This is a genomic window from Candidatus Methylomirabilota bacterium (assembly GCA_035315345.1).
Taxonomy (GTDB): domain Bacteria; phylum Methylomirabilota; class Methylomirabilia; order Rokubacteriales; family CSP1-6; genus CAMLFJ01.
In genome coordinates this window covers 1-94,969 of the sequence record DATFYA010000008.1, presented here as the reverse complement: position 1 = coordinate 94,969, position 94,969 = coordinate 1, and the positions used below count along the sequence as shown (strand labels likewise).

The window sequence follows — 94,969 nt, the reverse complement described above, 5'->3', positions numbered from 1 at the left end:
GCCCCCGAGCGCCGGACGATCACCTGCGTAGAGTGCAGGCAGTATGTGAAACCGGCGAAACCGTGTCAATGCCGTTCGACTCGAGCTTGACCGTCCCGGGCCACGGGTCTACCGTCTAGCAGGATGCGGAAAAATCGGGTGAAAGAGACATATTCGTTGGGCTCAAGGTGTTGCCGAGGAGGTCCCCCGGCGGCGTTTGCGGCGGCATCGAGCCGTGTGGACCCCGCGGGGCCGCGCCGGCACTCATCCGGTGGCCTCGGCCAGGTTGCGGATCCGTACCAGGTTATAGACGGCCAGCCCGAAGACGAACATCCAGTTCACGCGGCGTCGGCCGCGATGGCGCGTCTTGCGCAGCAGCCCGACCGTCTTGAGCCACCCGAAGATCTCCTCCACGCGCTTGCGTTTCCATTGGCTCAGCTCGTAGCCGGCGTGGCGCGTGGTGCGCTGATCGATCGCACTCGACCGCGTCGACGTGTTCTGGGCAACGTGCGGCGTCACCGCGAGCAGCCGGAGGGCCTCGACGAAGTCCCGCGTGTCATAGCCTTTGTCGGCGCCGACCGTCACCCGGTGGGTGGTCGCCACGTGGCCGAGCATCTCCAAGGCCGCGGCGCGCTCACTGTAGCCACTCGCCCGGGTCACGCAGCCGTCGACCGCCAAGCCGTGCCGATTTTCCATCAGGACGTGCCCCTGGTAGGCGAGCTTGGCCTCGTGGCCCCGCGCCTTCTTGGTCAGCCGGGCGTCCGGATCCGTCGTCGAGACGTGGGTGACGTTGCTGCGCCGCTCGCCGTGGAAGTCCACCGTCGGATTGCCGGGGTCGTCGGGCGGCGGCCCGCCCGCCGCGTCCTTCCGCTTGAAGCTCTTGAGACTCGCCCAGGCCTCGATCAGGGTGCCGTCGACGGTGAAGTGCTCGTCGGACAGCAGCCCGCGCTGCCGGGCCTGCGCCAGGACGCGCGCAAAGAAGGCCTGGGCGATGTCCCCGGCCAAGAGGCGCTCCCGATTCTTCGTGAACACCGTGGCGTCCCAGATGGGATCATCCAGGTTCAGCCCGACGAACCAGCGGAAGAGCAGGTTGTAGTCCAGCTGCTCCATCAGCAGCCGCTCGCTGCGCGTGCTGTAGAGCACCTGCAGCAGCAGGGCCCGCAACAGTTTCTCGGGCGGGATCGACGGCCGGCCCACCGGGGCGTAGAGCGTGGCGAATTCCGGGGACAAGTCGGCCAAGATCGCATCCACCATCCTTCGAATCGGGCGCAGTGGATGGTCGGCCGGCACTCGCTGCTCTGGCGAAATGTAGCTCCACATCGCGGCCTGTTGGTGATCGTCGCCCCGCATGCGCGCCTCCTCGACGTGAGTTACGCGCATCGTAGCCGACTCCTCAATCGACTCGACCATCAAAAGTCGAGTTTTTCCGCATCCTGCTAGGCATCCTTCACGGTGTTCTCGAGCACGCCCAGCCCCGTGATCTCCAGCTTGACCGTGTCGCCCGGCTGCAGCGTGATCTGCGGCTTGCGCGAGAATCCCACGCCGGCGGGGGTCCCGGTGGCGATGAGGTCACCCGGCGACAGCGTCATGAAGTTGGTCAGGTACTGGATGATGTAGCCCACGTCGAAGATGAAGTTCCGGGTGGAGCCGTTCTGCATCAACGTGCCGTTGACCCAGGTCTTCAGGTCGAGCACGTGCGGATCCGGAATCTCGGCCCGGTCCGCGATGTAGGGACCGACCGGGGCGAGCGTATCCCCCGCCTTGCCCGCGCCCCACTGGCTCGTGTGGAACTGGAAGTCACGCGCGCTCGCGTCGTTGATGATCGTGTAGCCGTACACGTAGTCGAGCGCCTGCTCGCGCTTGACGAAGCGTGCGGTCCGGCCGATCACCACCCCGAGCTCCACCTCCCAGTCGAGGGTCTTCTCGCCCCGGGGGCGCAGGATGGGCTCGCCCGGGTCCTGGATCGCGTTCGCCCACTTGGGGAAGACCGGCGGCTCCTTGGGCGCGGGATTGTTGGTCTCGGCCGCGTGGTCCTTGTAGTTCAGCCCGATGCAGATGAACTTGCCGGGATCCGCGATGGGCGCGTGCAGCCGAACCGACGCGGCGGGGAAGGCCACGGGCTGGAACTTGCCGCCGCGGGCCGTGTCCATCATCGAGGACAGCATGTCCTGACTCGCGCTGCCGCCTTCGAGGAAGCCGCGGGTGCTGTCGGCGGGGAAGAGCGCCGACGCGATGGTGGCCGCCCGCACGACGCCCTTCGAGGCCAGGAACGCAGTGGCGCTCGCCTCGAGATCCGCGATACGGTCCTGTCCGAGGTAGCAGCCGAGGCGGGGGGCATGACCATTCTGAGAGAAGCGGACGATCTTCATGGGCGGTCTCCTTGCACTGAGGGGCGGTCCGAGCTACGCGTCGTTGGCCGGCACGCAGAGAGTCTACGACCGGCGCCACGCGATGTCGAGGGGGCTCAAGCCGTTGATTCCCAAGATAATTCAGTGGTTTTGCCCGCGGGTGCGCTGCGCGAGCCCGAGGAGCCGGGGCGGGCCGGAGCGGTCGCGCGATGTAGGTCCAGATATTCAGTTCGGGTATCTTAGAGGCGTGCATGTTGACGACCGCGTCGTCGTGAACGTCGCCGGGAACACACGCCGGCACAAGAGGAGACACATCATGCGGGTTGCCACGAAGGGGTTGTGCGCGCTGCTCGTCGCGGTGATGGCGCTGACGGGCCCGCTGCTGTCGCGGGTCGCGATGGTGCAGGCCGCCGAGCCCTCGACCGCTCCGGTCGACGCGGACGTCGCCGACTCCGACCGCGTCGGGGCCGGCTTCCTGAACGTCGTGTACGTGCCGGGCAAGGCGATCGTCTGCGGCCTCGGCAGCATCGCGAGCGCCGGCGTCATGCTGCTCACCTTCGGCTCCGGCTATCGCGCCGCGGTCGCCACGTTCAAGGAAGGCTGCGGCGGAACCTGGGTCCTCACTCCGGAGCACGTGGCCGGCAAGGTCCCTCCGGTCGAAGAACTCGAGTAGGTCGCCCGTCCGGCGTCACGCGCGCGAGTCGGAGCGTGGCGCCGATGCGTGAGATCCAGCGATAACGCTCCGGCGGGCAGCCGTCCCCGCTCTCTTCCTCCTGCTGCTCGCCGGCTTCGCCGCCGGCATCTGGGGGAGCTACCGGGCCGCATTTCCGGGCCGCGGGCTCTACCGGGTGACCGGGGTCTTCGAGGCGCGGGGGCCCGATGCACTCATGCTGGTGAAGCACGATGCGGTGCCCGGCTTCATGGACGAGATGCAGTCGATGGCTCTGTACGCGGAGACGCCCGGGCTCCTCGACGCCGCCGACCTGCGGCGCGGCGACCGGGTGCGGATCACCGTGCGGCAGGAGCGTGATCGGCTGGTGGCCGTCGAGATCCAGAAAATAAGGTAGAGAGACATGAAGCAGGGTCAGCGTCGTCCGCGCAGCATGAGCCTCCGCGAGGCGGCCTCGGTGGTCTTCGCGCTGTCGGCGCTCTTGCCGATCCTCCTCTTCGTCTACCTCTTCTCGCGGCACGACCTCCTCCGCAACACCGAGGCCCAGGTCGGTCTCCTCGCCGCGGTCGCGATGTCCATCCTCGGCTTCGTCGTCTTCCGCCGGATGATGGCCCAGATCTCGCTGCTCGCTCAGGGCTTCATGGCTCCCGCCGAGGCCAAGGCGGAGACGCTCCGCCAGGTCGAGCGGACCGGCGCGGTGCCGGGGCTCGGCGAGGTCACCGAGATCGGGCAGGTGCGCGACGCGTTCTACCACATGCTGGAAGATCTGAAGACCTCCACCCAGCGCCTCGAGGACCTGGTCTTCAAGCTCGGCACGCTCAACGAGATGGTGGAGCTGGCCGCCCGCATCCCGCGCATCCAGGACCTGCTGGGGCTGGTACTGCAGTCGACGATGCGCGCGGTGCGCGCCACCGTGGGCTCGATCATGATCCTCGATCGCGACCGGACCGTGCTGAAGCTGGCCGCCTCCCGCGGAATTCCCGACGACGTGGTCCCGGCGGTGGAGGTCAAGGTCGGCGAGGGCATCGCGGGCAAGGTGGTGGAGATGGGCGAGCCGGTGCTGGTGGACGACATCGCCACCGATCCCCGCTTCAACAAGGCCAACGATCCGCAGTACGGCAACGGCTCGTTCATCTGCATGCCGATCCGGGTCGGCGACCGCGTGCTCGGGGTGATCAACATGGCCAAGAAGCGCGAGCACGCGATGTCGGACGCGCTGCGGCCGCCCCCGTTCAGCTCCACCGACCTGCACTTCCTGAACGCGCTGATGACCTACATCGGCTACGCGGTCGACAACTCGCGCCTGCTCGAGGAGGCGCAGACGTCGGCCCAGCGGCTGCAGACCGTGGTGGACGACCTCAAGTCCACCCAGACCCAGCTGGTGCGCGGCGAGACGTTGCGCGCGATGGGCCAGCTCTCCTCCGGGATGGCGCACCATCTCAACAACCTGTTCGCGGTGATCCTCGGGCGGGTCGAGCTGCTGCTGGGCAAGGTCGAGGAGGCGAGCGTGCGGCGCTCGCTCGAGATCATCCAGCGCACCGCCCAGGACGGCGCCGAGGTGGTGCGCCGGGTGCAGCGGTTCAGCCGGGTGCAGCCGGTGTCCGACGCGGTCGCGATCGACCTCAACCAGCTGGTGCAGGAGGTGGTGGAGCTCACCCGCCCGCGCTGGCAGGACGAGGCGCAGCTGCGCGGCAGCCGGATCGAGGTGGTGGTGGATCCGGGCGTCATCGGCGCCGCGGTGGGCGAGCCCGCTCCGCTGCGCGAGGTCCTGATGAACCTGTTGCTGAACGCGGCCGATTCGATCAGCCAGACCGGGCGCATCACCCTCAAGACCTGGACCCACGACGAGCGCGTGTACTGCTCGGTTTCCGATACCGGGGCGGGCATGCCCGAGGAGATCCGGCGCCGCGCGCTGGAGCCGTTCTTCACCACCAAGGGGCCGAAGGCCACCGGCCTCGGGCTCAGCGTGGCCTACGGCACCGTGCAGCGCTACGGCGGCACGCTGACCGTGGAGAGCGCGGAGGGCCAGGGCACTACGGTCGAGGTCAGCCTGCCCAGCGCGTCCGCGGCGGCTCAGGTGGCCAGAAAGTCGGCGGCGCCCGCCGTGAAGGCGGCGGTGCCGCTGCGCATCCTGGTCATCGACGACGAGCTGCAGGTGCGCAGCACGCTCGCCGAGATGCTGGAGGAGCAGGGGCACTCGGTGACCCAGGCGCCCGGCGGCCGCGAGGGCCTGTCCTACCTCGAGTCGAACCCCGAGCTGGTAGACGTGGTGATCAGCGATCTCGGGATGCCCGAGATGACTGGTTGGGACGTCGCGCGCAGCATCCAGTCGCGCTGGCCGCGGCTGCCGGTGGGGCTCATCACCGGGTGGGGCGAGACCGACGTCACCCGCGAGGAGCGCGGCCGGGTGAACTTCGTGATCACCAAGCCCTTCGACAAGGCGGTGCTGAGCCAGACGATGGCGGACATCCGTCCGCGCGCCTGAGCTCGGGCCCGCCTCCTACCCCTTCCCCGCCTTCTCCGGCCGAGGCAGCGTGCGCAGGTAGCGCACCGTCTCGCGGACCTGCTCATCCGTGAGGTGATAGCCGAAGGCGGGCATCCCCGGCTTGCCGAGGGTGGCGCCGCCGTTCTTGATCAGCATGATCACGTAGTCGTCGGAGAGGGAGTCCACCAGACGCGGGTCGGCGAGATCGCCGGGCCGCATCAAGAAGAGCCACGCCCGCCACGACCCGTGGCCGTTGGCGCCGTGGCACGTCGCGCAGTAGGTCAGGTAGAGGCGCTGACCGCCGGTGGCGGTCTTGGGCACCGGGTGCGGGACGAAGAGCATCACGAGGATGCTGCCGACCAGCATGAGGAGCGCCGGCCCGAACACGACGAGCATCCACTTCGCTCTCATCGAGCCATCAGAGTAGGCCGAAGGTCCCGACGAGGCAAGGAAATGGGCGGCGCGACCGTGCGATAGTAGACGGCAGGCGTCTCGTCGTGATGCGCCATGCCGACGCGGGGGACGCGGATCCGCGCTGTTGGCCGGACGACCGCGATCGGCCGCTGACCGACGCGGGCCGGCGTGAGCACGCGCGGGTGGCCGAGGCCCGACCGCATCTTGACCAGCCCGCTCGCGCGCGCTCGCGAGACCGCCGCGATCACCGCCCGCACCTTCGGCGATCGCCCGGCCCCCGAGCCGACGGATCTGCTCGGCGACCGCGCGCATCCGGCGTCGATCCTCGTCGGGCTCTCGCGGGTGACCGCGGACACGCTCCTGTGCGTCGGGCACGAGCCGACGCTGTCCGGGCTGATCGCGGTGCGGACCAGCCGTGACGGCAACGCGCGGGTCGCGATGGCCAAGAGTGGCGTGGCCCTCCGCGAGTGCGCCGATCGCGCCGGCCGCGGGCCAGGGCGTGCTGCGGATGCATCTGCGGCCGGCCGAGATCGTCCGCCTCGTCGACGAGGCGGCGGGCCCGCCCGCCCCGGTCGCGCCGTCGCCGGACGCGTTCATGGGGGCGCTGCACCGCGTATCAGCGCAGCGCCGCGGTCAAGGGCGCGCTCGACCTGGACCTGTTCACCGCCATCGGCCGGAGCGACGAGACGGCGGCGACGCTGGCCACGTGGTATGGCGCCTCGCCGCGGGGCACCCGGATCCTCTGCGACTACCTGACGGTGGCCGGCTTCCTCACCAAGCGCGGCGATCGCTACGCGCTGACCGCCGACTCTGCGCGCTTCCTCGATCGCGGATCGCCGGCGGGCGTGGCGGCCGCCGCGGACTTCGTGCCCGACGAGGGACGCGGGACGCCGCCTCACGCCGCCATGTTCAGCCTGGTGATGCTATGCTCCACGCCGGCCGGGGACGCCTACACCTTCGCCGAGCTGGACGGGATGTTGCCCCGGGCCGGCTTCGGCGGAAGCGAGCTGCGGGTGCCGGGACGGGGCGGCCCCCAGGTCATCATCTCTCAGCGTTGAGGAGGCTCTGGCATGACGCACCGGATCGCGGTCATTCCCGGCGACGGGATCGGCAAGGAAGTGCTTCCGGAAGGCATGCGGGTGCTCGAGGCGGCCGGCCGCCGCTTCGGGGTGGACTTCGTGTGGACGCAGTTCGACTGGAGCTGCGAATCCTACACGCGCACCGGGCGCATGATGCCCGAGGACGGCCTCGCGCAGCTCCGGCCCTTCGACGCCATCTACCTGGGCGCGGTGGGCTTTCCCGGCGTGCCCGACCACGTGTCGCTCTGGGGCCTGCTGATCCCGATCCGGCGCGAGTTCCATCAGTACGTGAACCTGCGCCCGGTGCGGCTCCTGCGCGGGGTGCGCTCGCCGCTCGCCGGGCGGGGCCCGTCCGACATCGACATGATGATCGTGCGCGAGAACAACGAGGGCGAGTACTCGGAGATCGGCGGCCGCCTCTACCGTGACACCCCGCACGAGCTGGCGGTGCAGCAGGCGGTGTTCACGCGCCGAGGCTGCGACCGCGTTCTGCGCTACGCGTTCGAGCTGGCCCGGAAGCGCCCGCGCCGACAGGTCACCTCGGCCACGAAGTCCAACGGCATCATCCACAGCATGCCGTACTGGGACGAGCGCTTCGCGGCCATGGCCCGGAGCTACCCCGACGTGAAGACGAGCCAGTACCACATCGACATCCTGACCGCCCACTTCGTCCAGCACCCGGACTGGTTCGACGTGGTCGTGGCCTCGAACCTCTTCGGCGACATCCTGTCCGACCTGGGGCCGGCCATCGCCGGGTCGATCGGGATCGCCCCGGGCGGCAACATCAATCCCGAGAAGGAATATCCCTCCATGTTCGAGCCGGTGCACGGCTCGGCCCCCGACATCGCCGGCAAGGGCATCGCCAACCCGATCGCCCAGATCTGGACCGGCGCCATGATGCTCGAGCATCTCGGCCATCCCGAGGCGGCCGCCGCGGTGGTGGCCGCGATCGAGCGGCTGGTGGAAGGCGGTAAGGGACTCACCCGGGACCTCGGAGGCACCGCCACCACCGCGGACGTGGGGCGGGCGATCGCCCAGCTGATCTGAAGGATCGTCGGTTCGAGGGGCTCCGAGCAGTCCCTGCTTGACAACCTCCCTGTGAGAGTGGTACCCCCCTCGTAATCCCACGTATGCGGTGGGGACGAGGGGCCCCCCCTGGGCCCCGTCACGATCCGGGCTTCCGTTTCCGATCCTGGGCTGCTGTAGTCGGCGGGCGCACCGCCCGCTTGGAGGTTACTTCCGACAGTACGACGCTACTCACCGTTCCCGACCGTCGGCCTCTCTATCAGGAGGTAGAGCGCATGACTCCATCCGCTCACGATCGTGCTCGATTCTCGGTGACTCGTCGCCAGTTCGTCCGCACCACCGGCCTGGGGTTGGCCGGCGGGTCGCTGGCCACCATGCTGGCTGCCCGGCAGGCTCCGGCCCAGATCAAGGGCAGCAACCTGCGCATCCTCACCTGGAGCCATTTCATCCCCGCCTACGACACCTGGTTCGACAAGTTCGCGGCCGATTGGGGGGAGAAGAACGGGGTGAAGGTGCGCGTCGACCACATCCCCCACCTCGAGATCCCGGCCCGGATGGCCGCGGAGTTCGCCGCGGGGGCGGGCCACGATCTCATCTTCAACGGCGCCACCATTCTCACGCGGATCTACTTCAAGAACCTCGTGGACCTCACCGACATCTACGAACAGCTCGGCAAGAAGCACGGCGGATGGATCCCGGCCGCAAAGTCGCCGATCGAGGTCGAGGGCCGGATCTATGCCATCCCCCTGTACTACATCCTCCTGCCCATGCTGTGGCGGAAGGACCTCTTCGACCAGGCCGGGCTCAAGCCGCCCGACACCTGGGAGGCAGCGCGGGTTGCCGCGCGGACGCTCAAGGCCAAGGGACACCCGACCGGTATCCAGCTCTCCCACTGCAACGACGCCAACCTCAACTGGCGGTCGCTCCTGTTCAGCTTCGGCGGGAGCGAGACCGACGCGTCCGGCGAGAATCCCACCATCGACTCCAAGGAGATGCGCGAGGCCCTGAAGTTCGCCAAGGCCCTCTTCGACGAAGGCATGACCCCGGAGGTGTTCTCCTGGGACGACGCCTCCGACAACCGCTACCTGGCCTCCGGCATCGCGTGCTGGATCCACGACGCGATCTCGGCCTACCGGACCACCGAGAGCACGAACCCTTCCGTGTTCAAGAACGCTTACGTCGGAATGGAGCCGGCCGGCCCGGGAGGCAAGCGGGTGAGCGTGGCCGCCCCGAACGTGTTCATGGCGTGGAAGTTCTCCAAGAACCAGGCCGCGGCCAAGGAGTTCCTTGTCCACCTCATGGACAACGACAAGCAGGGCATGATCGAGAGCACCGGCTACAACATGCCGTTCCTGAACGACACCGCTCAGAAGCCGATGCCGGTGCTCGGCACTGACCCGAAACTGCAAGTGCTCCAGGATTTCCCGAAGATCGTGGCCTTCTTCGGCCATCCCGGCCCGTATACGACCCAGATCCAGGAGGTGGCCAACCTCTATGTGCTTCCGGACATCTTCACGCGGGTGGCCCGGGGCCAGAGCGTCGAGGACACCATCAAGTGGGGCCTGGGCGAGTATCAGCGGATCTTCGCCAAGCACAAGCGCGCATGACACCGAGCGCTCAGGCCGGCGACCCGGGCGCGAAGAGCGCCCGGGTCGCTGTTTCTCTGGAGGCCGTTCCCCGGGCGGGTGGATGGTTCCGGACCCAGAGCGCCCGCCGGCTCGGCTTCGGATATGCCCTGCTCGCCCCGGCCGCCCTGTACGTGTCCCTGCTGGTGGCGGTGCCGTTCCTGTTTTCGCTCTACCTGGCGGTCAGCGACGCGAACGTGGGAGAGCAGGTCGCCGGCTTCGTCGGCCTCGAGAACTTCAAGGCCGCACTGGAGATGGACACGTTCTGGATCGCGCTGCGGAACAGCGTGGTCTTTTTCGTGGTGGCCGCGATTCTCAAGAGCATCCTCGGCACGAGCCTGGCGTTCCTCCTGCTCCAGAACTTCCGCGGCAAGAAGCTCGTCCGCGCGCTCGTGGTGATTCCCTTCACCCTGCCGGTCGCCATCAGCGTGCTCGGCTGGAAGTGGATGTACGACTCCCAGTTCAGCGTGTTCAACTGGGTGCTCAGCCGGGTGGGGCTCATCGGACAATACGGGACCGACGCCTGGCCGGTGTGGCTCGGTGACCCGCGGCTCGCCCTGCTCGCCTGCATCCTCGTGAACGTCTGGCGCACCTTCCCGTTCTCGGCCATCGTCCTGCTCGCTGGGTTCACCTCGGTGCCGAACGAGGTACTGGACGCGGCCAAGGTGGACGGCTGCACGTTCTTCCAGAGTTTCCGCAACGTGGTGGTGCCGATGATCTTTCCCATCCTCATGGTCGGCTTCCTCTTCGACACTGTCTTCACCCTGTCCGACCTCTCGGTCGTCTACATCCTGACCCAGGGTGGCCCGGGCAACGCGACCCAGATCCTGCCCGTGCTCGCCTACCAGGTCGGGATCCAGGCCGGAAACCTCGGACGCGGCGCCGCCGTCGCCCTGTTCCTGGTCCCGCTCCTCGCTCCCGCCATGTTCATCTTTCTGCGGAATCTGAAGCGCCGTGAGTACTAGCATCCTGGCCCGACCCCGGACGGCGCGGCAGAAGGAGTGGCGCCGGCACGTGTTGATCTACCTCGGCGTCATCCCGTTCGTGGTGATCGCGGTGTTTCCCATCTACTGGATGGCCATCACCGCCTTCAAGCAGGACCCGGACCTGTACCGGATGGACAACATCCCGTTCTGGTTCAACCTGGCCCCGACCATGGAGCACTTCAAGACCCTCTTCTACCAGACCAACTACGGGGCCTGGATCATCAACACGATGACGATCTCGGCGTGGGTCGCGGTCATCACGCTGCTGACCGCGGTGCCGGCCGGCTACGCGCTGGCCCGGCTGCGGCTGCCCGGCGCGGAGAATACCGGGATCGGGATCTTCATGAGCTACCTGGTGCCGCCCATCATCCTGTTCATCCCGCTCTCGCGGGTGGTGGCCTCGCTCGGGCTGCAGGACTCGTGGTGGGCACTGGTGGTGGTGTACCCGACCTTCACGATCCCGTTCTGCACCTGGCTCATGATGGGCTTCTTCAAGACGGTCCCGATGGAGATGGAGGAGGCGGCCCGGGTAGACGGCTGCGGCTTCCTGGGCGCCTTCCTGCGGGTCGTTTTGCCGGTGAGCGTGCCGGGCGTGCTCACCGCGGTGATCTTCGCCTTCACGCTATCGATGCAGGACTTCCTCTACGGCCTCGCCTTCGTGGCCCCCGGAGACCAGAAGCCGGTGCCGGTGGGCGTGCCCACGGAATTGATCCGGGGCGACGTGTACTACTGGGGCTCGCTGATGGGGGCCGCCCTGCTGGTCGGGCTGCCGGTGGCGATCCTCTACAACTTCTTCCTGGATCGCTTCATCCAGGGGATCACCGGCGGGGTGGGCAAGTAGGGCGCGGCGGCCGACCGGCCGCCGCGCGCCGAACGATGCGGGTGCGCCCTACTCGGGCTCGGCCTTGCGCACCGGATTGGGCTCGCCGGGGTATCCCAGGTGGAGGATCAGATACTTCACCGGCTTGTCCGTCCGGTTCAGATGGTTGTGCCACCACCCGCCCCGGTCCATGAACGACTGGCCGGCCGCGTGGTACTGCGAGCCCTTGATGCCGACGGGGCCGTCATCGTAGTCCGTGGTGAGGGTGCCCTCGAGCACGTAGACGTAGGTGGGGACGCGGAACTGCTCACGTCCGGTTTGCCCGCCCGGCTCGAGCTCCACGGTGGCACCGGTGACGACCACCGGCACGTTGACGGTGTCCTTGAAGGCGCCCAGCGACGTGACCAGGCTGCTGGCCTTGATGCCCTTCGGAGCCTTGTCGCTCTGGGCCACGGCCGTGTCGGCCCCGAAACCCGCCAGGAGGACGACCAGGGTGAGCAGGACACAGGATCGCGAGATCATCAGTTCACCTCCCGCTGTGGAGGACGTGGACGTTTGATCAGGAAATGCGCTGCAGATTGCCACAACCGCGGCCGCCGTCGACCGACGACCACGACGGGCGGACACTAGCACCCGGCGCGCGGATATGTCAAGGCTGACGTGGCGAGCCGGGCTCGGCGTCGGTGTTGTGGCCGCCCTGTGCGGGCTGCTCGTGTCGTCACTCCCCGCCGAGCCGGCCATCGAGGTCGACCCCGCGTATCGCGCCGAGGTGGTGGTCGCCGGCGTGCCGCGCCCGATCCAGGTCGCCCTCGACGCCTCCGGTCGCCTGGTGATCCTGAGCCACGGCTGGCGAGGTGACGCGGCCGCGGAAATCTACCGGCTCGACCCGGGCGCGCTGCCGCTGGACCTCTCGCGCGCGCCGCGGATGGTGGTGCCCTTCGCGAGCGAGCCGCGACAGGTCGCCTTCGGAAGCCTCGCGGTGGATCCGCGCTCGGGCGACCTCTTCATGGGAGAGGAAAACGGCAATCGCGTCTACCGGCTGAGCCCCCGCGGGCGCCTGAGCCTGTTCGGGATCGGCCTCAACCACCTGCTGGGCGGATCCACGCTCGCGTTCGACCGGGGCGGGCGGCTGGTGGTGCTCGACTACGCGAGCCCCGAGGTGCAGCAGCGCTCCGAGACGCCCCCACCGCCGAGCCTGGACGGTCTCGCCGACGGCGCGTACCACGGGCCGGTGGTGCTGCGCGTCGACCCGCACGAGGAGAGCCCGCTGCCCCGACGCTTCGATTTGATCCCGCCGGTCCTGCCGGGCAGCGCGGGGGCGCCCCGCGGCGCCGAGCCCCTCTACCGCTTCATCTCGGTGGCCGCGATGCCGGCCGGCGACCTCCTGTTCCTCGATTCGGTAGGCCAGCTGCTTCGGCTCACGCCCGACCACACGCTCCGGCTGCTAGCCCGGCTGCCCTCCGGCCACTACCAACGCACGCACATGACGGTGGGACCAGACGGCAGCGTCTTCGTCAGCAGCGGGTTCCACATCCGGCAGGTCTTCCGCGTGTCGCCGGAAGGGGGGGTGAGCGTCGTCGCGCGCCACCTGGGAGACCCGGAGGGCATCGCGGTGAGCGAGGCCGGCGATGTCTTCGTGGCCGAGAACGCGCTCCACCGCGTCATCCGCATCCGGCCCTCCCTCAGGCCCCCTCCACCATCGCCGCGGTGAGGCCCCGGACGTAGCCGCGCGCGAAGCAGGCCGAGATCACCACGATCGGGATGGCCATCAGGTTGATCCCGGCCACCGCCAGCAGCTCGTCGAGCGCCACCTCCATGGTGCCGAGCCCGGCCGGGATGGTCTGATTGATGTCGCTCAGGAGGAAGACCGAGGCGATGGTGAAGTCGCTCGCGATCGTGCCGAGCGTGAAGATGCCGGCGGCCACCAGCACCGGCCGGCTGAGAGGCAGGATGATCCGGAAGAAGGCGGTGGCCCGGCTCGCCCCTTCGATCAGGGCCGCGTCCTCGATCTCGCGGGGCAGGTGCTGGAAGTAGACCGACAGCATCCAGACGCAGAAGGGCAGCGCGGTGGTGGGGTAGACGAGCACCAGGACCAGGAGATTGTCGTCGAGGCCCAGGGCGTTGACGACGTGGTAGAGCGGCACGAACAGGATGGTCTGGGGGATCACGTAGGTCGCGAAGATCACCCGCCGCCACCACCGGAAGCCCGGGGGCCGGAGACGGCCGAGAGCGTACGCCGCGGCCACCGCGATCAGGAGCGTGATGACGATGGTGCCGGTGAAGACCACGATCGTGTTCTCGAGCCACACGAAGAACGGATAGTTGCGGCGCAGGACGGTCCCGACGAAGCTGCGCGGCTTGCCGCTCGGCACGAACAGCTCCTCGAAGTTCTCGAAGGTGGGGTGGAGGACGATCAGCGGGTTGCCGAAGATGTCCTCCTCGGCCGACTTCAGGGACTGCACGAGGACGAAGTAGATCGGGAAGAGGCAGTACACCACCACCAGCAGCACGAGGCCGCCCCGGCCGAGCCGACGCCACCCGCGGGACGCTCTCACGCGGCCTCCCGGTCCGGCGGCTCGAAGAGCCGGAAGAGCACCACCAGCGCCGCGAGGAGGAACGGCACGAGCAGCAGGGACAGGGCGGACGCGGGCCCGAGCTGCCCCGCGCCGATCGCGAGCCAGTACGCCTGGGTGCCGATGACCGGGAAGATGATCCGCCCCGCGGTCAGCATCCAGACATTGGCCAGGTCGGCGAATCCGGTCGTAAGCGACAGGAAGACGCCGAGCGCCAGGAAGGGCCGGAGCAGGGGCACCGTCACTGCCCAGAAGCGCTGCCACGCGCTCTTCGACTCGAGCGTCGCGTACTCGAACAGCTCGGGCGGGACCGCGTTGATGCCGGCCAGCAGCAGCACGCCGATGAACGAGCTGCCCCGCCAGATGTTGAAGAGCGTCACGCTGAGGAAGGCCCAGGCGCCGGTCCCGAGCGCGTTGTCGACCGCGTACTTCAACGTTCCCATGAACACGCTGTAGGCGGTCGTGATCGGCGGGCTGAGCGTCCAGTACCAGCCGATCACGCTGACGCTGGCCGGGTAGGCCCAGGGCAGGAAGACGGCGAGGAACACCAGCGCCCGTCCCCGAAACGGGCGGGCGAGCAGCAGGGCGAACCCGAGGCCCAGCACGAGCTTGGCGACGGTCGTCACCGCCGCGTGGGCCACCGTGACCGCCGCCGCGACCCAGAACTGTCGATCCGCGAGATGGTGGCGGTAGTTGTCGAGTCCGACGAACGTGGCCGTCCCATCCTGCTGCGGCGACAGGCTGGTGAAGCTCGCCCAGATCTCCCAGGCCAGCGGGTAGGCGAGGACGCCGCCGATCAGCAGGACGGTCGGGGCGAGCAGGAGGTAGGCCAGCCCGATCTCGCGCCGCCGCCGCACGGCCGCGCGGCGCCGAGAGCGCATCCCGACGGCGGCGCTATCCCTTGACGGCGCCAGCGGTCAGGCCGGAGACGTAGTAGTCGAGAAACAGGACGTAGATGATCACGATCGGGATGCTGGCGAGCAGCGCCCCGGCCATCAGCGAGCCCCAGAAATAGATGTCGCCGCGAATGAGGTCCGAGGTGACGCCCACCACCGCGGTCTTGTGCGCGGACTGGGAGATGAAGGTCAGGGCGTAGGTGAACTCGTTCCAGCAGAGCGTGAAGCTGAAGAGCACCGCGCAGATGATCCCGGGCACCGCCATCGGCAGCACCACCCGCCAGAGCGTCTGCATGCGGGTCGCCCCGTCCACCAGGGCGCACTCCTCCACTTCCCGCGGAATGGTGCGGAAATACCCCATGAGCAGCCAGGTGCAGAAGGGGACCAGGAACGTGGGATAGGTGACCATGAGGGCCAGGGTCGAGTCGGCGAGCCCGAGCCAGACCACCACCTGCGAGAGCGGCAGGAAGAGCAGGGTGGGCGGCACCAGGTAGGTGACGAACACCGCGGTGCCGAAGGAGCCGGCGCCGCGGAAGCGCAGACGGGCCAGGCTGTAGCCGGCCAGGATCGAGATGACCACCGAGGCGGAGGTGGCCACCACCGCCACCAGCAGGCTGTTCTTCATCCAGGTCACGAAGTCGGTCTTCTGGAAGAGCAGCGCGTAATGGTCGAGGATGGCGCCGGTCTGGATCCAGAAGGGGATCGACTGCAGGTTGTAGAGCTCGGCGTTGGACTTGAACGAGGTCACCACCATGAAATAGAAGGGGAACAGCACGAAGAACACGTACGGCAGCAGGTTCGCGTACGCGAAGAGGTTCGAGCGGAGGCGGGCCCGGTGGCTCCTGGCGATCACCATCTCTACTCCCTCCGGATGTAGCGCAGCTGGAAGAAGACCACCAGCGCCAGGAGCGGGAAGATGAAGAGCGAGATCGCCGCGCCCTGGCCGAGGTTGCCCCCCTGCAGTCCAACCTGGTACGCGAGGGTGGCGAAGAGGTGGGTGGTGTTGATCGGGCCGCCGCGGGTCAGCACCTGGACGATGTTGAAATCACCGAAGGTGAAGATCGTGGAGAAGAGGATCACCACCGCGAGGACCGGCTTCAGCAGGGGCAGGGTGACGTGCCAGAAGCGGCCCCACGAGCCGGCGCCGTCCACCTCGGCGGCCTCGAGATACTCGCGCGGGACGGCCATCAGCCCGGCCAGCACGGTGATCGCGAAGAAGGGCAGGCCGCGCCAGACGTTGACGACGATGACCGCGGCCATCGCGTAGGTCGACTGTCCGAGCCAGTTCGGTCCGGGCGGGCTCATCAGGTGCAGCCGGATCGCGGTCCAGTTCACCACGCTGTAGAGCGAGTCGAACATCCAGAGCCAGGCCAGCGTCGACAGCGCGGTCGGGATCACGAAGGGCAGCAGCACGATGCCGCGGATCACCCGCTTCATCGGTAGGCTCCGGGCCAGCAGCATGGCGAGCCAGACCCCGAGGACGATCTTCAAGGTGAGCGCGATGCCGGTGAAGACGAACGAGTTCTGGACGGTCTGGCGGAAGGTCTCGTTGGACAGGATCTCCCGGTAGTTCGCCAGCCCGACGAAGGCGCCGGGGGAGCCGACCCAGTAGTCGGACAGGCTGAAGTAGATCGCCATCCCGAACGGGAAGGCGACGAGGGCGAGCAGCAGCACGACCGCGGGCACGATGAGGCCGTAGCCGAAGACGTGCTCCTGCTCCCACCACTCGCGGAGACGCGAGAGGCGACCGGGGCCCGAGGCCCCGATGACCTCGAGAACGCGCGGCCCGACCGCCACGGCTAGCCGACCTTCAGCTGCCCCTTCACCGCGAGCGCGACTTGCTCCTGGGCCCAGTCCATCGCGCGCTTGGCCGGCATGCCGTTGACCGCCTTGGCCACCATGTCGGCCATGATGTAGTTGTCGTCGATGCGCTGCACCGCCTCGTTGGGCTTGGCCGGCCAGCCCCGCGGATGACCGTACTCCGCTTCCTTGGGCAGCATCGCGAACTTCGGATTCCGCGCCCAGATCGGATGATCGGCGAGGTTCTTCAGCGGCGGGTGGTTGAACGCGTTGGACGCCACGATCCAGGCGTCGAAGTTCGGCTTCTGGAAGAGATAGGCGATGAACTCCTTGGCCAGCTCCTGGTTCTTGGAAAACTTCCAGATGCCGAGGCTCAGGTTCGGGGGCGCCGAGTGCGTGCCCGCCGGCCCGGCCGGGCTGTTGTGATGGTTGATGTCGTCCGCGATGGGCTGCTTGTTGGCCAGGGCTGCGTTGTACGGGCTGACCGGGTTGTGGATCCAGGCGCCCTTGCCGGAGAGGAGGAAGCGATTGTTGCCGGCGTCGTCCCACGAGAGGACCTCCGGCTCCATCGCCTCCTTGTAGAGCTCCTTGTACCACTCGATGACCTGCGCGGTCTTCTCCGAGCTGATCGCGGGGGTCTTGCCGTCGGCCTCCAGCACCTTGGCCCCGAAGGACCACGACACCGACCAGTAGGTCGAGTGCGCGTCCGAGCAGTGGCTGATGGGGATGCCGACCGGGTTACCCTGCTTCTTCAGCACCTTGCCCATCTTCAGGAGGTCGTCCCACGTCTTGGGGGGACCGTCGAACCCGGCCTTCTTGAAGTGGGCCATGTTGTAGGTGCCCGGGAACGAGACCCAGAACCACGGGATCGCCTTCCAGCCGGACTTGGTCTGGCAGCTCTCGGCCGCGAACGGATACCAGCCGCCGCCCGCCTTGCCGAGCTTGTTGACCAGGTCGTCCATGTTGACGAGGAGGTTCTCGTACAGGAACGGATCGGCGCTTGCAGTCCGGTACATGTCGTGGCCCGACTGCGACTGGGCCTCGGCCGCGATCTTGGCCGGCATCTGCAGATGCGCCATGGTGTCCACGCGGACCGTGCAGTTGTTGGCCTTGCCGAAGGCCTCCGCCTGCTTGCGGAGCTCGTCGTCGGCGGCGGGTACGAAGTGGTTCCAGCTGAGGAACGTCAGCTCACGCTTCTGGGCGTACGCGGGCGCCTTGCCCAGAGCGAGCCAGGAGGCCACCCCGGCCGTGGCGCCGGCAGCGGTACGGAGGAATCGACGTCGCGGAATGCTGCGGGGAGCGATCTGGTCCATGAGAGGGCCTCCATATCGGTCGGGAGGTCTCGGGGCCATTTCGAGAACCCTAGCGCGCTGGTCTCACCCCCTTCGTGCGGGAGATACGCCTCCCGCGATGGAACGCCGGCCGGACGCGTCGTTCGCGCGACCGGCCGGTCTCGCCGATGTTACTTGAGCACCGCTTCGGTCTTGGTATCGAAGAAGTGGATGCGCTCCGGCACGAACGCGAGCCGGATCTTGTCGTGTGGCTTGGCCTTCACGGTCGGCTCCACGCGGCACACCACCGACTGGCCGGCCACCGCAACGTCCAGCAGGATCTCGGAGCCGAGGGGCTCCACCACTTCCACCACCGCGTCGAACGACAGGTCCGACGAGTCGGCGCCGGAACCGACCCGCAGGTCTTCGGGCCGGATGCCCAGCGTGATCGACTGCCCCTTGTACGCCTTGAGCGGCGCCGCCTTGTCGGCGGGCACCTTGATCCGCAGTCCGCTCGCCTCGGCGTAGATCGCCCCGTTGGCCTCCGCGATGGTGACCGGGATGAAGTTCATGGCGGGGGAGCCGATGAAGCCGGCCACGAACTTGTTGGCGGGCCGGCTGTAGATCTCGAGCGGCTCGCCCACCTGCTGGACCCAGCCGTCCCGCATGACCACCACGCGGCTGCCGAGGGTCATCGCCTCGACCTGGTCGTGGGTCACGTAGATGGCGGTGGTCTCCAGACGCTCGTGCAGGCGCTTCAGCTCCACGCGCATCTGCACGCGCAGCTTGGCGTCCAGGTTGGACAGCGGCTCGTCGAACAGGAACACCTGCGGATGCCGCACGATCGCCCGGCCCACCGCGACGCGCTGCCGCTGTCCGCCCGAGAGCTGGCGCGGCTTGCGCTTGAGCAGCTCGTGGATGCCCAGGATCTCGGCGGCGTCCTGCACCCGCTTGGCGATCTCCGCCTTCGGGAATTTGCGCATCTTGAGTCCGAACGCCATGTTGTCGTACACGCTCATGTGCGGATAGAGCGCATAGTTCTGGAACACCATCGCGATGTCCCGGTCCTTCGGGGGCAGGTCGTTGACGACCCGGTCGCCGATCGAGATCTCCCCGGCGGTGATCTCCTCGAGACCCGCGACCATGCGGAGGGTCGTGGTCTTGCCGCAGCCCGACGGGCCGACGAAGACCATGAACTCCTTGTCGCGGATCGTGAGGTTCACGTCCTTGACGGCGTGCACCTCGTCGTACTTCTTGTTGAGGTCCTTGAGAACTACCTGTGCCATTGGTTTCTCTCCCTCAAATAGGTTCCCCGGGGTCGGGTGCCCCGGGCGCTTGGCGTCACCCCTTCACGGAGCCGGTGAGGCCGGTGACGTAGTACTCCACGAAGAACGAATAGACGATGGCGACCGGGATCGAGCCCAGCAGCGCCCCCGCCATGAGCTGCCCCCAGAAATAGATGTCGCCGCGGATCAGCTCCGAGACGACCCCCACCGGAACCGTCTTCTTCTCCGGCGACGACAGGAAGACCAGCGCGTAGATGAACTCGTTCCACGAAAGGGTGAACGCGAAGATGCCGGCCGAGAGGATGCCGGGCACCGCGATCGGGAAGATGATGCGAATCATCGCCCCGAAGCGGGTGGCCCCGTCGATGCGGGCGCACTCCTCGAGCTCCTTGGGAATGGTCTTGAAGTAGCCCATCAGGAGCCAGGTGCAGAACGGGATCAGGAAGGTCGGGTAGGTCAGGATCAGGGCCCACGGGGTGTCGCCCAGCTGGAAGGTGCGGATGATGTTGGCGAGCGGGATGAACAGCAGGGTGGGCGGCACCAGGTACGTGACGAAGATACTGGTGCCGAGCGTGCCCGCCATCGGGAACTTCAGGCGTCCCAGCGCGTAGCCGGCGAGGAGGCCGCAGAAGAGCGAGATGAACGTGGAGATGCACGCGATGAAGAACGTGTTCCAGAGCCACTTCGGAAACGTGGTCTTGGCCATCAGGTCGCGGAAGTGCTCGAGGGTCGGGGCCAGCGTCCAGAAGGGGGTGTTGTTCGCGGACCGCCACGACCGATACAGCTCCGCGTCCGGCCGGATCGACGTGATCAGCATCCAGTAGAACGGGAAGAGAGTCCCGATCACGAACAGCGTCAGAGGAATGTAAAAGTACACCCACTTCTTCCAGCGCCGCTCGATCACCAAGGGTCTAGGCCCCTTCCAGGCGGCGGAGGTAGCGGAGCTGGAGCCAGACCACGATGAAGAGGACCGGCAGCATGAACAGGGAGACCGCGGCGCCCTCGCCCAGCAGGCCGGTAGCCACGCCGATCTGGTAGGCGTAGGTGGCGAGCAGGTGGGTCGCGTTGGCGGGGCCGCCGCCGGTGAGCACGTAGATGAGCTGGAAGTCGGAGAAGGTCTGGATGATCGAGAAGACCACCACCACCAGGGTCACCGGCTTGAGCAGCGGCCAGGTCACGTGCCAGAAGCGCTGCCAGCCGTTGGCCCCGTCGAGCGAGGCGGCCTCCTGCATGTCGGTGCTGATGGTCTGCAGCCCGGCCAGCAGCGAGATGGCGAAGAACGGCATGCCGCGCCAGGTGTTCACCACGATGGCGCACCACATGCCCCAGGTGCCGTCGGACAGGAACGGCAGCTTGGTGGTGATGAAACCGGTCTGGTAGAGGAGCCAGTTCAGCACGCTGAAGGTCGGGTCGAACATCCAGCGCCACGCGAAGGTCGAGAGCACGGTGGGCACGATGAAGGGCAGCAGCATGGCCGCGCGCACGATGCGCTTGCCCCGGAAGTGGCGGTTCAGCAGCAGGGCCAGCCACATCCCGAGGACGAGCTTGAAGATCGTCGCCCAGAACGTGTAGTAGAACGTGTTGTAGAAGGCGGTCTGGAAGATCGAGTCGTTCCACGCCTTGATGAAGTTCTTCAGCCCGACGAACTCGCCCGGATTGCCGACGCTCACGCTGGACAGCGACAGCCACACCCCCATCACGAAGGGATAGGCGATGAACAGGCCGAGCAGCACCACCGTCGGGGCGAGCAAGAGGCAGGCGAGCAGGCGCTCGCTCTCGAGGAAGCGGGTGAGTCCCCTGGGCCGGCTGGTTCCCGGATGGGGCAGCGCCACCTCGAGACCGGCGGCGCCGCCCGATCCGCCCGCGATGGGCTTCTTCATGTCATCTCACCCGTAGATCTTCTTCAGCTCGCCGGAGGCCCACGTGACCGCGTCCTCGGCCTTCATGCCCTGCACGCCCTTGGCGAACAGGTCCACGATCACGTACTTGGAGTAGGCCTCGGTGGCCTTGGCGTTGGGCGGTCCCGCGAACCCGATGACCCGCGAGTTGTCGGGCGCGGTGCGGAATCCCTTCATCGGCTCGTCGATGGTGCTCCACATCGGGCTCTGCTCCCAGAGCTTCGTGGACCCGATCGAGAACCCCTCCGCCACCTGGAACCACTTGCCGTACTGCTCCTTGCCGTGGAGCCACTTCAGGAAGTCCTTGGCCAGCTTCTGGTTCTTGCCGTACTTCATGACTCCGTGCCCGAAGGCGGTGTGGTAGCTCCAGGATCCGGCGGGGCCGGCGGGCAGGCGGGCGTGCCGGATGTCGCGCACGAGCGGCTCGCCCTTGTCGTCCTTGATCTTCTCCTGGCCCCGCTTGGCCGCGATGTAGATCGACGCGCCGTTCAGTGTGGCCGAGATCTCGCCGCCCAGGAACGCGCGGTTGTTGTTGGTATCGTCCCAGGCCAGCCCGCCCTCGTCGCAGCCGTCCTTCCAGAAGGCGGTCATGAACCTGACCGCCTCCACCGCGCCCTTGTCGTCGAGCGCGGTCTTGCCGGTCTTGTCGGTCTCCATGCCCCCGAAGTTCCACAGGAGCGGGTAGGCCCACGCCGGCGCGTCGCCGAAGGTGTGGCCGAGGGTCTGCCCGTAGGGGTGGCCCTTCTTCTTCAGCTTCGCCGCCACCTGGCGCAATTCGTCGTACGTCTTGGGGAACGCGGTGACGCCGATCTCGTCGAACCACGACTTGCGGTAGGCGATCAGCCCGGGAACGATGCCGTGGGGCAGGGCCAGGAAGCGGCCGCCGACCTTGCTGTACGCCTCGGACTGCGCGTAGAGCGCACCCTGCTCCTTCACCTGCCACTCGACGAGATCGCCGACGTCCACGAGCCCGTTGGCGTAGAGGTGAGGCCAGTTGTGCAGCATGTGGATGATGTCGGGCCCCGAGTTGGACTGCATGGCGGCGGTGACGCGCGCCTGCAGGTCGTTGGCGTTGATGAACTCGAACACGACCTCGGCCCCCAGCGCCTTGCTGGCCTCGCCGGCCTGCCGCTTCAGCTCGACGTCGCACGCCGGAATGAAGTCGACCCAGCGGAGGATGTTCAGCCGCGTGCCCTGCGCATACGCGGGGGCGCGGCGCCCGGCCAGGATGCCCTCCAGAGCCGCCGCGGCCGCGCCCGCGGCGACCGACCCGGCCAGGAACGTGCGACGGCTCACCGCGGCTGCTTCGCTGGTCGCCTCGTGCTGCGGAGTCGTCATCGGCCTCTCCCGGGCCCGTCGATGGGCGCCGCGATCACGCTTCGTAGATCTTCTTCAGCTCGCCCTCGGCCCAGTGCACCGCGTCCTCCGGTTTCATGCCCTGGACGGCCTTGGCGTACATGTCGGTGACGATGTACTTGCTGAAAGCCTCGGTGGCCTTCGCGGTGGACGGGCCCGCGTATCCGAACAGCCGGGTGTTCCGCGCGCCGGTCCGGAACATCTTGAGCGGCCCGTCGAGGGAGTTCCACATCGGGTCGTTCTCCCACGCCTTCGTGGCGCCCACGCTGTAGCCGCCCTGACTCTGGAACCACTTCTCGTAGTTCTCCTTCTTGTGCACCCAGCGGAGGAGGTCCTTGGCCAGCTTCTGGTTCTTCGAGTACTTCATGATGGCGTTCGACTGGTTCAGGAAGAGGGCGAAGGCGCCTCCGGGACCGGCCGGCAGCGGCGCGTGGTCGATGTCCTGGAACAGCGGCTCGCCCTTGTCGTCCTTGATCTTCTCCTTCTGACGCTTGGCCACGATGTAGATGCTGGCCCCGTTCAGGGTGGCCGCGATCTCGCCCGCGTGGAAGGCGCGGTTGTTGTTGGTGTCGTCCCACGCCAGCCCGCCCTCGTCGCAGCAGTCTTTCCAGAAGGACTGCATGAACTTGACCGAATCCACCGCGCCCTTGCTGTTGAGCACCACCTTCTTGCCGGTCTTGTCCGTCTCGGCCCCGCCGAACGCCCAGAGCATGCAGTAGGTGAACGTCGGCGCGTCACCGAAGGTGTGTCCCAGGGTCTGCCCGTAGGGCTTGCCCTTCTTCTTGAGCGCGGTGAAGAGCTTGTGCGCCTCCTCCCAGCTCTTCGGATACTCGGTGGCCCCCGCCTCCTTCAGCCACGACTTCCGGTAGGCGACCGCCGCGCCGATGATGGAGTGCGGCACCGCCAGCCACTTGCCGTTCACCTGGCAGGAGGGCGGGTAGATGTCGTAGAAGCCGCCCTGTGCCTTCGCCAGCTCCGAGGCTACGTCGCTCACGTCGACGACCGCGTTCTGGTACAGGTGAGCCCAGTTGTACTGGAAGTTGAACACGTCGGCGCCCGCCCCCGACTGGATGGCCGCGGTGATGCGCGGCTGCAGGTCGTTGGCATTGATCGTCTCGAACGTCACCTCGGCTCCGAGCGCCTTGGAGGCTTCCGGCATCTGCCGCTTCAGCTCCACGTCGGACTCCGGGATGAAGTCCACCCAGCGCACCCAGTGCAGCTTGGTGCCTTGCGCGAAGGCCGGCGCCCGCCGCGCGGCGACGATGCCCTCGATGCCGGTCACCGCTACCGCGGCGAGGCCCGCGGTCTTGACGAACGTGCGGCGGTCGAGATGCGTGGTCTCTTTGCGATCGGAGCTGTTCATGCGTGCGTGGTCCTCCTTGACCGGATGAGCTGCCTCATCTGCGCGAGCGCGTCCCTTCGGGGTAGAAGCCCCGGCCGCGAGGTTGATACCTCGTGAAGGCCGTCACGGAGATGCGGGTCTCGATGGGTGAGATGACGCCCTAAATGGTGGCAAATTCTTAACAAGGAACCCCCGGCCTGTCAACGGGAAAGGGACCTTCAGCCGCCCGCCACCGGGGCTTGGCCGGGGCGCTCCCGCCGCCACGGGGGCCTTCGGTGTCACCCCCAGGACAACCGCCATCGGCCCGATCGCGAACGAGCCCAGGAACAGCCACTGATAGGGCCCAGGAGGTCGTGAATGGCACCTCCCGGTAGGAGCCGAGCCCCATCCCGACAGCCCCGTACGCCGTGCCCATGGCGCGCTCACCGAAGAACTCGCGGGTGACGACCGGATACAGCGGCATGGCGCCACCATAGGCCACCCCGAACGCCAGCGACACGGGAACCAGACGGGCGTCCGCCACTGGGGGAGTGCGGGGGCCATTTCGGGGCCCCCGCATCCAAAGAGCCTTCAAGAACTAGCCGGCGTCCGCACGACCCGCCGCCCCCCTCGTAACCACTCGATGGCGAGCACGGTGAGGGACACATAGAAGCCGCTGACGCCCGCGCCGATCAGCAGGCCGAAGGTCACGTAGAGCTGCCACATCTGCTGCACGTGGCTCGAGAGCAGGAGGCCGGCGGAGAGGAGCCCCGCGCCGACCAGCACCACCCGCCGGGTGCCCACGCGGTCGGGGACGAAGCCCGAGACCACGCCGCCCGCCCCCATCACGATCCAGTTGAAGAGGCCGATGGCCCCGATGCCGGAGCGGCTCCCGCCCATCGAGTCCTCGATCGGCTTCAGGAAGACGCCGAGGGTGATGACGACGAACGCGGCCGCGAGCACCACCCATCCGTAGAAGAATCGCTGCCTCCTACGAGGCTCACGACATCGAGAATGCGCGCTCCCGGACCGGGAGGAGCAGGAGGAGCGCGAGCACCATGCTCGCGGCGAGGGCGACCCACCCGCCCGCGAAGCCGCCCACGCGCTCCACCACCAGGCCGAAGACGGGCGGGCACACCGTGACGCCCAGCGAGGAGATCGCGAGGCCGAGCCCGACCGCGGTGCCGGCGGCGCGGGTCCCGGCCAGCTCGGCCATCAGCGTGTGCTGCACGCCGTTCCAGCCGACGCCGAAGACGCCGATGCAGATCGCGAGCGGCACGAGCAGCCACGGGCCGGTGGCCGGCGTGGTGGTCGACAGCAGGAGCGCGCAGGCGATCGATCCGATGCCCGCGATGGCGAGCACGATCCGCCGCCGGCCGCCGAACAGCCGGTCCGAGAGCAGCCCGAAGCCGATGCGCCCCGCCGCCCCGCTGCACTGCGCGGCCACGAGGTACTTCGCGGCGGTCACCACCTCGAGGTGGACGGCCTCGTGCAGGTACAGCACGAGGAAGGCCAGGAACACGGTCTGTACGCCCGCGAAGAGGAGCGTGCTCACGCCCACCAGCCAGAGATCGCGATTGCCCATGACCGCCCAGAAGTCCGCGCGGGGCGGGGTCGCGGTGCCGCCGGCCGGTCCCGGCTCGGGCAGGTCGCGATAGAGCAGCCACGTCAGGAGCGCGAGCGCGCCCACCACCGCCGCGGATACGCCGACCGCCGCTCGCCAGCCGAACGCGATCGCCAGCGGCGGCATGACGAAGGCGCCGACCGCGCCGCCGAACGGCAGGCCCACCTGCTTCAGCCCGACCACGGTGGCCCGCTGCCGCGGCGGAAACCACGCCATCCCCGCCTTGGTGGTGGTCGGGTTGAGCACGCCGTAGCCGGCGCCGGCCAGGATCAGGATCAGCACGATGAACGAGTACGATGGCGCGGCCGCCGCGGCTCCGAGCCCCGCCGCGATGAGGACCTGGCCCAGGATCATCGCGCCGCGCACGCCCCAGCGATCCGCCAGCCAGCCCGCGGGCAGCGACATGAGCACCGGGCCGATGTAGTACGTGGAGAGGAACGAGCCGGCCTGGGTAACCGAGAGCTGGAGATCGTCCCGGATCAGGGGCGCGATGGAGGGGATGCCGAGCGGCCCCACGTTGGCCATGGTCTGGGCGGCCATGATCAGCGCGAGGACCGCCCAGCGATTCGTCACCGGGGGCGCGACGACAGCAGGGCCTCGACCGCCCGCAGGTCCTCCTCGGTGTCCACGCCGATCGTGGGCTGATCGGTTTCGAGCACGCGGATGGGGATGCCGGCCTCGAGCAGCCGCAGCTGCTCGAGCTGCTCCGCGCGCTCGAGTCCCGAGGGCGGCAGCGAGTGGTACGTCTCGAGCACGGAGCGCCGGTAGGCGTAGAGGCCGATGTGCTTCCAGTAGACGATCCCCCCGCGCGTGTCGCGATCGAAGGGGATGGGCAGACGCGAGAAGTAGAGCGCGTCGCCGTGCACGTTGGTCACCACCTTGTTCGCGGTGCGGCTCTCGACCTCTTCGGGAGTGGCGCGGATCTTCAGGGTGGTGACCTGGACCTCGGGCTCGGTGAGGAAGGGCCGCACGAGCCGCTCGATGTGGGCCGGCGAGATGAGCGGCTCGTCGCCCTGGATGTTGACGTAGACGTCGGCGGCGCGCGCCCGGGAGACCTCCCACAGGCGGTCGGTGCCCGAGGCGTGCGTGCTGCGCGTCATCACCGCCGGCACGTGATGGTCGTGGCAGGCCGCGACGACCTCGTCGCTGTCGGTCGCCACCAGCAGGTCCGACAGCAGGGGAGAGGTGCGCGCTCGCCGGAAGACCTCGACCACCATCGGCACCCCGCGGATCTCGCGCAGGACCTTGCGCGGCAGGCGCGTGGACTGCAGGCGCGCGGGGATGACGCCCAGGATGATCACGGGCGCTACCCTACCAGAAAAAATCCTTGTGCAACCCGCGGCCGCCGGCATCGGTTGTACCCTGGAGAGGCCGTGAAGTTGACAGGTCCCGAGGGTGGATGGTATAACGCGTCAACCTCGCAGTGTCGGTCCGCGAGTACCGCAAGCTTGCCTCGCAGGTCCGGCCCATCTCGATGGAGAGAAAGGGGATCTTGAAGACTGGGTTGGGCGCATTGCGTCACCCGCCGCCTCGGGGCGGCCGCGACGGTGTCGCGTGAGTAACGGACGAGAGCTCATCGGGGCGACCACCACCGGGGTCGCCGCGCGTCCGGCCGCCATCCGCGGCAGCTGGTTCGGGCGCGAGGCGGTACAGGGCTTCGTGTGGATCGCTCCCGCCTTCCTCTATCTGGCGTTCTTCATCGCCTACCCGTTCTTCATGTCGATCTACCTCTCGGTCTCGAGCGCCCGGGTCGGGTCGCCCGAGTCGCACTTTGTCGGCGCCCAGAACTACACGCGCTTGTTCGCGGATCCGGTGTTCTGGCAGACGGTGCGCAACTCCTTCGTCTTCACCCTGGGTTCCGAGGCGATCCGGCTGGTGATCGGGCTGCCGCTGGCCTTCGCCCTGAACCGCTCGTTCAAGGGCAAGCGCATCGTGCAGGGCATCATCCTGATCCCCTTCGTCATCCCGATCGCGCTCTCGTCGCTGGCCTGGAAGTGGATGTTCGACTCGCTCTACAGCGTCATCAACTGGATGCTGATGCGTGCCCACATCATCGAGTACCCGTGGCAATGGCTGGGCGAGCCCGGCCTCGCGATGTGGTCGGTCATCATCATGAACGTCTGGCGCGGCTTCCCGTTCTCCGCGGTCATCCTGCTCGCCGGCCTCACCGCGGTCCCGCAAGAGGTGATCGAGGCGGCGAAGATCGACGGGGCCGGCCCCTTGCGCCGCTTCCACTACGTGGTGGTGCCCATCGTGCGGCCGATCTTGCTGGTGGGTCTGCTCTACTCGGTGGTCTTCTCGTTCACCGACTTCTCGGCGGTGTGGCTCTTGACCCAGGGCGGACCCTACAACACCACGCACGTGTTCGGCACCTACGCCTACAACATCGGCATCAACGCGGGTGACCTCGGTATGGGAGCGGCCATCACCCTGTTCATCTTCCCGTTCCTCGCCCTGATCGTCATCCTCATGCTACGGTTCTTGCGGAAGGACTGAGGGCATGGACGCCCGACGCTTCTGGCGACGGCTCAAGCGCGACTACGGCCCCTACCTCCCGCTCTCCCCGTACCTGTTCGTGGTGCTCTTCCCGTTCTACTGGATGGTCATCACCGCCTTCAAGCGCGACCGGGATCTCTACAACCTGGAGACCGCGCCGTTCTGGTTCAAGGAGCCGCCCACCCTCGAGCACGTCAAGCTCCTGCTCGAGGGCACCCTGTTCCCGCTCTGGCTGAAGAACAGCCTGATGATCGGCGTGCTCGTGGTGTTCATCACCCTCCTGCTCGCGCTGCCCGCGGCCTACGCGCTGGCCCGGATGAAGTTCCCCGGGGCCCAGCCGCTGTCCACCGCCATGTTTCTCTCCTACCTGATCCCGTCCACCCTGCTGTTCATCCCGCTGTCGCAGGTGGTGCGCGGTCTCGGGTTCACCGACTCGGTGTGGGCGCTGGTCATCGTCTATCCCTCCTTCACCCTGCCGTTCTGCACCTGGCTCTTGATGGGCTTCGTGCGGACGGTGCCGAGGGAGATCGAGGAGAGCGCACAGATCGACGGATGCACGCGCTTCCAGGCCTTCCGCATGATCATCGTCCCGGTCATCGTGCCCGGCATCATCACCGCCGGCATCTTCGCGTTCACGCTCACCTACCAGGAGTTCATCTACGCGCTGACCTTCATCTCGAGCTCGGCGAACAAGACGATCTCCTACGGGGTCACCAGCGATCTCATCCGCGGCGACGTCTTCTACTGGGGCTCGCTCATGGCGGGAGCGCTGATCGGGGCGATCCCGGTGGCCGTCGTGTACGCGTTCAGCCTCGACCATTTCATTCACGGCCTCACCGCAGGTGCCCTGAAGTGATCCGAGAACTCTCTCCAGGAGGATGACCGCAATGACCAAGGTCTCGCGTCGGCAGTTCCTCGAAACCGCGGCGGGTGTGACCGCCGCCTCCGCCTTCCCGCACGTGTGGATCCGCCCGGCGTGGGCGCAGGCGAAGGAGGTCCGGGTGCTCGCCTGGACTCACTTCGTGCCCGCCTACGACAAGTGGTTCGACGCGTTCGCGGAGCAGTGGTCCAGCAAGAGCGGGGTGAAGGTCACCATCGACCACGTCCCGCACCTGCAGATCCCGGCCAAGATCGCGGCCGAGATCGCCACCCAGTCCGGTCACGACATCGTCCAGCTCGTGGGCACCGGCACCGAGAAGTGGGCCTCCGCGCTGCTGGACGTCCAGGACACCACCGACAAGCTCGCCAAGAAGCACGGCGGCTGGACGCCGCTGGCCGAGAACTACTGCAAGGTGCGCTCGGACGGGAAGTTCCACGCGGTCCCCGACTTCTTCATCGACTTCCCGGGTCTCTACCGGAAGGACCTGTGGACCGAGATCGGGATGCCCAACGGCCCCGACACGTGGGAAGACCTGCACAAGGGCGGCATGAAGCTCAAGGCCAAGGGCTTCCCGGTCGGCATCGGCCTCGCCCACCACGACGACTCCCGCGCGTCCTGGCGCGCCATCATGTGGTCCCACGGCGGATCCGAGGTGGCCAAGGACGGCAAGACCATCACCTACAACTCCAAGGAAGTGCGCGAGGCGCTCAAGTTCGAGAAGGCGCTCTACAAGGACGCGATGACCCCCGAGGTGCTCGCGTGGGACGACGCCTCCAACAACCGGTTCCTGGCCTCCGGGCGCGGCTCCTGGATCCACAACCCGATCAGCGCCTACCGCACGATCGAGGGCTCGAACAAGGAGCTGGCCGACAAGATCTTCGTCTCGCTCTCGCCCAAGGGCCCGGCGACCCGGCGGTCGTTCGCCAACTGTCGCGCCTACGGCGTCACCAAGTTCAGCAAGAACCAGGACGGGGCCAAGGCGTTTCTCGAAGCGCTGGTGGACAGCTACCGCGACGCGGCCAAGGCCAGCACCGGCTACAACATGCCGTTCCTGAACAGCTACGCCAAGCCGCCGTTCCCGGTGATCAGCGAGGATCCCAAGCTGAAGCCGCTGGAGCAGGATGCCGAGTATCACTTCACCACCGGCTATCCGGGGCCGCTCACCCCGGCCGCCGACGAGGTCTACCAGCAGTTCGTGATGGTGGACGCGATCGCCCAGTTCGCCACCGACAAGATGGATCTGGAGCAGACGATCAAGTGGGGCGAGGAGAAGATCAAGGCGATCTACGCCAAGTTCGCCTAGCCCAGCCCCTCCACCTCATCTCCCTCTCCCCTCAGGGGAGAGGGCAGGGTGAGGGGCGGGGGTCTTTCAAGCAGCCCGGGGGCAGCGCCGATCACCGCGCTGCCCCCGCCGTCTTTCTAGCTGACCGGTCGACCGCCTCCGCCCCGCAGCCGCGGATCGAGCACGTCGCGGAGCGCGTCGCCCAGCATGTTGAAGCCGAAGACGGCCAGCGAGATGGCCGCGCCCGGCCAGATGGCCATCCAGGGCGCCCGGTACATGAACGAGCGGCCGGAGCCGGAGAGCATGGCGCCCCAGGACGGGTAGGGCGGGGGCACGCCGAAGCCCAGGAAGGAGAGCGCGGATTCGGCGAGGATGGCCGCGCCCAGGCCGATGGTGGCCAGGATGATGATGGTCGCGGCCACGTTGGGCAGCACGTAGCGGAGCATGATGCGCAGGTGCCCGGCTCCGAGCGCGCGCGCCGCCTCCACGTAGGTGTTCTGCATCACGCTGATGGTGGCCCCGCGGATCACCCGCGAGCCGGCGGCGGCGCCCAGCACGCCCAGGGCCAGGATGAGGTTCAGCAGCCCGGGACCGAGGACAGCCATCATCGAGAGGATGACCACGAGGAACGGGAACGATTGCCAGGCGTCCACCACCCGCTGCACGCAGATGTCGTAGGGGCCGCCGAAGTAGCCGCTGGTGATTCCGACCAGGGCGGCGAGGACGTTGGCGAGCAGCACCGCTCCGAACCCCACCGTCACCGACACCGCCGCGCCGTACACCACGCGGCTGTAGACGTCCCGGCCCAGGTTGTCGGTGCCCATCCAGAACTGCGCGCCCGGCGCCTTCATGCGCGCGCCCGGAATCGTCTCGTCGTAGCGGTACGGCGCGACCCACGGCGCGAAGATCGCCATGGTCAGGAGCAGGACGACGATCAGCGCCCCCAGCGCGCCGAGCGGCTTGCCGCGGACGAACTGCCAGAGGCCCGCGAGCCGGCCGGCACGGCGGGCGGCAGGCATGCGCAGGTCGGTGGCGGCGACCGCGGTGGCCTGGTCGGCGGTTCCGGAGCTCTTGGCCCTCAGGGCGGACGCGTCGTGAGTGGGCAGGGCGCTAGTACCGAATGCGCGGGTCGAGGAGCGCGTAGAAGGCGTCCACGATCAGGTTCATCAGCACGACCACGCTCACGATCAGCAGGTTCACGCCCTGGATCACCGGGTAGTCGCGCTGGTTGATCGCATCGAAGAGGAACCGGCCCATGCCGGGCAACCCGAAGATGCTCTCGAAGATCACGGTGCCGCCCAGGATCTGGGCCACCTGGATGCCGAGCACGGTGATCACCGGGATCAGCGCGTTCTTGAGGCTGTGCTTGAGCACGACCACCCGCTCGCGCAGCCCCTTGGACCACGCGGTGCGCACGTAGTCCTGGCGGAGCACCTCGAGAAGCGTCCCGCGGGTGAGCCGCATGATCGCGGCGGCGGAGGCGATGCCGAGGATGAAGGCGGGGAGGAGGAACTGCGCGAAGTGGGCCCACGGATCCGCCGAGAACGCGGTGAACTGGATCGGCGGGCTCCAGCCCCACCAGATGGCGGGGAGCAGCACTGCGAGGGTGGCGATCCAGAAGCCGGGCACCGAGAGCCCGAGGATGGCCATGCTGCGCATCGCGTAGTCGGCCAGGGTGTCCTGGCGGATGGCCGCGAGCACGCCGATGGGGACCGCGATGATCACCGCGAAGATCAGGGCCAGCACGCCCAGCTCGAGGCTGATGGGCAGGCGGCGGGTCAGCTCTTCCAGCACCGGCCGCCGGGTCCAGAGCGACTCGCCGAGATTGCCCCGCGAGACCTGGCCGAGCCACTCCACGTACTGGATGTACATGGGGCGGTTCAGCCCGAGCTTCTCGCGGAGGTCATCGAGGTCCTTGCCATACGCCTTCTCCTCGAGCATGAGCTGCACGACGTCGCCCGGGAGCAGGCGCGGGAGGCTGAACACGATGAGGGAGGCGATCAGCAGCGACGGGATCGCCACCAGCAAGCGACGCAGGACGTAGCGCTTCACGGGGAGGTCCGGGCGGTCCGCTAGATGGGACGGCCCGCTATTGGTTCAGTGGGCCCGGCGATCCGCGAGATGGGGCGTCCCCCTATTATTTGATTGGGCCGAGCCATCCGCGAGATTAGGCGACCCGCTCTTATTTGATTGTACGGTCGTCGCAAGCGACGACCTATATGTTGTGGCTTCGCATTGTTCTGAGCGGTCCGCGGTTACTTGTCGAGCCAGGCGACCATGAGGCGGCCGCCGTAGTCGTGGCCGATGTTGGGGCCGAAGTTCTTGACGTAGGGCATCCAGGCGCCCACCGCACTCACCGAGGCCCCGAAGCCGTAGTACACCTGCTGGGAGGCGTAGCGCTGGATGTCGTAGACGATGTCCCGCCGTTTCTTCTCGTCGAAGGTCCGTCGCTGCACCTTGATCATCTCGGTGAGCTTGGGATCGTTGACCCCGGAGGAGTTGAGCGGCTCGCCGGGCAGGAGCGGGGTGAAGTAGGTGTCGGGATCGGTGGTGCCGCCGCGCAGGGTCACGATCATCTTCTCGAACTTGCCGAAGATCGCGCTCGAGACGAAGGCGCCGTACTCCTTGAGCTTCAGCTCGCCCTCGATCCCGGCCTGCTTCCAGTTGCGGAGCGCTACCTGCACCGCGTCCATCCAGTCCGGACCGTAGCCCGGGGTGGTCTCGATGGGGACCTTGAGCCCGTTCGGGTGGCCCGCTTCGGCGAGGAGCCGCTTGGCCGCGGCCGGATCGAACTCGTAGAGCTTGCGGCCTTCCGGGGGCAGCTGGTCGATCGGGATCGCCCACTCCTTGAGCGCGGCGGGAATCAGCGCGTTGGGGGCGCCCTTGCCCTGCGACCACGCGTTGGTCTCGAGCGTCTCGCGCCAGTCCTGGGCCATCGCGAAGGCGCGACGCACCCGCACGTCCTTGAACGGCTCCTGGTCGAGCTTCATCGCGGTGTAGCCGCCGAACACCACGATGTAGTCCTTCATGCCCAGGCCCTTCACGCGCCGGAGGGCGATGTCGAGGTCGCTGCGGCGGATGACCATGCCGTACTCGGGGCCGAAGTCGAACTCACCGGACAGGAACTGGGCGAAGGCCGCCGCGGGGTCGGTGGAGATCGTGATGTCCACCCCGTCCACGTAGGGCAGGTTGGGGAGGAAGTAGCTCGGATTGCGGTCGAAGGTGATCCGCACGCTCGGCTCGTAGCTGCGGAGCATCCACGGGCCGGTGCCCACCACGCTCTCCGGCTTCTTGAGATCGCCGAACTGATCCACGCACTCCTTGGCCACGACCCACGTCGACGTCGAGGCGAGCCGGTCGAGGAACCACGCGTTGGGCTCCCGCAGCGTGAACTTCACGGTGTACTTGTCGGGGGCCTCGACCTTGTCCACCATCTCGAGGATGCTCTTGTTCGGGTTGCCCTTGATGGTGAGGAAGCGGTCATAGGAATAGCGCACGTCCTCCGCGGTCAGCTCGCGACCGTTCAGCGGCGCCTTGTTGTGCCAGCGCACGCCTCGGCGCAGCTTGAAGACGTAGACGGTATCGCCCTGCCGCTCCCACGACTCGGCCAGGTCGCCCTCCACCGGCTGGGTGCCCGGCCCCACCGCCGACCCGGCCTTGACCTTGACGAGCCGGCTGTAGGCGAACGACAGCGGGATCATGGTGGAGAACGCCAGCGTCAGGTGCGGATCGAAGTGCACGGGAGGCACGTGCGAGCGCAGCCGGAACCGGCCGCCCCGCTTCGGGCTCTGGGCGTCCGCGGGCCCCGCGGTCACCAGACCCGCGGTCGCCCCGAGGGCGAGGCCTGCGCCTCCCAGCTTGAGGAGCTCGCGGCGGGTCAACGAAGGCAGCTGATGCATGGATTCCTCCTGGTGATGAGCTTCTAGCGATCGAGCCAGGCGGCCATCAGCCGGCCGCCGTAATCGTATCCGAGATTCGGGCCGTAGTTGACGAGCGCTCCGTCCCAGACCGCCACGTACACGCCGGACCAGAGCTGCACGTAGTATTGCTGCTTGGCGATGTGACGCTGCGCTTCGAAGATGATCTCCCGCCGCTTGGCCGGGTCGAGCGTGCGGCGCTGCCGTACCAGCAGGTCGGCGAGGACCGCGTCGTTGATGTACCCGTGGTTCTTCAGCTCGCCGGGATAGTACTGGCCGAAGAGGAAGTTGTCCGGCTCGAGGAACGGGGTCTGGGGGCCGAGGGCCATCGATTCGTACTTGCCGTAGAACGTACTGGAGATGTACGCCCCGTACTCCTTGGTGTTCAGCTTGGCCTCGATGCCCACGTCCTTGAGGTTCTTGAGCACGAGCTGACAGGTGTCGATCAGCACCTGGGAGCCGTACGTGGTGAAGTCGATGGTGACCGGAAAGCCCTTGGGGTGGCCGGCCTCGGCCAGGAGCTTCCGCGCGGCGGCGGGATCGTACTTGAAATACTGGGCGCCCTCTCCCAGCTGCTCGGCCGGGATGGACCACTCCTTGAGCGCGGCCGGCACCGCCGGATTCAGCACGCCGACCCCTTCGGCGACCGCGTCGATGATGCCCTTGCGATCGATGGCCAGCGACAGCGCCCGCCGCACGCGCACGTCGTTGAACGGCGGCTTGTCGTTTCGGAAGTAGAGGTGGGTCATGACGTTGGAGGGAAACTCCGCGGTCTTGAGCTTGGGCCGGCGCTGCTTGAGCGGGTCGGTCATCTGCACCCAGTCGACCCGGTTGATGGTGCCCGGGAACTCCCAGCCGAGGTCGTACTTGCCCGAGATGAAGGCGGCCATGCGCGAGGCGTTGTCCTCGTCGACGAAGGCTTCCACCCGCTCCATGTACGGCAGACCGGTGACGAAGTAGCTCGGATTCCGCACGAGGGTGTACCCCACGTTGGGCCGGTAGCTGTCGAGCATCCACGGGCCGGTGCCCACGGTGGCTTCGGGCTTCTTCAGGTCCCCGAACTTCTCCACGCACTCCTTCGCCACGATGCAGACCGCGTTCGGGTTGGCCAGGACGTCGAGGAACCAGGCGTACGGCTCCTTCAGCGTGAATTTGACGGTGTACCGATCGGGGGCCTCGACGCGCTCGAGGGCCGCCAGCATGTAGGCGTTGGCGTTGCCCTTGACGGTGCGGAACCGCTCGATCGTGTAGACGACGTCCTCGGCGGTCAGCTCCCGGCCGCCCACCGGCGGCTTGTTGTGCCAGCGCACGCCCTTGCGGAGCTTGAACACGTAGGTGTTCTCGCTGGGCTGGCTCCAGGACTCGGCCAGGTCGCCCTCGATCGGGAAGGTGCCGGGCACCACCGCGGGGCCGGCCTTGTGCTTCACGAGACGGCTATGGGTGAAGGAGTACGCGATGTGGGTCTTGTACGAAACGGTCAGGTGGGGATCGAAGTGCGGCGGATCCCAGAGACGCACGCTCAGGGTGCCCCCGCGCTTGGGGGTCTGACCCCACGCCGGCCACGGCGTGGTCGTGGCGGCGAGGGCGGCGGCGCCCCCCACCTGGAGCAGCGCGCGGCGGCTCAGCGACAAGCGGGTGACGTCCGGCGTCATCTGTTGTCCTCCCAGTCGTGTTGATATGAGATGCGGGCAGCAGAGGGCCAGAATTTGCGCCAATCTGGGGGCAAACCCCCAGAAAGTCAAGCAAGATTTCTGTCAGGCCTTCAGGTGCTTGTCGAAGAAGGCCAGACAGCGCTTCCAGGCGTCCTCCGCGGCCTCCTTCTTGTAGACCTGCGGGCGGTCGTCCGAGAAGAAGCCGTGGGGTGCGCCCGGGTAGAGGACGAACTCGACGTCGGGATTGGTCTTCTTCAGCTCGGCCTCGAAGCGCTTCACGTCCTCGCTCGGGATCCCGGTGTCCGCCTCGCCGTACAGGCCGAGCACCGGCGCCTTGATCTTCGACGCCAGACTGAACGCGTCCACGCCGGGGGCGTCGGAGTACGTGCGCTTGACGTGGCCGTACCACGGCACCGCAGCGGTCACGCCGGGGTACTCGGCCGCGGTGTGCAGGGTCAGCGCTCCGCCGCCGCAGAAGCCGGTGACGCCCAGGCGATCGGCCCGCGCCCACGACTGCTGCTTGGCGTAGTCGGCCGCCGCGCGGATGTCGCCCAGGTACTGGGCGCGCGTCACCTTGGAGGAGATCTGGCCCATCTCCTGGAAGTTCTTGCCCTGCATCCCGCCCTCGCGCGAGTACAGCTCGGGGGCGATCGCGTAGTACCCGGCCTGGGCGAACCGGCGCACCACGTCCTTGTTCTGCTCGGAGTTGCCGGTGAAGCCGGAGATGACCACCACGATCGGGTAGCGGCCCGGCGCCTCGGGGCGGGCGTCGTAGGCCGCGATCATGGTCCCACCCGATGGGATCTGGATGTCGCGCGCGGTGATGCCCTTGCTGTCGGTGGTGATCGCCTGGGCGAGCACGATGCCCGGCGTGAGGACGCCTCCGACGGTGGTGAAGGCGCCGAACCTGAGCACTTCCCTGCGGCTGAGCGGATTGGCCATGGCGTGTCCTCCTTGGCAGGAACTAACTGGCCGCAGCGGCTTGGGGTTCCTGTCTCGGTCGGTCTGGTCGTCCCCGGACGTCAGGCATCGCTCCGGGAGCGGGAGGACTTGCCGGATCGCTTCGGCGCCGGGCGGAGCCGCGGCGGCACCGGGGCCTTCCACCAGCCGAGCTCGCGGCCCGGCCCGCGGCCGGGCGCGGCCACCATGAGCACCTTGGCGTCCACCCGGCCGACGTTCTTGCCCATGTGGGGGATCTCGGCGTTGAAGTACAGGCAGTCGCCGGCCTTGAGCGGGATCTGCTCGTCGCCGAGCTGGAACAGGATCTCGCCCTGGAGCACGAACGTCAGCTCCTCGCCCTCGTGCGCGGTGAGCACGTCGGCCCGGTTCTTCACCGGGAAGGTGAGCACGAACGCGTCCATGCGCTGGCCCGGCCAGGCGACCGCCATCGGCTGATAGGTGTAGCCGGTGGCGGGCACCGCCTGCGGCCTGCGCCGCTGGCTCGCCCGCACCAGCGTGTAGTGCTGGGTCGCGGTGGTCCCGGCGGCGTCCTGGAAGAGCTGGCCCAGGTCGATGCCCACCGTGCGGGTGATGAGGATGAGGTTGGCGATCGAGGTGGAGACGCGGCCGCGCTCGAGCCGCGAGAGGAAGGGCTCGGAGAGGCCGGTCTTCTCGCTCAGCGCGCGCAGGGTGAATCGCCGGGTCCGACGCGCCTCGCGCAGCCGCGCCGCCACCGCCTGCACGAGCTGCCGGGTCTCCGCGCTTTCGTCCAAGGCAATGTCCGCTTGCCGCAGAAGAAACCACTCGGGTATGCTCCCTGTCAAGCGCCGAGAGGCGCACACGCTGGATCCACGAGGAGGTTTTGCATGCGCGCATCCCGTCTCCTGGCTCTCTCCGCGGCCGTCCTGCTGCTCGCGCTGGGGGCGGGGCCGGTCTCGGCCCAGGCGCCGATCAAGGTCGGCGACATCAACTCCTACAGCGGCATCGGCGCGCCGTTCACCGGTCCCTACCGGGCCGGCGTCGAGATGGCGGTCGAGGAGATCAATGCCAAGGGCGGCGTGCTCGGGCGCAAGCTCGAGGTGGTCTTCCGCGACGACAAGGGTCAGCCCGCCGAGGCGGTGAAGCACGCGCAGGAGCTGGTCGAGTCCGACAAGGTGGTGATGATCACCGGGAGCTTTCTCTCCAACGTGGGGCTCGCGGTCTCGGACTGGGCCAAGCAGAACAAGACGATGTTCCTCGCCGCGGAGGCCCTGACCGAGGCCCTCACCTGGTCCAAGGGGCACGACCACGCGGTGCGCCTGCGCCCCAACACCTACGAGCAGGGCCGCATGCTGGCCGACAAGGCCGGCAAGATGAAGTACGTCAAGTGGGCCACGATCGGGCCCAACTACGAGTACGGCAAGCGCGCCTGGGAGACCTTTCGCGATCGGTTGAAGGAGCTGAAGCCCGACGCGCAGGTCGTGGGCGAGCACTGGCCGACCCTCGGCAAGATCGAGCCGGGCCCGCTGGTGACCGCGATCCTGAACCAGAACCCGGACGCGCTCTACGTCTCGCTCTTCGGCAGCGACTGGCTCGCCTTCGTGCGCGAGGCGCAGAAGCGCGGCCTGTTCCAGAAGATGTTCGTGGTCGGCATCCTGCTGGGCGAGCCCGAGTACATCGATCCGCTCAAGCTCGAGGCGCCCGAGGGCATGCTGGTCACCGGCTATCCCTGGTACGACGTGAAGATCCCCGGCCACGCCGAGTGGGTCGCGCGCTACACCAAGCGGGGCGACAAGACGCCGGCGCTCGGCTCGCTGATCGGCTACGTCACCTATCTCTCGGTGGCCGAGGTGCTCAAGAAGGCGGGGGGCACCGAGACCCCGAAGCTGGTCGCCGCATTCAAGGGGCTCAAGGTCGACACCCCGATGGGCCCGATCACGTTCCGGGCCTCCGACGGACAGTCCACCATGGGCGCGTGGGTGGGGACCACCAAGGTCGACCCGCAGCGCGGGGTCGGCATCATGGTCAACCACGAGCTGATCCCCGGCGAGAAGGTGCTGCCGTCCGACGAGGAAGTGAAGAAGCTCCGCCCGGCCAACTGAGCCCGATCCCGCCCCCGATGATCGCCCGGTCCCTCTCCCCCGCCTCGGGGGAGAGGGCAGGGTGAGGGGGCACGCCCGCCATGTCCCTCCTCTTCGTCCAGCTCCTGAGCGGGCTCGCGAACGCGATGTTCCTGTTCCTGATCGCGTCGGGGCTCTCCCTGATCTTCGGGGTCACCCGCATCGTCAATTTCGCCCACGGCTCCTTCTACATGCTGGCCGCCTACCTGACCTACTCGCTCGCCGCGATGCTTCCCGGCGGCGCCGCCGCCTTCTATCTCGCCGTGCTCCTCGCCGCGCTGGCGGTGGCGGCCTTCGGCGGGCTGGTCGAGGTGCTGCTGCTCCGCCGGGTGTATCGGGCCCCCGAGCTGTACCAGCTGCTGCTGACCTTCGCGCTGGTGCTGGTGGTTGCCGATGCGGTCCGCTACATCTGGGGCGCCGACAACAAGACGGGCCCCGCGGCCCCGGGGCTCGCCGGCTCGGTGGCGGTCGCGGGCCAGCTCTTCCCCTCGTACGATCTGGCGATCATCGCGTTCGGCCCGCTGGTGGCGCTCGGGCTCTGGCTGCTCTTCCACCGCACGCGCTGGGGCATCCTGATCCGCGCGGCCACCCAGGACCGGGAGATGGTGGCCGCGCTCGGCGTGGACCAGTCGCGGCTGTTCACCTCGGTGTTCGTGCTCGGCTCCTTCCTGGCCGGCCTCGGTGGCGCCCTGCAGGTGCCGCGGCTGGCGCTCACCACCGTGATGGACACGTCGATCATCGTGGAGGCGTTCGTGGTCGTCGTCATCGGCGGCATGGGCTCGGTGTGGGGGGCGCTGCTCGCCTCGCTGCTCATCGGCGTGCTCAACGCCTACGGGGTCCTGCTGCTGCCGAAGAGCGCCATCGTGCTGATCTTCGTGGTGATGGCGGTGGTGCTGATCGTGCGCCCGTGGGGCCTGCTCGGGCGGCCCGAGATCCAGCTGCGGCCGCCGGGCGGGGGTGCGGTCCCCGGGGTCGCGCCGCGCCGGGTTCATCCCGCGTGGCTGCTCGGCGCTCTCGTCGTGCTCGCGCTCCTCCCGCTCGCGCTGCCCACCTTCTGGGTGTCGATCGTGGTCGAGATCTTCGCCTTCGCCCTCTTCGCGGCCAGCCTCTACCTGCTGATGGCGGTGGGCGGCATGGTCTCCTTCGGCCACGCGGCCTACTTCGGCCTGGGCGCCTACGGCGCCGCCCTGCTGCTCGAGCTCGCGGGCCTGCCGATGCCGGTCGCGTTCGTGGCCGCCCCGCTGGTCGCGGCGGCGGGCGCGGTGGTCTTCGGCTACTTCTGCGTGCGCCTCACCAGCATCTACTTCGCGATGCTCACGCTGGCCTTCGCCCAGATCGTCTACGCGATCGTGCACCAGTGGGACGAGGTCACCGGCGGCGACAACGGCGTCCTGGGCGTGTGGCCTTCCGCGTGGCTGGCCTCGCCGGCGCGCTACTACTACTGGGCGCTCGTCGCCGCGGTGGCCGGGATCGTCCTGCTGCGTCTGATCGCGGCGTCGCCCTTCGGGCTCACCCTGCGCGCCGCGCGCGATCACGCAGGGCGGGCCGAGGCGCTCGGGGTGAACATCCGGGCGCTGCAGTGGATCGCGTTCGTGGTGGCCGGCTTCGTGGCCGGCCTGGGCGGCGCGATCTTCGCCTTCCTCAAGGGCAGCGTGTTCCCGGTCTACACCGAGTCGCCCATGTCGGTGCAGCCGCTGGTGATGGTGCTGCTGGGCGGCGTGGGCTCGCCGTCGGGTCCGCTGATCGGAGCCACCGTGTACAAGCTGCTCGATACCATCATCACCCGCTACACCGACTACTGGCAGATCGTGCTCGGCGCGATCCTGATCATGCTGGTGCTGGTCTTCCCGCGGGGCATCGCGGGGGTGCTCGACGGGCGTCGGCCGTGAGTGCGACGCCGTCGCCCGCCGTTCCGCCGGTGCTCGAGACGCGAGGGCTCTCCAAGTCGTTCGGCGGAGTGCAGGCGGTGGCCGGCGTCGACCTCGTGATGCCGAAGGGCGAGATCCGGGCCCTCATCGGCCCGAACGGCGCGGGCAAGACCACCTTCTTCAACATGCTCACCGGGCAGCTGCGCGCCGACGCGGGGGAGGTGCGCTTCAAGGGCGAGCGCCTGAGCGGGTTGCCGCCCTACGCGGTGTGGCGCCGCGGAGTGAGCCGGACCTTCCAGATCACCGCCACGTTCGCCACCCTCACCGCGCTCGACAACGTGCGGGTGGCGCGCCTCTCTCATCGGGGCAAGACCTACTCGCTGCTGGAGCCCGCCTCGCGCCTGCAGAGCGACGAGGCGCGCGCGCTCCTCGAGCAGGTCGGCATGGGGGAGCAGGCCGATCGCCTCGCCGCGGTCCTCGCCTACGGCGACCTGAAGAAGCTCGAGCTGGCGGTGGCACTCGCCAACGACCCCGAGGTGCTGCTCCTCGACGAGCCGACCGCCGGAATGGCGCCCGCCGAGCGCGGCGCCCTCATGGCGCTCACCCGCGGCATCGCCCGCGAGCGCCAGCTCACCGTGCTGTTCACCGAGCACGACATGGACGTGGTCTTCTCCATCGCGGACCGGATCATGGTGCTGCACCAGGGCCGGGTCATCGCCGACGGCGCTCCCGCCCACGTCCGCGCCGATCCCGAGGTCCAGCGGGTCTACCTGGGCGAGGACGAATGAGCACCCTCTCGCTCGACCGCGTCGAGGCCGGCTACGGGCTCTCGCGCGTGCTCCACGGGGTGAGCCTGACCGCCCGGGCCGGGGAGGTGGTCTCGCTGCTCGGGCGCAACGGCGCGGGCAAATCCACCACGCTCAAGTCAATCGTGGGGCTGGTGGAGATCACGGGTGGGTCGGTGCGGTTCGACGGGCGGGAGATCACCCGCCGCCCGACCCACGAGATCAGCCGGCTCGGCGTCGGCTACGTGCCGGAGGACCGGCGCATCTTCGGCGATCTCACCGTCGAGGAGAACCTGGTGGTCGGCCAGAAGGGCGACGGCGTGTGGAGCGCGCGGCAGGTCTACCAGTTCTTCCCGAAGCTGCACGAGCTGGCGGGCCGGCGCGCGGGCAGCCTCTCCGGCGGAGAGCAGCAGATGCTGACGGTGGCCCGCACGCTCATGGGCAACCCGCGGGTGCTGCTGCTCGACGAGCCGTCGGAAGGGCTGGCCCCGGTGATCGTGCGGGCGCTGGGGGACCAGATCGCCGCGCTCAAGCGAGAGGGCTTGACGATCCTGCTCTCCGAGCAGAATCTCAAGTTCGCGGCGCGCCTGGCCGACCGCGCCTACATCATCGAGAAGGGCGAGATCTGCTTCGACGGGCCGATGACGACGCTGATGGCGGACGAGTCGCTGCGGCGCAAGTACCTGACGGTGTGAGGAGGGGCGCGTGAAGACCTTGATCAGGAACATCGGGCAGATCGTGTCGGGGGACATCGCAGCGCCCCTGCTCGACGGCGACACGATCGCGATCGAGCACGACAAGATCGTGGCGGTGGGCCGCGGCCTCGACGGCGACGCCGACACCGTCATCGACGCGCGCGGCACCACGGTGGTGCCCGGCCTCATCGACTCCCACTGCCACCCCGTGTTCGGCGACTTCACGCCGCGGCAGCGGACGATCGACTTCATCGAATCGGGCCTCCACGGGGGGATCACGACCATGATCTCGGCGGGCGAGGTGCACCTGCCCGGACGGCCGAAGGACATCGTGGGGCTCAAGGCGCTCGCGATCGTGGCCGCGAAGGCCTACGCCAACCAGCGGCCGGCCGGGGTGAAGGTGCACGCGGGTGCGCCGATCCTCGAGATGGGCATGGTCGAGGACGACTTCGCGGAGATGGCGAAGGCGGGGGTGAAGCTGGTGGGGGAGATCGGCCTCGGCTCGGTCCGGACCGGCAAGGACGCCGCCCCGATGGTGAAGTGGGCGAAGAAGCACGGCATGACCGTGACCATCCACACCGGGGGCCCGTCCATCGCGGGCTCCAACGCGATCAGCGCGGACGTGGTGCTGGAGGCCGATCCGGACGTGGTGGGTCACATCAACGGCGGCACGACCTCGATGAGCGAGCGGGAGATCGACGGGCTGGTCGCCACGCGGATGGCGCTCGAGATCGTCCACTGCGGCAACGGCAAGACCGCGCTGCACACCCTGCGCCGCGCCCGGGAAGCGAAGGCCACCGACCGGGTCATCATCGGTCTCGACGCCCCGTCCGGCACCGGGGTCGTCCCGCTGGGCATCCTGCGAGTGCTCGCTCACCTGGCCTCGCTGGGCGCGGTGGCCCCCGAGGAGGCGGTCTGCATGGCGACCGGGAACACCGCGCGTGTCTACAAGCTGCCGGTGGGAGTGATCGCGCCCGGACGCGAGGCCGACCTCTGCATCGTGGACGCGCCGATCGGCTCGCAGGGACGCACCGCGCTCGAAGCGCTCACCGTCGGCGATCTCTTCGGCGTCTCCATGATCGTCATCGACGGCCGGATCCGGATCGGGCGGAGCCGAAACACTCCGCCCGCCATGCGTGCGGCAGAGGTCGTGAAGGGCCACGGCCCCGCCGCGGGAGGACACTGATGAAGATTCGCAAGCTGCTGACGGTCGTGGAAGAGATCCAGGAAGACGGCGGGCGCCGTCTGGAGCGGCCGCTCCGGAAGGTCGCGGCGGTGGCGGTGATCGAGAACCCGTTCGCGGGCCGCTACGTGGAGGACCTGCAGGAGCTGGTGAAGACGGGCGAGGAGCTGGGCGATCTGCTCGGCCGACGCGCGGTGGCCGCGCTGGGGGCGCCGGTGCACTCCTACGGCAAGGCGGCCATCGTGGGCGCGGACGGCGAGTACGAGCACGCCGCCGCGATCCTCCATCCCACGCTGGGCACGCCGTTCCGCGCCGCGGTGGACGGGGGCAAGGCCATCATTCCGTCCGCCAAGAAGCTGGGCGGCCCCGGCACCACCATCGACGTGCCGCTCCACTACAAGGACGCCGCCTTCGTGCGCACCCACTTCGACGCGATGGAGGTGCGGCTCAACGACGCCCCCCGCGCCGGCGAGATCCTGGTCGCCCTCGTGGTCACCGACGGCGGCCGGCCCCACGCGCGAGTCGGCGGCCTCACCGTCGCGGAAGCGAAGAAAGAGGATGGCCTCCGATGAGCCCCGAAGGGGCGAAGAGGCCCAACCGCATCGCGAAGAAGATCGCCGCAGCGCGACCTGAAAAGAGAAGTCACGGAAGCAACGCGGCAGCGCGCTCCAAGATGAGCGCCAAAGGCGCGAAGAGGCCCAACCGCACCGCGAAGAAGATCGCCGCAGCGCGACTTGAAAAGAGAAGTCACGGAAGCAACGCGGCAGCGCGCGCCAAGAAGAGCAGTGGGAAAGACCGCGCGCGCGTCCGCGCCGACCGCTCCATCCACGACATCTCCCCGCTGCCCAAGACCGGCGACCTGAAATTCGGCCTGCGCCTCCCGAGCTTCGCCCTCGGTGCGAAGACGGCCACCCTCGCCGAGATGGGCGCCTACCTGCGCCGCGCCGAGGATTTGGGCTTCGACTGCGCGGTCAGCATCGATCACCTGCTCCTCACCCCGCCGGCCTACTCGTGCACCTGGCTCGAGCCGCTCGCCCTGCTCTCGGCGCTGGCCGGTATGACCCGCACGATCAAGCTGGGGACCATGGTGCTGGTACTGCCGCTGCGCAACCCGGCGTACTTCGCCAAGGAGTGGGCCACCCTCGATCTGCTCTCGGGCGGCCGCAGCCTGCTCGGGGTGGGCGTCGGCTGGCACGAGCAGGAGTTCGCGCTGATGGGCGTGCCGCACAAGGAGCGCGGCCGCCGCATGGACGAGATGCTTGAGGCGGTCACCGCGCTGTGGGCCGGCGACAACGTGAGCTACGAGGGCCAGTACTACCGATTCCGCAACCTCACCATCGACCCCAAGCCGGTGCAGACCCCGCATCCGCCGATCTGGATCGGCGGGGGCAGTCAGCCGTTCGAGAAGGTGTACGGCCAGACCGTCACCAACATCGACCCGGTGCTGCGCCGGATCGCGAAGTACGCGAAGACCTGGGTGCCGCACTCCTCCGCGACCGCGGACATGGTGAGGGGCGACTGGGAGAAGATCCAGCGCTTCATGGCCGACAACGGCCGCAAGCCCGGCGACATGAGCAAGGTCTACTCGAACTTCGTCTGGGTGCTGAAGAAGGGCGAGAAGCCGGAGACCGCGATCCCGCACTTTCAGACGTACTCGGGCATGGACCTACCCTACTGGAAGGAGTTCTATCTCCTGGGCGAGGCCGAGGAGCTGGCCGAGAAGATCTCGGCCAAGGTCGCCAACCTGGGTGGCTGCGAGTACATCGTGCTCAATCCGCTGAACTGGGGAATGGAGCAGCTCGAGCTGCTGGCCGGCGAGGTGCTGCCCCGCGTGGCGAGGCCCTGAGCTGAGCACCCCGGCGCCGCGCTACCTGGGCGCTCAGGTCAAGCGGCTCGAGGACCCGCGCCTGCTGGCCGGGCAGGGGCGGTTTCTCGACGACATCACGCTGCCCGGGCTGCTGCACGCCGCCTTCGCGCGCAGCGAGCACGCCCACGCGATGCTCCGCGGCGTGGATGCCGCGGCCGCCCTCGCGGTGCCCGGAGTCGAGACGGCCCTGACCGGGCGCGACCTCGAGGGGGTGATCGCGCCCATTCAGGCTCGGCTGGAGGCGCCGGGCTTCGCGGCCACGCCCTGGCCCGCGCTGCCCACGGATCGGGTGCGGTTCGTGGGTGAGCCGGTGGCGGTGGTGGCGGCGGTGACCCCGTACGCCGCGGTCGATGGATGCGCCCGGATCGCGGTGGAGTACGATCCGCTGCCCGCGGTGCTCGACGTGGACCGCGCGCGGGACCCGGGAGCGGCCCGTCTTCATCCCCAGCACGGATCGAACGTGCTCTTCTCGCGTCGCGGGCGCCAGGGGGACGTCGACGCCGCCTTCGCGGCCGCCGCCCACGTGGTGCGCGAGACGTTCAGCCACGACCGCTGCTCGGCCGCGCCGCTCGAGCCCCGCGGGTTGATCGCGCACTGGGTCGGTGACGCGCTCACCCTGTGGCTGGGCGTACAGACCCCGAGCCTCATCCGCACCGGGGTGGCGCGCGCCTTCGGCATGCCCGAGGCGCGCGTGCGGGTCGTCGTGCCCGACACCGGCGGCGGCTTCGGTCAGAAGATGTACGTGATGCCGGAGGACCTGGCGGTGGCCGCGCTGGCCCGGCGGACCGGGCGGCCCGTGAAGTGGCTCGAGACCCGCCGGGAGAACCTGGCCGCCGCCCCGCACGCCCGCCAGCAGCGGGTCGAGGTCGAGGCGGGCGCGGATGCGGCGGGCACGCTGCTCGCGCTGCGTGCCCGCGTCTTCGCGGATGCCGGCGCCTACCACATCTACCCGCTCACCGGCGCCCTCGAGCCGCTCGGCACCGCCTCGATCCTGCCCGGTCCCTACCGCACGCCGGCCTACGAGTTCGAGCTGGCCGCATTCGCGACCAACAAGCCGCCGATCGGCGCCTACCGCGGCGTGGGCATGACGATGGCCGCCTTCGTGATGGAGCGCACGCTCGATCTGCTCGCGGACCGGATGGGCCTGGACCCCGCCGAGATCCGCCGGCGCAACCTGATCCCGCGCGAGGCGTATCCGTTCACGTCGGCGACCGGCTTCGTCTACGACAGCGGCGACTATCCGAAGGCGCTCGAGCAGGCGCTCACGCTGGCCGACTACGAGGCCCGCAAGCGCGAGCGCGACGCCGCGCGCCGGACGGGGCGGCTCCTGGGCGTCGGGATCGCGTGTTACACCGAGTACACCGGCATGGGCTCGGAGACCTACCGTCGGCGCGGGCAGACCGACGTGCCGGGACACGAGGGCGCGACGGTGGCCATGGCCGCTGACGGCACCGTGACGTGCTACATGTCCTTCCCCTCGCAGGGCCAGGGGCACGCCACCACCACCGCCCAGCTGGTCGCCGACGAGCTGGGCGTACCGCTGGATACGGTGTCGGTGCGGCAGCCCGACACCGCCGTCTCGCCCGGCGGCAGCGGCACGTTCGCGAGTCGCGGCGCGGTGACCCAGCGCGGCGCGGCCGCGGTCGCCGCGGCCACCGTGCGGCGAGCGCTGCTGGCCATCGCGGGCCGGATGCTCGAGGCGAGCCCCGCGGACCTGCTGCTCCGCGACGGGCGGGTGAGCGTGCGCGGCATGCCGGACCGCGCGGTGGCGATCGAGGAGGTCGCGCGGGTGGCGCACACCCCGGGCGCGGAGGGGCGGCCCGAGGGGCTGACGCCGGGGCTCGAGGCCACCGAGCGGTTCGATCCGCCGGGCCCGACCTTCTCCGGGGCGGTGCACGTCGCCTCCGTCGAGGTGGACGGCGATACCGGGCGGGTGAGCCTCCGGGACTACGTGGTCGTGGAGGACTGCGGGCCGGTGATCAACCCGACCATCGTCGAGGGCCAGATCCACGGCGCGGTCGTGCAGGGCATCGGCGAGGCGCTCGGCGAGCGACTGGTCTACGACGAGAGCGGGCAGCTGCTGACCGGCACGTTGATGGATTACGCGCTGCCGGTCGCCGCGACGGTGCCGTCGTTCACCGTCTCACATCTGGAGACGCCCTCGCCGCTCACGCCCGGCGGCTACAAGGGCATGGGCGAGGGCGGCACCATCGGCGCGCCCGCGGCGGTGGCCAATGCGGTGGCCGACGCGGTGCGGCCGCTCGGCGTGGCGGTCACCGCGCTGCCGATCTCCGCCGAGACGCTCCGTCGACGCGATGGAGCCTAGCGCGGGTCGCCGGCGTCAGAGCTACGATCTCAAGCCGGAGGCCGGGCTCGTCCCGGCATCCGAGAAAGGACGATCATGAAGATCATCCTGGCCGCGGTGGTGGCGATATGGATGGGGCTGGGCGCGCTCGCGGTCCGTCCGGCCCAGGCCGACGACGTGAAGGTGTTCAGCGCGGGGGCGGTGCGTGCGATCGTGACCGACCTCGCCGAGCAGTTCCGGCAGGAGACCGGCACCACCGTGACGTTCTCGTTCGGCACCGCCGGCCAGACGCGGCAGAAGCTCCTGAGCGGCGAGCCGGTGGACGTGGTGATCCTGACCGACGCGGGCATCGACGACATGATCAGGCAGGGCGCGCTGGCCTCCGGGAGCCGCGCGGATCTCGCGCGCACCGGCATGGGGGTGGGGGTGCGCGAGGGCGCGCCGAAGCCGGACATCACCACCAGCGAGGCGTTCAAGACGACGCTGCTGAAGGCGAAGTCGCTCGTGTACGTGGATCCGGCGCAGGGTGCGACCAGCGGCGTGCACTTCAAGAGCGTGCTCGAGCGTCTGGGCATCGCGGACGCGGTCCGGAGCAAGACCCAGCTCGTGTCCGGCGGCTATCCCGCCGAGAAGGTCGCGAGCGGCGAGGCGGAGCTGGTGGTGCACCAGATCAGCGAGATCGTCCCGGTGAAGGGCGTGACGCTGGTCGGCCCGCTGCCGCCGGACTTCCAGAAGGTCACGGTCTACTCGGCGGGCCTGGCCGCCCGCAGCCCGTCGCCGGGGGCGGCCCGGGCCTTCGTCGCGTTCCTGACGCGTCCGGCCTTCAAGCCGAAGCTCGCGGCGGCCGGGCTCGACTACCGGTAGCGCCCGACGATCCGCTGGCGCAGGGCGATCAGGCAATAGAGGGAGGCGACCAGCTCGAGCGTCTCCTCCAGCAAGGGGCGCGGCAGGCCCATCGAGGCCATCATCCGGTTCATTCGTCGCTCGAAGAGCTCGGTGACGGCCAGGATCGCGACGGCCACGAAGAAGAGCCGGCCCCAGTCGGTGCGCAGGGCCGACCGGGCCCACGCGAGCAGCTCGGGCAGATGCCGGAGCGCGTAGACGGTGGCGGCGAGCGCGAGCCCGCCCACCACGACGACGAAGAGGATCTGGCGCCGGTGGCCCGCGCTCACGTCGCGCACGAGCCGATCGATCGTGATCCGGCCGGCGAGGAGCGTCGGCAGCTCCATCTCGCTCACCACCAGGAACGCGAAGCCGGCGGCGAGGAGCACGTCGGGAGCGCCGGTGCCTCCGCTCGCGCGCTCGAGCGCCGCGAGCCGCAGGCAGATCACGCCGGCCCCGGCCAGGCAGATGACCTGCAGCCACTCGGCCACGCCGTTCTCGACGACCAGGCGGTCGGCCAGGGGGACGTTCACCGCGGTCACGATCGCCATCACGCCGACGATCACCGCGGTGAGCGCGGCGGCCAGGCGATACAGGCCCGTTGGTCCCGCCCGTCCCGTGCTGCCCGGAAGCATGATGCTCTCCTCGAGGTGCAGGGTGGCGTGGCTGCGCCGAGTGTAGTGGCGATCCTTCGGAGCGTCAAATCGTCGTGATATCGTGCTGATCGTGTTCGCGTCGCCGGGAGCCATCGCGTTCGCGGCCGGACCGATCACCGTCCGGTGGTACGGCATCCTCATGGCCACCGCGATCCTCGTCGGCTTCTGGCTGGCCCACCGTCGCGCCGTCGAGGAGAACCTGCCCGCGGACGATCTCCTGCGGGCCGCCCAGTGGGCGGTGGTGGCGGGGCTGGTCGGCGCCCGCCTCTACGAAGTCGCGTTCAACTGGGACTACTACGGGCGCTATCCCGGCAAGATCATCGCGGTGTGGGAGGGCGGCCTCGCCATGCACGGCGGTCTCATCGTGGGCCCGCTGGTCGGGGTGCTCCTGGCGTGGCGGCTGCGCCTGCCGATCCTCCGATGCCTCGACGTGATCGCCCCCAGCATGGTGCTCGGACAGGCCATCGGGCGCTGGGGCAACTTCTTCAACGAGGAGGCATTCGGCCGTCCGACCGATCTGCCCTGGAAGCTCTACATCTCGCCGGCCCACCGGCCGCCCGAGTTCCGCAACGACGACTTCTTCCACCCCACGTTCCTCTACGAGTCGCTGTGGGACCTGCTGGTCTTCGTGATGCTCGTGTGGTGGGTGCGTCCGCGGGTGCGCCGCCATCCTGGCGCGATCTTCTTCTCCTACATCGGGCTCTACTCGGTGGGCCGCTTCTTCATCGAGTCGCTGCGGCTGGACAGCTTCTGGCTCGGCTCGCTGCGGGTGCCTCAGCTGGCCAGCGTGGCCGGCGTGCTGGTCGCGTTGGCCGGCCTCTTGTGGGTGCTCAGGCGGCCGCCCGTCGAGCCGGGAGAATCGACGCGGCCCGGCGGGGCTACGGGTACAGCCCGCGCGCCACGTGGGCGTCGGCGACCCGGCTGACGCCTTCCATCAGGGCGCCGGTCCGGAGATCCACCCCGTTCTTCTGGGAGGTCTGCCAGACGCGATTGAACGACCGGGCCATGATCTCCTGCAGCCGCGAGATGATCTCGCTCTCCTTCCAGAAGTAGTACTGCAGGCCCTGGACCCACTCGAAGTAGGAGACGACCACGCCGCCCGCGTTGCAGAGGATGTCCGGGATCACGGTGACTCCGCGATCGCGCAGGATCACGTCCGCCTCGGGGGTGGTGGGACCGTTGGCCGCCTCCGCGACGATGAGGGCCTTGACGCGATCGGCGTTGCGCGCGTGGATCACCGAGTCGACCGCGGCCGGGATCAGGACGTCGCAGGGCTGCTCGAGGATCGCCTCGTTGCTGATCGGCTCCCCGCCCGGGAAGCCGGCCACGCTGCCGGTCGCGGCCACGTGGGTCTGCAGCTGCCGGACGTCGATGCCGTCGGGGTTCCACACCCCGCCCTCGACGTCGCTGATGCCCGCGATGGTGCAGCCGTCGTTCCACAGCAGGCGCGACGCGGTGCCGCCCACGTTGCCGAAGCCCTGGAGCACGATCTTCTTGCCGCGCAGCTCCTGGCCCAGCGCCTTGGCCGCCTGGTACAGCACGAACACGATGCCGCGCCCGGTGGCCTCGCGGCGGCCCGCCGAGCCGCCGACGATGAGCGGCTTCCCGGTGACCACCCCGGGCACGCTCTTGCCCTGGGTCATCGAGTAGGTGTCCATCATCCAGGCCATGGTCTGCTCGTCGGTGCCCAGATCGGGCGCCGGGATGTCGATGTCGGGCCCGATCATGAGGATGATCTCGGTGGTGTAGCGACGGGTGAGGTGCTCGCGCTCCCGGGCCGACATCTCCCGCGGATTGCATCGGATGCCGCCCTTGGCCCCGCCGTAGGGCAGCCCCATCAGCGCGCACTTCCAGCTCATCAGCATCGCCAGCGCGGTCACCTCGCCGAGGTTCACGCCCAGGTCGTAGCGGAGGCCGCCCTTGGTCGGGCCGAGCGCGGTGTTGTGATGGACGCGGTAGCCGATGAAGACCTCGGTCTGCCCGCTGTCCATGCGGATGGGCACCGAGACCACCAGGGCCCGGCGGGGGAATCGCAGCCGCTCGTGGATGTCGTGATCGAGATCGAGGCGGGTCGCGACCTGGTCGAGCTGGGCCAGGGCGGTGCGGTGCAGCTCGGAATCGAACTCGGGCGAGTCGTGCATCGATCAGGCTCCTTCGTGGAGTCGCGGGTTCCGGGCGAGGCGCAGGACGGCGAGAGAGCGGCCGGCCAGCTCGTACCGCTCCCCGGTGCGGAGCGGCGGGCGCCCGGCCTCTCCGTCCCAATCGCGGGTGTCGAGCACCGGCGCCCAGCGCGCCCGACCTTCGTGGGCCGGCAGCACGAACGACACCGCCTCGTGGTGCGCGTTGAGCAGGAGCAGGAAGGTGTCGCCGACGATGGGCTCGCCCAGGTCGTCAACCTCTTCGATGGCGTCGCCGGACAGGCGCAGCCCCAGGCAGCGGCCGTGGCTGTTGCTCCACTCCTCGTCGGTCATCTCGTGCCCGTCCGGGCGGAACCACGCCAGATCCTTGACCGCTGAGCCCTGGATGCGGCGGCCCTGGAAGAACGTGCGGCGGTGGAACACCGGATTCGCGCGCTTCAGCTGGATGAGACGGCGCGTGAAGTCCATCAGCCGATGCCCGGTCTCGGCGGGCGGCCAGTGCAGCCACGAGATCTCGTTGTCCTGGCAGTAGGCGTTGTTGTTGCCGTGCTGGGTGTGCGCCATCTCGTCGCCCGCGACCAGCATCGGAATGCCCTGGGAGAGGAAGAGAGTGGCCAGGAAGTTGCGCATCTGCCGCTCCCGCAGCGCGATGATCTGACCGTCGTCGGTCGGCCCCTCCACGCCGCCGTTCCACGAGTTGTTGTCGTCGGTGCCGTCGCGGTTGTCCTCGCCGTTGGCCAAGTTGTGCTTGCGGTCGTACGAGACGAGATCGGCGAGGGTGAAGCCGTCGTGGGCGGTGACGAAGTTGACGCTCGCGTGAGGCCGGCGGCCGCCCGTCTCGTAGAGATCGCTCGACCCGGTCAGCCGGAAGCCCAGCTCCGCGACCTGGCCCTCGTCGCCCCGCCAGTAGCGGCGGATGGTGTCGCGGTACTTGGCGTTCCACTCGGCCCATCCCACCGGGAAGTTGCCGACCTGGTAGCCCCCCTGGCCGAGATCCCACGGCTCGGCGATGAGCTTGACCTGCGAGATCACCGGGTCCTGATGCACCACGTCGAAGAAGGCGGAGAGCCGGTCCACGTCGTGCAGCTCGCGGGCGAGGGCGGCCGCGAGGTCGAAGCGGAAGCCGTCCACGTGCATCTCGAGCACCCAGTAGCGCAGGCTGTCCATCAGGAGCTGGATGGTGCGCGGGTGCCGCATGTTCAGCGTGTTGCCGCACCCGGTGTAGTCGACGTGGTAGCGCAGGTCTTCCGGGTCGAGGCGGTAGTACGCGGCGTTGTCGATGCCGCGGAAGCAGAGGGTGGGGCCGAGATGATTGCCCTCCGCGGTGTGGTTGTAGACCACGTCGAGGATCACCTCGACGCCGGCCCGGTGCAACGTCTTCACCATCTGCTTGAACTCGTCGACCTGCTGGCCGAGGTGCCCGGAAGAGGAGAAGCGCGAGTCCGGACAGAAGAAGCCGATCGAGTTGTAGCCCCAGTAGTTGGTGAACCCGCGATCGGCCTGGTACTTCTCGGTGACCGAATGGTGAACGGGCAGCAGCTCGACCGCGGTCACCCCGAGCTCGGTGAGGTGCCGGATCGCCGCCGGCGAGGCCAGCCCCGCGTAGGTGCCGCGCAGCTCGGACGGGACGTCGGGGTGCAGGCGGGTGAAGCCCTTGACGTGCGTCTCGTAGACGATCGTGTTCGACCAGCGGGTGAGCGGCGGGCGGTCGCCCTCCCAGTCGAAGGTGGTGTCCACCACCACGCTCTTGGGCAGGTAGGGCGCGCTGTCCCGGTCGTCGGGCTTGAGATCGCCGGCGCGATCCCCGATGCGGTAGCCGAAGAAGGTGTCGCTCCAGTCCAGCGTGCCCGCGATCGCCCTCGCGTAGGGATCGAGGAGGGCCTTGGCCGGATTGAAGCGATGGCCCTGCCGCGGCTCGTAGGGGCCGTTCACCCGGTACGCGTAGAGCGCGCCCGGGCGCAGCCCCGGGACGTAGACGTGCCAGACCTGGTCGGTGCGCTGCTCGATCCGGATCTGGCGGATCTCCTTGCCCGGATCGCGCTCGTCGTACAGGCAGAGCGCCACCGCGGTGGCGTGCTCGCTGAAGAGGGAGAAGTTCACGCCTCCGCCGTCCCACGTGGCCCCGAGCGGGTAAGGCCGACCCGGGCGTGGGCGCGGCACGTCGTCGGTCATGTGCGCGCCGCGGTCACGCGGGAACGAGCCAGACCGCGGCCAGCGGCGGCAGGGTCAGCACCACCGAGTGCGGCTGGCCGTGCCACGGCGTCGGCTCGCTCGGCACCCCGCCCGAGTTGCCCACGTCGCTGCCCCCGTACAGCGCCGCGTCGGTGTTGAGGATCTCGCGGTAGTAACCGGGCCGCGGGACCCCGACCCGGTAGCCCTGCCGCGTGAGCGGGGTGAAGTTGCACGCGCACAGGAGCAGGGTCGTCTGGTTGCGGGCGAAGCGGCAGAAGGTGACCACGCTCTGCTCCCAGTCGCTGCAGTCCATCCACTGGAAGCCGGCCGGCTCGAAGTCGACCTCGTGCAGCGACGGATCGCTCCGGTAGATGCGGTTCAGGTCCTTCACCATGCGCTGGACGCCGCGATGGAAGGGTCCCATGTCGAGCAGCCCCCAGTCGAGCGCCCGGTCGTGATTCCATTCGTCGGACTGGCCGAACTCGCCGCCCATGAACAGCAGCTTCTTGCCCGGATAGGCCCACATGAACGCGTAGAGCAGGCGCAGGTTGGCGAACCGCTGCCAGTCGTCGCCCGGCATCTTGCGGGCGAGGGAGCGCTTGCCGTAGACCACCTCGTCGTGGGACAGCGGGAGCACGAAGTTCTCGCTCCAGGCGTAGAGCAGGCCGAAGGTGAGCTGGTTGTGGTGGTACTTCCGGTGCACCGGCTCGTGCTGCATGAACTCGAGGATGTCGTGCATCCACCCCATGTTCCACTTGAACCCGAAGCCGAGGCCGCCCAGGTACACCGGCCGGGAGACCTGCGGCCACGCGGTGGACTCCTCGGCGATGGTGGTCGCGCCGGGCTCGCCGCCGTAGACGACCTCGTTCATCCGCTTCAGGAACGCGAGCGCCTCCAGATTCTCCCGTCCGCCGTACTCGTTGGGCACCCACTCGCCGGCTTTCCGAGAGTAGTCGCGGTAGATCATGGAGGCGACCGCGTCCACCCGCAGCCCGTCGATGTGGTACCGCTCCAGCCAGAACACCGCGTTGGCGATGAGGAAGTTGGCCACCTCGCGGCGGCCGAAGTTGAACACGCGGGTGCCCCAGTCGGGGTGATCGCGCAGGTGCGGATCGTCGTGCTCGTAGAGGTGGGTGCCGTCGAAGTAGGAGAGGCCGTGCGCGTCCTTCGGGAAGTGGGCGGGCACCCAGTCCATGATCACGCCGATGCCGCGGCGGTGCAGGATGTCCACGAAGGCCATGAAGTCGGCGGGGGTGCCGTAGCGGCGGGTGGGCGCGTAGTAGCCGAGGGTCTGATAGCCCCACGAAGGGTAGTACGGATGCTCGGTGATCGGGAGCAGCTCCACGTGGGTGAAGCCCATCTCGCTCGCGTAGTCGGCGAGCCGCTCGGCGAGCTCGCGGTAGCCCGGGATGCGACCATCCGGGCGCCGCCACGAGCCGAGGTGCACCTCGTAGATCGCCATGGGCCGCGTCAGGGCGTTGCGATGCTTGCGCTCGTCCATCCACTCCGCGTCGCCCCAGGCGAAGCCGCTCAGGTCGGTCACCGCGGAAGCGGTGCGCGGCTCCTCGGCCTCGAAGCCAAACGCGAGCGGATCCGTCTTCAGGGCGAGGAGCGCGCCGTCGCGGCCGAGGATCTCGTACTTGTAGCGGGCGCCCACCGCGACCCCGGGCACGAAGATCTCCCAGATGCCGTGGCCCGGGTGCAGGCGCATCGGCTGGCGCCGTCCGTCCCAGCCGTTCCAGTCGCCCACCACGCTCACCCGCCGCGCGTTGGGCGCCCACACCGCGAACCGCACACCGTCGACGCCCTCGTGGCGGATGGGATGGGCGCCGAGCCGCTCGAAGAGCCGGTAGTGGGTGCCCTCGCCGAGCAGGTGCAGGTCGTACGAGGTGAGCGTCGGCCCGAAGCGGTAGGGGTCCTCGACCTCGGCGGCCTGTCCTTGCTCGTCCACGACACGCAGCCGATACGCCACCGGCAGGCTGCCGCGGATTTCTCCCTCCCAGAACCCGACCGGATTGCGCGAGCGCAGCGCGGTCGAGGAGCCGTCGGGGAGCACCACCGCGACGGAGCGGGCGCCGGGCCGAAGGACGCGCACGCTGAGCGTTCCGTCGCGGGCGGCGTGGGGGCCGAGCACCGCGAAGGGGTCGCCGTGCTGACCGGCGACGATGGAATTGATCGCATCCGGGCGGAGCGGAGTGTGTGGCATGGTCGGTCGGTCCTGCGCCGCCCGCCGGGAACCGCGCGAGCGGGGTGTCTAGAACGAGCGGATCAGTCGCTCGACGCGCTCGTCGTGGCTCTGGAATGGGTCCTTGCAGAGAATCGTCTCGCGCTCCGGATCGTTGAGCTTGAGATAGACCCAGTCCACTCGGTAGTCCTTGCCCTTGAGGTTGGCCTGACGGATGAATTCGCCCCGCAGCCGGGCCCGCGTGGTCTGCGGGGGCACATGCTTGGCGCGCTCGATGGATTCATCGTCGGTGATGCGGTCCACCAGGTCGCGACGCACCAGACTGAAGTACAGCCCCTTGTCGGGCCGGATGTCGTGGTACTGAAGGTCCATGAGCGAGACCTTGGGGTCCCGCCAGGACAGACGGTTCTTCTCCATGTAGGCCTGGATCAGCTGCTGCTTGATCACCCAGTCGACTTCCCGGTTCAGCTGCATGGGATCGTCGGCGAGCTGCTCGATCACGTAGGTCCAGCGGGCGAGCACGTCGCGGGTGATCGGATCGGCGTCGATGGCGGCCACGTAGCGGGTCGCGTGCTCGAGGTACTCCATCTGCAGCTGCAGCGGGGTGATGGCCCGGCCGTCCTTCAGCCGGATCGTCTCGCGCAGCGTCGGATCGTGACTGATGTCCCGGATGGCCTGCACCGGGGACTGCAGGCTGTAGTCCCGGTCGAAGTGGCCATCCTCGATCATGTCCAGGATGAGCGCGGTGGTCCCCACTTTCAGGTAGGTCGCGACCTCGGACATGTTGGAGTCGCCCACGATCACGTGCAGGCGGCGATACTTCTCGGCGTCGGCGTGCGGCTCGTCGCGGGTGTTGATGATCGAGCGGGACGAGGTGGTGGCGCCCGAGATCTCCTGGCAGATGTGCTGGGCCCGCTGCGAGAGGCAGTAGTGGAAGCCGCGCGGAGTCTGCAGTACCTTGCCGGCGCCCGCGAAGATCTGCCGGGTCACGAAGAACGGGATCAGGCCTTCGGCCAGGCGCTGGAACGAGACGTCGCGGCTGACCAGGTAGTTCTCGTGGCAGCCGTACGAGTTGCCCGCGGAGTCGGTGTTGTTCTTGAAGAGCAGGATGTGACCGGAGATGCCGTCCTCGCGCAGCCGCTTCTCGGCCTGGTGCAGCAGGTCCTCCACGATCCGCTCGCCCGCCTTGTCGTGGATGACGAGATCCGCGATGTCGTCACACTCGGGGGTGGCGTACTCGGGATGGAAGCCGGTGTCCAGGTAGAGCCGGGCGCCGTTCTCCAGGAAGACGTTGGCGTTCCGGGCCCCCGGGATCACCTTCTCGAAGAGGTACCGCGCCACGTTGTCGGGAGACAGACGACGCTGGCCGTTCAGGGTGCAGGTGAGGCCGTATTCGTTCTCGAGCCCGAAGATCCGGCGCTTCATGTGGCCCTCAGGGTAGCAGGGGAGGAGCCGCGGGGCAAGAAACCCCTGGGAGGGGACCTCGACGGCCCGGCCGGTCGAGGCTAGCTGGTTTCGCTGAGGAGCTGGTGCAGGACCTCGGCCGGGATGCGCCGGAACTTGCGGCGCTCCTTGGTGCGATCGAGCACCGCGACCTCGAGGTCGCGCTCGGTGAGGGTCTTGTTCTGGGTCACCATCAGGGCGCGCACGCCGAGCCGCAGGGCCTGGGAGAGATCCAGGCTGTCCTGGAAGTTGTCCTTCAGATAGCGGCGGATCTCCTCGGACTGCCCGCCCATCGCCGCGTAGTTCTTCTCGTCCTCGATCGTGCCGTCGTAGAGGATGTGGTAGATCTCGTTCTTGGTGCCGTTGTTGTCGCCGACCTCCACCACCAGCACCTCGACCTCGAACGGCTTGATGTCCTGGGTGAAGATATTGCCGAGGGCCTGCGAGTAGGCGTTGGCCAGCGACTTGGCGCTGACGTCGCCCCGGCTGTACGAATAGCCCTTGATGTCGGCGTGGCGCACCCCGGCCACCCGGAGGTTCTCGAACTCGTTGTACTTGCCCACTCCCGCGAAGGCGATGCGGTCGTAGATCTCCGAGATCTTGTGGAGGAGGGTCGAGGGGTTCTCGGCCACCAGCAGCACCCCGTCGCGGTACTCGATGGCGACGATGGCCCGGCCGCGGGAGATGCCCTTGCGGGCATACTCCGCCTTGTCCTTCATCATCTGCTCGGGGGAGACGTAGTAGGGCAGCGGCATGGGGCGCGCTCGCGGGCTAGAGGCGGTTGCGGTCGTTGAGGATCGCTTCGCAGTGACGCCGGATCTCGTCGTCGGCGACGTCCGCGAAGCCGGAGCGGGTGATCGTCTTCACCGAGGGCACGATGCCCCGCTGCAGATCGGGCCCGCCGGTGCCGAGATCCTCGTCGGCCGCGTCGATGAGGGCCTCGATCGCCACCCGTAGGGCCTCGTCGCGGCTCATGTCGCGCTTGAAGCGCTTCTTGAGCGAGTCGCGCGCGTCCTTGCCGCCCGAGCCCTGGGCGAAGTAGTCGGTCTCCTCGTAACGGCCGCCGGTCACGTCGTACTTGAAGAGGCGGCCCAACCCGGAGCGCTCGTCGAAGCCGGCGAAGATCGGCACCACCACCAGGCCCTGCATGGCCATGGGCAGGTTCATGCGGATCATCTGGCCGAGCTTGTTGGCCTTGCCCTCGAGCGAGAGGTTCTCGCCCTCGACCTTCTCGTAGTGCTCGAGCTCGGTCTGGAAGAGCCGGGCCATCTCCATGGCCGGGCCCGCCGCCCCCGCGATGCCGACGCCGGAGAGGTCGTCGGCCTTGAAGATCTTGTCGATGCGGCGATGGGCCACCTGGTAGCCCTCGCTCGCCTGGCGGTCGCCCGCCATGATGACCCCGTCGCGGTACCGGATCGCCAGCACGGTGGTGCCGTGGGGCACCGACGGCGCGCCCGCGTCGTCCGCGCCGGACTCGGAGCGGCCCGGGAGGAGGTGAGGGGCCGCGCGATTGAGGATCTCGGCGAAGCTCGAGGTCGAATAGTCGAAGAAGGCGCCCTTCCAGACGCCGCCGGACCCGCGCTCCTCGAGCATCCTAGAAGTCGCCGCTCGGCTTGCCGAGATTGCGGAGCAGGTCGCCCGCGCTGGGCGATTCGTCGAAGAGCTGCCGCACGTGCGCCTCGGTGCCCCGGAGCGGCTCCAGCATGAAGATCTTCTTGAGCGGGCCTTCCTTCAGATCGAAGATCACCGAGTCCCACGAAGCGGAGACCACCTCGTCGGAATACTTCTGCAGGCACATCCCGCGGAAATAGGCCCGGGTGTCCTTGGGCGGGTCGTAGATCGCCTTGGTCACCTCGTCCTCGGTGGTGAGGCGCTCGACCGCGTCCGATTCCTCCAGCTTGTAGTAGAGGCCCTTGCTCGGCCGGATGTCGTGGTACTGCAGGTCGATCATGGCGACCCGGGAATCCGACCAGTCGCAGCCGTGCTTGGCCATGTAGTTCTCGATGATGTGCCGCTTGATCACCCAGTCGAGCTCGCGTTCCAGGCTCATGGGATCCGCGGCGAGGCGATCCAGCACCGACCCCCAGCGCGCCATCACGTCGTCGACCCACGGCTCGTGCTCGCGCTCGCGGTAGTAGCGATGGGCCAGGTCCAGGAACTCGCGCTGCAGATCCACCGCGCTGAGAGAGCGGCCGTCCTTCATCCGCATGACCTCGCGACACGAGAGGTCGCGCGATACGCGACGGTACGAGAGCACCGGGCTGTCCAGCGACAGGTCGCGGTCGATGAAGTCGTCCTCGATCATGCTGAGCACGATGGCCATGGTGCCGCACTTGAGGTAGTTGGAGACCTCACTCATGTTGGCGTCGCCCACGATGACGTGGAGCCGGCGGTACTTCTCGGGGTCGGCGTGCGGCTCGTCGCGGGTGTTGATGATGGGCCGGCTGTGCATCGTCTCCAGCCCCACCTCGGTCTCCAGGAAGTCGGCCCGCTGGGAGACCTGGAACTCGCAGAACTCGGTGTTGTTCTCCGCCCCCACCTTGCCCGCGCCGGTGAAGATCTGCCGGCTCACGAAGAAGGGGAGCAGGTACTGGACGATGCGGGCGAAGGGGACCTTGCGGTCCATGAGGTAGTTCTCGTGGGTGCCGTAGGAGTTGCCCTTCGAGTCGGTGTTGTTCTTGTAGATGAGGATGCGCTGCTCGGGGGGCGACACCGCCTCGGCCCGGGTGCGCGAGAGGTTCAGGATGCGCTCGCCCGCCCGGTCCCAGATCACGCAGTCGCGTGGGTTGGTCGTCTCCGGGGAGGAGTACTCGGGATGGGCGTGGTCCACGTAGAAGCGCGCGCCGTTGGAGAGGATGAGATTGATCAGACGCGACTCTTCCTTCGAGGGGACCTCCTTGTCCTCCATGTACTCGAAGCCGCGGGCGTCCCGCAGGGGACTCTCCGCCTCGTAGTCCCAGCGGATGCGGGAGGACCGGTAGGTCTCGTAGGAGTTGATCAGCAGCAGCGAGGAGAGAATCGGGTTGAAGTCGGGCTGGTTCTTGACCGTGATTCCGTATTCGGTCTCGATCCCCATCACCTTCGGAATCGCCATTGACGTCCCCGGGTCTTCGATCGTGCTGGGCATTGAAAGACACACGGCGGGGGGGAGCCCAGCGCTCCCCCCCGCCGCAGGGCCTACAGGTACTGGCCGGTATTGATCACGCGCTCGACGGCGCGCTGCTTTTCCTTCGTCTCGCCCATGAGCGGCTTCACGTACACGATCCGCTCGCCCTTCTTGCCCGCGATCTTGGCCCAATCGTCGGGATTCGTGGTGTTGGGCAGATCCTCGTTCTCCTTGAACTCCTCGCGGACCGCGTTGAGCAGGTCCTCGACCTTGATGCCCTTCTCGCTGAGCTGGATGTAGCGCTTCAGCGCGAGCTTCTTGGCCCGGCGCACGACCGACTCGATCATCGCGCCCGAGGAGAAGTCCTTGAAGTAGAGGACCTCCTTGTCGCCGTTGGCGTAGGTGACCTCGAGGAAGCGGTTCTCCTCGCCGAGGCTGTACATCTCCTCGATGGTGGCCGCGATCATGCGATCCACCGCGCCCTGCGTGTCGCCGCTGCTCTGCCGGATCTCGTCCTCGTGGATGGGCAGCTCGACGGTCATGTACTTGTTGAAGATGTCGACCGCGGAGGCGGCGTCGGGCCGCTCGATCTTGATCTTCACGTCGAGCCGGCCGGGACGCAGGATGGCCGGGTCGATGAGGTCCTGGCGGTTGGAGGCGCCGATGACGATGACGTTCTTCAGGTGCTCCACGCCGTCGATCTCGGCCAGCAGCTGCGGCACGATCGTCGTCTCCACGTCGGAGGAGATGCCCGACCCGCGGGTGCGGAACAGGGCGTCCATCTCGTCGAAGAACACCACCACCGGCACGTCCTCGGCGGCCTTCTCGCGCGCCTTGATGAAGATCTCGCGGATCTTGCGCTCGGTCTCACCGACGTACTTGTTGAGCAGCTCGGGGCCCTTGATGTTGAGGAAGAAGCCCTTGACCTTCTCGCCGCGCTTCTCCGAGATGCGGGCGGCCAGGTTGTTGGCGACCGCCTTGGCGATCATGGTCTTGCCGCAGCCGGGAGGTCCGTACAGGAGCACGCCCTTCGGCGGCGCGAGGTGGTGCTCCTTGTAGTAGTCGGCGTAGAGGTAGGGCAGCTCGACCGCGTCCTTGATGGTTTCGATCTGGCTGCCGAGCCCGCCGATGTCGTCGTAGGAGATGTCGGGCACTTCCTCGAGCGAGAGGTCCTCGACCTCGCTCTTGGGGAGCTTCTCGAGGAGGTAGCCGCTCTTGGCGTCGATGAGCAGGTGATCGCCGATCTTGAGCTTCACCTGGCGCAGCGGATCCGCGATGATGCCGACGCGGTCCTCGTCGGCGCGCTGGGTGACGATGGCGCGCTCCTCGTCCAGCACTTCCTTGAGCACCACGACCTCGCCCTGGATCTCGTAGCCGGCGGTCTCCACCACGTTCAGGCCTTCGTTCAGCACCAGCTCTTGACCGGGCTTGATCTCCTCGGCCTTGATCGACGGGTGGAGGTTCACCTTCACCTTGCGGCCCTGCGAGAGGATGTTGACGGTGGCGTCCTCGTTGATCGAGAGGAACACCCCGTAGGTCGAGGGCGGCGCGCAGAGCTTGTCGACCTCTTCCTTCAGCGAGGTGATCTGCTCGCGGGCCTCGTAGAGCGTGTTGACCAGCTTCTCGTTCTGGTTGAAGGCCTGGACGAGCTGGCGGTTGGCTTCCCGGAGCTTGTTCTCGAGGATCATGAACTCCTTGGGAGCGTCCTCGAGCTTCTTGCGGAGTCGGCCGGTCTCGGTCTCCAGGGAGCGAACATAGGCCTGAAGGTCCTGGACCTGTACCTCGTACTCGGTAAGGCGGCGCCGGTAATTCGAGTCGGTCATGGGGAGGAACTTCGAGAGCCCCTTCATTCCGTCGGACGCGGGCTCCCGGCTAGGATTGCCCTTCTTGTCGAACTCCTTCATGTTCGCCCATTCCTTTCCGGGTGAACCATCGGGCACTTCCGCGCGCGTCTCGCGTCGCGCTCCGCCCAAGCCTCCGAAAGGTGACCTCAGTATAGGAGCCCGTTTCGCGGTAAGTCAAGCGAATTGGCCCCTTTTTGCCCTCGCGAGCGCTTGATTTCATTTCACTTTCTCCGATTCCCTCCAGGGCGATCACCTATCGCACTCACCGAGTGAAACCGGGGCCCCTCGCGAGCGGTTCCTCGTCGTCTCGACCACCTCCTTTAACGCTTGACAGACGGAAAGCAGGTTCGGTGCCACGCACGATGACGCCGATGTGCCCCGAGCCGAGCGCATTCGCGCCTCGCGGGCGCCGATCGCGGGCCGGTGCGCTCAGACGATGACCAACGCTGATCAAACTGATGAGTCCTTGCGCACTGGAAAGTGTTCCGTCGTATAACCGTCTCGATGCGAGGCGCAGCTTCCACGCCACCACCCCGTCGTCTGCCGCGCGTTTTCTGTCGTATTGCGATGACGGTGGCGGTCACTTTGATGCTGGCCGGCCCCGCGGGCGCCCAGGGCGGCGCGCTTCGCGTCGGCCTGGCCTCCATTGCCGCATCGCTCGACCCGGCCACCGCGCTGGAAGGCTCGGTCGCGATCATCGCCCGCCAGATGTTCGACACGCTGGTGCAGTACCGCGACGCCAGCAGCGACATCGAGCCCGGCCTCGCCACCCAGTGGTCGGTCTCCCGCGACGGGCTGGCGTGGACCTTCCGGCTCCGCGACGGGGTGCGGTTCCATGACGGCACTCCGCTCACGGCCCAGCACGTGGTGGAGAGCCTGGCGCGCGTCATCCAGCCGGACGCCCCGCATGCCCCCAATCCCAATGCGGCGGCCCCACGGCTGGTCCGGGGTACGCCGGGCGTGATCAAGGGGATCCGGGCGGTGGACGCGCGGACCGTCCAGATCGGGCTGCTCCTGCCCTATGCACCGCTCCCGGCGGTGCTGGCGCACCCCGCGTTCTCGATCGTGCTGACCGGCAGCCTTGGCCAGCGCTGGATCGGCACCGGCCCGTTCGTGCTGACCGAGGCCAGCGAGGGCCGCGTGGTCCTCGACGCGAACCCGGGCTACTGGGGCGGCACTCCCCGGTCCACGCGCCTGGTCTTCCTCGCCACGGGCGAGGACGCGCGTGGCGAGGCGATGCTGGACTCGCTGGCCGTCGACGTCGTGCTCCTGTCGACGGCGCCGTCGCGGCCCTCGGGCGTGCTCTCGGTGCCGAGCTGGGGCATCGGATACGTGGCCCTGAACACGGAGAAGGAGCCGTTCAAGCTGGTAAAGGCCCGACGGGCGGTCGCCGCCGCGCTCGACCCGGCGCTGATCGCTCCCGCGGTCACCCCGATCGGGGTTCCGCTGCTGTCGTTCCTGCCGCTGGGAGTATGGGGGCGGCGTGACGGCCCGCCGGTGCTCGAGGCCAGCGCGGCGAACGCCAGGCGGCTCCTCGCCGACGCCGGCCTCGCCCGCGGAACGTCGATCAGCCTGCTGATCGGCGACGACGGCCAGCGCGGAGACCAGACGCGGGTCGCCGAGGCCATCCGTGCCTCGCTCGCCCCGGCCGGCATCACGGTGCCCATCCAGACCGAATCGCCCGAGGTGGCCCTTCGGATCGCCCGAAACGCCCAGCACCAGATGGCGCTCATCGAGGCCCGGGTCGAGGCCGGCGACCCGCATTTCCTCCTCTACCCGCTCTCCAGCAGCGAGGGCGCGACCAAGGGCGCCGCCGCGGTCAACCTGTCCTTCTATCGCAACCGGACCATGGACGACCTCCTGATCCGGGGCAGCCAGGTCTCCTTTCGACCCGAGCGGCAGCGGCTGTACTTCCGCGCCCAGACCATGCTCTCCGAGGAGGTGCCGTGGATACCGGTGTACGTGCGGCTTCACTGGGGGCGGGCGCGCGGCGAGGTGCGGAATCTGCGGCTGCATCCGAGCGGCAACCCGCGCTTCGACCGGGTCTGGGTCGATCAGCCGGGTCCGGGGGCGCCGTCCGCGCCCGGGAGCGGGCGGTGAGATGCGGCCGGCTCTCGCTCCTCTGCTTGCTGCTCTTGGTCGCCGGGCCCGCGCACGGTGCGGATGGCAAGCCGGCGGGGACCCTGCGCGGGGTCTTCACCGCGGACCCGCCGACGCTCGATCCCGCTCAGGCCACCGACACCACGTCGTCCGCGGTGATCCGGCAGATCTTCGACACGCTCGTGGAGCTCGACGATCGCCTCCAGCCGGGGCCCGCGCTGGCCGAGCGCTGGACGGTGTCGCCGGACCAGCGCGTGTACACGTTCGTGCTCCGTGCCGGCGTGAAGTTCCAGAACGGCCGTCCGATGCGGGCCGCCGACGTGAAGTTCTCCTTCGAGCGCGCGGCGCGCGGGAAGCGCCCCTGGGTGTTCGAGAAGATCTCGGGCGCCCTGGCCTTCATCAAGGGGCAGGCCGGCGCGATCGCGGGCATCCGGGTGGTGGACGAGCGCACGGTGGAGCTCAAGCTCGACGCGCCGTTCGCCCCGTTCCTCTTCCTGATGGCCTACGACGCGGCGTCCATCGTGCCCCGCGAGGAGACCGAGCGGCTCGGCCTCGCCTTCGCCACCCGGCCGGTGGGGAGCGGGGCCTTTCGCCTGAAGGAGTGGCGCCGCGACGACCGAGTGGTCCTGGAGGCGTTTCCCGAGCACTTCCGCGGGGCGCCCGGGCTCGAGCGCGTCGTATTCCGGATCATCCCGGCCGAGATCACGCGCTTCAACGATTTCAAGGCCGGCAACCTCGACGTGAGCGACATCCCCACCGGCCACTGCCGGGCGGTCAAGGCCGATCCGTCGCTGAAGGGCCAGGTCGCGATCTGGCCGACGCTCGGCACCCACGCGATCCGCTTCAACGTCGAGCAGCCGCCCTTCAACGATCGGCGCATGCGTCTGGCCGTCGCGCACGCCATCGATCCGACGGGTATCGTGGACGGGCTCCTCGAAGGCTGCGTCATCGCGGGGAAGGGGATCCTCCCGCCATCGCTGCCCGGCTACAACCCGAAGGTGACCGCACCCAGATTCAATCGAGAGCGGGCGCGCCAGCTCCTGGCCGAGGCCGGCCATCCCGGCGGGCGTGGGCTGCCGCCGATCACGTATCACTTCAATACCGGCGACCTCAACCAGCGCATCGCGGAGCTGCTGCAGGCGCAGCTGCGGGAGGTGGGCCTCACGCTGGAGCTGCGGCGGCTCGACTGGGCGGCCCACATCAAGGTCGTGGACGAGGGCGCGGTGACCATGTTCCGCCAGGGGTGGATCGCCGACTATCCGGATCCCGAGAACTTCGTGACGGTGCTGTTCCACTCGCGCAACGTCGGCGCGGCCGGCAACACCTCGCGCTATCGCAATCCGGAGCTCGACCGGCTCCTGGACCAGGCCGACGCGATGCCGGCCGGCCCCGCACGCACGAAGATCTACCAGGACGCCGAGCAGCGGCTGCTCGACGACGGCCTCTGGATCACGCTCTACCATTACGCGAGCCGCGCCCTCATCCGGTCCACCGTCAAGGGGCTCGAGCGCTCGCCGCTCTCCACCGCGCCCGAGTTCCTGGCCCCCCTCCGCAAAGTCAAGATTGAGTGAGCTGATCGAGCCGGCGGCCCGGCGCGTGCTCGCGCTGGTGCCCGTGCTGATCGGCGTCAGCCTGCTGGTCTTCGCGCTCACCGCGGTCGGCCTGGGCGACCCCGCCCGCGCCATGCTGGGCCAACGCGCCGATCCCGAGCTCGTGCAGCAGATCCGCCGCGACTACGCGCTCGATCAGCCGGTGCACGTCCGCTACGCGACCTGGATGGGGCGGCTCGTCCGCGGCGACCTCGGCACCTCGTATCATCAACAGCGGCCGGTGGCCGAGGTCATCGCCGAGCGGCTGCCTGCCACCGTCCACCTGGCTCTCGCCGCCACCGCGGTGGCGGTGGTGGTCGGCCTCGCGGCCGGCGTCGTGGCCGCGCTGCGGCCGGGGCGCCTGCTCGACCACGCCCTGATGACCGCCGCGGTGCTCGGCATCTCCACGCCGGTGTTCTGGCTCGGCATGATGCTGTCGCTGCTGTTCGCGGTGTGGCTCGACTGGCTGCCCGTGTCGGGCTACGGCGACGGCGCCTGGGCCAACCTGGTGCTCCCCGCCCTCACCCTGGGAGCGATCCACACCGGGACGATCGCGCGCATGACACGCTCGAGCCTGCTCGAGGTCGTGCGCCAGGAATACATCCAGGCCGCCCGGGCCAAAGGCCTCGCCGAGTGGCGCGTGGTGGCCAAGCACGCCCTCCGCAACGCGTTGATCCCGGTGGTCACGGTCATCGGCATCGGCCTCGCCGACCTGCTCGTGGGCGCGCCGCTCACCGAGACCGTGTTCGCCTGGCCGGGCCTCGGCCGCATGCTGGTCGCCGCGGTCGGTCAGCGGGACCTGCCGGTGGTCATGGGCGCGGTGCTGATCTTCGCGGTGATCTACGTCCTCGCGAACCTGCTGGTGGATCTCGCCTACCTGGTCATCGATCCGAGGATCGGCCGTGCCCGCTGACGCGCTGCCGCTTCCGGCAGGGCTGACGCGAGCGCCCAGGGCACGCTCTCGGCGCGGGCGCCTGGTGGTCGGCGCCGGGCTGGTCGCGGCCTTCGCGCTCTCCGCGCTGCTGGCCCCGTGGCTCTCGCCGTACGATCCGGCCGCGGTTCCCTCCGCGCTGACGCAGGGGATGCTGAGGGCGCCAAGCCCGTCGCATCCCTTCGGCACCGATGCGCTCGGCCGCGATCTGCTCTCGCGCGTGCTCCACGGCGGCCGCGTCTCGCTGGCGCTCGGTCTCGGCGTCGAGGTCGTGGCCGGGGCGATCGGTCTCGTCATCGGCCTGCTCGCCGGCTACTACGGCGGCTGGCGCGACTCGGCCCTGATGCGGATGACCGACGTGGTGATGGCGTTCCCCTCGCTGATCCTGGCCATCGGGCTCATCGCGGTGTTCGAGCGCCCGGGTCTGGACAAGGTCGCGGTGGTGCTGATCGCGCTCGGCTGGACCACGATCGCCCGGGTCGTCCGCGGCGAGACGCTGTCGCTCAAGGAGCGCGACCACGTCCAGGCCGCCCGCGCGCTCGGCGTCGGGCACGGCGCGATCCTCTTCCGCCACATCCTGCCGAACGCGCTCGGCCCGGTCATCGTGACCGCCACGATCGGCGTCGGCAGCAACATGATCGCCGAGGCGGGTTTGAGCTTCCTGGGGCTGGGCGCCCAGTCGCCCACGATCTCCTGGGGCACGATGCTCGCCGACGGCCAGACCTTCCTCACCTCCGCTCCCTGGGTCGCCTTCTTCCCCGGCGCCGCCCTCCTTCTCGCCGTCCTCGGCATCAACCTCCTCGGCGACGCCCTCCGCGACCTCCAGGACCCCCGCTTCAAACCCTGATCCCTCGCCATCGCAAGCCGACCGAGCCACTCAACTGCGGAACAACGCGCATAGAAGGAACACGCGGAAAAGGACGAGGCGCGAAGGGACCACACGCACGTCATCGCGGGCGTGAAGAGCCCACGAGTCAGGAAACCGAGCGGGAGGGAGGGAGCGGGCGGGGCGCGGGGGCCGCGGGCTGGCCGGCTGACCCGTTCCTCCGCGGTCAGCCTACAGCGAAGACCTCCAGATTGGGAACTACTCTCCCGGATAAACGAAGAAGCGGGCCGTGGTCAGAGGCCAGCCCGCGGCCCCCGCGCCCCGCCCGCTCCCTCCCGGCTAGCTGTGCTTGCGAAGCTCGAGCCGCCCGATCTGCCGCCGATGCACCTCGTCCGGCCCATCCGCGAACCGCAGCGTCCGCGAGTGCGCCCACATCGACGCGAGGGGGAACTCCTGGCTCACGCCGCCGCCGCCGTGCAGCTGCATCGCGCGCTCCACGACGCGTCCGGTGATGTTCGGCACCGCCACCTTGATCTCCGCGATCGCCTGCCGCGCGGCCTTGTTGCCCACCGTGTCCATCATGTAGGCGGCGTGCAGGACCAGCAGCCGGGCCTGATCGATCTCGATGCGCGACTCCGCGATGCGCTCGAGCGTGATGTCGTTGTCGGCGAGGGGCTTGCCGAAGGCGACCCGGCGCGTGGCGCGCCGGCACATCAGCTCCAGCGCCCGCTCGGCCACGCCGATCTGGCGCATGCAGTGGTGGATGCGGCCGGGGCCCAGGCGTCCCTGGGCGATCTCGAAGCCGCGGCCTTCACCCAGCAGCATGTTCGAGGCGGGCACGCGCACGTTCTCGAAGAGCACCTCGCCGTGGCCGTGAGGCGCGTCGTCGTACCCGAACACGGTCAGCATCCGCAGCACCTTGATGCCGGGGGTGTCGCGCGGCACCAGGATCATCGACTGCTGCTTGTACTTGTCGGGGTTCTTCGGATCGGTCTTGCCCATGAAGATGAGGATCCGGCAGCGCGGATCGCCGATGCCCGACGTCCACCACTTGTGGCCGTTGATCACGTAGTGGTCGCCGTCGCGCTCGATGCGCGACTCGATGTTGGTGGCGTCGGACGAGGCCACCTTCGGCTCGGTCATGGCGAAGGCGGATCGGATCTTGCCCTCGAGCAGCGGATGCATCCACTGCTTCTTGTGCTCCTCGGTGCCGTAGCGCTCGAGCACTTCCATGTTGCCGGTGTCCGGGGCGGAGCAGTTGAACACCTCCGGCGCGATCGGCGAGCGGCCCATGACCTCGCAGAGCGGCGCGTACTCGAGATTGGTGAGGCCGGCGCCCCGATCGCTTTCGGGGAGGAAGAGGTTCCAGAGGCCGCGCTCGCGCGCCTTGGCCTTCAATTCCTCCATGATCGGCGGCACCTGCCAGCGCGTCGGGCCCGAGTTGAGCTGGTCGTGGAAGACCTGCTCGTTCGGGAGGATGTGCTTGTTCATGAAGTCGTGCAGCTGCTCCATGTACATCCTGGTCTTCTTCGAGTACTCGAATTCCATGTGGGCCTCCCGGCGCCGGTGGGGTTCGCTCGTCCTCCGCGTCGCCCCAACCCTAGGACCCCGGGTGGCCGCTTGTCAACGGGCCCAGCCGCCGCCGCCGGCTGGACTTGGAGTGCCCGGCGTGATAGACAAATGCGAGACTTACGCGACATTCCGTGCCGACCATGCTCTCGATCTCCGAGACGGCTACCGAGATGGTGAACTGGGTGTTCCCCGAGCACGCGGGCGCGCCCGGCCAGATCCACGGCGGCCGGATGATGCAGTGGATCGCCACCTGCGGCACCATCGCGGCGGCGCGGGTGGCGCGCGGCAACGTGATCCTGGGCGCCATGGACGACATCGACTTCCTCCATCCGGTGAAGGTGGGGGAGGTGGCGGTGCTCCGGGCCCAGGTCGAGTACGTGGGGCGCTGCTCGCTCGAGGTCGGCGTGCGCGTCTACGCCGAGAAGCCGGCCACCGGCGAGCGGGCACTGACGCTGTCCTCCCATCTGGTGTTCGTCAAGGTGGACGAGCACATCAAGCCGGTGCCGGTTCCGCAGCAGGTGGCCCCGCGCGGGGCCGAGGAGGAGTCGCTCCATGCCGCGGCCGGGGAGCGGCGGGCGCGCCGGCTCGAGCGCTTCGCCCGTCGCGCCGAGCGCATGCGCGAGGTCGAGGACGACGTCCCCGATCAGCGCTGGCAGTTCGAGTCCTGCCGATCGGTGCTGCCGGAGGACCTGCTCTTCGGCAACACCATGTTCGCGGGCAAGCTCCTCCTCGACATCGACGAGGCGGGCGGCATCCTCTCGATGCGGTACTGCCGGGGCCTGGTCATGACGGCGTGCCTGGACGCGCTGGATTTCTACGCGCCCATCCATTCCAACGAGGTCGTGACGTTCAAGGCCGGGCTCAACCACGTGGGGACGTCGTCCCTCGAGGTCGGGGTGAAGGTGGTGAGCGAGGTGCCCTGGACCGGGGAGACCAAGCACGCCTGCACCGCCTACCTTACCTTCGTGCATCTGGGATCGGACCCGGCCGGACCGCTGCGGCCGCAGCCGTGCCGGCCGTTCACCCCCGCGACGCCGGCCGAGCAGCGCCGCTTCGCGCAGGCGGTCGAGCGCCGTGCCCGTCGGCTGGAGCGGGTCAAGTCCCTGAAACCATCCCTCAGCTCGTAGGAGAGTGGCATGTCTGGACATTCACGGTGGTCGCAGATCAAGCGGAAGAAGGGCAAGACGGACGTCCAGCGCGGGAAGCTCTTCTCCAAGATCCTGCGCGAGATCACGGTGGCGGCCAAGCACGGGGGCGGAGATCCCAAGGGCAATGTGCGCCTGAAGGCGGCCATGGAATCGGCGCGGGCGGCCAACATGCCCGCCGACAACATCAAGCGGGCCATCCAGAAAGGCACCGGCGAGCTGCCCGGCGAGTCCTACGAGGAGATCTCCTACGAGGGCTACGGCGCGGGCGGGGTGGCGGTGATGGTCCGGACGCTGACCGATAACAAGAACCGCACCGGGCCCGAGATCCGGCACATCTTCGAGAAGAACGAGGGGCGGATGGGCACCTCGGGCTGCGTGGCCTGGATGTTCGACCGCCGGGGGATGATCGAGGTGGACGCCCAGAAGGTGAAGGAGGACGATCTGCTCGAGAAGGCGCTGGACTCGGGGGCCACCGACGTCAAGCAGATCGAAAAAGTGTTCGAGGTCACCGCCAGTCCTGATGAAATGGAGCTGGTGCGCCAGGCGCTGGAGCGGCAGGGGATGCCGGTGCTCGAGGCGCGGGTGGACATGGTGCCGCAATCCACGGTGAAGGTCGAGGGCAAGGAGGCCGCGGCGGTGCTGCGGCTGATCGAGGCCCTGGAGGAGCAAGACGACGTCCAGTCCGTATACTCCAACTACGACATCGCCGACGAGGTCATCGACGCCATCACCGCGGCCTAGCGCGCTGCGCGTCATGGGGGTGGACCCGGGGCTCGTCGCCACCGGGTTCGGCGTGCTGGAAGCCGGCGGCGGCGGTGTCGCGGTGCGGGACGCCGGCGTCATCAGCACCACCGCCGGACAGCCCCTCGAGGCGCGGCTCAACGCGCTGCATCGCGCCATCCATCGGATCATCGAGGCGCAGGGTCCCGAGCTCCTCGTGGTCGAGGATCTCTACACCGAGTACAAGTTCCCGCGCACCGCGGTGCTCATGGGGCACGCCCGCGGCGTGATCTACCTCGCGGCCCGGCAGCTGGGCGTCGCGGTGGTGGCGCTCTCGCCCGCCGAGGTCAAGCGTGCCATGACCGGCAACGGCGCCGCGGGCAAGGCCCAGATGCAGCGGGCGGTGCAGACCGTGCTCGGGCTCCGGGACCTGCCGCGTCCCTCGCACGTCGCCGATGCCCTCGGCCTGGCCGCGAGCGGGATGTCGCGGATCACCGGGCGATGGCCGGGGCGCGGGGTTGGTCTGGTCGGGGCAGCCGGGGGTGGCGGTGCTGCGGGAAGCTTCTCTTCATCTGCGGGGGCCCAGACATGGCCCCCGCACTCCCCCAGCGGCGGACAACCCGTGCCTGGCGGACAGCCCGGCGCGATCTCCCGCCGGGGGGGCCGCGCGTGATCGCGTCGCTGCGCGGGCGACTGCGGCGCAAGCTCGAGGACCGCGTCGTCGTCGAGGCGGGCGGGGTGGGCTACGAGGTGTTCGTGCCGCCGGTCACCCAGCAGGAGCTGGTGCACCGCAAGGCGGCGGACGGCGACGCGGCCGACGAGGTGGCGCTGGAGATCCACTACCACGCGACCCAGAACCAGCCGCGGCCGGTGCTGATCGGCTTCACCTCGGAGCTCGACCGGGAGTTCTTCGAGAAGCTGATCACGGTCAAGGACGTGGGGCCCCTGGTTGCGGCCCGCTCGCTCGCCGCGCCGGTCGGCGAGATCGCGGCGGCCATCGCGCGGCAAGACGAGGGCTATCTGCGGCGCCTGCCCGGCATCGGCCCCCAGAAGGCCAAGAACATCGTCGCCCAGCTGCAGGCCAAGGTCGCGAAGTTCGCGCTCGCCCGGCCCGAAGCGGCGGCTCCCGAGCCGGCCGCCGCGGCCACGGTCGACGAGGAAGGCCTGCGCGGTCTGGTGTTCGACATCCTGGTCAAGCAGCTCGGCTACCGCCCGAGCGAGGCCGCGCCGATCATCACCGCCGCCGTCGCGCGGCGGCCGGGCGCGGCCACCCCCGAAGAGCTGCTCGACGAGATCTACCGTGGCGGACGCAAGAGCTAGCGCGGGCACCGCCGACGAGGCGCGCGTCATGAGCCGCGTCGCCCTGCCCGACGAGACCCAGGTCGAGCGCCAGCTGCGGCCGCAGCGGCTGCACGAGTACGTGGGCCAGCGGGCGGCGGTGGAGAGCCTGCGGGTGTCCGTCCAGGCGGCCCGGCAGCGCAGCGAGCCGCTCGACCACGTGCTCCTCTCCGGCCCGCCCGGGCTCGGCAAGACCACGCTCGCCGCCATCATGGCCAACGAGATGGGGGCGACCATCGTCACCACCGCGGGGCCGTCGCTCGAGCGGGGCGCCGACCTGATGGGTATCCTCACCAACCTGGCCGAGCGCGACGTGCTGTTCATCGACGAGATCCACCGGCTGCCGCGGGTGGTCGAGGAGCTGCTGTATCCGGCGATGGAGGACTTCTCGGTCAATTTCGTGATGGACAAGGGGCTCAACGCCCGGACCATTCGCATCCCGCTGCATCCGTTCACGCTGGTGGGGGCCACCACCCGGCCGGGCATGCTGTCCTCGCCCCTCCGCGAGCGCTTCGGCATCTTCCACCACCTGGACTTCTACTCCGGCGAGGACCTGGCCGCGATCGTCCGTCGCTCCGCGTCCATCCTGAGCGCGCCGATGGTCGCGGGCGGGGCGGAGGCGATCGCCCAGCGCGCCCGCGGCACGCCGCGCATCGCCAATCGGCTCCTGCGCCGCGTGCGCGACTACGCACAGGTGAAGGCGGACGGCACCGTGACCGCCGAGATCGCCGAGCGCGCCCTCGATCAGGAGGGCGTCGACTCCGCCGGCCTCGATCGGCTCGATCGGCGATTCCTCACCGCGATCATCGAGCAGTACCGCGGCGGCCCGGTGGGGCTGGAGGCGATCGCGGCCACCATCAACGACGACGCCGAGACCCTCGCCGAGGTCGTGGAGCCGTTCCTCCTCAAGATCGGCTACGTGGTGCGCAGTCCCAACGGACGCAAGGCGACGCCCGCGGCGTACGCGCATCTGGGCCACCCGGTCCCGCCGTCGTCCGGCGGCCAGGGGCAGCTTCCGCTCTAGCCGGAGCTCACGCGGTGCGCGATCTCGGGAAATTACTTCTGGGATTCGGCGCCCTGATGGTACTCCTGGGGCTGATCCTGATCGCCGCGGGAAATCTGTCGGGGAAGGTGCCATGGCTCGGACGGTTGCCGGGGGACATTCACATCGAGCGCGGAAGCTGGTCGTTCTACTTTCCCCTCGCCACCTGCCTCGTCATCTCGATCGTCCTCACGCTGCTCTTCTCGCTCTTCGGCCGCCGCTGAGCCGCCTCGGCGGCGCCCTGCTCGTTCTCGCTCTGCTCGCGGCCGCGTCTCCCGCGCTCGCCTCGGGCGACATCCGGGTGGCGATCGCGGAGGGCGCGCGCACCGTGGAGGTGGGCGGCGGCCCGATGATGGTGAGCGACCTCGCGGGGCGGGCCGTCGTCTCCGACTCGCCGACCTGGCTTCGCGTCTCGCTCAAGGACGGCGGCCTCGAGACGGGCGGCCGCCGGGTGGACGGGCTGCGCCTGGCCCCCGCCGACACCGGAGCGCTGCGGGTGAGCGGGCGCGAATATCCCGGCTCGCTGGAGATCCTGCGAACGCCCGACGGGATCCTGGTCGTCAACGAGCTGCCGCTCGAGGACTACCTGGCCGGCGCGGTCAAGGCCGAGGCGGGCGACAAGATGCCGCTCGAGATGCTGAAGGCTCAGGCCATCGTGGCCCGCACCTATGCGGCGTACCACCGACGACTCAACGCCGAGAAGGCGTACCACCTGCTCGCGTCGACGCTGAATCAGCAGTACGTCGGGCGCGTGGCCGAGGATTCGATCGTGTGGACCGCGGTGCGGGAGACCGCCGGCCAGGTGATCCTGTGGAACGGCGAGCTGTTCCCCGCCTTCTATCACACCGACAGCGGCGGCCACACCGAGGACCCGCGCGCGGTCTTCGCCGCGACCAACATGCCCGCGCTGAAGCCGGTCCGCGTGCAGTTTCCCTCCGCGTCGCCGCACCATCGCTGGCGGCTCGACCTGCCGGTGTCCGAGCTGGCCGCCGCGCTCGCGCGCGGGGGCCTCTCGGTGGGCCGGGTGACCGCGCTCGACGTGCTCGAGCGCAGCGCCTCCCTCCGGGTGGTGCGGATCGCGGTGCGCGGCACCGCGGGGAGCGTTACCCTGCGCGGCAACGACCTGCGGCGGCTGGTCGGCTACGACACGCTCAAGAGCACGCTCTTCGCGGTGTCGGTGAGCAAGTCCACGGCGCGCTTCGTCGGCCGCGGCTACGGCCACGGCGTCGGCCTCGATCAGTGGAGCGCCAAGACCATGGCCGAGCAGGGCTACCGGGCCCAGCAAATCGTGGCCTACTACTACCCCGGCGCCACCCTCTCGACGCTGCCGTCCTCGCCGACCTCACGCTGACCCGTCGCGGAGCGTGACCATCTCCTGGGACGACTTCGAGCGCGTCGACATGCGCGTCGGCGTGGTGGTGAGCGCGCAGGAGTTTCCCGAGGCGCGCCGGCCCGCGCTCAAGCTCGAGATCGATTTCGGGCCGCTCGGCATCAAGCGGTCGAGCGCGCAGATCACGCACCGCTACGCGCCGGCCGCGCTGGTGGGCCGGCACGTGATCGCGGTGGTGAACTTCCCGCCCAAGCGGATCGGGCCGTTCGTGTCCGAGGTGCTGGTGCTCGGGGCGTACAACGATGCGGGCGAGGTCATCCTGTTGCGGCCGGACGTCGAGGTGTCGCCGGGGTCGCGGATCGGGTAGCCTTCGCGGGGTGACGGCTGGCCGGCGGAGGGGCGGGCGGGGGCGCCCTCGCCGGGACACGCTGAGTCGCGGGTGCGGTGTGCCGTCTCCGGCGGGCCACGAGATCGGACGTTGCGCCTTCGATCACCCGCAGAAGACACGGTCCCGGCGAGGGCGCCCCCGCCCGCCCCTCCGCCGGCCGGCCGGCTACCCTCTCCTCTGATTTCGCCTCCGCGCTCGGGTGGTGTCGCGGTCGGCGGTCTGCGGGTGCGCTACACTGCGGGCGATGGATGTGGGGTTGTTCGACTATGACCTGCCTCCGGAGCTGATCGCGCAGGAGCCGGCCGAGCCGCGGGATGCGTCGCGGCTGCTCGCGCTGGAGCGAGCGACGGGCCGGATCGACGATCGCCGATTCTCCGATCTCGAGGGACTGCTGCGCCCGGGAGATTGCCTCGTGGCGAATCACACTCGCGTGATTCCCGCGCGGGTGCTCGGCATGGGCGAGGGCGGGCGCCCCGTGGAATTGTTGTTCCTGCGGCCGGTGGACGAGGAGCGGTGGGAGGCGATGGTGCGTCCCGGCCGCCGATGCCGCGTGGGGGCACGGATCGAGGTGGCGGGCGGGGCGGCGCGCGCCCGCGTCGTCGGCGAGGGGCGCGAAGGCACGCGGGTGATCGCCGTCGAGGCGCCCTGGCCGGTGCCGGAGCTGCTGGAGCGCCACGGGCTACCGCCGCTGCCGCCCTACATCGGACGGCACGACGCGCCGAAGCCGGAGGATCGCGAGCGCTACCAGACCGTGTACGCGCGCGACGAGGGCTCGGTGGCGGCGCCGACCGCGGGTCTGCACTTCACGCCCGAGCTGCTGGCGCGGCTCGAGCGCGGCGGCGTCGCGCTCCACTACCTGACCCTGCACGTGGGGCCCGGCACCTTCCGGCCGCTTCGGGGCGAGCGGATCGAGGAGCACCACCTCGAGCCCGAGCCGATCGAGATCCCGGAGGCCACCGCGCGCGCGATCGACGCGGCGAAGCGCGACCGCCGGCGCGTGGTCGCGGTGGGCACCACCACCACGCGGGCGCTGGAGTGGGCGGGGGCCGCGGACGGGCGGGTGCGGCCGGGCCGCGGCGCCGCCGACCTCTTCATCCGGCCGGGGCATCGGTTCCGCATCGTGGACGCGCTGATCACCAACTTCCACCTCCCGCGGTCGACCCTGCTCGTCCTGGTGTCGGCGCTCGCCGGACGCGAGGTCATCCTCGACGCGTATCGCCACGCGGTCCGGGCGCGCTATCGCTTCTACTCGTACGGCGACGCGATGCTGATCACCTGACATGGGCGGCTTCGGCTTCGAGGTGCTGAAGGCCGACGGACGCGCCCGTCTCGGGCGCATGATCACCGGGCACGGCGTCATCGACACGCCGGCCTTCATGCCGGTGGCGACGCAGGGCTCGGTCAAGAGCCTGGCTCCCGGCGATCTCGTGGCGGCCGGCGCCCAGATCGTCCTGGCCAACACCTACCACCTCATGCTCCGGCCAGGGCACGAGCTGATTCGTGCCCTCGGCGGGCTGCACCGGTTCATGGGCTGGGACGGGCCGATCCTGACCGACTCCGGCGGGTTCCAGGTCTTCAGCTTGTCGAAGCTGCGGCGCATCGGCGAGGAGGGTGTCGAGTTCCGCTCCCACGTGGACGGCTCGCGGCGCACACTCTCGCCGGAGTCCTGTATCGCCATCCAGCACGCGCTCGGCGTCGACGTGCTCCACCCGCTCGACGAGTGCCTGGCCCATCCGGCCACCGCCGCCGACACCGAGCGCTCCCTCGCTCTGACCCAGCGCTGGCTGGATCGGGCGGTGGCCGCCCACCGCGCGGCGGGAGCGCCGGGCGCGCTCTTCGGCATCGTCCAGGGCGGAACGTACGAGGCGCTGCGCCGGCGCGCGGTGGAGATGATCGCGGCCCTCGATCTCCCCGGTCATTCGATCGGCGGGCTCGCGGTGGGCGAGCCGAAGCCGGTGATGTACGAGATGACCGAGCTGGTGGCGGGTCTGCTGCCGGCGGACCGCCCGCGATATCTGATGGGCGTGGGCAAGCCGACCGATCTGGTGGAAGCGGTGGCGCGGGGCGTGGACTTGTTCGATTGCGTGATGCCCACGCGCAACGCGCGCAACGGCCAGGCGTTCACCGCCGACGGGCCGGTCAACATCGCCAACGCCCGGTTCGCCCGGGATCCCGAGCCGATCGATCGCGAGTGCCCGTGTGAGGGCTGTCGGCGCTTCTCGCGCGCCTACGTCCGCCATCTCTTCGCGGCGCGCGAGCTGCTGGCCTACCGGCTATTGACGCTCCACAACCTGACCTTCTACCTGGGGCTGATGCGGCAGATGCGCGAGGCGATCGCGCGGGGCGATTTTTCGCGGTTCCGCGCTCGGTTTCTGGACCGATATGGGTTAGAATCCCTCCGCGGCTCGGCCGACGACACTCCCGCAGATTCGGAGGCGTGACCTTCATGGTGGATCTCGCATACGCGATGGCGCCGGGGCCTGCCGGTGGCGCCAATGGCGGCGGAATCATGTCCGTCCTGCCGTTGATGATCGGCATGTTCGCCATCATGTATTTCCTGATCATCCGGCCCCAGCAGAAGCAGCGGAAGGATCGCGAGGCCCTCCTGTCCACGGTGAAGAAGGGCGATCGCGTGGTGACCTCGAGTGGCCTGTACGGCACGGTGGTGGGCCTGTCCGAGCAGACCGTCACCTTGAGGGTCGCCGACCAGGTGAAGCTCGAGTTCGAGCGCTCCGCCATCGCCCGGATCGTGCCGGCCGCCGGCGACAAGGAGTCCGCCGCCTAAGATGTCCCGGCACCTCGGCATTCGCATCGCGCTCGTCGCGGTCATCGTGGCCGTCTCCTTCTGGTACCTGTATCCGCCGCGCAAGACCATCAATCTCGGGCTTGACCTGCAGGGCGGCATCCATCTCGTCCTGGGCGTCGACGTGGACAAGGCGCTCGAGGCCCACGTCGAGCGGGCGGGTGACACCGTGCGGGCCGAGCTGCAGAAGAAGGGCATCACGGTGTCGAAGACGGAGCGGCAGGGCTCCGGCGAGCTCGTGGTCCAGCTCGCGTCGACCCAGAGCTGGGAGGCCGCGCTGCAGACGGTGGGCGAGGTGCTGCCCGCCTTCGACCGCAAGGAGGCCGACCAGGCCGCCGGGCGCATCGCGCTGACGCTCAAGCCGCGCGAGGCGACCGAGATCAAGACCCTCGCGGTGCGCCAGGGACTCGAGACCATCCGGAACCGCATCGACCAGTTCGGGGTGTCCGAGGCGTCCATCCAGCAGCAGGGGGACAATCGCATCCTGGTGCAGCTGCCGGGCGTGCAGGATCCGGCGCGGGCCAAGGCCCTCATCGGCAAGACCGCGCTGCTCGAGTTCAAGCTGGTGGACGAGAAGACCGACCCGGAGACCGCGCTGCGCGCCGGAGTGCCCGAGGGCGACGAGATCCTCTACCAGCGACGGGTGGACAAGCAGACGAAGGAGGAGCGGAAGATCCCGTTCCTGGTGCAGAAGAAGGCCTACATCACCGGCCGCGACGTCTCGGGGGCGCGGGTCTCGATCGACCAGAACACCAGCGAGCCCTACGTGTCGGTGGACTTCAATGCGAACGGCGCCCGCGCCTTCTCGGATCTGACCGACGCCAACGTGGGCCGCCGGCTCGCCATCGTGCTCGACGGCAACATCCACTCGGCGCCGCAGATCCGCGAGCGCATCCCGTCCGGCCGCGCCCAGATCACCGGCGGGTTCACCACCGACGAGGCCACCGATCTGGCCATCGTGCTGCGCGCGGGAGCGCTGCCCGCACCGGTCCAGGTGCTCGAGGAGCGCACGGTGGGGCCATCGCTCGGCGCGGACTCGATTCGCCAGGGGATCATCGCGATCCTCGCCTCCACCGCGCTCGTCTTCCTGTTCATGCTCGTGTACTACCGGCTGTCCGGCTTCATCGCGGACGTGGCCCTCGGCCTGAACCTGCTGCTGCTGCTCGCGACGATGGCCGGTTTCCACGCGACCCTGACCCTGCCTGGCATCGCGGGCATCGCGCTGACCATCGGCATGGCGGTCGACACCAACATCCTCATCTTCGAGCGCATCCGCGAGGAGCTGCGGGGTGGCAAGACGGTGCGGGGCGCCATCGACGCCGGGTTTTCCCGGGCATTCAAGACGGTCATCGACACCCACGTCACGGTGCTGGTGTCGGGCCTGATCCTCTTCCAGTTCGGGACCGGCCCGGTCAAGGGATTCGCGGTCACCCTGATGATCGGCATCGCGGCCAGCCTGTTCACCGCGGTCTTCTTCACGCGCCTGCTGTTCGACCTGATCTACATGGGCCGCCACAAGCGCGAGAGCCTGTCCATCTGATGGCGATGTTCGAGCTCTTCCACAACCCGAACTACGACTTCATCGGCCGTCGGAAGTGGGCCTACATCATCTCGATCCTGTTCATCCTGACCGGGTTCGGCTCGATGGTGGCCAAGGGCGGACTGCGCTACGGGATCGACTTCTCCGGGGGCACGCTGCTGCAGGTGCGGTTCGACAAGCCGGTGCCGGTGGACCGCATCCGGCACGCGCTCGAGACCGTGAAGATGGGCGAGAGCGTGATCCAGGAGTTCGGTGACACGCGGGAGTACTTGCTGCGCCTGCCCCTGGGCGGCGAGGCGACGCCCGAGGAGGTCAACAAGCAGGCGCTGGCTGCCCTCGCCCGGGAGCCCGAGCTGGGCGCTCCCGAGGTGCGCCGGGTGGAGTTCGTGGGCCCGCAGGTGGGGCGGGATCTGCAGATCCAGGCGATCTACGCGGTGCTCTGGAGCATGGTGGGCATCCTGGCCTACATCGCGATCCGCTTCGACATGCTGGGCGGGCTGGCCTCGGTGGCCGCCATCGTGCACGACGTGCTGATCTGCCTGTCTGCCATGTCGCTCACCAACCGGGAGATGTCGCTGCCGATCCTCGCCGCGCTCCTCACGATCATCGGCTACTCGGTCAACGACACCATCGTGGCCTACGATCGGGTGCGGGAGAACCGCGCGAAGGGATCGCGACGCAAGGGCGAATCGTTCGCGACCCAGATCAACAACGCCATCAACCAGACCCTGTCGCGCACCGTGCTCACCGCGCTCACCGTGTTCTTCACCACCGCCGTTCTCTACCTGTTCGGCGGCAAGGTCCTCGAGGACATGGCCTTCGTCCTCACCGTGGGCGTCGTCACCGGCACCTTCTCGACGATCTACATCGCGGGGTCGCTGATCGTCGACTGGCAGAGCTGGCGCGAGCGCTGGCTGGCCAAGAAGAAGAAGGCGGTCGCCAAGGCCTGACCGTCGGCGCGGCGCCGGCGTCGCGCTTCGCTCGTCGCTCCGTCGCGTCTACCGCACGTAGGTCACGTTCACCGCCGCTCCCGTGCCGCGGTGGTCTTCGCGCCGCTCGTGGTGGCCAGGAAGCCCCGGCTGGTGAATGTCTGCAGGTTGGTGCCGGCCTCGAGGCCGATGGCGAGATGACCCGGCGTGGCCACCGTGTGCGTCGGAGCGAAGTTGGCACATCCACCGCGTCGCGGATGGTGAACTCCGTGCTCAGACGAGGTCGCCGGACCCGAAGGCGGGCGCCACGACCATGGCCAGGGCCAGCACAGCGAGGAGCGTGATCTTCATGCGGGGGTCTCCGGGGTGAACCCCTACCAACGTCCTAGCGGGGCTGGCAAAGTGGCGGAAGCCTGGACCCAGTAAGGGGATTGTTGAATCCGGACGTGACGGAAAGTCGTGCAGCAGGCTGATTTTAGTGGCAGAATTCAAGGTCAACCTAAGGAGGGACCGGGTTGACTCAACTGCAGACCCTGATCGAGGAGATCCCCAAGTATCAGCCCGCGGCTGACCTGGGTCTCCTGGAGCGGGCGTACCGGTTCTCCGAGCGCTCCCACGAAGGCCAGCAGCGCGCCTCCGGCGAGCCCTACCTGTCCCACCCCCTGGAGGTCGCCGGCCTGCTGGTCAACTTCAAGATGGACGTGACCACGGTCACCGCCGGCCTCCTGCACGACGTCCTGGAGGACACCAAGGCCACCAAGAGTGACCTGCAGCGCGAGTTCGGGAGCGAGATCGCCGACCTGGTGGACGGGGTGACCAAGATCGGCAAGCTCGCGTTCTCCTCCCGGGAAGAGCGTCAGGCCGAGAACTTCCGCAAGATGCTCGTGGCGATGGCGCGCGATCTTCGCGTGCTGATGATCAAGCTGGCCGACCGGCTGCACAACATGCGAACGCTGCAGTACCTGCCGACCGACAAGGCCCGGAAGATCGCCCAGGAGACGCTGGACATCTACGCGCCCCTGGCGCACCGGCTCGGCATGGCCAAGGTCAAGGCCGAGCTGGAGGACCTCGCCCTGCGGGTCCTGCACCACGAGGACTACCAGGAGCTGATGCGGCGCGTGGCCAAGCGGCGGCTGGAGCGCGAGGCCGAGATCAACAACCTGATCGCGCTCCTGCACGACAAGCTGGGCGAGGTGGGCATCGACTCCAAGATCGCGGGCCGCCCCAAGCACTTCTACTCCATCTGGAAGAAGATGCACGAAGGCGGGCGCGAGTTCGACGAGATCTACGATCTTACCGCGGTGCGCGTGCTCACCAACACGGTGCGCGACTGCTATGGAGCCCTCGGCGTCGTGCACTCGCTGTGGAAGCCGGTGCCCGGCCGCTTCAAGGACTTCATCGCCATGCCCAAGGTCAACATGTACCAGTCGCTGCACACGACGGTCATCGGCCCCAAGGGCGACCCGGTCGAGATCCAGATCCGCACCTACGAGATGCACCGCATCGCCGAGGAGGGCATCGCGGCCCACTGGCTCTACAAGGAGAAGCGCAGCGATCGGGACAAGTTCGACGACGCCTTCACGTGGCTGCGCCAGCTGCTCGACTCCCAGCAGGAGACGAGCGATCCGAAGGAATTCCTCGACAATGTCCGTCTCGACCTGTTCCCTGACGAGGTCTACGTCTTCACCCCCCGCGGAGACGTGAAGGCCCTGCCGGAGGGGGCGACCCCCGTTGACTTCGCCTACGCCGTCCACACCGACGTCGGCCACCACTGCGTGGGCGCCAAGGTCAACGGCAAGCTGGTGCCGCTGCGCTACACGCTGCGCCAGGGCGACATCCTCGAGATCGTCACGTCACCCACCCAGCATCCGTCCCGCGACTGGCTCAAGATCGTCAAGTCGAACCGCGCGCGCGCCAAGATCAACCAGTGGCTGAAGATCGAGGAGCGGGCGCGCTCGCTGACCTTGGGCCAGGAGCTGTTCGAGCGTGAGGCCAGGAAGTACCGCCTGTCGCCCGCGACGCTGCTCGCCTCCGACGAGATGAAGAAGGTGGTCGGCGAGCTGGGATTCCCCTCGGCGGACGATCTGCTCGCCTCCATCGGGTACGGCAAGACGTCGCTCCAGCAGGTGCTGGGCAAGCTGGCGCCGGCGGCGGTGCACGACACCGAGGCGGTCGCCGAGGCCAAGACCGCCAAGACCGCGCGCCGGGCGGGGGAGGGGCCGGCGGTCCGGATCAGCGGGGTCGACGATCTGCTGGTGCGGTTCGCCAAGTGCTGCGCGCCGGTGCCCGGCGATTCCATCGTGGGCTTCATCACCCGGGGCCGGGGCCTGACGGTCCACGCGCGGGATTGCCTGACCGTGGCCAAGAACGTGCTGGACCGGGAGCGGCTGGTGGCGGTGGAGTGGGACGGGGGGGAGACCACCAAGCGGCCGGTGCGCATCGCGGTCTACATCGGCCGCGATCGGCCCGGCCTGCTCGCCGAGATCACGAGCGCGATCTCCTCCCGGCAGGGCAACATCATCAAGGCCGAGATCACGGTGACCGAGGACCGCAAGGGACTGAACTACTTCGTGGTCGAGGTCGCCGACCTCCGTCAGCTCCAGGACATCATGCAGGGCATCCGCGAAGTCAAGGACATCGCCAACGTCGAGCGGGTCCGCGGCGTCTAGAGCCGCGGTGACCATCGCCCCGCCTCCGGGGCCCGCCTTGCGGGAATGACACGCCGAGAGTTCGAGGCCCTCGTCGACACCGCGCTGCGCAAGCTGCCGCGCGCCTTCCGGGACAAGCTCGCCAACGTCGCGGTGGTGGTCGAGGACTGGGCCGACGATCAGACCCTCGCCGAGATGGGCATCGAGCCGCCCGATACGCTCTACGGGCTCTATCGAGGAGTCGACATCACCCGCCGCGATTCCGCCTATGGAAACGTGCTGCCCGACACCATCCACATCTACCAGAAGCCGATCGAAGAGGACTGCGCCGATCGCGCCGAGATGGCGGATCTCATCCGCGACGTCGTCGCCCACGAGGTCGGCCACTACTTCGGCCTGGACGACGAGACGATGGATGGGATCGAGCATGGCGACTGATCACGCCCCGTAGGCGGCCGCGCTCCGCCTCGAACACCGCCCCGCTGTTCTAGCTGTGCGCGCCAAGTTTTTTGCTTGACAGTATTTTCATTTGTTCATATGTTTTCAGCAGACGCTGAAAATGACGGCACAAGTGAAACTGAAAGTGAAGGAATGGCGAAAGCAGACGATATCAAGACGCTGGCGGCCCAGCGGGTCCGTGACCTGCTGTCGCGAGCGAGCGGTTGGGAACAAGCGACCAACGTGAAGGTCGGCAGCCAAACTGCTGATCTCCTGATGAAATTCAAGATGGGCGACAAGACGCACGCCCTGGCAATTAGTGTCAGTTCGCTCGGTCAACCCCGTCAGATTCGGGAGGCCGTGACCCGCCTCTCGGAGATCAGACGGGAGCTGCCCGAGGCGTATCCGGTCGTGGTGTCGCCCTACATCAGCCCGCAGAGCGCGGCCCTGCTCAAGCGCAGCGGCCTGGGTTATCTCGACCTGTCGGGGAACTGCTACCTGGGTTTCGAGCAGGTCCTGATCGAGAAGGAAGGCAAGCCCAACCTCCGTCCCTCCACGCGCCCCTTGAAGTCGCTGTTCGCGCCGCGGGCGACGCGGGTGGTACGGGTCATCCTGGTGGACCCGCAGCACGCCTGGCGCCTCGAGGAGCTGGCCAAGGCGGCCGAGGTGAGCCTGGGACACGCCCACAACGTGGTGAAGCGGCTCGAGGAGCTGTCGTGGGTGGAGCGCAACGGCCAGCAGCGGATCCAGCTCGCCCGTCCCGGCGAGCTGCTCGACGCCTGGATGGACGCCTACTCGTATCGCTTGAACTACGTGCAGGCGTACTTCTCGCCGGAGCGCATCACGCGGGGCCTGGTCGGCGAGCTGGCGCGGGCCGCCCACGAAGCCCGGCGCCGCTATGCCTTCACCCTGCATTCGGGTGCCGCGCTGGTCGCGCCGAACGTGCGGTTTCCGGCGATCCACTGCTACCTGGAGGGCGATCCGGAGCCGGTGGCCCGCGCGCTCGGCCTGCGGCCCGGAGAGGGCGAGGGCAACGTGTACCTGCTCGCGCCCTACGATCAGGGCGTGTTCTATTCGCCGATGGCGAAGGGCGGGCTGCCCGTCGTCTGTCTGCCGCAGCTCTACGCCGATCTCTACCACTACGAGCGCCGGGGCCGGGACCAGGCCGCGCATCTGCGGCGCGAAGCGATGGGTTACTGAGTCCCCGACGGGAGGGAGGTGAGACCCCACATGCCGAAGCGCAAGAAGGCCGTCAAGAAGGGTGGCAAGAAGAAGGCCACCAAGAAGGGTAAGCGGAAGTAGCGCGTTGAACGCTGTCAATCCTCAGGAAAGGAGGTGACGACCTAATGGCGAAGAAGAAGAAGGCGGCCAAGAAGAAGAAGAAGTAACGCTGTTCGTCGTGCGGTGGGGGGTGGCGGCCCTCCACCGGGACTGATCTTGCGTATGGCTACGAAACGGCGGGGGGCGGCGACGCCCCTCGCCGTGCTTTACCGATTCTCAGACGACCTTGACGACCTTGCCGGCTTTCAGGCAGCGCGTGCACACCCGCATCCGCTGCACCTTGCCCTTCACCAGCCCGCGCAGCGACACCAGATTGGCCAGCCAGCGGCGCTTCGTCACGTTGTGCGCGTGGCTGATCTTGTGGCCGACGGCCGGACCTTTACCGCAGATATCACAGCGCTGAGCCATGCGGGTCCTCGTGGTTTCCGTGGTTTGCCGGTTGAGGCCACCTTTTATAGCATGCTCCGACACCGAATCCAAGCTGCCCCAGGATGACCTGGCCGCTGGCAGCGGCAGCCACGTCGCGTTGGTTCGCCCGGCCCGGAGGTCGAGGAAGGGTGCCGGATAGGGCGGCTGGCCCTCGAGCACGAGGGCATCGCGGCCGTCCGCGAGCTTGACGGTGCGCGGCGCCCGCTCCCGGTACTTCTCGGGCATGCGACCTTCACCTTGCCGCCGACCTGATGTCGAAGGTTGCGCGCCGCACGGCCGAGAAGGCCCCGGCACGATCGCGCCAGGCAGTAGCCATGATGACTTGCCGTCGGGGCCGTCGGTCCGCGCGACGAAAGGGCGGGCGCGGCGCGAGAAGGTGAAGGTCCGGCCGGCCTGGTGAACCGCTGCGCTTCCTGGCGCCTGCGAGTATAGTCTGATGCGGCTCCGATGAGCCGAGGAGGACGTGCTCGTGCCCAGACGATTGACCGCCGTCCTGATGCAGCCCGGCAAGCCGCTCGACTTCTTCGTCCGCACGCGGGAGAAGTACCTGCTCGCCAAGGTGGTCTCGCACAGGTTCCCGCTCTCGGAGATCAACAAGGCCTTCGAGATGCCGGAGTGGCAGGGCAAGAACACGGCGGGCTCGGCGGCCACCCGGGTCATCCTCGAGCCGTAAGCGCGGTCATGCGACTCGCCGACAAGGTCGCCGTGGTCACTGGCGGGGCCGCCGGCATCGGCTTCGCGTACGCCCGCCGCTTCCTGGCCGAAGGTGCGAAGGTGATCGTGGCCGACGTCGCCGATCCGGTGGCGGCTGCCGAGAAGCTGGGCGCCGCCGAGCGCGTGCTCGGCGTGCCCGCCGACGTGAGCGACAGCGCGTCGGTGCGGGCGATGGTCGAGGCGGCCGTCGCCCGCTTCGGGCGGGTCGACGTGCTCGTGAACAACGCCGCGGTCTTCGCGGCGCTCAAGCCGCAGCCGTTCGACGCGATCCCCGAGGCGGAGTGGGACCGGGTCATGGCGGTCAACGTCAAGGGCATCTGGAACTGCGCGCGCGCCGTCGTGCCCGTCATGCGCGCGCAGGGCGGCGGCCGCATCGTCAACGTCGCCTCGGCCATCGTGGCCAAGGGCACCGCGATGCTGCTCCACTACGTCACGTCCAAGGGCGCGGTGGTGGCGATGACCCGCGCCCTGGCCCGCGAGCTGGGGCCGGCCGGCATCACCGTCAACGCGGTAGCGCCAGGGCTGATCCTGAGCGACACCGTGCAGGCCAATCCCGACATCACGGACTTCCAGCTCGACGCCATCATGCGGGCCCGCTCGCTCAAGCGGGAGGCGTTCCCCGCCGACGTCGAGGGGACAGTGGTGTTCCTCGCCTCCGACGACAGCGCCTTCATGAGCGGCCAGACCCTGGTGGTGGACGGCGGCTCGGTGTTCTCCACGCTATGAGCCCGCTGACCGAGGTCCCCGTCGTCGACCTCACCGCCGCCCGGACCGGCGGGCGGGCCGAGCGGGCACGCGTGGCCGCCGCGATCGACGCCGCCTGCCGCGACATCGGCTTCTTCGCGATCAGCGGCCACGGCGTCCCCGACCGCACCGTGGACGACCTGCGTCGCGTGGCCCACGAGTTCTTCGCGCTGCCGATGGCCGAGAAGCTGGCGATCCGTCACCCGGTGCCCGGCACCAACCGCGGCTATCACCCGGTCGGCGGCGAGGCGCTCGCCCAGGCCAACGACGACACGGCGGCGTCGCCCGACCTCAAGGAATTCTTCCACGTCGGGCCGGTGGACGCGGGTGACGACCCGTACTACACGAGCGAGGAGGGACGGCAGCACTTCGTGCCGAACGTCTGGCCGGCGCGCCCGGCCGGCTTCGCGTCGGCGGCCACCGCGCACTACCGCGCGATGGCCCGGCTGATCACGTTCCTCATGCGGCTGGCCGCCCTGGCGCTCGACGTGGAGGAGACCCATTTCGACGACAAGGTGGACCGCTCGATCGGGACGATGCGGCTGAACTACTACCCCGCCCAGGCGACGCCGCCCGCGGCGGGCCAGCTGCGGGCCAGCGCCCACACCGACTACGGGGGCTTCACGATCCTGAGTGGCGAGGACGTGCCAGGCGGGCTGCAGGTGCGCACGCGCGACGGCCGCTGGATCGACGTGGCGACCTCGCCCAGCCAGTTCGTGGTCAACATCGGCGACCTGCTCATGCGCTGGACGAACGACCGGTGGCTCTCGAACCTGCACCGCGTGGTCAATCCGCCGCTCGACGGCCCGTCGCGGCCGCGGCTCTCCATCGCCTTCTTCAACCATCCCAACTACGACGCCCTCATCGAGTGCCTGCCGACGCAGGGCGCGGCCAAGCATCCGCCCGTGCGCTCCGGCGACTACCGCGACCTCAAGTACGCCAAGACCGGCTTCGCCGCCGCGCGCCCGCGCGCCTAGACCAGGACCCCCGTTGGCTTGACGAGGGCCGGCACGGCTCCGCCGGGGCGGCCCGAGCGTATGGGGTCTGAAATGGAGGACGCCGCATGCTCTACCGGGGAATGGATCGCGCCGCACTCGACGCCGCCTACAACAACACCGCTCACGTCGGCCAGCCCGCCCGCGACCGCCACGTCGCCGGCTGGACCGCCCGCAGCGACGCGGTGCGCGCCGCGCGCGGCGGCCGCCTCGATCTGAAGTACGGCGCCGGCCCGCGCCACCGCGTCGACGTCTTCCCCTGCGGCCGCCCCGGCGCGCCCACGCTCCTCTACATCCACGGCGGCTACTGGCAGATGAACGACAAGGAGCCCTACGCCTTCCTGGGCGAGTCGCTCCTGCCGGCCGGGTTCAATCTCGCGCTGGTCGAGTACACACTGGCCCCGGCCGCGCGGATGGACGCGATCGTGGCCGAGGTGCGCGCCTCGGTCGCCTGGGTCATCGACCACGCCAAGGAGCATGGCGGCGATCCGGCCCGCGTCTTCGTCTCCGGCCACTCCGCCGGCGGCCACCTGACCGCCATGGCGATGACCGAGGCACGCGTGGCCGGCGGCCTGGCGATCAGCGGCCTCTACGACCTGGAGCCCATCCGCCTCAACTATCTCAACGACAAGCTCCGGATGGACGAGGCCGAGGCCCGCCGCAACAGCCCGATGCTGCATCTGCCCGCGCGCTCGTCGCCGCTGGTCGTCACGGTCGGCCTGGCCGAGCTCCCCGAGCTGATCCGCCAGTCCGAGGAGTACGCGGAGGCGTGGACGAAGAAAGGCCTGCCGGGCCGCTATCTGCCCGTCGAGAAGCACGACCACTTCTCGATCCTGGAGGAGTTGGCCCGCAGGGACGGCAAGCTGTTCGGCGTCCTGCAGCAGCTAGCCGACAGCCCCGCCGACGTACGATAGCCGGCACGGCGACCGGCGAAGCCTGATCGGTTCGGGCGACCCGGTCAAGGTCCCTGCGACTCGCGGGTGCCCACCGAGTCGAGCGCGCAGCCGCGCGGGAAGGCACCCGCGAGCGCCGCCGCGAACTCGAGCCCGCTGCAGTGCGAGGGGATGCACCCAGCGCGGCGACGCGGCGTGCAGGTCGCGAATGGTCGAGCGCATCCGCGGCGGCGGCGCGTTGCAGAGACGGAAGTCGCTCTCGTCCCTTCACGTGCATAACCAGGGCGCCGTCGTCCGGGGTGGTATCCTAGCGACCGCCGGCGGCCCGGCGGCGCTTCGCGCCGACCCAGATCCAGCGCGGCCGGCAGGCCACCATAATGGTCCGGATGACCGTGGCTGAGGAGGATGGCCCGCCCGCCGGAGGTCCACGCCCAGATACCGGACGTTGTCCCGCGGCACATCGCTCCCTGCAGCCCGCAGTCGAAGAGCGCCACCGTCGTGTACCGGAACCAGGCGGTTGGGAAACGGCCGCCACTTGTAGCATGAGGGGTGACATGAGGCAATCCGTTGCACTCCACTGAGTCGTCGGGCGCCCCGGGACGCGGCGCAGGCGCGGCGGTCCCGCATCCGCTCGCGACCCCGCTGCAGTTCGTGAAGGGCATCGGGCCTCAGCGGGCCAAGCTGCTCGGCAACCTGGGACTGCACACCGTCGAGGACGCGCTCTACTATCTGCCGGCCCGCCACGAGGACCGGAGCCAGCTCACCCCCATCCGCGGTCTGAAGCCCGACGACGTGACCACGATCACCGGGACGATCCGGGCGATCAGCCCGCCGCCACGCGGCCGGCCGCGCGTGCCACTGTCCGTGCTGCTGAGCGACGGCACCGATTTCGTGCCCTGCGTGTGGTTCGGGCAGGCGTACCTGGAGCGCATCTTCCAGCGCGGCCAGCGGCTCATCGTGCACGGGCGGGCGCAGCGCTTCCGCTCCGGGCCGCTCCAGATGCACGTGAAGGACTACGAGATCGTCGAAGACGAGGCGGGTGAGACGCCGTCGGACCCGGCCGACGAGCATCTGCACACCGGCCGGCTCGTCCCGGTCTACGGGCTGACCCGGGGGCTCACCGCCCGCCCGATGCGCCGGCTGATGAAGCGGCTGGTGGAAGCCTACGTCGACGGTCTGGAGGATCCGCTCCCGCCGGCGCTGCGCGCGCGCCACCGGCTCGAGCCGCTGCCGGCGGCCATCCGCGGCGGCCATTTCCCGAGGACCGACGATGAGTTCGTCGCGGCCCGGCGCCGGCTCGTCTACGACGAGTTCTTGCTGCTGCAGCTGGGTCTGTCGATCCGGCGTCATCGTCAGGGCCGCCAGCCGGGCCTCGCCATGAATCCCCCCGGCGTGCTGGCCCGGCGGCTGCTGGCCTCGCTGCCATTTGCGCTGACCGACGCGCAGGAGCGGGTCTGGCGCGAGATCCGGACCGACATGGCGGAGCCGTTCCCGATGAACCGGCTGCTGCAAGGCGATGTGGGGTCGGGCAAGACCATCGTCGCCGGGCTCGCGGTCCTCACCGCGGTGGAGGCGGGATATCAAACCGCGCTCATGGCGCCGACCGAGATCCTGGCCGAGCAGCATGTCATGACGCTGACCGCACTGCTGGAGCCGCTCGGAGTGCCGGTGGCCATGCTCACCAACGCGGTGAAGGGCAAGGCGCGCGAGAGCGTGCTGACCGCGGCGGCCGAGGGCGCGCTGGGCTGCGTGGTCGGCACCCACGCGCTGGTGCAGGAGGTGGTGAAGTTCCGCCGGCTCGGCCTGGCGGTGGTCGACGAGCAGCATCGCTTCGGGGTCAATCAGCGCGCGACGTTGATGCGCAAGGGGCAGAGCCCGGACGTACTGGTGATGACCGCGACCCCGATCCCCCGCACCCTCGCCCTGACCCTCTACGGCGATCTGGAGGTCTCGGTGATCGACCAGCTGCCGCCGGGCCGGAAGTCGGTGGTCACCAAGGCGCGTCCGGAATCGGCCCGCGCGAAGATCTATCGGTTCCTGCGCGAGCAGGTGCGTGAGGGCCGCCAGGTCTACGTGGTCTATCCCCTGGTCGAGGAGTCGGAGGTGGTCGACCTGCGGGCGGCCACCGAGATGGCCGAGCGCCTGCGGCGCGAGGTCTTTCCCGATCTGAGCATTGGCCTCCTCCACGGGCGCATGCCGTTCGCGGAGAAGGATCGGGTGATGCGCGAGTTCAAGGCGGGCGCGATCCACGTGCTCGTCTCCACCACCGTGATCGAGGTGGGCATCGACGTGCCCAACGCGTCGGTCATGCTAGTCGAGCACGCGGAGCGCTTCGGCCTCTCGCAGCTCCACCAGCTGCGCGGCCGCGTGGGCCGCGGCCCGTGGAGGAGCTACTGCATCCTCCTCTCGGGGGCCGCGTCGGAGGAGGCCCGCCAGCGTCTCGCCGCGATGACCGCCACCAACGACGGGTTCAAGATCTCGGAAGCCGATCTGGCGCTGCGAGGCCCCGGCGACTTCTTCGGCACCCGCCAGTCCGGCCTGCCCGAGTTTCGCGTGGCCGACCTGCTGCGCGACGCGGCCGCGCTGGAAGCGGCCCGGCGCGACGCGGTGGCCCTCGTCCGCGAGGATCCGCAGCTGCGCGCGCCCGAGCACCGGGCGCTGCGGGGGGCGCTGCTGCAACGCTGGCGCGGCAAGATCGACCTGGCCGGAGTCGGCTGATGGTCCGCGGCGGGCTCCTGGGTCTGGGCTGCGCGCTGGCGCTCGGGGTGGGCGGGCCGTCCGCCGTCACGGCGCAGAACAGCGTGGAGGTGGCGCGGGCGCGGCAGATCCTCGAGCACTACACGGAGTGCGAGCGGACCCGGCGCTTCGGGCCGTGCTGGCCGCTGCTGTCCAAGCGCGTCCAGGCCGACTGGGCGCGGCAAGGCCGGCCCGGCGCGGCCGAGTACGCCGACGCGAGAGGTGCGGGCGAGCCGCGCTACGTCGACTTCCGCGTGATGCAGATCCGTCGAAGCCCGTCGCGGGTCGTGTTCGTCACCGAGGCCACGCGCGCGTCCGAGCGGGACGGGCTCCCGGACCGCGTGGAGTACGCGATCCTGCGGGAGGGCGACCAGTGGAAGGTCGACGGCCGGCGGGTCGGTGCATCGGAGACCACGCCGTGAGAGTGCTCGCGGGCGAGCTCAAGGGGCGGCGGCTCGTCACCCCGCGGGGCCGCACCACCCGGCCGACCGCCGATCAGGTGCGCATCGCCTGTCTGGACACGCTGATGCCGTTCCTCGCCGCGGGCCCGTTCCTCGACCTGTTCGCGGGCGCGGGCGGCGTGGGCATCGAGGCGCTCTCCCGCGGGGCGCCGTCGGCCACGTTCGTCGAGCAGGACGGCGCCGCACTGCACGCGCTGCGCGACAACGTGGAGCGGCTGGGCCTCCGGGAGCGCGCCCGCGTGGTGCGCGGCGACGCGGCGCGCGCGGTCGCGGACCTGGCCGCGGCGGGCGCGCGCTTCGCGGTGGTCTTCCTCGACCCGCCGTACGACTCGGCGCGCGCGACGCCCGCGCTCGAGGCGGTGGCGGCGGGGTCGGCGCTGCTCGACGGCGCGGTGGTCGTGCTCCAGCACGGCACCAAGACGCCGCCGATCGCCCCCATCGGCGCGCTCTCGCTCTGGAAGGCGCGCCGCTTCGGGGAGACCACCTTGACTTTCTTCCGGAGCGCCGCGTAAACTTGGCAGCGTTTTCGGACATTTCGCGATGGCGTGGAGGCCAGCGTGGGCAAGCGAGCGGTCTATCCGGGCATGTTCGATCCGATGCACAACGGACACCTGGACCTCATCGAGCGCAGCCTGCGCATCTTCGACGAGCTGATCGTCGCGGTGGTGGCCAATCCCTCCAAGGAGCCCCTGTTCAGCGCGAAGGAGCGTCTGGAGCTGATCGACGAGTGCACGACGGGCATCGGGATGGGCCGGATGCGCATCACGTCGTTCGACGGGCTCCTGATCGATCTGGTCGAGCGCGAGGGCGCCGACTGCGTGGTGCGCGGCCTGCGCGCGGTGTCCGACTTCGAGTACGAGTTCCAGATGGCCCTCATGAACCGCAAGCTCCGCCACACCGTGGAGACCGTGTTCATGATGCCGCACGAGCGGTACACCTACATCTCCTCGCGCCTCATCAAAGAGGTGGCCTCGCTGGGCGCGCCGGTCACCGGCATGGTGCCCCCGGCGGTCGAGGAGCGGCTCGCCCAGAAATTTTCGACTCACCGCTAGACCGCAGGCAAGGAGTCCCATGCTCGCCGACCGGATGAAGACGCTCGCCCCCTCGCCCACGCTCGCCATGCAGGCCAAGGCTCGGGCCCTGCGCGCGCAGGGCATCGACGTGATCTCCTTCGGAGCCGGGGAGCCCGACTTCGACACGCCTCGGCGGATCAAGGACGCCGCGGTGCGGGCGCTCGAGAAGGGCCAGACCAAGTACACCGAGGTCGGCGGCATCCCGGAGCTGCGCGCGGCGGTCTGCCAGAAGCTCAAGCGCGACAACGGCCTGGAGTATGCGCTCGACGAGGTGACCGTCTCCTGCGGGGCCAAGCACACGCTCTACAACATCGTGATGGCCCTGGTGAATCCCGGCGACGAGGTGCTGATCCCGAGCCCGTACTGGGTCTCGTATCCGGAGCAGGTGCGGTTGCTGGGCGGCGTGCCGGTTCCGGTGATCACGCACGAGTCCAGCGGCTTCGACCTCGATCCCGAGGCGCTGCGCCGGGCGGTGACCCCGCGGACCCGCCTGATCGTGCTCGACAGCCCGGGCAATCCGACCGGCGCGGTGTTCTCCCCCCAGAGCCTCGCCGAGGTGGCCAGGCTCGCGGTGGAGCGCGATCTCTGGGTCATCTCCGACGAGTGCTACGAGTCGCTGACCTACGAGGGCCGTCACGTGTCGATCGCCTCGCTCTCGCCCGAGGTGTCCGCCCGCACCATCGTGGTGAACACCTGCTCGAAGGCCTACGCGATGACCGGCTGGCGCATCGGCTACGCGGCCGGCCCCAAGCCGATCATCAAGGCGATGACCGACGTGCAGAGCCAGGTCACCTCGAATCCCACCTCGGTGGCCCAGTGGGCCGCCGTCGAGGCCCTCGGCGGGCCCCAGGACGAAGTGGCCAAGATGGTGGGCGAGTTCGACCGGCGCCGGCGGGTCATCGTGGACGCGCTCAACGCGATCCCGGGCGTGCGCTGCGTAATGCCGAAGGGCGCGTTCTACGCCTTTCCGAACATCTCCGCCCTCTTCGGCAAGCGATCGCGGGGCGGGGTGCTGCGCGGCTCCGCCGACGTGTGTGCGTTCCTGCTAGACGAGGCGCGCATCGCCACGGTGGCCGGCGTGGACTTCGGCTCGGACGCCCACATCCGCCTCTCGTACGCGACGGGACTCGACACCATCACGGAGGGTCTGCGTCGGATGGACGCCGCGGTCCGCACCCTCGAGGGCTAGGCCATGAAGATCGAAGGCTCCGCCGACATTCCCGCTGCGCGCGACCAGGTCTGGGCCGCGTTCCTCGATCCCGACACCCTCGCCAAGGCCCTGCCGGGTTGCGAGAAGCTGGAGGCGATCGGAGAGAACGAGTACAAGGCGACCATGAAGGTCGGGGTCGCCGCCATCAAGGGCACGTTCGAGGGCAAGGTCAAGCTGAGCGAGCTCGAGCCTCCGCATCGCTACCGCATGGCGGTCGAGGGCAGCGGCGGACCCGGCTTCGTGCGGGGCAACGCGGCCATGCAGCTCTCCGACGTCGACGGGGGCACGCGCGTGAGCTACGACGCCGACGTGCAGGTGGGCGGCCTCATCGCGAGCGTCGGCCAGCGCATGCTAGGCGGCGTCACCAAGATGATGCTCGATCAGTTCTTCAACCGGATGACGGAGCTCCTCACGTCGCACAAGACGTAGCGCTGGCCACCCCCGCTGCGATCCTGCTGACGGGCCTGCTGTCGCTCGCCGCCGCTCCCACGCCGATCGCCGGAGACTGCGCGGGCGGCGGCCCCGAGCAGCCCTCCCGCTGCATCTACCGCGCCGCGTTTCCGAGCGTGGGTCTGATCGCGCAGTGTCGCACCGACCACGACTGCCGCGTCGGCTACTACTACGGCGATGTCGACCGCCCGACGTGGCTCGAGCCGCCCGCGGATCATCCGGTGCTGCCGAAGCCGGACGTCATCTGGCGCGCCGCCACCTTCGCGGAGATTCGCTTCGCGTGCGGAGACGGCTGCCGCGTGTCCTACTTCTTCGAGGCCCGGCGCCGCCGCGTCTCCCCGCCGCGCCCCCAGGTCCTCGACGTGGACCTGCACCGGCTCCTCCTCGCCCAGGCCGACGGCCGCTCGGTCGCGGTCCGCCAGATCTTCTCCGGCCGCGAGGTCGCCCGCATCGACCGCGACTGGGCCCCCGGCCCCCTCGAGTCCGCCCTCACCGCACTGCACTTCGACCCCGACGGCCGTCTGACTATTTCCTGGCTCAAAGGCTCCGCGCGCACGCCGGTCACCGAGCGGCTCTCCATCCCCAGCATTCCGCGCTAGAGTCGGCGGAGCGGGCGCGGGGCGGGCCACGGGGCCGCCTGACCACGAGGCGCTAGCCTTCGACTGCGCGGGTAGCAGTTCCCATCCTGGCAGTGGGAGGCTTCGTCTGAGCGCGGCAGGAACGGGTCAGTTCGACCCCATGCCCCGCCCCACCGGTCACCGGGAACGAGCGGACTAGACGGAGTGCGGGG

88 protein-coding genes are annotated in these 94,969 nt (G+C 69.0%); 53 read left to right on the top strand and 35 right to left on the bottom strand.

What is annotated here, in order from left to right:
- Nucleotides 1-243: 243 nt before the first annotated feature.
- The gene (locus tag VKN16_01240; GenBank protein HME92824.1) at nt 244-1,329 is read right to left on the bottom strand and encodes an IS5 family transposase; all 1,086 of its coding nucleotides are present in this window, start codon (nt 1,327-1,329) and stop codon (nt 244-246) included.
- A gap of 86 nt (nt 1,330-1,415) precedes the next feature.
- The gene (locus VKN16_01235) at nt 1,416-2,348 is read right to left on the bottom strand and encodes a fumarylacetoacetate hydrolase family protein (GenBank protein ID HME92823.1); all 933 of its coding nucleotides are present in this window, start codon (nt 2,346-2,348) and stop codon (nt 1,416-1,418) included.
- A 295-nt stretch (nt 2,349-2,643) separates the two neighbouring features.
- Here VKN16_01235 and VKN16_01230 point away from each other — a divergent pair, with 295 nt between their 5' ends.
- From VKN16_01230 to VKN16_01220, 3 genes are all read left to right on the top strand, one after another.
- Complete coding sequence (locus VKN16_01230; protein HME92822.1) at nt 2,644-3,000, top strand: hypothetical protein; 357 nt, start codon at nt 2,644-2,646, stop codon at nt 2,998-3,000.
- A 175-nt stretch (nt 3,001-3,175) separates the two neighbouring features.
- A complete protein-coding gene (locus VKN16_01225) occupies nt 3,176-3,394 on the top strand; it encodes a hypothetical protein (protein HME92821.1) in 219 nt (72 codons plus the stop codon).
- A gap of 6 nt (nt 3,395-3,400) precedes the next feature.
- Complete coding sequence (locus tag VKN16_01220) at nt 3,401-5,482, top strand: ATP-binding protein (protein HME92820.1); 2,082 nt, start codon at nt 3,401-3,403, stop codon at nt 5,480-5,482.
- Nucleotides 5,483-5,497: 15 nt separating this feature from the next.
- On the opposite strand, the gene VKN16_01215 is transcribed toward VKN16_01220, so the two are convergent.
- On the bottom strand, nt 5,498-5,893 hold the full coding sequence (locus VKN16_01215) for a cytochrome c (protein ID HME92819.1): 396 nt from the start codon (nt 5,891-5,893) through the stop codon (nt 5,498-5,500).
- A gap of 470 nt (nt 5,894-6,363) precedes the next feature.
- Between VKN16_01215 and VKN16_01210 the strand changes: the two genes are divergently transcribed.
- From VKN16_01210 to VKN16_01190, 5 genes are all read left to right on the top strand, one after another.
- Nucleotides 6,364-6,954, top strand: a complete 591-nt coding sequence (locus tag VKN16_01210) for a hypothetical protein (protein ID HME92818.1) — start codon at nt 6,364-6,366, stop codon at nt 6,952-6,954.
- A gap of 12 nt (nt 6,955-6,966) precedes the next feature.
- Nucleotides 6,967-8,022 carry a tartrate dehydrogenase gene (locus VKN16_01205; GenBank protein HME92817.1) on the top strand — a complete coding sequence of 352 codons (1,056 nt, stop codon included), beginning with the start codon at nt 6,967-6,969 and terminating at the stop codon, nt 8,020-8,022.
- Nucleotides 8,023-8,276: 254 nt separating this feature from the next.
- Entirely contained in the window at nt 8,277-9,608 is a 1,332-nt protein-coding gene (locus VKN16_01200) for an extracellular solute-binding protein (GenBank protein ID HME92816.1), read from the top strand.
- On the top strand, nt 9,605-10,591 hold the full coding sequence (locus VKN16_01195) for a sugar ABC transporter permease (GenBank protein HME92815.1): 987 nt from the start codon (nt 9,605-9,607) through the stop codon (nt 10,589-10,591). The genes VKN16_01200 and VKN16_01195 overlap by 4 nt, the downstream gene beginning before the upstream one ends.
- Nucleotides 10,581-11,453: a carbohydrate ABC transporter permease gene (locus VKN16_01190; protein ID HME92814.1), complete on the top strand. Its 873-nt coding sequence runs from the start codon at nt 10,581-10,583 to the stop codon at nt 11,451-11,453. The genes VKN16_01195 and VKN16_01190 overlap by 11 nt, the downstream gene beginning before the upstream one ends.
- Before the next feature lie 48 nt (nt 11,454-11,501).
- On the opposite strand, the gene VKN16_01185 is transcribed toward VKN16_01190, so the two are convergent.
- On the bottom strand, nt 11,502-11,954 hold the full coding sequence (locus tag VKN16_01185; protein HME92813.1) for a cupin domain-containing protein: 453 nt from the start codon (nt 11,952-11,954) through the stop codon (nt 11,502-11,504).
- 124 nt (nt 11,955-12,078) lie between these two features.
- Here VKN16_01185 and VKN16_01180 point away from each other — a divergent pair, with 124 nt between their 5' ends.
- A complete protein-coding gene (locus VKN16_01180; protein HME92812.1) occupies nt 12,079-13,143 on the top strand; it encodes a hypothetical protein in 1,065 nt (354 codons plus the stop codon).
- Here the strand turns inward: VKN16_01180 and VKN16_01175 are convergent.
- The 13 genes from VKN16_01175 to kdsB all read right to left on the bottom strand — a co-directional run bounded on the left by VKN16_01175 (nt 13,115) and on the right by kdsB (nt 26,758).
- Nucleotides 13,115-13,987: a carbohydrate ABC transporter permease gene (locus VKN16_01175; protein HME92811.1), complete on the bottom strand. Its 873-nt coding sequence runs from the start codon at nt 13,985-13,987 to the stop codon at nt 13,115-13,117. The genes VKN16_01180 and VKN16_01175 overlap by 29 nt on opposite strands.
- The gene (locus VKN16_01170; GenBank protein ID HME92810.1) at nt 13,984-14,886 is read right to left on the bottom strand and encodes a sugar ABC transporter permease; all 903 of its coding nucleotides are present in this window, start codon (nt 14,884-14,886) and stop codon (nt 13,984-13,986) included. The genes VKN16_01175 and VKN16_01170 overlap by 4 nt, the downstream gene beginning before the upstream one ends.
- 13 nt (nt 14,887-14,899) lie before the next feature.
- The gene (locus tag VKN16_01165; protein ID HME92809.1) at nt 14,900-15,757 is read right to left on the bottom strand and encodes a carbohydrate ABC transporter permease; all 858 of its coding nucleotides are present in this window, start codon (nt 15,755-15,757) and stop codon (nt 14,900-14,902) included.
- Between the two features lie 2 nt (nt 15,758-15,759).
- Nucleotides 15,760-16,698 (bottom strand): sugar ABC transporter permease, encoded by a 939-nt coding sequence (locus VKN16_01160; protein HME92808.1) that lies wholly within the window; start codon nt 16,696-16,698, stop codon nt 15,760-15,762.
- A 2-nt stretch (nt 16,699-16,700) separates the two neighbouring features.
- On the bottom strand, nt 16,701-18,014 hold the full coding sequence (locus VKN16_01155) for an extracellular solute-binding protein (protein ID HME92807.1): 1,314 nt from the start codon (nt 18,012-18,014) through the stop codon (nt 16,701-16,703).
- Between the two features lie 149 nt (nt 18,015-18,163).
- Nucleotides 18,164-19,258, bottom strand: coding sequence for a sn-glycerol-3-phosphate ABC transporter ATP-binding protein UgpC (gene ugpC / locus VKN16_01150; protein HME92806.1), 1,095 nt, complete (start codon nt 19,256-19,258; stop codon nt 18,164-18,166).
- Nucleotides 19,259-19,313: 55 nt separating this feature from the next.
- Nucleotides 19,314-20,165, bottom strand: coding sequence for a carbohydrate ABC transporter permease (locus VKN16_01145; protein ID HME92805.1), 852 nt, complete (start codon nt 20,163-20,165; stop codon nt 19,314-19,316).
- Between the two features lie 4 nt (nt 20,166-20,169).
- The gene (locus VKN16_01140) at nt 20,170-21,138 is read right to left on the bottom strand and encodes a sugar ABC transporter permease (GenBank protein ID HME92804.1); all 969 of its coding nucleotides are present in this window, start codon (nt 21,136-21,138) and stop codon (nt 20,170-20,172) included.
- Nucleotides 21,139-21,144: 6 nt separating this feature from the next.
- Nucleotides 21,145-22,494 carry an extracellular solute-binding protein gene (locus tag VKN16_01135; GenBank protein ID HME92803.1) on the bottom strand — a complete coding sequence of 450 codons (1,350 nt, stop codon included), beginning with the start codon at nt 22,492-22,494 and terminating at the stop codon, nt 21,145-21,147.
- Between the two features lie 34 nt (nt 22,495-22,528).
- A complete protein-coding gene (locus VKN16_01130) occupies nt 22,529-23,875 on the bottom strand; it encodes an extracellular solute-binding protein (GenBank protein ID HME92802.1) in 1,347 nt (448 codons plus the stop codon).
- Between the two features lie 549 nt (nt 23,876-24,424).
- Complete coding sequence (locus VKN16_01125; GenBank protein HME92801.1) at nt 24,425-24,796, bottom strand: MFS transporter; 372 nt, start codon at nt 24,794-24,796, stop codon at nt 24,425-24,427.
- Between the two features lie 37 nt (nt 24,797-24,833).
- The gene (locus VKN16_01120; protein HME92800.1) at nt 24,834-26,030 is read right to left on the bottom strand and encodes an MFS transporter; all 1,197 of its coding nucleotides are present in this window, start codon (nt 26,028-26,030) and stop codon (nt 24,834-24,836) included.
- Entirely contained in the window at nt 26,027-26,758 is a 732-nt protein-coding gene (gene kdsB, locus VKN16_01115) for a 3-deoxy-manno-octulosonate cytidylyltransferase (GenBank protein HME92799.1), read from the bottom strand. Before kdsB ends, VKN16_01120 begins: the two co-directional genes overlap by 4 nt.
- Nucleotides 26,759-27,011: 253 nt before the next feature.
- Here kdsB and VKN16_01110 point away from each other — a divergent pair, with 253 nt between their 5' ends.
- Genes VKN16_01110 through VKN16_01100 form a run of 3 tightly spaced genes read left to right on the top strand, consistent with a single transcriptional unit; the run spans nt 27,012 to nt 30,136 of the window.
- Nucleotides 27,012-27,953: a sugar ABC transporter permease gene (locus VKN16_01110; GenBank protein ID HME92798.1), complete on the top strand. Its 942-nt coding sequence runs from the start codon at nt 27,012-27,014 to the stop codon at nt 27,951-27,953.
- Nucleotides 27,954-27,957: 4 nt separating this feature from the next.
- Nucleotides 27,958-28,809, top strand: a complete 852-nt coding sequence (locus VKN16_01105; GenBank protein ID HME92797.1) for a carbohydrate ABC transporter permease — start codon at nt 27,958-27,960, stop codon at nt 28,807-28,809.
- 31 nt (nt 28,810-28,840) lie between these two features.
- Complete coding sequence (locus VKN16_01100; protein ID HME92796.1) at nt 28,841-30,136, top strand: substrate-binding domain-containing protein; 1,296 nt, start codon at nt 28,841-28,843, stop codon at nt 30,134-30,136.
- 116 nt (nt 30,137-30,252) lie between these two features.
- Here VKN16_01100 and VKN16_01095 read toward each other — a convergent pair whose 3' ends face one another.
- The 6 genes from VKN16_01095 to VKN16_01070 all read right to left on the bottom strand — a co-directional run bounded on the left by VKN16_01095 (nt 30,253) and on the right by VKN16_01070 (nt 37,396).
- Complete coding sequence (locus tag VKN16_01095) at nt 30,253-31,134, bottom strand: ABC transporter permease (GenBank protein HME92795.1); 882 nt, start codon at nt 31,132-31,134, stop codon at nt 30,253-30,255.
- A 91-nt stretch (nt 31,135-31,225) separates the two neighbouring features.
- Nucleotides 31,226-32,167, bottom strand: a complete 942-nt coding sequence (locus tag VKN16_01090; GenBank protein ID HME92794.1) for an ABC transporter permease — start codon at nt 32,165-32,167, stop codon at nt 31,226-31,228.
- Nucleotides 32,168-32,370: 203 nt separating this feature from the next.
- Nucleotides 32,371-34,014 (bottom strand): ABC transporter substrate-binding protein, encoded by a 1,644-nt coding sequence (locus VKN16_01085; GenBank protein ID HME92793.1) that lies wholly within the window; start codon nt 34,012-34,014, stop codon nt 32,371-32,373.
- Between the two features lie 23 nt (nt 34,015-34,037).
- Nucleotides 34,038-35,684, bottom strand: coding sequence for an ABC transporter substrate-binding protein (locus VKN16_01080; protein ID HME92792.1), 1,647 nt, complete (start codon nt 35,682-35,684; stop codon nt 34,038-34,040).
- 102 nt (nt 35,685-35,786) lie between these two features.
- Nucleotides 35,787-36,626: a dienelactone hydrolase family protein gene (locus VKN16_01075; GenBank protein HME92791.1), complete on the bottom strand. Its 840-nt coding sequence runs from the start codon at nt 36,624-36,626 to the stop codon at nt 35,787-35,789.
- 80 nt (nt 36,627-36,706) lie between these two features.
- On the bottom strand, nt 36,707-37,396 hold the full coding sequence (locus tag VKN16_01070) for an XRE family transcriptional regulator (GenBank protein HME92790.1): 690 nt from the start codon (nt 37,394-37,396) through the stop codon (nt 36,707-36,709).
- Nucleotides 37,397-37,489: 93 nt separating this feature from the next.
- Here VKN16_01070 and VKN16_01065 point away from each other — a divergent pair, with 93 nt between their 5' ends.
- From VKN16_01065 to VKN16_01025, 9 genes are all read left to right on the top strand, one after another.
- A complete protein-coding gene (locus tag VKN16_01065; GenBank protein ID HME92789.1) occupies nt 37,490-38,704 on the top strand; it encodes an ABC transporter substrate-binding protein in 1,215 nt (404 codons plus the stop codon).
- A gap of 80 nt (nt 38,705-38,784) precedes the next feature.
- Nucleotides 38,785-40,611: an ABC transporter permease gene (locus tag VKN16_01060; protein ID HME92788.1), complete on the top strand. Its 1,827-nt coding sequence runs from the start codon at nt 38,785-38,787 to the stop codon at nt 40,609-40,611.
- Nucleotides 40,608-41,378 (top strand): ABC transporter ATP-binding protein, encoded by a 771-nt coding sequence (locus tag VKN16_01055; protein ID HME92787.1) that lies wholly within the window; start codon nt 40,608-40,610, stop codon nt 41,376-41,378. The genes VKN16_01060 and VKN16_01055 overlap by 4 nt, the downstream gene beginning before the upstream one ends.
- Nucleotides 41,375-42,070: an ABC transporter ATP-binding protein gene (locus VKN16_01050; protein HME92786.1), complete on the top strand. Its 696-nt coding sequence runs from the start codon at nt 41,375-41,377 to the stop codon at nt 42,068-42,070. The genes VKN16_01055 and VKN16_01050 overlap by 4 nt, the downstream gene beginning before the upstream one ends.
- A gap of 10 nt (nt 42,071-42,080) precedes the next feature.
- Nucleotides 42,081-43,256 carry an amidohydrolase family protein gene (locus tag VKN16_01045; GenBank protein HME92785.1) on the top strand — a complete coding sequence of 392 codons (1,176 nt, stop codon included), beginning with the start codon at nt 42,081-42,083 and terminating at the stop codon, nt 43,254-43,256.
- Nucleotides 43,256-43,825: an amino acid synthesis family protein gene (locus tag VKN16_01040; GenBank protein ID HME92784.1), complete on the top strand. Its 570-nt coding sequence runs from the start codon at nt 43,256-43,258 to the stop codon at nt 43,823-43,825. Before VKN16_01045 ends, VKN16_01040 begins: the two co-directional genes overlap by 1 nt.
- 101 nt (nt 43,826-43,926) lie before the next feature.
- Complete coding sequence (locus VKN16_01035; protein HME92783.1) at nt 43,927-45,099, top strand: TIGR03619 family F420-dependent LLM class oxidoreductase; 1,173 nt, start codon at nt 43,927-43,929, stop codon at nt 45,097-45,099.
- Between the two features lies 1 nt (nt 45,100).
- Nucleotides 45,101-47,446 (top strand): xanthine dehydrogenase family protein molybdopterin-binding subunit, encoded by a 2,346-nt coding sequence (locus VKN16_01030; protein HME92782.1) that lies wholly within the window; start codon nt 45,101-45,103, stop codon nt 47,444-47,446.
- A 75-nt stretch (nt 47,447-47,521) separates the two neighbouring features.
- On the top strand, nt 47,522-48,289 hold the full coding sequence (locus VKN16_01025) for a substrate-binding domain-containing protein (GenBank protein ID HME92781.1): 768 nt from the start codon (nt 47,522-47,524) through the stop codon (nt 48,287-48,289).
- Here VKN16_01025 and VKN16_01020 read toward each other — a convergent pair.
- Complete coding sequence (locus VKN16_01020; GenBank protein HME92780.1) at nt 48,280-48,942, bottom strand: hypothetical protein; 663 nt, start codon at nt 48,940-48,942, stop codon at nt 48,280-48,282. The two genes, VKN16_01025 and VKN16_01020, sit on opposite strands and share 10 nt — an antisense overlap.
- A gap of 82 nt (nt 48,943-49,024) precedes the next feature.
- Here VKN16_01020 and lgt point away from each other — a divergent pair, with 82 nt between their 5' ends.
- Nucleotides 49,025-49,888, top strand: coding sequence for a prolipoprotein diacylglyceryl transferase (lgt, locus tag VKN16_01015; GenBank protein HME92779.1), 864 nt, complete (start codon nt 49,025-49,027; stop codon nt 49,886-49,888).
- On the opposite strand, the gene VKN16_01010 is transcribed toward lgt, so the two are convergent.
- From VKN16_01010 to arc, 8 genes are all read right to left on the bottom strand, one after another.
- A complete protein-coding gene (locus tag VKN16_01010) occupies nt 49,842-51,104 on the bottom strand; it encodes a Glu/Leu/Phe/Val dehydrogenase (protein HME92778.1) in 1,263 nt (420 codons plus the stop codon). The two genes, lgt and VKN16_01010, sit on opposite strands and share 47 nt — an antisense overlap.
- A 3-nt stretch (nt 51,105-51,107) precedes the next feature.
- Nucleotides 51,108-53,273: a glycogen debranching protein GlgX gene (glgX, locus tag VKN16_01005; protein ID HME92777.1), complete on the bottom strand. Its 2,166-nt coding sequence runs from the start codon at nt 53,271-53,273 to the stop codon at nt 51,108-51,110.
- 13 nt (nt 53,274-53,286) lie between these two features.
- On the bottom strand, nt 53,287-55,479 hold the full coding sequence (gene glgB, locus VKN16_01000) for a 1,4-alpha-glucan branching protein GlgB (GenBank protein HME92776.1): 2,193 nt from the start codon (nt 55,477-55,479) through the stop codon (nt 53,287-53,289).
- A 48-nt stretch (nt 55,480-55,527) separates the two neighbouring features.
- Nucleotides 55,528-56,883: a Pup--protein ligase gene (gene pafA, locus VKN16_00995; protein HME92775.1), complete on the bottom strand. Its 1,356-nt coding sequence runs from the start codon at nt 56,881-56,883 to the stop codon at nt 55,528-55,530.
- Nucleotides 56,884-56,963: 80 nt separating this feature from the next.
- Complete coding sequence (gene prcA, locus VKN16_00990; GenBank protein ID HME92774.1) at nt 56,964-57,656, bottom strand: proteasome subunit alpha; 693 nt, start codon at nt 57,654-57,656, stop codon at nt 56,964-56,966.
- A gap of 16 nt (nt 57,657-57,672) precedes the next feature.
- The gene (prcB, locus tag VKN16_00985; protein HME92773.1) at nt 57,673-58,494 is read right to left on the bottom strand and encodes a proteasome subunit beta; all 822 of its coding nucleotides are present in this window, start codon (nt 58,492-58,494) and stop codon (nt 57,673-57,675) included.
- A gap of 1 nt (nt 58,495) precedes the next feature.
- A complete protein-coding gene (gene dop, locus VKN16_00980) occupies nt 58,496-59,995 on the bottom strand; it encodes a depupylase/deamidase Dop (GenBank protein HME92772.1) in 1,500 nt (499 codons plus the stop codon).
- A gap of 83 nt (nt 59,996-60,078) precedes the next feature.
- Nucleotides 60,079-61,830: a proteasome ATPase gene (arc, locus tag VKN16_00975; protein HME92771.1), complete on the bottom strand. Its 1,752-nt coding sequence runs from the start codon at nt 61,828-61,830 to the stop codon at nt 60,079-60,081.
- A gap of 594 nt (nt 61,831-62,424) precedes the next feature.
- Here arc and VKN16_00970 point away from each other — a divergent pair.
- Genes VKN16_00970 through VKN16_00955 form a run of 4 tightly spaced genes read left to right on the top strand, consistent with a single transcriptional unit; the run spans nt 62,425 to nt 67,318 of the window.
- A complete protein-coding gene (locus VKN16_00970) occupies nt 62,425-63,951 on the top strand; it encodes an ABC transporter substrate-binding protein (GenBank protein ID HME92770.1) in 1,527 nt (508 codons plus the stop codon).
- Entirely contained in the window at nt 63,948-65,522 is a 1,575-nt protein-coding gene (locus VKN16_00965) for an ABC transporter substrate-binding protein (protein HME92769.1), read from the top strand. The genes VKN16_00970 and VKN16_00965 overlap by 4 nt, the downstream gene beginning before the upstream one ends.
- Nucleotides 65,515-66,453 carry an ABC transporter permease gene (locus VKN16_00960; protein HME92768.1) on the top strand — a complete coding sequence of 313 codons (939 nt, stop codon included), beginning with the start codon at nt 65,515-65,517 and terminating at the stop codon, nt 66,451-66,453. Before VKN16_00965 ends, VKN16_00960 begins: the two co-directional genes overlap by 8 nt.
- Nucleotides 66,443-67,318, top strand: a complete 876-nt coding sequence (locus VKN16_00955; GenBank protein ID HME92767.1) for an ABC transporter permease — start codon at nt 66,443-66,445, stop codon at nt 67,316-67,318. Before VKN16_00960 ends, VKN16_00955 begins: the two co-directional genes overlap by 11 nt.
- 318 nt (nt 67,319-67,636) lie before the next feature.
- Here VKN16_00955 and VKN16_00950 read toward each other — a convergent pair whose 3' ends face one another.
- Nucleotides 67,637-68,845: an acyl-CoA dehydrogenase family protein gene (locus VKN16_00950; protein HME92766.1), complete on the bottom strand. Its 1,209-nt coding sequence runs from the start codon at nt 68,843-68,845 to the stop codon at nt 67,637-67,639.
- Between the two features lie 164 nt (nt 68,846-69,009).
- Here VKN16_00950 and VKN16_00945 point away from each other — a divergent pair, with 164 nt between their 5' ends.
- From VKN16_00945 to secF, 13 genes are all read left to right on the top strand, one after another.
- Entirely contained in the window at nt 69,010-69,996 is a 987-nt protein-coding gene (locus VKN16_00945; GenBank protein HME92765.1) for a hotdog domain-containing protein, read from the top strand.
- Between the two features lie 9 nt (nt 69,997-70,005).
- Nucleotides 70,006-70,758: a YebC/PmpR family DNA-binding transcriptional regulator gene (locus tag VKN16_00940; protein HME92764.1), complete on the top strand. Its 753-nt coding sequence runs from the start codon at nt 70,006-70,008 to the stop codon at nt 70,756-70,758.
- A 13-nt stretch (nt 70,759-70,771) separates the two neighbouring features.
- The gene (locus VKN16_00935; protein HME92763.1) at nt 70,772-71,410 is read left to right on the top strand and encodes a crossover junction endodeoxyribonuclease RuvC; all 639 of its coding nucleotides are present in this window, start codon (nt 70,772-70,774) and stop codon (nt 71,408-71,410) included.
- On the top strand, nt 71,407-72,057 hold the full coding sequence (gene ruvA / locus VKN16_00930; GenBank protein HME92762.1) for a Holliday junction branch migration protein RuvA: 651 nt from the start codon (nt 71,407-71,409) through the stop codon (nt 72,055-72,057). Before VKN16_00935 ends, ruvA begins: the two co-directional genes overlap by 4 nt.
- Before the next feature lie 28 nt (nt 72,058-72,085).
- On the top strand, nt 72,086-73,099 hold the full coding sequence (gene ruvB / locus VKN16_00925) for a Holliday junction branch migration DNA helicase RuvB (protein ID HME92761.1): 1,014 nt from the start codon (nt 72,086-72,088) through the stop codon (nt 73,097-73,099).
- 14 nt (nt 73,100-73,113) lie between these two features.
- Entirely contained in the window at nt 73,114-73,341 is a 228-nt protein-coding gene (locus tag VKN16_00920) for a DUF2905 domain-containing protein (GenBank protein ID HME92760.1), read from the top strand.
- Between the two features lie 77 nt (nt 73,342-73,418).
- Entirely contained in the window at nt 73,419-74,468 is a 1,050-nt protein-coding gene (locus tag VKN16_00915; GenBank protein ID HME92759.1) for a SpoIID/LytB domain-containing protein, read from the top strand.
- A 13-nt stretch (nt 74,469-74,481) separates the two neighbouring features.
- A complete protein-coding gene (locus VKN16_00910; GenBank protein HME92758.1) occupies nt 74,482-74,814 on the top strand; it encodes a tRNA-binding protein in 333 nt (110 codons plus the stop codon).
- 265 nt (nt 74,815-75,079) lie between these two features.
- Nucleotides 75,080-76,114, top strand: coding sequence for a tRNA preQ1(34) S-adenosylmethionine ribosyltransferase-isomerase QueA (gene queA / locus VKN16_00905; protein HME92757.1), 1,035 nt, complete (start codon nt 75,080-75,082; stop codon nt 76,112-76,114).
- 1 nt (nt 76,115) lies between these two features.
- Nucleotides 76,116-77,276 (top strand): tRNA guanosine(34) transglycosylase Tgt, encoded by a 1,161-nt coding sequence (gene tgt, locus VKN16_00900; protein HME92756.1) that lies wholly within the window; start codon nt 76,116-76,118, stop codon nt 77,274-77,276.
- 5 nt (nt 77,277-77,281) lie between these two features.
- Complete coding sequence (gene yajC / locus VKN16_00895) at nt 77,282-77,620, top strand: preprotein translocase subunit YajC (protein HME92755.1); 339 nt, start codon at nt 77,282-77,284, stop codon at nt 77,618-77,620.
- Between the two features lies 1 nt (nt 77,621).
- On the top strand, nt 77,622-79,178 hold the full coding sequence (gene secD, locus VKN16_00890; GenBank protein HME92754.1) for a protein translocase subunit SecD: 1,557 nt from the start codon (nt 77,622-77,624) through the stop codon (nt 79,176-79,178).
- Complete coding sequence (secF, locus tag VKN16_00885) at nt 79,178-80,128, top strand: protein translocase subunit SecF (protein ID HME92753.1); 951 nt, start codon at nt 79,178-79,180, stop codon at nt 80,126-80,128. Before secD ends, secF begins: the two co-directional genes overlap by 1 nt.
- 68 nt (nt 80,129-80,196) lie before the next feature.
- On the opposite strand, the gene VKN16_00880 is transcribed toward secF, so the two are convergent.
- On the bottom strand, nt 80,197-80,322 hold the full coding sequence (locus VKN16_00880) for a hypothetical protein (GenBank protein HME92752.1): 126 nt from the start codon (nt 80,320-80,322) through the stop codon (nt 80,197-80,199).
- 300 nt (nt 80,323-80,622) lie between these two features.
- Here VKN16_00880 and VKN16_00875 point away from each other — a divergent pair, with 300 nt between their 5' ends.
- From VKN16_00875 to VKN16_00865, 3 genes are all read left to right on the top strand, one after another.
- Nucleotides 80,623-82,776, top strand: coding sequence for a bifunctional (p)ppGpp synthetase/guanosine-3',5'-bis(diphosphate) 3'-pyrophosphohydrolase (locus tag VKN16_00875; protein ID HME92751.1), 2,154 nt, complete (start codon nt 80,623-80,625; stop codon nt 82,774-82,776).
- 45 nt (nt 82,777-82,821) lie between these two features.
- Nucleotides 82,822-83,193 carry a metallopeptidase family protein gene (locus VKN16_00870; protein HME92750.1) on the top strand — a complete coding sequence of 124 codons (372 nt, stop codon included), beginning with the start codon at nt 82,822-82,824 and terminating at the stop codon, nt 83,191-83,193.
- 276 nt (nt 83,194-83,469) lie between these two features.
- Complete coding sequence (locus VKN16_00865; protein HME92749.1) at nt 83,470-84,393, top strand: type IV toxin-antitoxin system AbiEi family antitoxin; 924 nt, start codon at nt 83,470-83,472, stop codon at nt 84,391-84,393.
- Between the two features lie 297 nt (nt 84,394-84,690).
- Here VKN16_00865 and rpmB read toward each other — a convergent pair whose 3' ends face one another.
- Nucleotides 84,691-84,882 (bottom strand): 50S ribosomal protein L28, encoded by a 192-nt coding sequence (gene rpmB, locus VKN16_00860; GenBank protein HME92748.1) that lies wholly within the window; start codon nt 84,880-84,882, stop codon nt 84,691-84,693.
- A gap of 490 nt (nt 84,883-85,372) precedes the next feature.
- On the opposite strand from rpmB, the gene VKN16_00855 reads away from it, so the two are divergent.
- From VKN16_00855 to VKN16_00805, 11 genes are all read left to right on the top strand, one after another.
- A complete protein-coding gene (locus VKN16_00855) occupies nt 85,373-85,576 on the top strand; it encodes a hypothetical protein (protein ID HME92747.1) in 204 nt (67 codons plus the stop codon).
- Nucleotides 85,577-85,584: 8 nt separating this feature from the next.
- Nucleotides 85,585-86,343 (top strand): glucose 1-dehydrogenase, encoded by a 759-nt coding sequence (locus VKN16_00850; protein HME92746.1) that lies wholly within the window; start codon nt 85,585-85,587, stop codon nt 86,341-86,343.
- Complete coding sequence (locus VKN16_00845; protein HME92745.1) at nt 86,340-87,338, top strand: 2-oxoglutarate and iron-dependent oxygenase domain-containing protein; 999 nt, start codon at nt 86,340-86,342, stop codon at nt 87,336-87,338. Before VKN16_00850 ends, VKN16_00845 begins: the two co-directional genes overlap by 4 nt.
- An 86-nt stretch (nt 87,339-87,424) precedes the next feature.
- Entirely contained in the window at nt 87,425-88,270 is an 846-nt protein-coding gene (locus VKN16_00840) for an alpha/beta hydrolase (protein HME92744.1), read from the top strand.
- A gap of 546 nt (nt 88,271-88,816) precedes the next feature.
- Nucleotides 88,817-90,967 carry an ATP-dependent DNA helicase RecG gene (gene recG / locus VKN16_00835; protein HME92743.1) on the top strand — a complete coding sequence of 717 codons (2,151 nt, stop codon included), beginning with the start codon at nt 88,817-88,819 and terminating at the stop codon, nt 90,965-90,967.
- Nucleotides 90,967-91,407, top strand: a complete 441-nt coding sequence (locus VKN16_00830) for a hypothetical protein (protein HME92742.1) — start codon at nt 90,967-90,969, stop codon at nt 91,405-91,407. The genes recG and VKN16_00830 overlap by 1 nt, the downstream gene beginning before the upstream one ends.
- The gene (gene rsmD / locus VKN16_00825) at nt 91,404-91,958 is read left to right on the top strand and encodes a 16S rRNA (guanine(966)-N(2))-methyltransferase RsmD (GenBank protein HME92741.1); all 555 of its coding nucleotides are present in this window, start codon (nt 91,404-91,406) and stop codon (nt 91,956-91,958) included. Before VKN16_00830 ends, rsmD begins: the two co-directional genes overlap by 4 nt.
- 45 nt (nt 91,959-92,003) lie before the next feature.
- Entirely contained in the window at nt 92,004-92,498 is a 495-nt protein-coding gene (coaD, locus tag VKN16_00820) for a pantetheine-phosphate adenylyltransferase (protein HME92740.1), read from the top strand.
- A gap of 19 nt (nt 92,499-92,517) precedes the next feature.
- Nucleotides 92,518-93,708, top strand: coding sequence for a pyridoxal phosphate-dependent aminotransferase (locus tag VKN16_00815; protein ID HME92739.1), 1,191 nt, complete (start codon nt 92,518-92,520; stop codon nt 93,706-93,708).
- A gap of 3 nt (nt 93,709-93,711) precedes the next feature.
- Nucleotides 93,712-94,158 carry a carbon monoxide dehydrogenase subunit G gene (locus VKN16_00810; GenBank protein ID HME92738.1) on the top strand — a complete coding sequence of 149 codons (447 nt, stop codon included), beginning with the start codon at nt 93,712-93,714 and terminating at the stop codon, nt 94,156-94,158.
- A gap of 137 nt (nt 94,159-94,295) precedes the next feature.
- A complete protein-coding gene (locus VKN16_00805; GenBank protein ID HME92737.1) occupies nt 94,296-94,778 on the top strand; it encodes a hypothetical protein in 483 nt (160 codons plus the stop codon).
- The last annotated feature ends 191 nt before the right edge of the window (nt 94,779-94,969 follow it).

Coding starts and splice junctions, on each gene's coding strand:
- VKN16_01240 (HME92824.1), bottom strand. CDS start 1,329: ATGCGGGGCGACGATCACCAACAGGCCGCGATGTGGAGCTACATTTCG.
- VKN16_01235 (HME92823.1), bottom strand. CDS start 2,348: ATGAAGATCGTCCGCTTCTCTCAGAATGGTCATGCCCCCCGCCTCGGC.
- VKN16_01230 (HME92822.1), top strand. CDS start 2,644: ATGCGGGTTGCCACGAAGGGGTTGTGCGCGCTGCTCGTCGCGGTGATG.
- VKN16_01220 (HME92820.1), top strand. CDS start 3,401: ATGAAGCAGGGTCAGCGTCGTCCGCGCAGCATGAGCCTCCGCGAGGCG.
- VKN16_01215 (HME92819.1), bottom strand. CDS start 5,893: ATGAGAGCGAAGTGGATGCTCGTCGTGTTCGGGCCGGCGCTCCTCATG.
- VKN16_01205 (HME92817.1), top strand. CDS start 6,967: ATGACGCACCGGATCGCGGTCATTCCCGGCGACGGGATCGGCAAGGAA.
- VKN16_01200 (HME92816.1), top strand. CDS start 8,277: ATGACTCCATCCGCTCACGATCGTGCTCGATTCTCGGTGACTCGTCGC.
- VKN16_01195 (HME92815.1), top strand. CDS start 9,605: ATGACACCGAGCGCTCAGGCCGGCGACCCGGGCGCGAAGAGCGCCCGG.
- VKN16_01185 (HME92813.1), bottom strand. CDS start 11,954: ATGATCTCGCGATCCTGTGTCCTGCTCACCCTGGTCGTCCTCCTGGCG.
- VKN16_01180 (HME92812.1), top strand. CDS start 12,079: ATGTCAAGGCTGACGTGGCGAGCCGGGCTCGGCGTCGGTGTTGTGGCC.
- VKN16_01170 (HME92810.1), bottom strand. CDS start 14,886: ATGCGCTCTCGGCGCCGCGCGGCCGTGCGGCGGCGGCGCGAGATCGGG.
- VKN16_01165 (HME92809.1), bottom strand. CDS start 15,757: ATGGTGATCGCCAGGAGCCACCGGGCCCGCCTCCGCTCGAACCTCTTC.
- VKN16_01155 (HME92807.1), bottom strand. CDS start 18,014: ATGGACCAGATCGCTCCCCGCAGCATTCCGCGACGTCGATTCCTCCGT.
- ugpC (HME92806.1), bottom strand. CDS start 19,258: ATGGCACAGGTAGTTCTCAAGGACCTCAACAAGAAGTACGACGAGGTG.
- VKN16_01140 (HME92804.1), bottom strand. CDS start 21,138: ATGAAGAAGCCCATCGCGGGCGGATCGGGCGGCGCCGCCGGTCTCGAG.
- VKN16_01135 (HME92803.1), bottom strand. CDS start 22,494: ATGACGACTCCGCAGCACGAGGCGACCAGCGAAGCAGCCGCGGTGAGC.
- VKN16_01130 (HME92802.1), bottom strand. CDS start 23,875: ATGAACAGCTCCGATCGCAAAGAGACCACGCATCTCGACCGCCGCACG.
- VKN16_01105 (HME92797.1), top strand. CDS start 27,958: ATGGACGCCCGACGCTTCTGGCGACGGCTCAAGCGCGACTACGGCCCC.
- VKN16_01100 (HME92796.1), top strand. CDS start 28,841: ATGACCAAGGTCTCGCGTCGGCAGTTCCTCGAAACCGCGGCGGGTGTG.
- VKN16_01095 (HME92795.1), bottom strand. CDS start 31,134: ATGCCTGCCGCCCGCCGTGCCGGCCGGCTCGCGGGCCTCTGGCAGTTC.
- VKN16_01085 (HME92793.1), bottom strand. CDS start 34,014: ATGCATCAGCTGCCTTCGTTGACCCGCCGCGAGCTCCTCAAGCTGGGA.
- VKN16_01080 (HME92792.1), bottom strand. CDS start 35,684: ATGACGCCGGACGTCACCCGCTTGTCGCTGAGCCGCCGCGCGCTGCTC.
- VKN16_01075 (HME92791.1), bottom strand. CDS start 36,626: ATGGCCAATCCGCTCAGCCGCAGGGAAGTGCTCAGGTTCGGCGCCTTC.
- VKN16_01065 (HME92789.1), top strand. CDS start 37,490: ATGCGCGCATCCCGTCTCCTGGCTCTCTCCGCGGCCGTCCTGCTGCTC.
- VKN16_01060 (HME92788.1), top strand. CDS start 38,785: ATGTCCCTCCTCTTCGTCCAGCTCCTGAGCGGGCTCGCGAACGCGATG.
- VKN16_01050 (HME92786.1), top strand. CDS start 41,375: ATGAGCACCCTCTCGCTCGACCGCGTCGAGGCCGGCTACGGGCTCTCG.
- VKN16_01040 (HME92784.1), top strand. CDS start 43,256: ATGAAGATTCGCAAGCTGCTGACGGTCGTGGAAGAGATCCAGGAAGAC.
- VKN16_01035 (HME92783.1), top strand. CDS start 43,927: ATGAGCGCCAAAGGCGCGAAGAGGCCCAACCGCACCGCGAAGAAGATC.
- VKN16_01025 (HME92781.1), top strand. CDS start 47,522: ATGAAGATCATCCTGGCCGCGGTGGTGGCGATATGGATGGGGCTGGGC.
- VKN16_01020 (HME92780.1), bottom strand. CDS start 48,942: ATGCTTCCGGGCAGCACGGGACGGGCGGGACCAACGGGCCTGTATCGC.
- VKN16_01010 (HME92778.1), bottom strand. CDS start 51,104: ATGCACGACTCGCCCGAGTTCGATTCCGAGCTGCACCGCACCGCCCTG.
- glgX (HME92777.1), bottom strand. CDS start 53,273: ATGACCGACGACGTGCCGCGCCCACGCCCGGGTCGGCCTTACCCGCTC.
- glgB (HME92776.1), bottom strand. CDS start 55,479: ATGCCACACACTCCGCTCCGCCCGGATGCGATCAATTCCATCGTCGCC.
- pafA (HME92775.1), bottom strand. CDS start 56,883: ATGAAGCGCCGGATCTTCGGGCTCGAGAACGAATACGGCCTCACCTGC.
- prcA (HME92774.1), bottom strand. CDS start 57,656: ATGCCGCTGCCCTACTACGTCTCCCCCGAGCAGATGATGAAGGACAAG.
- prcB (HME92773.1), bottom strand. CDS start 58,494: ATGCTCGAGGAGCGCGGGTCCGGCGGCGTCTGGAAGGGCGCCTTCTTC.
- dop (HME92772.1), bottom strand. CDS start 59,995: ATGGCGATTCCGAAGGTGATGGGGATCGAGACCGAATACGGAATCACG.
- arc (HME92771.1), bottom strand. CDS start 61,830: ATGACCGACTCGAATTACCGGCGCCGCCTTACCGAGTACGAGGTACAG.
- VKN16_00950 (HME92766.1), bottom strand. CDS start 68,845: ATGGAATTCGAGTACTCGAAGAAGACCAGGATGTACATGGAGCAGCTG.
- VKN16_00945 (HME92765.1), top strand. CDS start 69,010: ATGCTCTCGATCTCCGAGACGGCTACCGAGATGGTGAACTGGGTGTTC.
- VKN16_00940 (HME92764.1), top strand. CDS start 70,006: ATGTCTGGACATTCACGGTGGTCGCAGATCAAGCGGAAGAAGGGCAAG.
- VKN16_00935 (HME92763.1), top strand. CDS start 70,772: ATGGGGGTGGACCCGGGGCTCGTCGCCACCGGGTTCGGCGTGCTGGAA.
- ruvB (HME92761.1), top strand. CDS start 72,086: ATGAGCCGCGTCGCCCTGCCCGACGAGACCCAGGTCGAGCGCCAGCTG.
- queA (HME92757.1), top strand. CDS start 75,080: ATGGATGTGGGGTTGTTCGACTATGACCTGCCTCCGGAGCTGATCGCG.
- tgt (HME92756.1), top strand. CDS start 76,116: ATGGGCGGCTTCGGCTTCGAGGTGCTGAAGGCCGACGGACGCGCCCGT.
- yajC (HME92755.1), top strand. CDS start 77,282: ATGGTGGATCTCGCATACGCGATGGCGCCGGGGCCTGCCGGTGGCGCC.
- secD (HME92754.1), top strand. CDS start 77,622: ATGTCCCGGCACCTCGGCATTCGCATCGCGCTCGTCGCGGTCATCGTG.
- secF (HME92753.1), top strand. CDS start 79,178: ATGGCGATGTTCGAGCTCTTCCACAACCCGAACTACGACTTCATCGGC.
- VKN16_00870 (HME92750.1), top strand. CDS start 82,822: ATGACACGCCGAGAGTTCGAGGCCCTCGTCGACACCGCGCTGCGCAAG.
- VKN16_00865 (HME92749.1), top strand. CDS start 83,470: ATGAAATTCAAGATGGGCGACAAGACGCACGCCCTGGCAATTAGTGTC.
- rpmB (HME92748.1), bottom strand. CDS start 84,882: ATGGCTCAGCGCTGTGATATCTGCGGTAAAGGTCCGGCCGTCGGCCAC.
- VKN16_00850 (HME92746.1), top strand. CDS start 85,585: ATGCGACTCGCCGACAAGGTCGCCGTGGTCACTGGCGGGGCCGCCGGC.
- VKN16_00845 (HME92745.1), top strand. CDS start 86,340: ATGAGCCCGCTGACCGAGGTCCCCGTCGTCGACCTCACCGCCGCCCGG.
- VKN16_00840 (HME92744.1), top strand. CDS start 87,425: ATGCTCTACCGGGGAATGGATCGCGCCGCACTCGACGCCGCCTACAAC.
- VKN16_00830 (HME92742.1), top strand. CDS start 90,967: ATGGTCCGCGGCGGGCTCCTGGGTCTGGGCTGCGCGCTGGCGCTCGGG.
- VKN16_00815 (HME92739.1), top strand. CDS start 92,518: ATGCTCGCCGACCGGATGAAGACGCTCGCCCCCTCGCCCACGCTCGCC.
- VKN16_00810 (HME92738.1), top strand. CDS start 93,712: ATGAAGATCGAAGGCTCCGCCGACATTCCCGCTGCGCGCGACCAGGTC.